Origin of the sequence: Gimesia alba, from assembly GCF_007744675.1 — a bacterium.
In the GTDB taxonomy this organism is placed as follows: domain Bacteria; phylum Planctomycetota; class Planctomycetia; order Planctomycetales; family Planctomycetaceae; genus Gimesia; species Gimesia alba.
This window is the reverse complement of the sequence record NZ_CP036269.1, coordinates 3665392-3780734: the sequence shown is the minus strand read 5'-3', so window position 1 is coordinate 3780734 and position 115343 is coordinate 3665392. Positions and strand designations below refer to the sequence as shown.

Below are 115343 nucleotides of genomic sequence, written 5' to 3'. Positions count from 1 at the left end.
CTCCCAGCAATGGCCCACTGCTTGATTACCTGTCTCGAGAGTTTGTCCGCCGCGACTTCGACATGAAGTGGCTGCATCGCGAAATCACAAACAGCGATACTTATCAACGCAGCTGGAAAACCAACAAGACAAACGAACTGGACGAAGTGAACTTCAGCCACTTTATTCCCCGTCGTATGCCTGCGGAAGTGTTATACGATGCCATTCATCAGGCAACCGCCTCTGATGATGCCATCAATTCTTTCAAAAACAGTATTGATGGCCGGGCGATCGGAATCGCTGCTTCCGGTGTCCGTAATCGAGCAACTCGTGACAAGCAGTACGCCTTGACAATCTTTGGCCGCTCAACGCGTGAAAGTAACTGTGACTGTGATCGTTCTGTCGATCCCAGCCTGCTACAGACAATGTACATTAAAAATGACAACGACGTCTATTCTGCGATCAACCGTTCTAACAGCAGTTGGTTGTTCCAGGTCGGACAGCAACTGGGTGCCGTTCAAAAACCCAATGAGCAAAAAGATCGTATGAATGATCGTATGGATCAGGTCAAAGAACAGGCCAGAGCAGCCAAACAACGTGTCAACCAGTTGAAAAAACAGGAAGACAAGAAAAAGCAGCTGCAACAGGCTCAAAAACGGTTACGCACCTTGACTGCGCAGTTGAAGAAGATGAAGCAGTTATCGTCTCGCATGGGCAAAGGACCGGCCCGGATCCAGACTCTCGAAAAACCAATCTCAGCTGACAAAACAGAGGAGATTATTACAAGAACGTATTTGAGAAGCTTGAGCCGGTATCCTACAGAATCAGAAAAAACAGCTGCCAGAAAATATCTGAACGAATCTCAAGATAAAATGGCGGGAGTTTACGACCTGATCTGGGCGGTGCTCAACACGAAGGAATTCATGCTCGTTCATTAAACTCGACTAAAAACATAGCTTTTATTTAACAGCAGACACAAACAACTCACGCCTGACTAAACAAACCAGGCACTTCAATGTGAAAGGAATTCAAATGGCTTTATCAATGACATGCGATGGAGTGAAACGCCGCGATTTTCTCAAAATCGGCACACTCGGTTTTACAGGGTTGACGCTCTCTTCGTATTTGCGAATGGTCGATGCAGGCCAGGCCAAACCACAGAAGGCGAAGTCCGCTATCTTTATTGAACTTTCCGGTGGTCCTTCGCATATGGATACGTTCGACTTAAAACCCGAATCATCCAGCGAATATCGCGGCGAGTTCAAACCAATCAAAACCAAAGTGGACGGCATTGAAATTTCTGAGCACCTGCCGAAACTGGCTGCCTGCATGGATAAATTCGCCTTGCTGAGAGGTGTCTCTCACTCGGTCGCAGCGCACGCCTTGGGTCGCTCTTACGTGAATACAGGAAATCGTCCTCTGCCTTCACTGGAATATCCGGGCTACGGTGCCGTCTTCACCAAAGAAAATCCCGGACCCGACAACCTGCCGCCTTATGTCTCGATTCCCAATTCGACACAAAAGCCAGGCTTCCTGGGCGTGAAACATGCTCCTTTGAATACTGGCGCGACACCACGTCCCGGTCAACCCTTCAATGTCCGCGGTATCTCTCTGCGGTCCGGTTTAACTGTGGAAAATATCGAACGACGTGAGTCTTTATTACGAGACATCGATCAGACCTTTAGCGGTCTCGAAAAGAACTCTCAGCTCATCGAAGGTCTGGACCGCTTCGGTCAACAGGCACATTCGATTATTACCTCAAAACGAGCACGCGATGCCTTTGATATCTCCAAAGAATCGCCGGCATTTGCTAAACAGTTCGGCGAATCCAGCTTTGGGCAAAGCTGCCTGCTGGCTTCCCGACTGGTGGAATCCGGAGTTCGTTTTGTGACCGTCTCCATGGGCGGCTGGGACACGCACCGCAACAACTGGGACAGTCTGGAAAACCGATTACTGCCCCCCTTTGATGAAGGTCTGTCAGCACTGTTTACCGGTCTGGAAGAAAAAGGACTGCTTGAATCGACGGCCGTTTATGTCACCGGAGAATTCGGGCGTACTCCTAAAATCAACACAACGCGCGGCGGTCGTGACCATTACCCACGCTGTATGTTCATGTTGATGGCAGGCGGACAGGTCAAAGGGGGGCAGGTCATCGGCAAGAGTACCGAAAATGGTACTGAGCCCGCTGATGAAGGACGTTCTCCCGATGATGTTGCCGCTTCCTTCTATCACAACCTCGGTATCGATTTCACCAAAGAATATCACACCAATACAGGTCGTCCGATTACCATCGTGCGTGATGGAGCTGTGATTGACCAATTATTTTCCTAACTGAAGAGTCTTCTTTTTTAGCCAATATCGATGTTGTATATCTGGCATATCATGTAATTTCCTGAGGGGGAATGAGAATGTTGAAAGTAACGAAAGCGCTTGTGACCATGGCCTTAATCCTGGCTTGTGTTGCTACTGTTGATGCCGCTGAAAAAGGGGCAAAAAAGAAAAAGGGGAACAAACAGCGCACAGTCCAGATCCAGGCGCTGAAATTGCCCGCCACCATTGAACTTTCTGCAGACCAGAAAGAAAAAGTGGCCGCCCTGAAAAAAGAGTACTCACCTAAGTTCGTCGCTTTGCAGAAGAAAAACCGTGAGATTTTGACTCCCGATCAGATCAAAGCACGTCGCACAGCAATGAAAGAAGCCAAAGACGCTGGCAAAAAAGGCAAAGAACTCCGTGAAGCTGTCTCTTCTGCATTGAAGCTTTCTGATGAACAGTCAAAGCAGATGAAAGAAGTGTCAGGAGAGATTCGGAAACTGAATGGCGAAGTTCGCGGAAAACTGCAATCCGTGCTCACCGCTGATCAACTTGCGAAGATCAAAAAACCCGCCAAAGGTGGCAAGAAAAAGAACAAGAAGAAGAAAAACAGCTAACTCAGCCAGCAAATACATTTTTGTGTGCTGAATGAGTTCTGTGGTCACTAAGCGATCTTCGCGAAATCCCCCGATTCCAAACCTGGAATCGGGGGTATTTTATTTTCCGGTCATTCTGAAGTGAAAAACAGGCAATTCCTCCCCCTGATCCTGCCCGAAAAAGAGTTGTTTTCACCCCTAAATCATGATATAAACATAAGTTGATTCACCTGGGGAATTTAATCAAATTCAGTATCCATTCCACTGAGGAGCATACTCAATGCAACGGTCTGAGCAAAGTTGCATCATGAAGCGGGTCCTTGTCATCATTGCTGTTATGATGACAGGGGGAGCGCAGATTGCGACCGCCAATGACGCACCTGACAAAGACCATGGGATTGAATTTTTCGAAGCCAAAATCCGCCCCGTCCTGATCAAACACTGCTACGAGTGTCATGCCGCTGATGCCAAGTCGATTCGGGGGGGATTATTACTGGATACCCGTGCCGGAACATTAACGGGCGGTGATTCCGGCACATCCATTGTTCCCGGTAAGCCGGAAGAAAGCCTGCTGCTGGAATCGCTTCGGTTTGAGAGTTTTGAAATGCCGCCGGCGGGCAAACTGGCCCCGGAAATCATCGCGGACTTTGAAACCTGGATCAAGATGGGTGCTCCCGACCCACGCGAAGGCGAAAGCAAAGTCGTCAAGCAGACGATTGATCTGGAAAAGGGGAGAGAGTTCTGGTCCTTCAAGCCAATGGAAAAACAACCGGTCCCGCAGGTAACTGATGCAGACTGGTCCCATTCCGACATCGATCGATTTATCCGCGCCCGCCAGGAACAACAAAAACTCAAACCGGCGCCTGCCGCTGATCGCACGACCCTGGTCCGCCGTCTCTATTTTGATTTGATTGGTCTGCCTCCAACACCCGCTCAAATCGACGCATTTCTAAACGATCACCGTCCCGATGCGGTCGCGAATCTGGTAGACGAATTACTGGCGTCCTCTCATTTTGGAGAACGCTGGGGCCGCTACTGGCTGGATGTCGCCCGGTATTCTCAATCGACCGGAGGTGGACGTTCGCTGCTTTATAACTCTGCCTGGCGTTATCGTAATTATGTGATTGACGCCTTCAACAAAGACAAACCCTTTGATCAATTTATCAAAGAGCAAGTTGCCGGCGACACACTCAAGTCAAACGATTACCGGCAACAACAGGAACAATTGATCGCGACTGCCTTTCTTCTGCTGGGTCCCACCAATTATGAGCAGCAGGACAAAGAACAGCTGCGGATGGACGTGATTGACGAACAGATCCAGACCGTCGGCCGTGCCTTTATGGCAATGACGCTGGGCTGTGCCCGCTGCCACGATCATAAATTTGACCCGATCCCCGCCAGCGACTATTACGCACTGGCTGGGATTTTTCGCAGTACACACGTCTTAACGCCCGGCAATGTTTCCGGCTGGACGAAACGCGCGCTGCCGGTTCCCGCTGAGCAACAAAAAGAACGCGACGCCTATGACCAGAAACTGGCCAGCCTGACTTCCCAACAGAAAAAGAAACAGAAGCAACTAAAAAAACTGGAACTCCAGTTAAACAGTATTGTGCTTGACGATTCCGCAGCCACGCTGGTGGGCGACTGGAAAGAGTCAACATTCATGAAAGACTACATCGGCAAAGGTTATATTCACGACCAGCACCAGGCCAAAGGCAAGAAGCTGGTCAAGTTTGTTCCCCCAAAGCTGAAGTCAGGCCGCTACGATGTGCAACTGGCCTATAATTCTGCAGAATCCCGCGCCTCACGTGTTCCCGTGACGATCAAAACGGCTAAAGGCAAACATACCGTATATGTGAACCAGCGAGTTGAACCGACCGATGGTGCATTTTCTTCCCTGGGTCAGTTTGAATTTAACGGCACGAAAGATGAAGAGATCATTGTCTCCAATGAAGGCACCGATGGTTTTGTCATTGTCGATGCGATCCGTTTTATCTCTGCTCCCGTTGAATCAGAAAAAGATACACAGCAGCAGGCGGCCGTAGCGCACTACAAACAGACTTCACTCAAAATCGCACAGGCCAAAAAACAACTCAAACAATTGAAATCGGAAATCGCACAGACGAAGAAATCGGCTCCGCCACAAATCCCGGAGATCATGTCTGTTTACGAAGGGGAAGCGCCCGGCGATTATCATCTTCTGATTCGGGGCGATGTCCACAACCTGGGAAAGAAAGTGCCTCGCGGTTTCATTACGGTGGCCCAATCAAATAAGCCGGCAGACAAACCGGTTTCGATTCCAGATACTGCCAGTGGACGCCATGAACTGGCCGACTGGATTGCCAGTCCCCAGAATCCACTGACCGCCCGGGTCTACGCCAATCGCATCTGGCACCACCTGTTTGGTTCAGGATTGGTCCGCACCGTTGACAACTTTGGCTTCCGAGGCGAAACGCCCTCGCATCCGGAATTACTCGATCATCTGGCTTTGAAATTAATCGAACAAGGCTGGTCTACCAAATCTTTGATTCGAGAAATCGTTCTCTCCAGAACCTATCAGCTCGCCAGCGAATCGACCGAACAACAACGCGCCGCCGACCCGGATAACCGGCTGTTAACGCATCAAAATCATCGACGCCTCGATGCGGAAGCCATTCGTGACACGATTCTGTTCGTCAGTGGCAATCTCGATCTTTCACAGCATGAGCAGACCATCAGGCCTGATACAAAAACCGAATACGGTTACGTCTTTCAAAAACACTATCGGAGCATTTACATTCCGGTCTTCCGAAACCGCTTACATGATTTGCTGGCTGTCTTTGATTTCCCGGATCCCAACCTTTCTGTCGGACGCCGCAATACCAGTACGCTTTCAACCCAGGCACTGTACCTGATGAATAATCCCTTTGTGATGGAACAGTCACAAGAACTGGCAGGCCGTCTGATCAAAGAGTTTCCAACCGATCAGTCAAAACGAATTGACGCATTATTTCGAACCACATTAGGACGGTTGCCCGATCAAACAGAAAAAGCAAATGCAGCGCAGTTTTTGAACCAATCACAGACTGAAGGTGGTCCGTCCGAAACAGAAATCTGGTCGGCCCTCTGCCAGACGGTCATTGCCTGCATCGATTTTCGCTATATTAAATAAATCTGGAGTAATTCCATGCTGGATACAAATAGTCTTGTTTCGCGACGAAATTTATTACGCTCGTCAGCCTGCGGATTTGGCTCCCTGGCGTTCTCAGGCATGCTGTCTCAGGCAAAAGCGAATACTCCCAGCATCACTCATCAGAATCCGTTGGCACCACAGGAGCCAATGTTTCCTCCCCGTGCGAAACGCGTCATTTTCATCTTCATGCAGGGAGGGCCGAGCCATGTAGACACGTTCGACTATAAGCCTCTTCTTGAAAAGAAAAACGGCGCAGAACTGGAATTCAAGGACTCACGCTCGATTGCCAAAACGGGAAAGTATGGCAAAGAGAAGGTCATGCAGTCGCTCTGGAAGTTCCGCCAGTACGGTGAATGCGGACACTGGGTCTCCGACCTGTTCCCGGAAATTGGCAAGCAAGTCGATGACCTCTGTTTCGTTCACAGCATGCACACCAACGGGGTTGCCCATGGCCCCAGCACGTTGTTTCTACATACGGGAACGACCAATTTGATTATGCCTTCGGTGGGCTCCTGGATTACCTATGGTCTGGGCACGGAAAACGAAAACATTCCCGGCTTCATCACGATTTCTCCCTCGTCCTCCAATGGAGGCCCGCGAAATTTCTCCAATGCATTCCTGCCTTCGCATTACCAGGGAACGGCACTCGGCAGAGCAGGGCAGCCCGCCGACAAGGCCCGCTTTAATAATATCAAAAATGAGCAAAGGTCGCTGAATAAACAACGCCACCAACTCCAACTTTTGCAGTCACTCAACCAGAGCCAGCTGCAGTCGCATAAGGAAGACGATGAGCTGGCGGCAGTTGTGAATTCATTCGAACTGGCCTTCCGCATGCAACAACATGCACCGGGTCTCACAGACCTTTCGGGTGAATCCAAATCCACGTTTGACATGTATGGTATCGGGACCCCGGAAACCGATGATTTCGGTCGACAATGCCTCTTGGCACGGCGTATGGCAGAGGCGGGTACGCGATATATTCAAGTCAACTATGCCGACAACGGCAATAACCCGCGATGGGACCAGCACAGTAAGATTCAGAAACATGCATTTCACGCCAAAGCGACAGACAAACCTGTTGCTGGCTTGATTCAGGACATGAAACAGCGTGGCTTACTGGAAGACACATTGATCTGGTGGGGGGGAGAATTCGGTAGAAATCCGTTTTTACAAAATGGCGATGGTCGTGACCACAATCCCAAGGGATTCACACACTTCCTGTGTGGTGCTGGTGTGAAATCGGGCTTCTCTTACGGGTCTACTGATGAATTCGGGCATGAAGCGGTAGAAAACAAAGTGCACATGCATGATATGCACGCCACAATCCTGCACCTGTTGGGCATTGACCACGAACGCCTCACTTACCGGCACGCTGGCCGGGATTTCCGTCTGACCGATGTTGAAGGACGTGTGGTCAGCGATCTTTTTGCTTGATCAGAAATAAAACAGGTTCGCAAATGACCCCCATTTGCGAACCTGCGTCTAAATTTTTGATTCCGCTAATTCGATAGAATACCTCCTCCTAAGTTCATCTGGTCAAGAAGATCAAGGATGTTGCGATGTTTCAGAAGGATCTCAGCCTGTGTGCAGACTTCCTCTCACGTCACCCTGGCATTCAAATCGAGTATGATCCCAGGGTGACGTTTCGCTCGAATGAGTCGCGTACTAAAATGTCAGGGTCAGCGTCACTGTAGTTCGGCTATCCAGTAAATCCTTTCTGTTGGAAATCGGGAATTCCCAGACACCCGCGAGTGACAGGCAATCATTTAATTTGTAGTCGGCTCCGAATGCGGTCGTGACAACGTTATTGCCGGCAACATTATTTGAACCGAGGTTGATCCAGTCGCCCCCTTCAAAGTTAGCAGGGAATGCACCACCACTGCGGGTGTAAACAATCCCGTTTAGCTCTGCGATAGCAGAAAGCTTTTCGGTGAGGGGATGATCATAATGCAGGCTGTACCAGAACGATGTTGACTCATCCACACGGTCAGCCGGCAGGTGAAAACCAGCGTTGGCAATAAAGTGTCCGCCGCCATACAGTTCTTTACCGGCGGTCAGGAACGGATTCCAGACTCCCTGGCCATTTCCCTGAAAGACACGCAGACTACCGTTGTGAGCTTCATAAATAAGTCCGGTTGAAAGCAGGAACTGATTTTCGACGTCCCGCACCAGAACATATTTGACTCCCAGAGCAATATCGGCCCAGCCACGCGAATTTCCAATTCCGCGTGTCTGCAGCGTGTTATAGCCATCTTTGACGGCAATAATCGAAAGCCGCTCGTTCAATGCAATCCCCAACTGCAATGCATAAACCTGTAAGTCACCTGCTCCCAGAACGGGTGTTGTGGAATCAATCATTTGATTCACAAAAACACCACGCACATATGTCAACGAACGGGGGTCGATTGACCAGACTGGGTTACTGACCGGCATTACCCAATGCTTGAAGCAAGGGTCGCTGGGCAATTTATTGAGCAGGGGAATGCGGTCACACAGCGTGCATGCCCCGCAAGAGTTGCAGTTGCAACATTGTCCACAGCTACAAGCTGACTGGCAGGTCTGACAAGACTGACAAGCCGCTTCTGGAGCAACACTCTCGTATGAAACAAAGACTTCGTCGGGGCTCACAATAGCCTGATCTTTGACGTCAGCTGATTCTACATTGACATCCTCAGCCGTTGCACTCACCAGGTCAATTCCGAGTGGATTCGCGTCCGTGCTTTCTTCTTCCGCGCTCACCGGTAATAAGACACAGTTAAGCATCAGCACCGTCGCTGCACTGAATATTAACTTGAAATTCATTTCTCTCTCCCTGAGATTCTATTTACCGTTAATGAGAAAATGATCCTCGCCCGGTATGATTTATTCTTTTTACTGAGACAGCACTACAAATTCCGATAATTCTATCTTCAAATATTATTTCGCCCCTAATAGAATGCGCGCGTGAGGACGAATATAACCCTAGTGATATATTTATCGAAAAGCACAATCAGTAAGCCGCAAGGTTTCACAATAGATGTCGTTTGCGGTTTATCAGTTCACTAGGTGGGGTATATCCCTGAAATTAGTAAGTCCCGCCTCTCATCACCCGAATCGGATAGGCGGAATTTATTATTTGGCTAGAATATCCCCTTTTCGTAACTACTGCTTGATAAAAGAGATCTAACGTTTTTTTAATACGGTCCATTCGAGTTCAGGAGCAGAGGAGCACACGTGTCGGCTGAACCATCTATTGAAACTGTCACAAACAGCGGGAATCTGGAGAAATTCACTTATGATGACCAAATTGCAAGGATGTTTGCTCTCGCGACTCTGATCTGGGGAACCGTTGCGTTTCTGGTCGGAATTATCGTGGCAAGTGAGCTGGCGGCCCCTTCGGTCAATATGGGGTTTGATTTAATTACCTTCGGCCGTTTACGCCCCCTGCATACCAATGCTGCCATTTTCGCCTTTGCCGGTAACGCCATTTTCACAGCCGTCTACTATTCGACCCAACGCCTCTGCCGTGCCCGCATGTGGAGCGATAAACTATCGCGGCTTCACTTCTGGGGCTGGCAACTGATTATTTTGGCAGCCGCCCTGACGCTGCCGTTTGGGATTACCCAAAGCAAAGAATACGCCGAACTGGAATGGCCCATCGATATCGCGATTGCCGTGGTCTGGGTCGGTTTCTTCGGCGTGAACTTCTTTATGACGCTGGCCAGACGTCGCGAACGTCACATGTATGTGACGCTCTGGTTTTATATCGCGACGATTGTGACCGTCGCCTTGCTGCACGTGTTCAATAATCTCGTGATCCCTATCGGGCTGTTTAAAAGCTATTCGGTCTATGCCGGCGTGCAGGATGCCTTCATGCAATGGTGGTATGGCCATAACGCGGTGGCGTTTTTTCTCACGACCCCGTTTCTGGGGCTCATGTATTACTTTCTTCCCAAAGCGGCAAATCGCCCGATTTACTCTTATAAGCTTAGTATTCTGCATTTCTGGTCGCTGGTCTTTATTTACATCTGGGCTGGTCCTCACCATCTACATTACACCGCATTACCACAGTGGGCGTCGACTTTAGGCATGCTGTTCTCGGTTATGCTCTGGATGCCTTCCTGGGGTGGAATGATTAACGGCCTGCTGACTCTGCGAGGGGTCTGGCAAAAAGTGACCTCCGATCCGGTTCTCAAGTTTTTCGTGGTCGGTATTACATTTTACGGAATGTCGACTTTTGAAGGCCCTGTGCTGTCCATCAAATCGGTGAATGCGTTATCGCATTATACTGACTGGACCATCGCACACGTCCACGCCGGTGCTCTGGGCTGGAACGGTTTCATGACATTCGGCATGATTTACTGGCTGCTTCCCCGTTTATTTCAGACACAGCTCTGGAGCCAGAAACTGGCGAATTTGCATTTCTGGCTGGGTACCGTCGGCATCCTGTTATATATTTTCCCGATTTACGTTGCCGGCCTGACTCAAGGTTTGATGTGGCGAGCCATCACGGAAACCGGCCAGTTAGCGTATCCCAACTTTGTCGAAACCGTTCGCGTGTTAATCCCCTTGTACTGGATTCGTGTTGGAGGCGGGCTGGTTTATCTCTCCGGCTCACTGCTACTGGGGTATAACTTCTTCCAAACCTGGAAAACACGTCCCGCTGTTTACGAGGAAGAAGTGCATACCGCGCCCCCATTGGAACGTCACTATGTTGATGATCCGGCTCCCAAATCCGATCTGACCGGCGTACTGGAAATTGCCAAATCAATCGATGTCTTTGAAAAACTGAACTGGCACAGAAGGTGGGAACGCTTACCACGTCTGATGACGATCTGGGTGATTATCTCTGTCGTCGTCGCCTCGCTGTTTGAGATTATCCCGACCTTCCTGATTAGATCGAACGTTCCGACCATTGCAACGGTGACTCCCTACACGCCGCTGGAACTGGCGGGCCGGGACATCTATGTGGCGGAAGGCTGTTACAACTGCCATTCGCAGATGATTCGGCCGATTCTCTCAGAAACCAAACGGTATGGGGAGTACTCCAAACCGGGCGAATTTATTTACGACCATCCGTTCCAATGGGGATCACGCCGCATTGGTCCTGACCTGGCTCGAGAAGGGGGACAGCGTTCCAATCTCTGGCATCTCGTCCATTTCCGAGATCCGGCAAAGATGACTGACGGGTCCATCATGCCGCCTTATCCGTGGCTGGAAACTCGGGAATTGAATTTCAAAACGATTCCCGACCGTGTCTGGGCTGCCTCTTATCTGGGTGCGCCCTACACGCGTGCCCTGGACGATTCGATTGCCATGGCAAAAGAGCAGGCGAAAGCCATCGCGGATGACATCGAAAAACAGAAAGGGCCTAAAGGCCTGGAAGACAAACAGGTGATTGCATTGATTGCTTACATGCAACGCCTGGGAACTGATATTTATAAAACACCGGCTGCACCGAAGAAATCAGAGTCAACGGAACCGCCACCGGCCGCGAATAAAACGGCACAAAAATAATTTGTGAACGAGGACCAAGACCATGATTAAACAAGTGATGGAACTCTTGAATTATGATTACTGTGCCGAGATTGCACTCGTCCTGTTTTTGATAGCTTTCATCCTGGTCATCATCAAAACCGTGTTCACAAGTAAAAAAGAAATCAAACACCAATCAGAAATTCCGCTTTCTGACGACTAATACTGATTCGGAGATTAACATGTCAGAGATAGAGAAAGATCAGTTAAGAACCCACGTTTATGACGGGATTCAGGAATACGACAATCCGATGCCGGGCTGGTGGGTGATGCTCTTCTGGGGATGTATCTTTTTTGCGATTCCCTATTGGCTGTATTACGAGTCAGGCGTTCCCGGGCGTTCGATCTATGATAACTACAATGAAGCAGTCGCCGACAATTTACGGTTGCAGTTTGAAGAGATCGGCGAGCTCAGCCTGGACTCCGCCACCGTCTATAAATTTAAGGACGACCCCAAGTGGATCAAGGTCGGAGCGAGTGTTTATGAAATGCACTGTGTGGCCTGTCATGCCGCTAAAGCGGAAGGGAAAGTCGGCCCGAATTTGACGGATGACTACTGGATTCATGTGAAAGAAATCGGTGACATCGCCAAAGTCGTCGAAAAAGGTGCCAACGGCCAGGCCATGCCTGCCTGGGGAAATCGCTTGCACCCCAATGAAATTGTTCTGGTAGCTTCCTATATCGCAGGGCTGCGTGGTTCATTACCGCCCGGCACGGGAAAACCACCGGAACCGAATGCCAAGAAAATCCCCGACTGGAAGGCACCAGCGACACCAGAAGCAAACGAAGAAAAACCGAAAGCAGAGCCTCCCAAAGCAGATGACTCGAAGCCAAAAGAAACAAAAACAGACGACACACCAAAAGAGAAACCGCCAGAAACGAAACCAGCCTCATGAACAAGATTTTCTTTTCACTGAACGGTAAGCTTTGATGAATGACCAACTTCTAGAACCCGAGGAACATGTTCTATCAACACTGGAGAAAGATGGCTCTCGTCGCTGGATCTACCCCCGTCTTTTCATGGGCAAATACTGGACCAGACGCCGCGCCGTGGGTTACCTGCTGATCATCATTTTTATTGCGTTACCTCATATCAAGATCAATTCCAGTCCCGCCTTCTTTTTGAATATCGCCAGACGGGAATTTACCATCTTCGGTTTCAAATTCCTGCCGACTGATACGCTCTTGCTGGCGTTTTTCATGATCTCGCTGTTTTTGTCGATCTTCCTGTTAACGGCATTATTCGGGCGCGTCTGGTGCGGCTGGGCATGCCCGCAGACGATTTACCTGGAATTTGTTTACCGCCCGATTGAACGATTATTCTGTGGGACTACTGGCCATGGTGGCAAACCGCATAAATCGGTTCCCATTATCCGACGACTGATGATGTATGGCACCTATCTAATCATTTCCATGGTGCTGGCGCATACCTTCCTGGCCTATTTTGTGAGTGTCGACGAACTCCATCGCTGGGTTCAGCAGTCACCATTTACGCACCCGACCGGCTTCCTGGTGATGACGGCCACCGTGGTTCTGATGATGTTTAACTTCTCATTTTTCCGAGAACAGCTTTGCACAATTGCCTGTCCTTACGGCCGCTTTCAATCGGTGCTGCTGGACCGGCGATCCTTAATTGTCAGCTATGATAAACAACGCGGAGAACCGCGAGGCAAAATCAGCAAGCAAAAAACCGCAGAACAACATGGCGACTGTATCGACTGTGGCCAATGCGTGCGTGCCTGTCCCACCGGTATCGATATTCGTGACGGCTTACAGATGGAGTGCCTTCACTGCACCCAGTGTATGGACGCCTGCGATGAAATCATGGTGAAAGTGGAACGTCCCACCGGACTGGTGCGTTACTCTTGTCAGGATGAAATTGAAGGTAAACCAACCAAAAAGCTGCGGCCGCGCGTGATCATCTACCCTTTGCTACTGCTATTGTCCGTTTCTGCGTTTACAGTCACTCTGATCAATAAAAAATCTTTTGATGTGACCGTGATGCGGAATTATGGGAACCCGTTTATTGTGACCGACGATGATTTCGTCGAAAATAACCTACAGATCAAACTGGTCAACCGAACGGATCTGCCCGACGAATATGAATTTAAACTGCCGGACAACACCGACGTCAAAATGGAGATCATGGCGAGTCCCGACCTGAAAGCACGCGAAACCAAAACGATTCCACTCTTAGTTTCCGCCCCCCGCGATTCGTTTGTCACCGGTTTACGTGAAGTGGAACTCACCATCCGTTCCCAGAAAAATTCCGAAGAGAGGACAGTCACATGTCAGTTGCTGGGACCATAACGACCGACGCAGAGCAATCTGCGGAAACATTAGCCCGCTGGACCTGGTGCGGCGTGATCTTCTCATTTCTTGGATTGCAGATTCTGCTTTCTTCTGTTGCCGTCTTCCTGGCGACCAGCGATCCTTCAAACGTCATTGTCGAAGGCTATTACGAGCAGGCGATCTCCTGGGACAAACAACGTCAAACACAGGCAGAAAGTGATGCGCTGGGATGGAAATCTGTTGTTACTCTGGAAGCGGCTCCAGATATGCTCCAGAAACCCAAACTGGAACTCTCTCTGCTGAATCAGGCCGACAGCCCCGTAGAAAACAGCCAGGTGGAAGGCCTGTTGTTTCATCATGCCAGGGCAGGGGACGTCTTCAAAATTCATTTTAAAGAAACCAGTCCAGGGCATTATGCAGCACTGGTTCCGATAAACAAGCCAGGTCTCTGGGAACTTTCGATCGCTGCGTCCGGCAGTGAAGGCACGTTTCAGGAAAAGAAACAATTTCTGCTCAAACCGTCGGGAGAGTTAAAAAATCTCCAGGCACAACACTGATTAACATTCGAGAGACATTGACAGCGAAATAAGGCATAGCATGACGGACTTCCATTCGACAATTCCCTTACTGGCCACGATCTTTGTCGCCAGCATTGCCGGAAGCGGTCACTGTGTGGGAATGTGCGGGCCGTTGATGCTGCTGGCGGTGAATCGCAACTCCGCTTCAAACAAAAAGTCCTTCGGTCTGGAAGCCCTCTATCATGCAGGCCGATTACTGGGTTATGCCATTTTGGGACTTGTCGCCGGCAGCCTGGGCTGGATGCTGGAATCGGGCGGCGAACTGGCGGGCCTGCAGAAAATCGCCGCTTATGTCTCTGGGGTCGGCATGATTCTATTCGGCAGTTTTTCTCTGTTGACCATTTACAGAAAAGGGAGCATTCCGCATTTTGGAACCGCTGCCGTCGGTAAATATCTAACGAAGTTCATCAAAAAGAATCAACGGCTCCCGCAAGGGATCAGGCCGCTGGGAATCGGCTTGATCACCGCCTGTCTCCCCTGCGGCTGGCTCTATGCATTTTTACTGCTGGCCGTCGCCGCCCGAACTCCGCTTACCGGAAGTCTGGTGATGATTGCCTTCTGGCTGGGAACCATCCCGGCCTTATCACTGACCGGACTGGCCAGCCGTCTGTTCCCGCAGAAGTGGAACCTGCTAGGCAACACCCTGATTGCCAGCCTGCTCATCGTCAGCGGCATCTTTACCATGAGTGTACGTGCTCATGCAGATATGGGAGAATTACAACCAAAAGCCGCGGGAGCATCAAAGTCGGAAATTCTGAAAACCATCAACGACGAACCGCTTCCCTGTTGCCAGCCAAAACAGACCGATTAACCCGTTCCCGTATGCGAGAAGGCTTCACTCCGTTGATTGAGCAAACGCACGAAAGTGAAACGACTTCCCAACAGCAACAGGGCACGTGCATCCACTGCAATCTTCCGGTCCCCACCAGTCGACAAACAGACGAACAACCCTGGTTTTGTTGTGCCGGGTGTGAAGTCGCCTATGCCATTCTGCAAGACATGGATGCCTGTCTGCTGGAAGAGCTCAACAATTCTGAAACCGTCCCCTCTTCAGACCTCTCCTACGAGGAAATGGACCATCCCCGTTTTCGCGAGCTCTATGCCCATGAAATCGAACCGGGTCTGTTCCGGATCCGATTTCATCTGGAAGGCATGCATTGTGCATCATGCGTGTTTGTGATTGAGAAACTTCCCGACTTCTTGCCGGGCGTCATCAGCGCGCGGGTGAATTTAACGAACACCAGCGTCGATTTAATCTGGGATTCTGCCAGCGTCTCTCTGTCTGAAATTGCCAGAACCCTGGATCGGCTCGGCTATCGTCCGCATCCGCCGCAGCACAATGATGCAGAACAGATTTATCAACGGGAAAACCGCAAGTATTTGATTCGCCTGGGCATTGCGGGCGCCTGTGCCGGCAATGTCATGTTGATCGCGTTTGCCTTGTACGCCGGCATGTTTACCGGAATGGCGGCAGAGCACTTGAACCTGTTTCGCTGGACCAGTGCGGCACTGGCGCTGGTCTCCATTGTCTGGCCCGGGCATGTCTTTTTCAAAGGCGCTTTCTCTGCGATTAAAACGCGCAGTCCGCATATCGACCTTCCCGTAGCGTTGGGCATCACCATTGGTGGTGTCGCCGGTCTGATCAATTCCCTTCGCGGCACGGGGGAAATTTATTTTGATTCGTTAACGGTTCTGATCTTTTTACTGCTGGTCGGCCGATACATTCAGTTCCGACAACAGCACCGGGCACTCAGCCATCTTTCCCTGTTGAAAAGCATTACGCCGCGCAGTGCACGGCTCATTTCAAATGACGAAGTTGCAACCGTTCCGATTGAAGTACTAAAAGCAGGCGATCAGGTCGAAGTCAGAGCAGGGGATGTGATACCCGCCGATGGCGTTGTGTATTCCGGAGATTCCACCGTTGATGAATCGATCCTCACGGGAGAAGCACGGCCGCGCATCATTCAAACCGGCGCCCAAGTGACCGCCGGGACTATCAATCTGACATCCCCAATCAGACTGGATATCGAATGCGTCGGTGAAAACACGCGCATTGGCCGTTTGATGAATCTGGTGGAACTGGGAGTCAGCTCCAAGCTTCCGTTATTGGAACTGGCGAATCGCATCGCCGGCATTTTTGTTCTCACCGTGATCGTGCTGGCGATCGTCTGTTTGGGAATCTGGTGGTCCAGCGGCGTCAAAATCGCCGTTTCAAATTCGATTTCATTACTGATCGTCACCTGTCCCTGTGCCCTGGGATTAGCCACACCACTGGCGCTCGCCGTCGCTCAAGGCAAAGCCGCCAAACGGGCGATTTTGATTAATTCGGGTGATGTGATCGAACGACTTTCGAAACCCGGTTTGCTCTGGCTTGATAAAACGGGAACGCTGACCTACGGGAAAATGCAAGTGCATGAATGGCACGGCGATCGCAGCTTTTTTCCACAGATTCGTGCGATGGAACAACAGGTGGTGCATCCCATCGCCAGTGCGCTGACGACCTGGATTGATCAGCAAATCGGTACCGAAAAACAAGAGTTCGCACTGCGGGATATCGATTATTCCCCCGGTCTGGGAATTCGAGGAGCCCTTGATGGGACTCAGTTCGCTGCCGGCAGCGAAACCTATATCACAGAGCAGGGCGGACACGTCCCGCTGGAATTTCAGCAGAAGATTTCCGAGTACCGGCAACGGGGATTAACTGCGGTGATCGTTGTCGCAGAGGGAGAAACCCAGCTTGTATTGGGGATCGGCGATGATTTACGACCCGATGCCGCAGCGACGATTCAAAAACTGAAAACCGAAGGTTGGTCTGTTGGCATCCTCTCCGGCGATCATTCAGAAATTGTCACACCGATTGCCAGCCGCCTGAATATTGATCCTGAACTGGTGCACGCTGCCGTACGCCCCGAAGAAAAACTGAAAATCATTCAGGAGTCTACCAGACGCGGTATCACGGTAATGGTCGGCGATGGCGTGAATGACAGCGCGGCGTTAGCGGCTGCTTCGGTCGGCATTGCCGTGCATGGGGGAGCCGAAGCCAGCCTGCAGGCCGCCGCCGTTTATCTGAATCGACCGGGCCTGGCACCGCTGAAGGAACTGATTGATGGCGCACACCTGACGAATCATGTGATTTATCGCAACTTGCTGATGTCTCTAGTATATAATGTGATAGCGGCAGGGCTGGCAATCGGCGGATTGATTAACCCGCTCATTGCCGCTGTGCTGATGCCGATCAGTTCCCTGACGGTCCTGATCTTATCCTTTATGAACCGTGCTTTTCAGGAGCCCTATTCTTGAGTGTTCTGTATATCGCATTACCGATCGCGATCCTGTTAGCACTGGCAGCGGTCATCGGATTTGTCTGGACCGTTTCGCGCGGCCAGTACGATGATCTTGAAACCCCCGCCTATCGCATTCTGGAAGACGATCAGAAACCGAAACCAAAAGAAGAACGTTAAGCGTCATTTGCCGCGAGTGGAAACAAAAACGCCCGGAACAAATCCGGGCGTTTTTTTGACTGATTTTATAAAATCGATCAGGTCTCAGGCGGGCAGAACTTATTCGACCACGCGAACGGAAGTCGCGCAAGGCCCTTTACGGCCTTCGCCTACTTCATACTCGACAGTCTGTCCTTCCTGTAATTCTTCGAGAGTCACACCCTGAACTTCAGAATGATGAAAAAACAGGTCACCCCGTTCTCCTTCGATGAACCCAAAACCGCGATCTGTAACCAACCTTTTAATTTTACCCTGTGGCATTACTGCTCTCCAACATGATAACCTACGACACTCGACAGCCTTGATAAAAACAGGCAACCGAAGCCCAAAAAATGAAAGCAGATAGAGCCACAAAAAACAGAAGCTGAAACTTACTTAGAAGCCCTGCTAGTAAAATGAAGCGGGAAGAGATGAACGACCCGAAGGCGTTTAAACTGCACCTTGTCTCTGCTCGTCACAACTGGCGTGACACATGTATTATACTGGGTAGTGTGTATCTGTAAAGCTTGACCCGTCTGCTTTCAGCCGAATCCAGCCAACCCTCTCCCCTCTCTCCATAGTGGGTTTCGGGGATATGGGGGAATTTACCGTGAGAGGAACCGCACCAGCCAGATGATCCCCGTCAGCAGTAAACTCAACAGAATACATGTCGTCAGTGGAAAATAAAGCCGAAAGTTTTCCCGTTCAATCAGGACATCTCCCGGTAACTTCCCCAGCCACGGAATCGACGGCGCCAATAACCACACGACTCCCACCCCCACGATCAATATTCCCACAAAAATCAGAATCCACGCCGGCTGGTTTGGCATCTCAATTTCACTCTTTTTATTTCACGACAACGTTTCAAGCTCGTTCAAATCGTTCTATTCAAAAGCGATCAGCCTGTGTCAGATCCGGCAATGGCGAGCTGCTGCTTAGCCCAATATTTTCTCCCACAAATTGATATAAAGTTCAATCAGGGGCGTGATCCAGGGGACCGCAAACAGAGGTGAGTAGAATCGTTCGATCGTACTCAGACCTGGCGGAATCGTCCAGGGATTCTTCACCAACTGACGGCAGATCGCCACCACAGGTCCCACACTCAACAGATACAACACTCCCAGACTGATGAGGAAATAGCTCGTCCGTCTCAGGATTTTCGAAACCAAAGGATTGTTCTTAAGCATCAAACCGGTCTCTGAATAAAGAATCCTGGTCTGTTCGTTTCCGTCGGAACGCTCCACGGACGAGTGGTTACGCGAATCGAGACCAAAATACCATGTAATTACCGATCAGGTCGCAAAATAAATCGTTTTGATCCATACACCAAAGTAACGGACCATAAAACCATTCACAATAATCTTCAAACTCCATATTGTCTGAGCCAACAACCAATAAATTTACAGGCCTAATACTCAAAACATAAACTACTAACAAAACACAAATGCCAGAGCATAAATACTGGAGAATCTTAAATCGTTTTCTTTCAGACATGTAAACGACCTTAGTAAAGTCGAAAGACTAAAATGCGATTTGCCAGAGACGACGTGAACTCCCTATTTCTTTTTGTAGTCCAGGTGAGCAATAAATCAATACATCTTCTTGAGGAGAAACCCATATCGTTCCGTCAATGGGGCCCGTTTGTTCTTTAGAGGTCAGAGGAAGGGGTAATCCATACTGATGAGACAACGCAGCACGAGATACGAGATAGAGCCCGCCCTCGATATGTGGATAGTATGCACGTAGGCCATTTTTACTCAGGAACAAAGCCTCGGCCCCTTGTTGCTGCACAAAGAGTTTGGGATTGCGAAATTTTGTCCCACTGCGCTGTACCAGCCAGAGCGAACGAGAGCCATTCTTTTCAAGTTTACTGAAAACGACCCGATTCGCGTCCAGAAATTGTGGCGTTCCTACACGGATTGAAGCATCTACTTTTCCGACAGCTTCCCATAACTTATTTTCCTGGAAAGGTTCCTGCCGGCTTTTTCGTTTGGCGATCCACAATGTTGGATTGATGTCGGATTTAACATAGATTAATTCCAGGCCATTGGGAGAGATCGCGGGGTAAGCTTCCGTTTCTGGGCTGACTGTCGTTTCAAGCAATACGGGGTCTCCGAATGGATCATCAATCGAGGGACGTGTTGATTCATACAAATCAAATCCAGAGCCAACTCTCCCGGCCATAGAAAAAATGATGGAGAGAAGGTCTGGCGTCAGTGCAGGAGAGAAACAAGGCTCACGTTTTTCAAAACCAGGCAATAATTCAGCTGTATTCGGGACGAGATCAGGCAAGGTTGCCGTTTTTGGCTTAGGAGCCCGGATGGCATTTGCTGGCGCTGAAGTTGCTCCGGTTGGCTCCGGAAATTTTGTCGGTGAGTTGACCCACCACGAAATGGATATTCCAATCACAATTGTGAATCCCACTGCAATAACAGCGGTTTGTATGTTCATATTTTGACGCCTTAGTGATTTGGCTTCTCTTAATCTGCAGGTTACTGAGTTGGAGAAGCTTCTGTATCTTTTAAATGTGCTGGCAAGCTTAGACCTTGCGATGTAACCATTGAATAATACACGTGCCCATTAATGTTTTCAGAAAGGAAGGTGGCACGTCCATCAGTAAAGACGACGTTTACTCCCCCTTGGTGAAATGATGAGGGCCAAGGCGCTTCACCTTCCGCCAGATTGGTACCATAGTTGATCCCGTGAGGTGCACCGTTCGCTTTCCCGAGTGAGACATTTCCGGGGGTGCATGAATCTCCCTGACAAACCTGGCTGGGAATAAAAAAACTGGTTGCTAACGGATCGGCAAACGACCATGATCTCTGAAGATTATTCGGATCATAACCGAGCCTGACATTTTCGGCAAAAAGCAAAGTATGACTTAAACCATCCGAAATCGTTGAAAATCGATGATGTCGGCTCGTGCCCTTCACCTTCCAGCTTTCGAGGAAACAGACTCCTGTTTTGAGCAATAAATCGCGATCACTTGGTGATCCATCGGCACTCGCAGCAAGTGAGCATATTACCCCATTCCCATTCAAATCAATCGGGCTGCGCGATGGGAAAACGATGGGACAGTCGGCCGCCCCCCCCACGGTCGATGTCCATGCGAAGCCTCCATTGACCGCATAGCTTAAATCGCCACGTCCACCAAGAGTGATGTCTGAGGGGCAGGTGAATAAGGGAATGACGGTTTCTGATAGTTTTGTATTTTCAGTACTTAAGGATGGCTCTGAGAAGTCCCATTGATTGGCGATGGGGTTCTGCTCAATATACGGAAGGATGGCGACAGCCCAGTTGAAGAATGGCTGGACATCTCCGGAACTGTCCAGGCTGAGATAGCCAGATGCCGGAAACCGATCCTGAACATCAACATGGCTATGCACAGCAAGTCCAAGTTGACGCATATGATTGAGGCACGACATCCTGCGAGCAGCCTCTCGCGTTTGCTGAACAGCAGGTAACAACAATGCGATCAGTACTGCAATCAGCGACATTGAAACTAAAAGCTCAATTAAAGTAAAACCAGGTAAACTTCGATTTGATTTCACCCTCATGTCCAAGCCTCTTTTTTGTTATTGCAAGAATTTGCGTAAGAGTCTGATGATTGAGACAGGATTAAATGTGCACAATTGACAACGCATGCATAGTACACTGAAAACATATCTAGTGTCAAATTCTAAACAGAGGCGGGCTGCCACATAGGGCGGCACCCTACTTTTATCTGGATGAATTCATGATCTGCTTTTGTAAGTCAATCTGTCAACTTCCTGCTCTTTGCGCCCGGCTTGGGTGAGTATCCGAGATACTAGGAACCTTAAATTGACTTTCCACCTTTTTCTCTGCTGAACCGGATCTAAGGCCCTGCGGCTAATGGAGCAGGGCCTGATGTGAATGGTCTCTTCATCGGCTCTCGTTCTTTACTCCGGGCTTCGGAAATCAATGCTGTTTTCAGATGATGATTTTTGCAGGTCGGTGCGTCCTGTTCATCTCTCATGCGTTCGGTGAGATCGGGTAGGATTGGTTTGTCGTTGGTTTGATTTCACATTCAGGTTGAAATCGGCGGCGGGCGCCGTGCTGCTCATGACAGGGCGGTGGTTCTGGTTCCATTTCAGCAGTGATTTTGGATTGTGATTCGACAGGCGGGCGGCCACATAGGGCCGCGCCCTACTTTTGGTGAATGAATTCGTGATCTGGTGTTGCCAGTCGATCTATTGGTTTGCTGCTCGCTGCGTGAGACCCGGATGTGCATCCGGGCTTACCCGGTTCAAATGAGCGTTTGTCAAATTTTGAAACTCGTGAGGCGGGCGAGCACATAGACTTGTCGCTACCAGAGAGAACATCATGATTGTGAAACGGATTGTTGCGAACGGCGTGAGTGGGTCAAGAGGAAAGGGAATTTTGATGTGGTGCGGACGGGGGTTGGGAGTGTGTCTCAAGGGGCGGAGAGTGGACCGTGTGGTGTTGGTAATGCGCCGATGTGTGTCGACCCGCATAACTTTTGGAGGATTCCATTTGAAAAATCAGTCTGAAACAAGCGTTTTTTTGCAGTTGCGGTTAAAACCGGTTTCACAGTTTCACCTGAACCAGCAGTGCTCACGCGCGCGACGCGCAACAAGGGTTATCGCTGGTGGCACGGCGTGGTCAAGACCGATTTTTTCAGGTGCCGTTGCGGAGGTTCAGCAATGGTGAATGAGAGTCACATGAGCAAGGTACTGCAATGTGAGAGTAACCAGGGTTCGACTCGCCTTGGTATCACCCCAAAAACAAAAGCCATAACCCGGGTTGAGTTACGGCTTTAAAAGTGCCCCCGCTAGGAATCGAACCTAGAACCTACTGATTAAGAGTCAGTTGCTCTGCCAATTGAGCTACAAGGGCTTTTGTGATTTTTGGTATTTTAGTTCGCTGAAAATCATCCGACAAGCGAATCGATGGACCTTCTCTGTGTTGGTTTAAAGATTTATCGTCAGGTAAGTCGCAAAACATCGGCAAACTTATTTGAAAATCAGGAACCGGCCGTTTTTTTCGCAGCCGGCTCCTGGTTTCAAAATCAAAACTCGTACTCAGAACTCTGGAATCAAATCTGGTCCAGAGCCTGTTTGAGATCGTTGATTAAATCGGCCTGATCTTCCGTTCCGACTGACAACCGGATGAAATCAGGAGTCACGCCGGAACTGGCTTGTTCTTCCGGTGTCAACTGCTGATGCGTTGTGCTGGAGGGGTGGATGATCAGCGATTTACTGTCGCCCACATTTGCCAGATGGGAGAACAGTTTCACGTTGTTAATCAGTTTAATTCCGTTGGCCTGCTGTTGTTCTGGTGTATCACCCTGAATCCCGAAACCAAACACAGCACCACTTCCGTTCGGAAGATACTTTTGTGCCAGTTTATAAGAAGGATGTGATTCCAGACCACAGTAATTGACCCAGGAGACCTTAGGATGGCTTTCCAGGAATTGGGCAACGGCCAATGCATTCTCGCTGTGCCGCTCCATTCTCAAGTGCAATGTTTCCAATCCCTGCAGGAACTGGAAGGCGTTAAACGGACTCATGGCTGGTCCCAGGTCGCGGAGCAGCTGAACTCGAATCTTGAGGACATAAGCAACGTTCATGCCACCAAAGGTCTCATAGAATTTAAGACCGTGATAGCTGGGATCTGGTTCGGTCATCCCGGGGAATTTTCCGTTATCCCAGGGGAAGTCCCCTTTTTCGATGATGATCCCGCCGATGGAAGTTCCATGCCCGCCAATGAATTTGGTACAGGATGCGACGACGATATCTGCACCATGCTCAAAAGGTCGAATCAGAGCAGGGGAGGCCAAGGTGGTATCGACAATCAGAGGAATTCCTGCATCATGCGCAATCTTGGAAATGGCTTCGAAGTCGGGAATGTCGCAACGGGGGTTTCCAATGGCTTCGACGTAAACGCATCGGGTGTTTTCATCGATGGCGTTTTTGAAGTTTTCCGGATCGCTCTGATCGACAAACTTGGTCTCGATGCCGAACTTGGGAAACGTGTAATGGAACAGATTGTAGGTCCCGCCATACAAACTGGAGGACGAAACGATGTTCTGACCGGATTCGACAATATTGAGAATCGCCAGCGATTCTGCAGCCTGACCGGAGGCGACGGCCAATGCACCGGCTCCCCCTTCCAGAAGGGCCAGTCGTTTTTCAAGCACATCACAGGTGGGGTTCATCAACCGTGAGTAGATATTGCCGAACTCCTGCAAGCCGAACAGTCTGGCCGCGTGATCAGTATCGTTAAAGACATAAGAAGTTGTCTGGTAGATCGGAACGGCCCGCGAATTGGTGGCGGGGTCAGGTTCCTGACCGCCGTGCAGACAGAGAGTCGCTAATTTCAATGCTTCGGCATCCATTGTAAAACCTTTTTTGTAATGGGAATGATTCTGCTATTAAAAGCACAATTGATATTTCAGAGAACTCAAATCATCGGAAAATCAAGCGAAAAGGACGCGTGTCATGATCCGAGTCGAGTTACAAACGAGGCGAATTTTGCAGAGGAAAACAGCCCCTCAGAACAATCTGCCATCCTATCGATGTTGATCGTAAAAAACAATTCGCCCGCAGGGATCTCTTGACTGAACCGTGCATTCTCGAAAACTGGAGTGATTACCTGACTTACGCTGAAAAAGAGCACATTTTCCCCTGATTGGCCAGATTAGATTTTCGTTCCGAATTCCACTTTCCTACAATGAATGATATCTTGAACCGAAACTTGTTGGTTGAAACTTCATTTTGAGACCTTTGGTGAAGAAAGTACAACTATGCCACGCCTGCTGACCGTTAAAACGCTCTCCCTGCTATTATTCTCTGCGTATCTTGGCTTGAATTCGACAGCCGTTTCTATGGGAAAAGAACCAAAAGCAACGACACCTGACCAGCCGGGGCTGGTGATGCAGGAATTCGTTTATAATGACGCCTCGTTTCCTTCGTGCCATGCCTCGACGATTGCAGAAACTCCCGAAGGTCTGGTCTGTGCCTTTTTTGGCGGGACCGCGGAAAAGAACCCGGACGTGGAAATCTGGTTGTCTCGAAATGAGGGAAATGGATGGACTGCTCCCGTCAGTGTTGCCAACGGCGTGAAAGATGCTTCGAAACGCTGGCCTTGCTGGAATCCGGTTCTGTTTCAGACGAAACCGGGAACGTTGCTGCTGTTTTATAAAGTGGGGCCGAATCCCAGCGAATGGTGGGGGATGCTCAAAGTTTCTCACGATAACGGCAAGACCTGGGGCGCCGCCAAGCGCTTGCCGGACGGCTTTGTCGGCCCGGTTAAGAATAAGCCGTTCCTGCTAGCAGACGGCACACTGCTCTGTCCCGCCAGCACCGAACATGATGGCTGGCAGCTACAGATGGAGTGGACTCCCAACCTGGGCAAAACCTGGCATCGCACCGGTCCTCTTAACGATGGCCGAAAAGTGGCGGCGATCCAGCCTTCGGTACTCCGCTATGGAGATCGTCTGCAGATTCTCTGCCGCAGCAAAGGGGGAAAAATCGTCGAAGCCTGGTCTGACGATGAAGGACGCTCCTGGAGTGAAGTCACCGAGACGACACTCCCCAACCCCAACAGTGGAACCGATGCGGTAACCCTGAAAGATGGCCGGGCTCTCTTGGTTTATAACCCGACTACCAAAGGGAGAAGCCCGCTACATGTCGCTGTTTCTTCCGATGGAAAACACTGGAAAACGGGTCTGGTTCTGGAAAACCAGAAAGGGGAGTACTCTTATCCTGCTGTAATTCAAACAGACGACGGCAAAGTGCATATCACTTACACCTGGAAACGCGAGTTAGTCAAACACGTGGTCCTCGATCCTGCGAAGCTGCAACTCAAAGAGATTGATTGAGAGGCAGAGTCAATTGGCTGAATTGAATCCCGATTCTCCACGGAAACGTAATCGCAGAAACCTACCCTGGATCCTGTTTCAATGGATCCTGCAGGTTCTCTTTGCGTTCTGGTTGCGTTATCAGTCGCGTGGAAAAGAGCAATTGCCGGCAGAGGAGGGAGGCTTAATGGTCAGCAATCACCAGAGTTTTCTGGACCCATTGCTGATTGGCCTCCCACTGAGCCGCCCGGTCAGTTTTATGGCCCGCGACTCACTGTTTCGAATTCCAATCCTGGGACCATTCCTGCGCTATGAGTTTGTGATTCCCATCAGCCGTCGCGCAGCCAGTTCAACCAGCTTTCGTGCTGCCATTCAGAATATTGAAGATGGAAACTTTGTTGGCATCTTTCCGGAAGGGACACGTTCCGAAGATGGCGCAGTCCAGCGTTTTAAACCTGGTTTTTTAGCCTTATTGAAGCGAACCGACTGTGCCATCTATCCGATTGGGATCGCGGGTGCTTTTCACGCACTGCCACGCGGAGCTTACTTTCTGCGTCCGTGCCCGGTGCGAGTGATATTCGGCGAACCAATTCCCTCGACGCTGGTCAGGGACTATTGTGAACGGGGTGCGGAAAAAGAATTACTGGAACTCACCCGACAACGTGTTGCTGAATGCCAACAGCAGGCCGAAGAATGGCTGCTACCTGAACACATCCGCTGATTTCTGTTCGAGTCGGGATTGTCATTTCAGTGCGGCTGCATTATGGTTTTCCCATATCAACTCAAAGTGACAGGACAACTCTTTTTTTCTTGAGCAGGAACATACCATGTCGGAACGGATTCTCAGTATTTCCGGTTTAAGGGGCGTTGTGGGGAATGGATTGACGCCCGACTATTTAACGCGTTTCGCCGCAGCCGTGGGCACGATCGCCAACAAAGGGACGGTTGTTTTATCACGAGACGGCAGGGCCAGCGGAGAAATGGTGCGTCACGCGGTCATCGCCGGCCTGATTTCTACGGGCTGTCGGGTGGTTGATGCCGGCATTGCGACGACTCCCACGTGCGGCGTGCTCGTGACGCATCTCAATGCGGCGGGTGGGATTCAAATTACGGCCAGCCACAATCCGATTCCCTGGAACGGTCTGAAACCCTTTTCGGCGGAAGGTTCCGTCTATAACCGGGAACAGGGCGAGCAACTGCTGGATGTGCTTAACAACGAAAAATTCAACTATGTTCCATGGGATGAACTCGGGACTCTGGAAGTTTATGATAATGCCGCCGGCCCGCATATTGTCCGCGTGCTGGAACTGGTGGATGTCGAGCAGATCCAGCAACGGAAGTTTAAAGTGGTTCTGGACTGCAATCATGGTTCGGGCGGGGTCGCGACGCCTCAATTACTGGAAGCACTCGGCTGCGAAGTGATCGTTCTGGGCGAGACGCCAGACGGCCAGTTCGAGCATACCCCGGAACCGCTCAAGGAAAATCTGACGGGGCTCTCTGAAGCGGTCGTCCAGCACAAGGCGGACGCTGGTTTTGCACAAGATCCGGATGCCGACCGGTTGGCAATTGTTGATGAAACGGGTCGCTATATCGGCGAAGAACTGACGCTGGCGTTGGGAGCCGACTACGTTCTGGCGCGGACTCCTGGCCCGATCGTCGTCAACGGTTCCACCAGTCGCGTGACCGCGGATATTGCTGCAAAATACAATTGCCCTTTTTTCCGCTCGTATGTGGGAGAAGCACACGTCTGTGCCAAAATGAAACAGGAAACCGCGATTATTGGCGGAGAAGGAAACGGGGGCGTGATTGACCCCAAAGTGGGCTACGTCCGCGACAGCTATGTCAGCATGGCTTATGTGCTGGCTGGTTTAGCCGCTTCCGGTCAAACATTGAGTGCCTGGGCCGATTCGCTGCCGCAATACAGCATTGTCAAAAACAAAATCACCTGCCCGCGCGAGCAGGTTGATGATGCCTGTAAAGCACTCGAAAGCCATTTTGATGATGCTACCGCTTCTTCGGGTGACGGCCTGCGACTGGATTGGGATGACCGCTGGGTTCAAGTCAGAGCCAGCAATACGGAGCCGATCATTCGCGTGATTGCCGAAGCACCGCAGCAGAAAGAAGCGGAAACGCTCTGTAACAAGGCGATGGAAATTGTCGAAAAAGCGGTTGGTTGAGCTATAAAAAAATGGAGTAAACATTCAGCACGATGTTTACTCCATTTTGACTCAAAGATCGGGAACGTTATCCTTCCCAGCGGGTTTTCATAAATTCCAGACCTTTGGTTGCTAAATGCTCTTCTGTCGGGAACATCTTCCGCCAGATGCGAGTGGCGGCTGCCAGTTCGGGCAGTGCCAGGCCGAAGGCTTCAATCATCAACCAGCCATCGTAGTTGACTTCTTTCAGAGCAGAAAACGTTTCGTCCCAGTTCACGCCGCCTTCACCCGGAGTGGAGCGATCGTTTTCAGAAATGTGGACATGCACCATCTGATCAGCACAGGCTTTGACGGCCCCGGTGATCGATTTCTCTTCAATGTTCGCGTGAAACGAATCGTACATCATTTTCAGATTGGGATGATTCACTTCGCGTGTGAACTGGGCACAGTCTTCTGCACAGTTCAGGAAATAACATTCGAAGCGATTTAAATATTCGCAGACGAGCGTCACGTTAAGGGTTTGTGCATAGTCGGCTGCTTTGGCCAAGGTCTCTTTGCCGTAATTCCATTCGTCGGCTGTCCGTCCGGCGCCGGTGAACTCACCCAAAGCAGAGTGAATCGGCCCACAGATATGAGTGGCTCCTGAAGCGGCACACATATCAAGCATGCGTTTCAGTCGCTCGAGGCCGGCTTCACGGATTTTCGCATCGGGGGAAATGGGATTTTCATCAGGCGTGCAGACTGTGACGGCAGTACACTCTAAACCTAATTCAGACAGTTTTTTGCCAACCAGCGAAAACTTCTTTTCATCGGCTTCGAAAATCGGCAGCTCGACGCCGTCATAGCCCCAGCCTTTAATCTGTTCCAGCAGTCCAAAATGCGATTCATTCACATCGGATGTCCAAAGCAGCATATTCAAGCCGTACTTCATAGTTGTTTTCTTTCAATCAATTGAGATTCAAAATGCTCAGGCGGCAATAAATCGTCGAGACGCTTTTCTACGATTCTTCGGCCTGTTTTCAGTATGGAAATGGTTTCCGCGGGTAATGCTTGTAGTTTGACTCGTTTCATCACTTGATTCAAGCGTACCAACAGTCTTTGTGAATCCAGGTAATCCCTTAAAAAACCTTCTTTAGAAAAATGGACGAGCCAGAGCTTCAACTGATCCGTATTTTTCGTGGCCATTTTGTTGGTCGCCTGTTCGATTTCCACTGGATCAATCTGCTCGAAGGCTGCGTAATACTGGTCAATCAATCCCGGGTTCTGATCCATTAACACGCCGTCCAGCAGGAGTTCGGTGACAATATGCCCCAGAAACCCAACCCGTGCATACTCATCGTCGGCAAAGAGTTTACGGAACAGGAGTGATAAATCGGTGCTGGTTTCCAGAAAACCTTGAGTAGAATGAAACCAATGATCGTCTTCCAGATGCTGCTGGATTCCGGAGGCGACTTCGGTTTGAATGGTTGAGTCATCCCCAGTAAACGGAATCACATTTTTCATTCGCAGTCGGACACGACGATCAACCACCGCCAACAGGTCGGGCAGGGCAGTTCCCACTAGATAATACGGACGATCAACAAACCTCATCCCGTGCGCAAAATAATTCATGAAAACGCTTTATTGATGAAAGTCAGGAGAATTCAGCGTGAAAATTCTATCGTAGCCGATCCTACGAGAAATTTACAGTTTCCGCGAAACATCTCTGGAATTCGTTTCGCTGTGATCAGGGACAGGCCCGGAAAGCGGCGATTCATCCTGGTTTTACATATAAATCTGATCTGCCTTGCGCGAGAACGGGGCTCGGGACATTGGCTCTCACAAGAACGGCGCGTATAATGCCTGAGATGTGACCGGGCCCCTCTCCCTTTGATTCTGTGCTGAAAGTAAAACATGCCTGATTCGCCTCTTAATTTAATGTTCCTGTTACGGGATCAAAGCGCGCATATTCAATCGGCGTGGGAACAGATTCATAATCACCTTCAAGCACAATCCTCGGTTTACGTCTCTGCGGTTTCAATCATCGAAGATTTTTCTCCCCATGATTCTGAGGTTGATTTGGTTGTTGTACTCGGGGGCGATGGTGCGATTCTCAGGGCGTGCCGCCAAATGCGGCTCAAACAGTTACCGATGATCGGCGTCAATCTGGGGCGGTTGGGTTTTCTGGCAGACCTGACACCAGAGGGATTCTGTAAGAATTTCGCCTTGATTTTAGAGCGAAAATACAAAATCGTCGAACATCTGATGTTTGAATGTAAGCATATTAAGGCAGATGGAAACGTTGATTCCTATCTTGGGTTAAACGAAGTCGTCATTAGTTCGGCGGGAGCGTTGTCGATGATCGATGTCGAATTGGCCGTGGATAATGAGCTTGTCACAACCTACAGCGGGGACGGCTTGATCATCAGCACTCCCGTTGGTTCGACTGCCCACAGTTTGTCCGCAGGAGGTCCGATCCTGAAACAGGACCTGCAGGCGTTTGTGATCACCCCGATTTGTCCACATACGCCCTCGAATCGTCCGCTGGTTGATAACGCGAATTGTCTTTACTCTTTGACCGCCGCGAATGTTCCGGAGGGAGCCATGCTGGTGATTGATGGACAAATCAAGGTCCCGTATTCAGCCGGCGACCGACTGGAAATCACCAAAGCGTCGGTCACATTTAAGCTCGCGCGCATCCCGGGATTCAACTACTATTCCCGACTCAATCGCAAATTAGGCTGGGGTGGACAGCCCAAATATGGGGCAGAGTAGTCTGTTCACTCAAAAATATCCTCTCTGCGGCAAAAATGGCCTCCCCATAAAATCTCCGATCTGATAACCTCACCACAGGTTATGGAGAACTGACAACCATTTTTAGAGGGAAGGAGTCCCTGATGCGGTCTTTTGTGTTCTGTGTGCTTTCATTTGTGCTGAGCCTGTCAACGCTAGCATTACCGGTCACGTTTGCGGAAGAAGACGCAACGGAATATACGCTGCGCTATAAATTCAATCCCAACGAATTTGTCCATTATCATGTGGATTCACTGAATAAAATCGAGGTTCAATTAAACCAGAACAAAGAAAAGACTGAAAACAGCACGAAAACCTTGAAACACTATCGCGTGATCTGGGTTGATGAAGAGGGAAATGGCACACTGGAAACCATGATTGACCGGGTGCAAATGAGTGTCAAATTCGACAATAAAACACCAGCCACCTTTGACTCTGCAGATAAGAACCAGAAAGTTCTCAAACAATTCGAGCCGATTCAGGCCAGTATCGGCAAGCCTTCTCGTATCGTCTATTCCCCTATTGGAAAAGTCATTTCTAACGACAAAAAAGAGGAGAAGGAAACCCCGAATACTCCAAACCAGGGATTTCTGATCCCGCTGCCTGAAAACAAGGTCAAAATTGGTGATAGCTGGAAGGAAGAATACGATGTGGAAGTCTCAGTGGGAAAAACCCTGAGGAAAAAAGTCCCCATCCGCCGGACTTTTACGCTGGATTCCGTCGAAAATCAGACCGCAGTCATCACCTTCAAAACCAAAATCATGCTCCGTCTGAATGACCCCAAATTAGGGCTCCAACTCATTCAAAAGACCCCGGCCGGGACGATTAAACTGGATCTCGACCGTGGAGTCATCCTTTCACAGGACGTCTCCCTTGATAAAGCACAAGTCGGAGTCTTTCAGGGCAAGGGAGCAATGCGAGCTGTTTCGACGCGCGTCGAAACCCTGGTCGACCCAACAAGCCTGGCCCAGAAAGATACGGAATCCGACACAAAATAACGAACTTCCTTTGCAGAATAGCACACTACCAGATCCAGGATCGATGATCTCGCATCCAACCATGACCTTTCTGGCCCCGGTATTGCTTTTTTTGAAGGCTGACAAGTACTTATGTGTTGACGCTGACAACAATTATTTTACACTTAGAGATCGCCGTGAAAGTATGTAAGCCCTTGCAGACTGCCACTTCTCTTCACCCTCAGGCCTTGTTCATGAAACTGTGAACACATCCTGAACAATCTTCGTGCTCCATGTACTTTGACGTGGAAAATCTCGGGGATGCTGCGAAAGAAGAGCCGGTTGCCAAACAAGGCTTCAACTAAATCAGAAAGATGCGTCACTAACAATCACTGCTTCTATTGAGAACGGACATGAAACGGGTTGAGCTTTCTCCACAATTAACCAGCTTGCTGAAAGTAGCCAAGCGTTTGGCCAGTGATTGTGAGATTGAAGTCGTCTTCCTGTTGGCCGATATCCCGTACGATTTCCTGGAAATCAGCAAATCACTCGGGAAATTACGACTCGTTGTTTCCTCAGATAAGCCTGATGTCCAGCGCGCCGCACAAGAAGACGGCATTGCTCTGGTCCCTCTCATTCATGAGCCACAGACCCGGCAAGTTCAGATCAGCCAGGCCATTCTGGAGGCGATTGCTGATGAAATCCTGGCATCCGGGGATCGCATTATTGCTCTCTATGCAGGCTTTGAACGAGAACACGCCGATTCATTAAGTATCGTCAGTCTCGCAGATCACTTGGCCAAACTGACCTCACGTGATTTGCAGCGACTTGAGACCAAAGTTCCACTCCAGACATTAAGAACCGTCGTAGATCTCGCAGTCGAAATTGGACGGGAAGGGCGGGAAGGAAAACCGGTTGGCGCTTTATTTGTCGTCGGAAACCATCGCAAAGTCTTATCTCTGTCGCACGAACAGGTTCACGATCCCTTTAAAGGCTACTCACAAAAAGACCGGATGGTGAGCAACCCCCGCGTCAAAGAGAGCATGAAAGAACTGGCGCAAATCGATGGTGCCTTCATTATCAGCTCAGATGGGGTCGTCCAGTCTGCTGGACGGATTTTAAACGCCTCTGCTGAGGGATTAACCCTGTCGAAAGGCTTGGGCGCCCGTCATTGGGCCGCCGCTGCCATCTCCAAAGAAACCGGTGCCATCGCCATTGCGGTATCGGAATCAACGGGAACCGTCCGGATCTTCCAGGACGGTTATGTCGTTCTGCGAATTGAGCCGATGAGCAGTGCGATGAAATGGTTCGATTTTGATACCGAACCCCCTCAATCTGAGTAAAACACGACAGCCTCACCAGGTTCACCCCTGGACCTATCATCGCCTTTTATAAGCAGATACGCAGATTTTCCCAAATATTCTCTTCCCTTAAATTGTAATATTTGCTATGAAACTCTCGCACAATGCGAACATCGATCCGTTTCCGTTTTGATGACGACTCTGAACGATGACAGGGCCATTCCATTTACCTGACTTTAATGAACCATAAAGTGAGTGGCCTGCCTGGTAATTCTGTGTTTTTTAAGAGCTTGTTCAGCGGGAAGGGAGTCCCATGTCGAATGTAGCGATCAAACTCATCGCCGTCACTGGTGTTGTAGGCCTCGGCGTCTTGATGTTTCTCCAGGCACAGAAAGGCATCCAGTCTGGTAATATTGAAAACCAGATAGGACAGCTGGATGTATTGGAATCAGTGGATTCCCAATCGGCAAGCTCACAACCTGAAACATCAATGCTTCCCGACCAGACTGAACCCCAGGTAGGCGAGATCAAAATTCCTCGCGATAAGGTTCCTACCGAACTCTCTGAACTGACAGCACAAAACGCCACACCGATCAAGTCAAAATCAGAACCGCCATTCGCCCCGAATACAACCCCAAGTTCTTCCAAAATCAAACTTACAGCGGCTACAGAAGAATCGGCCCTCGACCTCCAGGATGAAAATGAGTTCGAACCTGAGGATAAAAATGCCTTCACCCCTCCTGCCAAAGGTCTGGATTTTCGTGAACCTCCCGCATTGAAAACGCCAGATTTCGATGAAAACCCCTTTGCTGAATCCGCACAGCCAGCGACGACAGAAAAGCAGAAGGCGGCAATGACAGCCCCCCTGGAATCAGAATTCAAAACGGGCCCACAATTTGGACTGGATACGAACTTCGATAACACGCCAGCCCCTGAAGATACAAAAACGAAAATCCCACCACGGGAAACCATTTCCAAATCGGCTGAAGCTGTCAGCCCCTTTGAGCAGGAAGCAGCGCCGGTGAAACCAACTCTGTCTCCTACCCCTGAGTTACCGACGGCCACTGATAATGAACGGAAAAGCCAGGAAAATCCGTTTTCGGGAAATACGTCTCCTGCCACAAAACTGGAGACTGATGACTCTCCGTTTGAAATCAAGGAGGGGAGTCTCCCTGCAACTCCCAAGGTCGATTCCAATCCCTTTATGACGGTCCCCAAGGCCGAGGAAACACCTGAAGCGAAGCCGCTTGCGACACCGCCGGCTGAACTACCAACACCGGAAGTCGAGCAAGAATTCAACCCGTTTGGAAATGAACCTGCTGCAAAACCAGCAGAGCCGGCTCAGCCACTCGAATTGAAGTTACCTGAAAGCACTCCACCAAATTCAGCGAACAACGAGGAAAAGCAAGCCAATCCCTTTTCGGTAGAACCAGAGAAAACCGCGAACGACTCGACACCAGCTCCTCTGGAAACCACTCCTCAACCAGAACCGACACCGGCTGAAGAACCGTCTGATGTAGTCGTCATCAAAAAACGGAAAGAGACTGCTCCACAGGAACCACCACTCTTTACGATTGAAGGCAAAACAAAAGCACAGAATACACCAGCACCACAGCCGATTCAAATTGCACCTGCTTCTGAACCCAAGCCATTGAATCTCGTCGAGGGAAATCAACCTGTTCCTCAAGAGCCGGCAAAATTGTCAGCCCAGCAAAAGACGCAATCTCCGAAAATGACGATTCAGAAAGTGGCGCCTCCCGAAGCCATTCTGGGGCAGCCATTCATTTATCACGTGCTTGTCAAAAACAGTGGCACCACATCGGCCCAGAACGTCGTTGTCGAGGATCGTATCCCCAAAGGGGCTAAATTAACAGGCACCATTCCTCGTGCAGAACAGATAAAAGATCGCATTATCTGGCGACTGGGAGAAATGAGCCCTGGGATGGAAAAGAAAATATCCATCCGAGTCATCCCTGAAACAGCCGGACAAATCGGCAGTGTTGCAACCGTGAATTTCGTCACGGAAGTTGCCTCTGAAACAAAAATCACTTCTCCCAAACTGGTGATTCAGTCGGACCAGCCGGGAGCCGTCAAACCTGGTGAGATTACCGTCGTTAATTACACCATCACTAATTCAGGCACAGGTGATGCCAAAAACGTTTACATTCGCAGCATCATCCCTCCACAATTCACTCACCCTGGAGGCGATGACCTGGAATACAATATCGGCGTCATTCCTGCCGGTGGAACCAAACAGGTTCAATTGAAACTAAAAGCCATCAAGCCCGGTGCCGGCAAAAATATCTCCAGCGTTATGGGAGATGGAAATCTCAAAGCAGAAACCGAAGTTCCTCTGAAAGTCATTGGGAACGGCGAACAGTTTCTATTAACCCGCAAAGGCCCCAAAAACAGGTATCTAGGGCGTTCCGGTGTCTATGAAAATACAATCGCAAACAACACAGAAAAGCCAATTCAAAATATCTCCGTCTTCGAATCAGTCCCTCCCGGGATGAAGTTTGTCACAGCCTCGGCCAACGGACAGTTTGATACCGTCCGCAATGTCGTCCAGTGGGACATCCCGGAGTTAGCTGCCAGTGAGCAGCGAGTTTTGACTGTTGAACTGGAGCCCATTGAAGTTGGTAAACTGATCAGCACAGTCCAGGTCGTCACCGACAACAACACAAAATATTCGGCTAACCTGCAGTCAGAAGTCACCGTCATTGGTCAACCATTACTGAAAGTGGAGACCAGCGAATTAAAGGGCCCTCTTGAAGTCGGCGAAAAAATGGCGATGCAGATTCAGCTCGTGAATCAGGGGAGTGCCTCTGCTACGAATGTAGAATTTCGCGTCAAGATCCCCAATGAACTGGTCTTTCTCGCAGCCAAAGGTCCGGTCCGCTATAAACAGGCAGGCTCTTACATCATCTTTGAACCTGCTCAGGAATTACCCGCAAAGCAGGCGTTAAACTTCGAGCTCTCTTTCGCAGCTCAAAACAAAGGGGATGCTCGCGTTTTAGTGCAGGTTCAGTCGAAGCAGATGCAAAAGCCACTGAACCAGGAAGAAGCGATTCCTGTATTGGAAAAGTTACAGTAGAAATGCAAAAACAAGTGCTCCCGTTTCAATAACAGAAGCACTTGTTTGCTTTATGACTCCAGTTCTACATTCCAGTATGTTTCACTGATGAACCGGGACCAGCTGTCAATTCGAATGCTTTGCATCGCATAAAATGGCTTCCACTTCGGACGCACAGGTTCTTTCAACAGCTTCATCCTTGCCTGACGTGGCGTATGAGCCGCTTTACGCGAATTGCATTCAACACATGCCAGCACACAGTTTTCCCAAGACGTTTCACCGCCCTGGGAACGTGGCAAGACGTGGTCGATCGTCAGTTCTTCACTACCGGGTTGACAACCACAATACTGACAGGTAAACCGGTCACGTTTAAAAACGTTACGCCGGCTGAATGTCACTACATTGCGAGGCACGCGATCGTACTTCAACAGCGTAATCACTTCCGGTACCCGAAATCGGGAATGACTGCTCTGGATCGACAATTCATCGTCTTCCGGCTGCAGCTTCGCCCAATCCGACCAGGAATAGGTCTGATAGTCGGCAGGGTCAACCACGCGTGCCGTTTCATTCCAGATTTTAACCACAGCACGAGCCACCGTCGTCACACCGACTGGTTGCCAGTTCCGATTGAGTATCAGCGTTGGCCGCTGCAGCGTTGATGCCACCATGATTTCACCATTCCTGTAATTCTAAAAACAAGGGTGTTCGAGGGGAATTGAACCCACCTCCTTAACAGTCACAGTGTTACGTGCTAACCTTTACACTACGAACACCATATCGAATTCTCACCAAAAGCGGAAGGCATGGGATTCGAACCCACATGCCCAAACGGGCACACGCATTAGCAGTGCGGTCCGGCGAGCCATATCCGGCTACCTTCCTCAAACCATTTTTCCTCATATTCGACCCGGTTTCTGCATGATTTCCAGAAAAATCGGATTGCAGAATCCAACGCGGAAGCCGTGGGACTCGAACCCACAAGCACTATGCAGCACCACCGGTTTTCAAGACCGGGCCCTCATCCAGCCGGATGACTTCCGTATCAAATTTACTTAATACAAGTCAAATACCCCGTGCGGGAATTGAACCCAGCATCACCGGCTTGAGGGGCCGGTATCCTTGCCATTAGACCAACGGGGCAAAATGGTCTCTCCATTCGTAAGTGGATCGGGAGGTGCTCGAATCCTCGTCTGCGATTCTTCAGATCGCCGCTATACCATCTCAGCTACCGATCCCTGAAAAAAAAGCCCGATGTCGTGAAAACACCAGGCCAGATCTACAAACAGATTTTTCACGACCAGGTGCTACAAACGGAGCGGATGACTTTCCTCTGTTCCTCGGGAGAACGAAAGATCGTCATTACTCATGCTGAATCTAAACACCATGTCGTTTAAAATCACGTGAAAGCCTGTAGTTAGAAAAAGAAGTCTCACTCGTTACTTAATAACGATTTGCATCGTTCCTGCTAATTACTATGACGTAACAACTGAAAAAAAGTTCGCATGAGATTTCATAATTTTTGAATCACAAAGGAAGAATTCGAAGTTCCCGGTAGACGGACCATTCCCTACTCAAGCTCCGTACTTTTCAGGAGACGACCGCAATGGGATTCCACAAAATCTTCACCGATTTGATCAATCCCTCTTGACCTGAACACACATTTTATATCATATATTATATATCATATAATTAATCTAATTATACCAGATGTCTAATTAATCGTTGTTTTCTATTACTCTAATTGTTGAGGGCTAAAAAATGTGGATATCCAGACCTCAAAAACGTCACGGGTTTACACTAATCGAATTACTGGTTGTCATAGCCATTATCGCGATTTTAATTGCCCTCCTGCTCCCGGCAGTTCAACAGGCACGCGAAGCAGCACGTCGATCGACCTGCAAAAACAACCTGAAACAGTTAGGTCTGGCGTTACACAACTACCATGATACGTTTAGCGTTTTTGTCCACATGATGGGAGGGACTGCCAATGGTCGCTGTTTTGGTGGGTCTCCTGTCACGGATGGATGTGGAACGGGTTCGTTTGGTACTGGAAACGAAAGTCGTGTCAGCGGATTTATTGGGTTATTGCCATACATTGATCAGGCACCATTGTTCAATCAAATTTCCTCACCTCTGGGAAGTTACCCGGCATTTGGTTCATCTAGAGACGATGGTGGCTATGCCCCCTGGAAAGTCAAGCTCTCTTTAATTCTTTGTCCGTCCAATCCTACCCCAGCCACGTATCGCAACTTCGGATGGACAGTTCCCCAGAGCTATGTCTTCTGTATGGGAGATACCATCAACAACTGGGGCGTCCGAAACACCCGCGGTCTGTTTGGATTTCAGTCCAGCACCCGAATGCGTGATATTATCGATGGCAGCAGCAACACCATTATGTTGGCAGAGCGGGGCATCTACTCCGGAAATAACCGTGACGTTCGCGGACTCGCCGCCAATGGAATCAGTTCCGTTTTGACAGCCCCCAACACCTGCTTTGCCACCGCCAGTGGCGGACTCTACAACGCCGGACAAAGCGTCCAGCGAGACAGACACATGGGTGGCATGTGGCAACACGGACAACCTCATTTTGCCGGTTTCTGCACAGTACTCCCCCCGAACAGTCCTTCCTGTATGTCCAACACTCACGGCGACAGCTGGGCTCTCGCCAGTTCCAGCAGCTACCACGAAGGCGGCGCCCATATCCTGATGGCAGATGGTGCAGTCCGTTTCATCAGTGAAAATATCGATACTAGAAATCTGGGAGCAGCTCCTGCCACCACAGGTCCCAGCAACTATGGCGTCTGGGGTGCCCTCGGTACCAAACAGGGGCGCGAGACGATCGGCGAGTTTTAATTCTACGACTCTGAACCGTTCGTTGATCTTAACTTTATACCTCATTCCTTCCAGTGAGAGATGATCATGTTTTTCTCGCAATACTTCGCCCGACAACAATTTCTGCTTCTCCTGCTTGTCCTCGGCTTAGCAGTTGGTTGCTCGTCTGCGTCTCTTGATATTCCTGACACCGCCTCCGTCAAAGGGACCGTCACCTACAAGGGAGAGCCGCTAAAAGGGGCTTCGATTGTTTTTTCCACTACCGCCACGAAACCCTCAATGAATGCCACCATCAATGCGATCACGGATGAAAAAGGGCAATTCGAGCTTAAATCCTATTTTGGTGCGCGCACGGAAAAAAGAGGAGTGATTCCAGGAACATACAAAGTCACCGTTTTGAAAATGGTCCCGCCGGGGAAAATGACAGAAGCAGAGTACCAGGCCAAAGTGACAGAAGCAGATCGGATTGTGTCGGGGGGTGGAGTCCTCACACAGACACAAACACCACCGGAATTGAAGCAACTGATTCCACGTCAGTACTCTGACGTGACAGTCTCAGAACTGGAAGCAACCGTTGTCGCAGATCAGGAAAACGAGTTTCAGTTTGATTTGAATTAATCGCCGGCAAACTTGCGTTTACTTAGTCTGCAATCGGTCCTGCATCAGTTTTTCAACCAGATTCGCCGTCTTCCGGATATGCTGTTCCATTTCCGAAGCGGCTTTGTCACAGTCATTTTTCTGTAAGGCTTTGATGATTTCCTCATGATCCGAAAGCGCGATTTCCTGAGCCTGGCTCTCATTATCAACGACTTCACGAATCGCCTGAATCAGCGTGTTATAGCGACGCAGTTCATCTTGCAAACGAACACTCCCACAATGCGCGGCGATCAGACTATGCAATCGTATATCCAAAGCCATCGCCTTCTGCGACCAGCTTGCATCCCGTGCCTCTTTCGCGATGGCAGCAAATTCATCCGCGAGTTCAGACAGCAAACGTGGCTCAATCTTCCCACACGCCGTCCTGACTGCTTCCACTTCGAGAATCCGGCGTAACTGGTAAATTTCACGGATCTGCATGACGCCAAACTCACGCATCACAGCTCCGCGGTTCGGTAGGTTCTCAACAATCCCGATCGAAGCCAGTTCCACAAGGGCTTCCCGAACAGGAGTCGCACTCACTCCAAATTGCTCGGCCAGATTTTGAATCACCATCCGATGGCCAATTGGAAATTCGCCTCGGATGACGGCCGTCAAAATCCTCTGGACAACCACTTCGCGAATATTTCCACGGGGAACCATTGAGAATGATCCGGGTAGATTGGTCGTCGACATATTCTTTCCTCAAGCCGCCTTGTAAAGGCTTATAATAAACAGACTAATAGAGTACGTATATTATATATGATTCATTGAGGAGATAAAAGAGGGCGTTCTGGAACTTCCTGAAAAAGAAGTTTGACACATCGATATTGGCTGATCTGTAAGCTCAGGAAATGATGTTATGGACCACTTCGCCAGCCACATCCGTCAGACGGAAATCACGTCCGGAATAATGATAGGTCAATCGTTCATGATTGATTCCCATCAGATGCAGGATTGTCGCATGCAGATCATGGACGTGAACTTTATCCTGCATCGCCCGGAACCCGAATTCATCCGAGGCACCATGAATGGTCCCCCCTTTGATGCCGCCTCCCGCCATCCACATGCAGAAGCCGAACGGATTATGATCGCGACCATTAATCCCGCCTTGAGCGGTAGGGGTCCGACCGAATTCGCCCCCCCAGACCACCAGTGTTTCATCCAGTAATCCACGCTGTTTCAGATCAGTCAGTAGCTGGGCAATCGGCTGATCGATGTCTTTGCACAATCGTTCGTTGCTTTTGTCATGATTGCTGTGCGTATCCCAGGGTTGACGATTTCCGTAATACACCTGCACGAATCGGACGCCACGTTCGCTTAATCGACGTGACAGCAGACAGGCCTTGGAGAATTCGCTCTTGCCATACGCTTCCTGAAGCTTCTCCGGTTCCAGGGAAATATCAAAGGCATCCGTCGCAGCAAACTGCATCCGATAAGCCAACTCCATCGACTTGATCCGCGTCTCCAGCTCATTATCACCGGCGCGGGATGAAAGATGTTGCTTATTAATTGCCTGCACCAAGTCCAGCTGTTTTTTTTGTTCGCTGGAAGAGAGAACTTCATTTTTCAGATAGGGAATCATCTGCTCGGGAGTCAGGTCTTTGTTATTGATGTGAGTTGCCTGATGCTTGCCAGGCAGGAACGCACTCCCCCATAATTTCGGTCCCACCACTGGTTTCCCCGGGCATAATGCCAGGAAGCCGGGCAGATTCTGATTCTCGGTCCCCAATCCATAAGTCAACCAGGATCCAATACTCGGCCGTGTCGGCGTCAACGTTCCCAGGTTCATCATACACAGAGCAGGGGCATGATTCGGAAAGTCGGTGTGCATCGAACGAATAATCGCCATATCATCGACATGTTTCGAAAGATGCTGAAAATGTTCGGAAACAGGAATCCCCGACTTCCCGGCGTTAATAAATTTGACCGGCGAAGGTAGCAGCCCCATCGTTTTCGAAGCTGTGCGAATATCAGCTGACTTGGGACGTTGACCTGCATATTTCTTCAAAGCCGGCTTCGGGTCAAACGTATCCACCTGGGAAGGACCGCCGCTCATAAACAGGAAAATCACACGCTTTGCTTTGGGAGCAAAATGCGGCGTTTGCTGTGGATTCTTTTTCGTAGCTTCAGAGGCCTCTGCAGCCGCCAGCATCCCGGCCAGGCTCATCATCCCAAAACCGCCCCCAACACTCTGGAGCATTTCTCGGCGGCTGAATACATTCTGCGAATTGGAATTAATCATGTTTGATTACTCTTTATCAATGAAAAATGAAAACTGTGTTCATCAACCGATTTGATTTTCAGTCAACAAACATCATTTCATTACTGCACAACAATGCCTGACAATAGCGCTGCCAGGGAGTAAGCTGCTTCGGGTCTGTTGTTTCTCGACCTTCATAAACGCCATTATTTTTATTATCTGTAATATCCGCGGCCTGTGCCAAATTCGGATTGTCCGTCCGTAAAGGCCAGCAGGACAGGGGATCTGACTCTAAAATAGATGCCACATATTCCGCATGCGATAACTGACCTTTCTCCATTTTCGCTGAATGAAAATGTTTCTGAACTTCGCTCGGGCTCAACACCCGATTAAATAGTGCCACCGCGCCGAGCTGTCCCTGGAAATTCGAGAAATTATCGTTTCGACCGGCAATGATCACTTCAGAAACTCCTGATTCATATCCCGGCTTTGCTTCACCTGTAATTTCCGGTTTCGGGTTCCCGTTCAGATACACTTGAATTTTCTGCTGATCTCGAATGAAAACCACATGATTCCATGTGTCCGGTTTGATCACCGTATTACCAAACAATGTCTGTCGCTGTTGATCCCCATTATAGAAAAACAGGCGGCCCGCTTTATTCGGTCGATACTTGCCGGCAATCCCCAGATGGTCGCCCGCGGCCTTCGCGGCGGAGTCTTTCCCTCTGGAAAAGAAATATCCCGTGATGATGCGTTTGTCATTGGGAATCTGATTTTTCACCCAGAGCTCAACCGAATAAGAATCGCCTAACTCTTTGACATCCGCTTTAATCCGTTTGCCGGCAAACGTGGGGATTTGCTCGACCGCAGGCTGCGGTTCATCTGTCAAACCAGCCCGTTCGATAAACTGCAAGCCAATCTGCGTTTCCTTCTGAGTGGGAGCGCGGGAAAATAGCAGTTGATAAACGCCGTCAATCCGTTGTTCGGATGATTCACCCTCGAATCGATTCGCCAATTGCTGTGCCTGCTGTCTCACAAACGGAGAGTTCAAGACAAACAACTGCTGTAACGGCGTTGTTGTCTTGGAACGACGGGCAGCATGAATCGCCGGATCAGGAAAATCATACGACTGCAGGAACGTACTCAATTTATGGCGCGAAACGTTGGCATAAATCCCACGTCGATGGAACGTCGGATCATCAACGTCCCCCGAAGGCCCCGCCTGGGTGGCATCCAGATTATTTCCCGCGGCTAATAACGCATCTCGGTAGACTTCCGCTTCCAGACGTCGCCGATTGAAGTAGGACAGTAAACGATTATTCGGATCCTGCTTCTTCTGTGCATCAGTCAACACGACGTTCGATGACTGTCGATACGTCGCCGACAGCATAATCAAACGATGTAACTTCTTCAGCGACCAACCTTCGTCCATAAACCAGACTGTCAGATCATCCAGCAGTTCGGGATGACTGGGTTGGGAACCGGTCTTGCCAAAATTACTTGGCGTATCAACCAGACCTTCGCCGAAATGATGCTGCCAGACCCGATTTACCATCACACGTGCCGTCAGCGGATTGTCCCGACTGGCTATGCTCCGTGCTAATTCCAGGCGACCACTGCCGTTCTTGAACGGCTCAGGATTCTCGCCGGCCAGTACCTTCACAAACCGACGTGGCACCAGTTTTCCGAGGTTTCCGGCATTGCCGCGAATGAACACGTTCAAATCCCGGGGCTTGTCTGGATAATAAACAATCTTCATCCGGTCTTCCGTAATCTCTTCCACGCGTACTTGCTCTTCCGTCAATGCATCAGCCAGGGGTAGATCAAAGCCGGGAGTTGCCTTCTTGATCTCTTCCACTTTCGCTTTGTTATCTTTGATCGTCTTATTGTATGCAGCAATTAATGACGTATTCTGTTTCAGCTCTACTGGTGGAATCGGAAACTGAATCGTGGCCTGCTTCTTCAAATCGGGACGGGGTGCAATTAACGCGAATTCGGTTTTTCCGGCCTTTTGTATCTGCTGTTTGAGGAGTGCATTTCGCTTATTCAACTCACGAATCGTATCAGTCAGAGTCTTATTTTCTTCTGTGAGTTTGTTCGCTTTATCCCGGGCAGGCTGCGTTTTCGCGACTTCTTCATCGGGGATAATCGGCCGCGTCGTCTGTCTGACTGATGCGAACACACCTGCAATGCCATAATAATCTTCAACCGTCAGAGGATCATACTTATGATCATGACAACGGGCACACGCCATCGTCAGCCCCAGCAAACCGCGGCACAAACTGTCCACACGGTCTTCCCAGTCATCTGCATAGCGATTTTCCAATGTGACCTGTGACAGCGCGACTTCTTTATGGTACGAAGGCCCCAATCCCATATAACCGAGAGCAGGGTAGTCTTCCGGTCCTGTCTCCGGTAGAAAGTCCGTCGCCAACTGACGAATAATAAATTCATCGTAAGGCATATCATCATTCAGCGCTTTGATCACCCAGTCACGATAGCGATACGCGTGAGGATACGGGCCGTTGTGCGGTCCCATATTCGTATTGTCTTCTGCATACCGTGCGACATCCAGCCAGTGCCGTCCCCAGCGTTCGCCATAATGGGGCGACTTCAGCAGGCGATCAATCAGACGGGCATACGCATCGGGGGACTTGTCTTTGACAAACTGTCCCACTTCCTGAGGTGTCGGAGGCAGCCCGATTAAATCAAAATAAACACGGCGAATGAGGGTTCGCTTATTTGCAGCCGGAGCAGGGGAGAACCCTTTCGCCTCTTGCGCTGCGAGAACGAAGGCATCGATCTTGTTTACAGGCCAGTTCTGCTGTTTGACCTTAGGAGCCGGATGAGACTTTGGCGGTTGAAAGGACCAGAACGCGCGTGCCTTCTCAAAATCGATTTCGGCTTTGACCTGTTTCTTTTTTGTTTCGTTTCGCGGGTCGGGAGCCCCCATCGCGATCCATTTTTCAAAATCCGCGATCACTTCATCAGGCAACTTCCCCTTGGGAGGCATCTGATAGCTCTCTTCACCATAACGCATTGTCTCCAGCAGCAGACTCTCGGCAGGTTTTCCAGGCACGAGTGCCGTTCCCGAATCTCCCCCATTGAGCGTTCCCTGTTTCGAATCCAGCAGCAGACTCCCCTTGAGGTTTTTGGAGTCGGCGGAATGACATTCGTAACAATGCTGAATCAGAACCGGACGAATTTTCTTTTCAAAGAAATCGAGCCCTGCCTGATCTGGCTGTGCTTCCTTCGCTGAAACTTCCGGAAGGAACAAACCGAACAGGCTCGTGATTACGATGACAGCGGTCACTTTTTGCAAAGTTTTCATAGTCATGTCTGCGATGATAAAAGTCAGGTGGGATAAAGCCGCGCCGGCTGAGGATCACTCAACTGTATCTCGTTGTTCCACAACCAGATACATCAAGTATGCTTTATATCCTATCGGGAAAAACCGGGAATAACAATATAATATTTAAAAAAGCCTTCTCAATCCGTCGATTTGCCCCGTTCCATCCCGATTTCAGCCTATTTTTCCATGAATTCCAGCCCCCCGACGACACACGATACTTTCATCCCTTTTCAGGTTCCCGCATTCACAATCCACTTCGACTGCCTGATCATTCAGAAAATGTTGCAGTGACTTTCATTCCTCGATAGTCTGAAGGGCGGCGAAATCATCATTGTCTCAAGTTAGTCAACGCGAAATCGAAGGACCTCACATGTTACTGAAAGCACCTGCTCTGACAACGCGAATCCTGCTTCTCGCTGCTACGGTCAGCTTCACGATCAACACTGCTTTCACAGAGGAACCCCAAAAACCTGGTTTCACTATTCCCTACGTTGACCTCAACGATGAATCAGACCGGCAAATCATCGTCGACCGCGAAGAGGGGCAATACCTGGGGCATCCCACCACCGTTCTGCTGGAAGACAATAAAACCATGCTCTGCGTTTATCCCAAAGGGCACGGAAAAGGGGGCATCGTTTATAAACGCTCCAACGACGCCGGTAAAACCTGGAGCGATCGTCTGCCGACTCCCGCTTCCTGGGCGACCTCCCGCGAAGTTCCCACACTGCATCGCGTCATTGATGCGAGCGGCAAAAGACGAATCATTATGTTCTCCGGCCTTTATCCCACTCGTATGGCGGTCACCGAAGATGACGGCCAGACTTGGAGCGAACTCAAGCAGGTCGGCGACTGGGGTGGCATCGTCGTCATGGGTTGTGTCGAACCCCTCAAAACCGGCAAAGGGCATTACATGGCCCTGTTTCATGATGACGGACGTTTTATCTCAAAAGATTCCCAACAGACATCGCCGGTAACGTTCACACTCTATAAAAGTCTCTCCACAGATGGCGGCTTAACCTGGTCTGATCCCCAGGCAATCCACAAATCATCCGACTACCACATCTGCGAACCCGGCATCATTCGTTCTCCCGATGGCAAACAGCTCGCCGTTTTACTCCGCGAAAACAGCCGTCGTCACAACTCACAAATCATCTTCTCCAACGATGAAGGCAAAACCTGGACCGCCCCCCGCGATCTTCCCGGCTCGCTCAATGGAGATCGCCATACCGGCAAATACGATCCCATAAGTGGTCGGCTGCTGATTTCCTTCCGTAGTAACACCCCCAAAGGTCACACCGCTCCCACCGAAGGAGACTGGGTTGCCTGGGTCGGCACCTACGACGATCTCGTTAACAGAAAAGAAGGGCAGTACCACGTGAGACTAAAAGACAACACCAAAGGCGCCGACTGTGCCTACCCTGGCGTCGAAGTTCTCCCCGATGGCACTTACATCCTCACTACCTACGGCCACTGGGAAAAAGGCAAAGCCCCGTACATTCTCAGCGTGCGATTGAAACTCTCTGATATCGGCGCGATCTGGGCGAAGTCCCTTTAAGTGGTTCATAAGACTTCTTGAACAGAAAAAACTAGCGGGTGGCTCCGAATGAAATTCGGAGTTGTCGCAGACAACAGGAGGTCGCAGTTCAAGCGATCAATAAAGTAAATACTTTAAATCTCCTCTGCCTCATCCTCTGACGATCCTTCTTCCTCATCCGTTTCCACAACCAGAGTCTGCGACGGATCCACCCACAACGATGCCACTCCCGCGATCAAAAACGCAACCGCACACGTCACAAAGGCCATGTTCCAGTGATGTTCCTCGCCAATCACCGCGATCATTAAGGAAGGAGCCACCGCCGCCCCCAGATTGCCCCACATGTTTCCCCATCCCAGAACAGACCCCACATGTTTGCCGGCAATATCCTGGTTGAATGCCCACATAGCGGGTGAACCAAAATCCGTCGAAAACGCGACGATCGAAAACATCACCACCGCGAACCAGGGAGAGATCTCCAGCATACACACCAGATACGCGGCCATCGCCGTGAACCGCGAGATCGCAATCGGCAGAACGCGGCTCCAGCGCAAACTGATGCGTTTCATCAACCAGTCTGTCACTTTTCCACCCGACAAAGTTCCCAACCAGCCGATCGCCAGCGCGAACGTGATCATCTTTCCGCGCTCTTCCAGCGGAACCTGATATGCCTCATCCAGGAAGCGTGGCAGCCAGGTCACCAGAAACAACCAGCCCACATTCGTGCAGAATTGAGACAAAGACAGCAGCCAGAGACTCTTATTCTTTGTAATCGCCTTGAAAGGAATTCCGCCGATCTGTTTTGAGTGATCTTTGTCTTCATCCAGACGGCCCTTTTCAATCAGTTCCAGTTCCTCTTTGGAGCAAGAGGAATGGGCGCGGGGATAATCGCGAATGATCCACCAGAAAATTCCCGCGATCAATATTCCGACCACACCATAGGTCATCATCATTTTCCGCCAGCCTTTTCCTTGCACCTTGCGTACATCGGAATAATAGCGAGCTTCAAACAGCAATCGATTCAGCCGGGATGTCTGCTCCAGATTCATCTCACCCGGATTCACGTTCAACAGCTGCTCTGCCTGCTGATTGAGCGTTAACCCTTCGAAGTCTGCCGGATCATACAGCATCTCTTTCTGTAAGATCGTATTCAAATTCACCAGGAAAGAACTCTCTGCTTTCGTAAATGATTTCACCAGAGCTTTAGCTTCAACCTCAGCATCAGCGGCAGCAGCTGCCTCTGCCACTGCTAACTCCGCTGCATCGGCAGCATTCTTAGCTTCAGTTTCAGCCAGAGCTTTATTCTCACCACTGGCATTTGCAGCTATGGCAGCCGTATCCTTAGCAACTTTCTTGGCTGTAGTCGCAGCTACAGCAGCAGCCTCCGCCTTAGCGGCAACAGCCTCCGCGTTGAGATAGTTTCTACTTTCTGATGTCAGTCCCTCAAAGATCTTCGTTTCAAACTCTTGCTTCTCGTCTACACGCTCCAGAAATGTCTCTGCCAGATTGTGAGGATTCATAATATCCCCGGATTTGAGATCCGAGGATTCCGACATCGGCACAAACAGGATAATCAAAAACGCAGTCAATACCGGCGCCAGGGCGCCGCCAATCCGTCCGCCGACGGTGACCATGCTGCTGGCAAACCCGCGTTCCGTTAAAGGCATCCACTTGCTGACAACATTGGCGCTCGTGGGATACGCGCCGGCCTGGCTCAGTCCAAATCCCAATCGAAATATTAACAGCATGACAAATCCGGTCGCAAATCCCGTCAAAGCTGTGAATAGCGACCACATGAGAATATAGAGCGTCAACATTTTCCGTGCACCAAAGCGGTCACTAAACCAACCAGAGGGCACCTGGCATAACGCGTAGGAGACAAAAAACGAACCGAGCAGGATCCCAATTTGATGATCGGTCAATCCCAGCTCATCTTTAATAAAGACCTCGGCGAAAGAAATACAGAATCGATCCAGATACAACAGAATCGCCATCAGCATGCAGGCAAAAATCACGCGATAACGCACGTACGATTTGGTCGGTTCCACACTGGCCATAAGTCTCTCAACTTTCCTTCAGGGTCGGTGAGCAAATTTTGATGCAGCAGTATAACAGCATACTGATATGAAAACGAGCGCCAACTCAAACCGTCAGGAACCAGGGAACAAATCTCGGTGCACAGCCGCTGAACTTACTTCCCGATCAACAGCTTGACAGCACCCCGAAACGAAATAAGCTATGCGGAGATAAAGTCGGGCGCGCGAGACACAACATTCTTACTAAATTTATCGTCCTCTGTTTTCAGCAGTTAGCTCAATTGTTTCAAAATGCAACACAAGCAGAGAAAACAATGGTAAACCCGTTTTCGACATTCGTTTGACTCAACAATCATAGAGTATACTCAAATTCGCTGCTCGCTATAGTTCACCCTATTCACCTCGCATGTTCGTGCGTTATCAAACGCGTTCGCAGAACGATCTATCAACATCACAAAGCGATTTCAGGACTTCATAAACGCTTCATAAGCGATCAAACGGGTGAATATTCGGAACAGAACAGAATGAACTAGTTTGGGATTTCATGATCCACAAAGTGATCACAAAGAAAGAAAAGGGTAAGCCCGAATGCAATTCGGGCCGAGCGCAGCGAGCAGGAGGTTTCAGAGCAACCACTCATATCATAGATAAACGGCCTTACAAAAGAGCAGTGAATATTGCCACTCAAGCAGAACGATTGTTCCGAAACCTCCCGTTGTCTTGCGACAACACCGAATTTCATTCGGTGCTACCCGATCGCTCCTTAATCATATTTTTCCATCATCCTTCTGGAAATCATCATTTCTCATTTCAGACAACAGCTCACATTTTGGATTTGCCATCATGATCATAATCTGTCACGATGGTGTGCCGAAGTAGCAGGTACCAGATCACAGTTAAAGGAATGCCACTATGCTCACCAGAGCCGCTGTTCTCTATGAGATGGAAAAACCGACTCCCTATGCCGAGTCAAAACCGCTGGTTGTCGAAGAAGTCAACCTCGCCGATCCCGGGCCAGGGGAAGTCCTTGTTGAAATGGCGGGCGCTGGCTTGTGTCACTCCGACCTCTCGACCATCGACGGCTCCCGTCCCCGCGTGATGCCGATGGTCATGGGCCACGAAGCCAGCGGCATTGTCCGCGAAGTCGGCGCCGGGGTACACGATTTAAAACCCGACGACCACGTCGTCTTCTCGTTCGTTCCCCTCTGTGGTCACTGTCTGCCCTGCGCCACCGGTCGTCCGGCGTTATGTGAACCCGGCGCCCAGGCCAACATCGCCGGCACGTTGCTCTCCGGCCGTCGTCCCTTCAGCAGTCTGTCCGGTCAGGAAATCAACCACCACCTCGGCGTCGCCGCCTTTTCAGAACACACGGTCGTTGCCCAGGAATCGCTGATCAAGATCGATTCGCAACTCCCTCTCAGCACCGCGGCCCTGTTTGGCTGCGCCGTCATGACCGGCGTCGGGGCCGTCGTCAATACCGCGAAAGTGGAACCCGGCTCCAGCGTCGCCGTCTTCGGTCTGGGTGGTGTCGGCTTAAGTACCATTATGGGTGCCCGCGCTGCCGGCGCCGAAACGATCTTCGCCGTCGATCTCCTGCCCGATAAACTCGAACACGCTGTGCAGGCAGGAGCAACACATCTGATTAACGCCGGTGAAGAAGACCCGGTGACCATGATCAAAGACATCACCAACGGCGTGGATTATGCCTTCGAAAGTGTAGGCAACGAACTGGTCCTGCAACAGGCGTACGCGGCCACCAAACGGGGCGGCACCACCATCACCATCGGCCTGCCGCATCCAATCAAAATGTTCTCGATCCCCGCCGTCAGTCTCGTCGCCGAAGAACGCACCATCAAAGGCTCCTACATGGGCTCAGCCGTTCCCCGCCGTGACCTGCCTCGATTCATCGCCATGTACGAAGCCGGTCTGCTCCCCGTCGATCAACTGCTCTCACGCACGATCCAACTCGACGAAATCAACGCCGCCTTTGACGCCCTCGCCACCGGCGCCGCCGTCCGGCAGGTCGTCACGTTTGGGAAATGATGCAGGGATAATGTCTTCAAGATCACTCAGACGAATAAGCGGGGCCAAGAATTTGCCAGACGAATTCCGCCATATTCTGATGGCCGGCCTGTGAAAGATGAATACTATCCAGCGTCGCATCTCCACCCGCGATGATTGACAGAAACACCCGCTTCGGAACCAGTTTGACGCCATGTTTCCGCGCCAGTTCACGCTGAATGCGCCCAAACTCATGATAAAACGGTGGCAGCGGCAGTTCCAACATCACCAGCTGACGGCCCGGCGATGTCAGTTCGGATAACAGTCCATCCAGATTCGCTTCAAACTGCGCCGTCGTCGTCGAACCCAGTATGTCATTCCCGCCAATTTCCAGTAGCACCAGCGGGGAATCAATCTCCGTCGCCGCCACTTGCTTCCGGGCCGCGGCAACCGTGTCCCCAACATGCGAAAGGTCCTGAACAGAAACGCCGTGTAGCCGCTCCAGAATTCGTGGCCACGTTTCGCTCTCTTTGTCTCCTAGACCGGCGGTCACCGAATCCCCAATCACCGTCAGACTGCGCGATGCGACCGGCTTCACTCCCGGCGTCAGATGATAAGGAACCTCCAGCAATAGCGCCACCAGCCAGACAGCAATCAGTAGAAACGCGGCGCTCCGATGTCCTCGTCTTCGAAACAGCAGCACCAGCCAGACCAGTGTTAACAGCCCCGCCATGCCATACAACCACCAAGGCAGGGGAGTCGAAGAGACCGCAACCGCGATCACTCCCAGCAGAAATGAGAGCACCATCAACCGCCGCGGCATGCGTTGCTCACGCAGCGACAACAGGGCCGCGAGAATGACTAACGCAACTCCCGTAAAGAAAGCCTGCCCCGAGGCAATGTGATAGACAATCGGATTCAAGGTAGATACTCATCAGGCATTTTAAAGTGAATTGTTCAAGAAAATCAGAGCCTGTGTGAAGAATATACTTTGTTGGAGCGTAAAAGCGATTTGAAAATCATTTCGACTCAAAATAGCGTGCCTTATTCATCAAGACGCCGATAAAAATATACAATCCCATTCCCAATGGTACTAAGGAGAACACCAGAACCACCAGAAAGCGACTGAGGCGAAACGAATTATCAAGCACTGACTCAGCAGGATTCTGCGGATTCACATAACAGGCTAGTTGGCCACCTTTGTTTTGTTGAAACAATTTGACTTTCTGATACAGATCGCGCTGAAAAGAACCAAAATTGTCACCGCCGCGATAAATGGAAGCACGATCGCCAGTATAGATTTTTCCTTTGTATTTGTACTCGTATTTCACAACAACCTTTTCTGTCGAATCTTCTCCACCTTCCTCCACGACAAGTTCAACATGCAAAACTCGGCTCACGGGCGTGGGTGCCGAGTCCTTGAATTTGTAAAAACTTTGGAGATCGGCCAGAAAATGAAACGTGAAAAAATAGAGTCCTACAAGAATTACAATCGGACTAATCAATATTCCCAGATAGAAGTTTCGAGGACGATACATCTCCTCTTCTGTAGGAGATTTCTCTCTTAAACGATCACCCCAATTCCACATCCACCACCGCCTTATTTAGAACAGGTTAAACGAACAGCAATTTTTTGACTTCACTCAGGCCCATATAATGAGCTGATCCAGCAAGAGTATCACAGGCGATCGGATTCACGATTGGTTTCCAGTTCAACTTTGTCTTTCTCAACTGAGTGAAACGGCTAATCTTTCAGAGAGATTCTCCTGATCGCATCGAACACACAATTTAGACAGACGATTGCATTCAACAGAAAAATTATTCCTTCACCAGACCACCAGAAATAGCTGGAAAAAATGCCTGACAACAAGAAGCATATCGTAGAAACAATCAATTTGTTTTTTGTCGGTGTCACTTGTGAATTATTCATAGAACAGTTTTCTCCGCTCGATTTTCAGCAAAGCATTTCCTGCAATTAGTTCCTAAGTCCCCCGATAGCTTCGGATCGTCAGCCAGACACCTGTCAATGCCATCATCAGGTATGGCCACGCTGATTCAATCCACCACTGATATCCTATCAACACTGTCGCAATGAGCCAGAATGCTGTTACGAGCCGTTCGCGTCTTGTCAGAGGGACGTGCGGATCAATGGTGTGTCGATGAGCTGCTGAAAACGGCTCCCATTTCTCCTGCTGCTCCAGGGGCACCATAGTGCGGAGAAATCCAATGATATCGCGTTGATCTCTTCGCTTGAAATGATCCAGATTGATTCTTATTTTGTCGGCCGCTGAACTGATAATGATCTCACCTGATATCGATCGCCAGTTAAGGTGAGAAATTTCATCCATGGAAATCATGTTGGTCTCAGTACCGACAACCTTGGTGATCGCCTCTTGTGAGAGAGTTAGTCGAAACCGGCGCCAGTAAGCCAGGCCCTGCCAGATACCTGCCCCCGAGATCAAGATCAGGACAACACCAACAAGGAGAACAGCCAGGACGGAGCCGCTGGTGAAACGACCAGTTCTTGAATAGAAATAATTGATAGCGAGAACACTGACGCCAATCCAGAAGACCGTAACGACAAATGGCAAAACAACATACAAGGGTTTAGCCCGACAGCTCTTTTCTGACAAGATTTCGCTCATATCTTAATTCGCCTCGGCCAGACATCCATCAATCGACTTCCAGTGAATTCAAGTCTGTGTAAATCAGTTTAACAGATTGAGATGGAGAGACAAAACAGGATCTTCAGGAATTATCATGTGAAATTGTCGCAGACAGATCACCCGAATCCTCTATACATCCAGCCTTTCGATTCCTGCCAATCAGTATCCCCACGATCGGCCCAATCACAAACGATGCCGGAACCCCATAGAGTCGCGCCGCATCAATACAGGTTCGACTTGCTCCCTTGAAATGATTAAAAGGTTGCTCTCCAAAGATGAGAGAACCCAGTAGTGCCACACCGACAACGAGCGCAACACAACCCAGCAAGCCATAGACGGCATGCCGCAGCCAGGGACCAAATGTAACCGCAGCAATGAACGGTCCCATTAACGAGAAAACAAATAGATAACTGAGTATCAAGGTCCACCGATAACGCAACTCAGCTATTTCAAACAGGGTCGGATGGACGAAATCAGCTTTCTGAATCACATGGCCGAGTGTTAAACTCGCTGTATAAGCCCCTAAAAACAGACCCACAAAGGCACCGCCAAACACTCCTTTGAGAATGTTTCTGATCCGCTGTCCCCACATGTCTGGCCTTTCTGATCTCTTCTTCGAGCATCAACAGTTCCAGAATACAACTCCCGCGCAGCATAATTATATATCGTCTTCCTGCTGTAATGTACCATAATCGCGGCGGCGAACCAGCGTCGTATCGATAATCTTGACTCATCAGATTCATACTCCTATCTCATAGACCCATGACAGGTTCAATGGTTCTGAAGCAGGGAAAAATCCTTCGAAAATAAGCAAAAAGGGTAGGCCCAAATGTAATTCGGGCCGAGCGCAGCGAGCAGGAGGTGACAGAATAACGACTCGATCCAAGTAATTCGGTCTTACAAAAATTGACTCCCGATGTAAAAGTAGAGTTTCGCATGTTGTTACAAACCAGAAAGCATCATCCAAACCTCCTGTTGTCAATGACAACACCGAATTTCATTCGGTGCCACCCGGTTTCTATCAGCCATACAGAAAATCTCAAAGTCACAAGAATAATCTAGCACTCAGCATAGTAAATCAAATAGGATAAATTCTATCCTGCATTAACCAAACAATCGGAGGTCGGACTTATGAACCGTTTTATTTGCTGCAGTTTTATTTTGTTCTTCCTGACCATCCCCTTTTCTGCTCGTTCTCAAATCAATAGCGAAATTGAGTCAGCTCCCCAACACACAAAGTACACCAACTGGCCATGGCCCGTCGCAATCCCCAAAACCAGTTCCCCCGAAATCATATCCGCAGCCGCACGCCTGACGAAATCTCTCAATAATCCGCTCAATGTTTTGCAGGTAACCCAGAATCCCGGTTGTGCACTCTGGCTCGAAGTCGGCTCCTGGAAACCCAATCCGTCCACTCCCGGTTACCTCATTCTGATTCAACCCGGCGGCGGAAGAATCATCGCATCCAACCTGGAGCAGCTCCAGCTTGCCATTCATCAGTTGAAACAAAAAACACGTATTCACGACGGAAAAACCGAACTCCCCGTGGGCGTCATCACCAATTATTCCTTGATTGGCAAAGCGAATGCCAGATCCTGACTTTCAACTCACAGCCGAACTCTTTTTCCCTTCGGAAGACTCTCCTTCGCTCGATGTGCAGGAAGTCTTGACGCTGCTCGAATCGCACATCTCCACGGTCACAGTTGACTTCGAACGCGGGCGGCAGCAGGTTCTGGCAAACATTGACCGTCTCAAATCATTGGGTACGCCGGAAATCATCTACCGCGGCGAATATCAACTCATGGACCGTACGATCTATGTAGAAATCCCCGTACCTGAACGTCCCGAAATACTTGCCGGTTATACGTCAGGCTTCAGCTACTACGATGGCTGTCTCGGTCTCGAGTGCCAGCCGTTCGACATGGAGGCTCTCAAACGGGGAGCCATTTTCGTTGCCCAGTCACTGGAGCTTGACCTTTCGCTGATGAATTCTGACTACCTTGAGATTGGCATCCTCTTTAAACCGGGTCAGGTAACGCCACCAGAACTGATCGCCGAGCGCTATGCCGATTTAGTGTCTATCTCCGCTGTTCGCTCTGTCACAACTGACTGGCAATCGCGGCTGGAGACCGCCTGCGTCAACTGGCTGAATACGCATCCGACTGAGCAGACAGCACAGCGCTGGCGGTCTGTCGTCACGGACGAGCAGAGCCTGGCTCAATCACTGATCCATCGCTTGATCTCAATGGGAACGGTCCGCGAAGCCAGCGTCATCGACTTCGACCGTGAATTCTGGCACCATTGTCTGGCCCTTGACTATGACGACGGGAGCGGGCTCGTCAATTTATCGGGACATCCAAAACCACTGTTTGATCTTTGAAAACCACACAAGGGAAGCGAAGACGACGATTGCCTGGGCCCCAAAACTTGTTTTCTCCCAATCCACAAGTGACATTCACTCCCATGCCTGCTAATATTTAAGTTACTTTATATATTAGCATCCTCGTTCGTATTCCTTCCCCGTCAAGAGTGGGTCCATGCCACAACTGTTTTGGAAACCGTTTACGCCTTTCCTACTGGTCTTCGGTCTGACCGGAATACTTTACTGCCCGATTTCGACCACAACGGCTGAGGAAAAAGCGAAACAGGAACGCATCGAATTCAATCGCGACATCCGTCCGATCCTCTCGGAAAAGTGCCTGCATTGTCACGGCCCCGACTCCTCGACCCGCGAAGCAGACCTGCGTTTGGATGATCCAACCGATGTCCGCCAGCCACGTGACGGGTATACGATTATCAATCTCAAACAACCCGCGAATAGTGAATTGCTCAAGCGGCTGTTAACCACCGATGCCGACCTCAAGATGCCCCCCGCCGATTCAGGGAAAGAAATTTCCCCACAGGAAATCGCACTCATCCAGTGCTGGATCGAACAGGGAGCCGAATACCAGCAACACTGGTCCTTCATCCCGCCACGCCGGCCGGAGCTTCCTGCTGTCAAAAAGCAAAGTTGGCCCCAGTCTCCCATCGACCGTTTTGTCCTCGCCCGACTGGAACGGGAAGGCCTCAAACCGTCGCCCCGTGCCGACAAAGCCACACTCTGCCGGCGCCTTTCGCTCGATCTCACCGGCCTGCCGCCAACACTCGCCGAGTTAGATCTCTTTCTCAACGACGATTCACCGAATGCCTACGAAAAACTGATCGACCGTCTGCTTGCATCTCCGCATTATGGCGAGCACCGTGCCCGTTATTGGCTCGACGCCGCCCGCTACGCCGACACCAGCGGCTATTTCACCGACGACGAATGGCAAACGTGGCGCTGGCGGGACTGGGTGATCAACGCCTTCAATGAAAACAAACCCTTCGATCAATTCACCATCGAACAACTGGCCGGAGATCTGCTCCCGAACCCGACACAAGACCAGCTCATCGCCACCGGCTTCAATCGCAATCATATGACCACACAGGAAACCGGCATCATCGATGAAGAATACCGCGTTGAGTACGTCGTCGATCGTCTCGACACCACATCCACCGTCTGGATGGGCCTGACGATGGGCTGCGCCCGCTGTCACGATCACAAATACGATCCCATTTCCCAGAAAGAGTTCTATCAGCTCTTCGCCTTCTTCAATAACACACCGGAAACCGGCAACACCCGAACCGCAGGCAACGCGAAACCGCTTCTGAAAATCCCCTCAGAACAGTATCTCGCACAAGAACAACAGCTCAAAGATCAAGTGGCAGCGCTGGAGCAGCAACACCAGCAACGCGAACAGGAGCTCGCACAACAACAGATCGCCTGGGAAAAAGAGGTCCTGAAAGATCTTACGCCCCCCTCCGACGACCAGCTGATTCTGTATTACCCGCTTGATGATGTGATACAGAACACTACGCTGAAACCGGTTGGTCAAATCGAGCCGGTCCCCGCCTTTATCGGGCAGGGCGTGAAATTCGACGGTACCGCGCTCCTCGAAAGCAGCGTGCCCCTCGCGCTGGATCACGACACGCCGTTTACGATCGCCGCCTGGATCAACCCCGCGTCCGGCGGCCCCACCTGTCTGTTTTCTAAAAATGACGATCGCAGTCAACTCCGCGGCTTCGATATCATGCTCCGCAAAGGCAAACTCGCCGTCCACCTGATCCACAAATGGAACAGCAACGCAATTCAGGTCGTCACCGACAACAGAATCAGCACCGGTCGCTGGCAACATCTGGTTGTCACTTACGACGGCTCTTCCACAGCCGCCGGCATTCGCATCTATCTGAACGGCGCCCCGCAGGCAACATCCGCTCTCTACGACAGCTTGACCGGCAGCATCAGCACGCAGGAACCGTTCCGCATAGGCCGCCGCAGCACCAGTGCCTTTTATAAAGGGTCGATTGATGACGTACGCATCTATCAGCGCCCACTTTCAGCAGACCAGGCCCGACAACTTGCCGACTTTCAGTTCCTGAGCAGCACACTTGCCGTCCCTACAGAAAAACGGACCAAACAACAGCAGCAGGCACTCCGCACCTATTTCCTGAACAGTGCTGCCCCGAAGCGTTTTCGAACTGCAGAACGCGACCTGCAAACCATGCGCAGCAAACTTTCTGCACACCAGAAAAACATTCCCACTTCGATGATCATGCAGGAAAATGAAACGCTCCGCGACACCTTCGTCCTTGTGCGTGGCGTCTACAACAAGCATGGCGAAAAGGTCATCGCCCGCGTTCCCGCCGCCTTGCCTGAGTTAAAAAATAATCTTCCCACCAACCGACTCGGATTCGCCCGCTGGCTGGTCAGCCCTCAACATCCACTGACGGCCCGCGTTTATGTGAACCGGCTCTGGCAGCAGATGTTCGGCGTTGGTCTGGTGAAAACGGTCGGCGATTTCGGCTCACAGGGAGAATGGCCCAGCCATCCCGAACTGCTCGACTGGCTGGCCGTCGAATTCCAGGAAAGCGGCTGGGATGTAAAACACCTCATCAAACAAATTGTCCTCTCCGCGACGTATCAGCAATCTTCCCGCGGCACTGACGAATTATTCGAACGCGATCCGGAAAACCGGCTCCTGGCCCGCGGCCCCCGCTTCCGTCTCGATGCGGAAACCGTCCGCGATAACGCACTCCAGATCAGCGGCCTGCTTGTCTCAAAGCAGGGGGGGCCGAGCGTCAAACCGTATCAACCCGCCGGTCTCTGGGAAGCGGTCTCCTATGACGGCAACGTCACTTATCAGCAGTCTACCGGCGATGGTCTGTACCGCCGCAGTCTGTATACGTTCTGGAAACGTCAGAGTCCGCCCCCCGGTCTGATGGCTTTCGACGCCCCGACTCGCGAAACCTGCACGGTCAATCGCCCCCGGACGAACACGCCGCTGCAGGCACTGGTCTTGATGAATGATCCCACTTACCTCGAAGCCGCCCGCGTCCTCGCAGAACGAACGTTGAAAAATTATTCCTCAGAACCAGAACGCATCCAGTACGCGTTCCGAACCGCCACCAGCCGCACGCCCGACAAATTTGAACAGAACGTCCTAAACAAAATTCTAATTCAACAATTACATATGTTTCAAAACAATCCGGCAGCAGCCAAGAAACTGCTCCAGGTTGGCGATGCCCCCCTTGATAAAACCGTTTCCCCAGCCGAACTGGCGGCCTGGACCATTGTCACCAGCACGATTCTCAACATGGACGAAACCGTCACCAAACAGTAATCAACGACAAGCAACAGGAATCCGCATGCACCTTGACCTGACCGCACTCCAACAGGAATTCACCCGCCGGCAGTTCTTCCGCCAGAACGTGACCGGCATCGGTGCTGCTGCGCTAGGCTCGCTGTTGAACCCACGGCTCTTCGCCAATGAAACAAAGCCTGACAACGCTTCCACAAATCCATCACATTTTCCGGGCAAAGCCAAGCGGGTGATCTATCTCTTCATGCATGGCGGCCCGTCACAGATGGAACTTTTCGACTATAAACCGCGACTCAAAGATTTGAACACGACGCCGCTCCCCGATTCCGTTCGCGGCGACCAACGACTGACCGGCATGACGGCGAATCAGAAATCGTTCCCAATCGCCGCCCCCAATCAATTCCGCTTTCAGCAGCACGGCGAGAGCGGCACCTGGGTCAGCGATGCACTACCACACTTTTCGAAAGTCATTGATGACGTCTGCGTGATTAAATCGATGCACACCGAAGCCATTAATCATGATCCCGCCGTCACCCTGATGCAGACCGGCCACCAGCAACCGGGCCGCCCCAGCTTCGGCGCCTGGTCGAGTTACGGCTTAGGCAGCGAAAATCAGAACCTGCCCGCATTCGTCGTGCTCATTTCGCACGGCAGTGCCTCTCGTCCCGCCGATCCCTTATACGCCCGCTTGTGGGGCACCGGTTTTCTCCCTTCGAATCATCAGGGCGTCAATTTCCGCAAGAGTGGCGATCCCGTGCTGTATCTCTCGAATCCGCCGGGCGTCGATGCCGCCAGTCGTCGCCACATGCTGGATGGTTTGTCGCAACTCAACCAGCGGCAGTTCGAAACGTACCGCGATCCCGAAATTCGCACCCGCATCAAACAATACGAAATGGCGTATCGCATGCAGACCTCGGTCCCCGATCTAACCGACCTCTCCGAAGAGACGGATCAGACTTTCAAGCTGTACGGCGAAGCCTCCCGCAAGCCAGGGACGTATGCCGCCAACTGTCTGTTAGCCCGGCGGATGGCAGAGCGGGGCGTGCGGTTCATTCAACTCTACCACCGGGGCTGGGACCAGCATTACAATCTCCCCAGCGACCTCCGTCTGCAGTGCGGCGACATCGATCAACCCACCGCAGGCTTACTCACTGACCTCAAACAGCGCGGGTTATTAGACGACACCCTGATTGTCTGGGGGGGGGAATTCGGACGTACAATCTACAGCCAGGGCACGCTCACCAGCACCGATTACGGCCGCGACCATCACGGCCGCTGTTTCACCATGTGGTTGGCCGGTGGCGGAATCAAGCCCGGTCTCTCCTACGGCGCGACCGACGATTTCTGTTACAACATCGCCGAAAACCCGGTCCACGTCCACGACTTGAATGCCACACTCCTGCATTGCCTGGGGCTCAACCACGAACGCCTGATCTATAAACATCAGGGCCGTGACTACCGCCTGACCGATGTGCATGGGACCGTGATTGAGAACATTCTCGCATGAAAGATAAGACGCCGGGGTGGCACTGGTGGCTTGCCACCAGTGAATGGTAATCAACGTTCCAAAGTATAAGAAGGGGGTAGGACCGAAGTCTTTTTCATAATTGGTGCAATTCGATAAATGACGCGATTTTCCGCACCAGTTTTTCCGCGGACTTCGTTTTCGCGACTACGATGTAGCCCGACCAGATATCCCATTCCAAGCCAACGACTTTTCTCTGAAGTCGGAACTCCTGAAACAGTTCATCCGGGCCGACCACCAGTTCCCCCACAGGCGCCAGCTGAAACTGATTCACAACGATTTGTGTAATCCTCTGATACGAGTCGGCTTCAATTTGAAAAAACTCAATCGTCAGCCGCTGGCTGGCATCCCGGTGTTTATACATATCACTCAGGCTCGATCACAACAGCGGTCCCGTAACAGAGCACTTCGGTCGCTGAGCCTTTGCTGACCACTTCCGAGGCATCGTAGCGCAGGCCCACAATCGCATTCGCCCCCAGTTCCCGGGCGTGCTCCAGGAGTAAATCATAGGCCTGCTGCCGCGCCTGCTCGCACATCTGGGTGTAGGCACCAATCCGACCTCCCACAATATTTTTCAAGCCACCCAAAAATCCCTGCGCGATCGTCGGCGACCGCACAATGATCCCGCGAACCACTCCCTTGTACTCTTTGATCTGGTAGCCCTCAATTGTAAATGTGGTCGTGACCGGCATGCTCATGGGGGTTCTTTTTTCCAAATCAATAGATATGTACTTAAAGGTTCTAAAAATTGATACCAAAAAAGTAATTGGATCTTGTGAAGTGTGCTTACTTCATATTTTAATTATTCGTTCAAGAATTTCAGGAATATCATCGTACTCTTCATACCAAATTACTGCGACTCCAAGTTCCTTCATTAGCTCTTCATTTAGAACATGATGGCCTTTTAGAAATTTTTCAGCTCCCTCTTGATTCTTAATTAATTCATGTTTTTTTCCATCTTTGTTTTCAAAACAGAATGTTTCCTTTTTTAGTCGCTTCAAGAAAACAAAATGCTTAGTTCGGTCATTATTTTTAGCGGCGATATCTAATAAACGACGTAAATTTGGGTCAGTCATCGATAGGCCAACCATCAAGCAAGTATTTTCACGAAGTCTATTTAATTGAACCAAGTTAGACCAATGATACGAATCAGTATAAATTTGATGATAACCTTCTTCTGCAAAGACAAGAGTCGATTTTTCTAAATCATCATAAGCACCATTATATTCAGGTAAAAAACCATGAACATGATAAACAGGTAATTCATCCGGGTTATCTGATTCGCTATCAGTATAAATACATCTATAATTGATTGACTTACTATCTAGTTGTTTCTCAAATAAATCATCAAAGTTGTATGTCACTACACACGAAACTTTTGCTCCAGTTCTACGCGGAATACACATTGATGCAAGTGACATAAGTAACCTAGAATCGATATCATAACTTTCATCTCTCAATTCATAGAGATTTCTAGTAATCTCACTTACAAATTCTTTAGCTCCTTCTTTCTTTTGAGACAAACCTCGGCGTAAATATCTTGCTGCCATCAAAGTAGAAGGTTCATCTACTTCTTTTAGCCGCAGCACTAGCTGTTTTATATCATCTACAGAAATCTTTATATCACTTCTAAACTCTTGGGTTAAATAGGTTACAAAAAGTGAGTTTAATAAGGTATTCCAATCAGGCATTCCAGCGCTACTAGAAACGCCTGCACCTAAGAATAGTGAAAATTGGCCTTTCAAATAACAATTTCTTAAGTCTTCAATTAGAACCTCTCGATCGGATTTCCAATCATCTTTTGTTTCGCTTACCGCAGATGCTAATCTTAAAGAAAAAAGATTATCAGCAATCTCATTTATTTTTGTCTTATACTTTTTGGCAATTTTTTCTATTTGGGTCGGTCCCCACAAAAATAGATTGAGCCGACCTTCAAATGACTCATAGGCTGCACATATTCGATCTTTTATTCTTGGGGTCGCCTGCTTCGCTGAAATAATAAGTAGGTTGGATCGTTCCTTGTCACTAGGAGATAATGAGTAACAAAGTCGGCTAAAATATCTCTTCCAATATGAAGATGGAATATTTTTCAGATCATACTTGAACTCGATATATGTTGTCTCTCTCAGTTTATCAAATCCATCTGGTGCTAATGCATCATACCCATCGTGAACATAAGAGCCTCTTAAAAAAGGTTTATTTTGCCGTTCTAAGTGATGCTCTAATAGATTCAGCATAAAAGTTTCAAAAGCAATATTTCTATTTATACTCTCATGCTCTATGCCGTCTAATATTTCTTCTATGAACATTGTAAGCTCGTACTTTCTCTGCTATGGAATGCACCTCAAACCACAAATGCCCTTATGAACACGTAGTTATTTCAGAGTACAAAATGCATGCTTTTTATTCAATCATATTCCAATACTCAGATCATATTATTTACATTGTCGCCAATATCATATATATTCTCAGAGACCTAACGCACTCTGAGGGACGCCGATGCAGATTTTGACACTCACGAATTACATCAAAGCCGATCTGATATCCCGGCTGTCACGCGCCGAGTTGCCGCCGGAATCGTTGACGCTGGCTGCGCTCTCGGATCATTACCAGGTGAGTGTCACCCCCATTTATCATGCCATCAATGAGCTGATCGAAGAGGGGTATCTCTACCGCGAAAAGAACCGACGGTTGTACGTTAATCAGGACAAGATTGGCGACGCTCAGACCGCGGCTCAGTCTCATCAACCCGCACCACCCGAAGATCATTTCAAACGGATCACAGACGACCTGCTCGCGATGAGCCTGAACGGGGAATCGCTGTTTCTGCGGGAAGCGGCTTCCGCGAAAAAATACGGCATCAGCCGCACCAGTCTGCGGAACATTTTCAATCGGCTGGCCGGCGATGGTGTGCTGGAACATGTGCCGCGACGTGGCTGGAAACTCCGGTCCTTTAATCAGCACGACCTCGACGCCTTTATCGAAGTCCGCGTGGTGCTCGAACTGAAAGCGCTCGATCTGGCGAAGGGGAGTCTCGACAAACAGGTCCTGGAAAAGATACTGGCCGGCAATCGGGTGCCGGAAACCGCTGAAGAACCGCTGCAAATCGACAACAGCCTGCACGAGTATCTGATCAAACAATCGGACAATTATTACATCATCAGCTTCTTCGATCGGCACGGCCGTTATTTTGACCTGCTGTTCCTCTGGGAATCGAATGATCGAGAAGCCGCAATCCAGGAGATCCAGCAGCATCAGCGCATCCTGACCGCGCTGCTGAATGAAGACTGGAAGCTGGCCCGCAAAGAACTCGAACTGCATCTGCGCAGCAATCACCCGGTGCTGTCACAATTGAAACGCTGAAGTCGTTTATTCTTCTTTCTGATGCGTCACGGTAATCGTGCTGCTGATGCCGCCGCGTGGGGTAAACTCGGCTCGCAATTCGATCCAGCGAGGATCGGTGACGGCGACCAGATCATCCAGAATGCGATTGGTCACGTCTTCATAAAACGCACCGACGTTGCGGTAGCTCTGTAGATACATTTTCAACGACTTGAGTTCGAAACAGACCGCATCCGGAATATAGGTGATGATCAACGTACCGAAATCAGGCTGGCCCGTCTTGGGACAGACAGAGGTGAACTCCGGGCAGACCGTTTCCATGACGTAATCACGGTTCGGGTGTGGGTTCTCAAACGTTTCCAGCAGGTCGCGGGGAGATTCAGTTTCACTCATGGTCGTATGTTTCTGTTTCAATTAGCGGTGCGTGACAAATTTGTGACCGTGTTCTATAAGGATTCCGCGGCCCGTTCAAGCACCAGCACGACAAATTGCCTCAAAACAGGTCAAATCTTGATAAAGATTCGCTGCAGATACATCCAGAGACAGATCAGCCACAGCACAAACAAGACGGTCGCGGAAATCGCAATCGGAGCGTAGGGGCAATCAGTGCTGAACAGGGAACCCGCCACCGACCAGCCGGTCGCCTGATCGAGGGTTGTCAGATGAATCTTAAGCGATTTCTGAACCCAGGGTCGAATCAACTGGGCCATACAGTACATGGCGATCGAATTCATGCCGACCACAACAAACGGGAAGGCCCATTTCTTGTAGCCTTTGACGTCAATAATCCAGTAAAAGACCGCCAGAAACCAGAATGCCCAGCCCGCGCTGAAGATGGCCCAGCCGGGGGACCAGATCCGTTTCACAATAGGCACCAGATGCCATTCCCACTGTTCGATATTCACAGGCCAGATCGAGGTATCGAGCAGCATGGATATCACAAAGCAGATGAGTCCGGCCTGCAGCAACCATTTGACTTTCATTTTCTCGATGCGATTCGAGATCAGGAGTTGCCCCGCCATCAGACCGAACAGCATTGTGGCGATCGACGGAATAAAGTTCAGCGTCTGATAGCCGCCGTTATTCACCCAGAATTTCTGATCCTGAAACTGTTCTTCATAACGGGGGAACTGATTCAGGAACTGACGGTCGACGGCTGCCGCTGCGTTGGTGTGCTTATTCCAGGCACTGCCAATCCCTTCAAACTGCGACCACTCGGCTGCGTCTTTGTGTTTGACATCCGTGAGATAGGCTTTGACCGCCGCCAGCTCGTCTTCCACGGGCATATACTGATAGAAAAAGAACCAGTAGCCTCCCAGAATCGTGATCACGCCGATCAATTGCGTTACAAACGAACGATTCACATAAAAGAAAACCACTAGATACCCCAGGCCAATCTGGCACAACACATTCGCAAAGGTAAAGTTGGTCTGCGGGCTGTATTGGGACGACAAAAAGACGCCCAGCGCCACCAGCAGCACGGCGCGAAAGATCGCGTGCCCCCAGATGCGGAGTGTGGAATCTCCCTTCTGTTTTCGCTTCCGGACAGAGAAGGGCATCGACACGCCAACCATGAACATGAACGACGGTTGGATCAGATCCCAGAACGCGGTCCCCGTCCATTCCACATGGCTCAGTTGATACGAGAGTGTCTGCCAGAGGTACTTCCACGACGATTCCCACTGCGTGCCGTTATATTGATCGAGAATTTCCGGTGAATTGCGCATCGCACTGGCAATCGCCAGACCGCCGGACGCCATCGCCAGCATTACAAATCCTCGATAGGCGTCCAGTGAAACCAGGCGCTGGTTCGGATTCGGCTTCTTCTGCTTTTCAGCCGTTTCCAGGGGAGGCGTGATCGGTTTTTCAGGAATCTTCTGCAACGGGATCGTTTCCGGTTTTTGCGAGCCTGAGTCGGGAGTATTTTGCGACATCTGATTTACCGATGATGAAAGAAAAGCTAAGGTATCAAAAGAAACATGCCTGTTGCGGGCACGATAAGCCTGCTGTTATGGTACCCTGTTTGCGTTTCAGAGTAAAACATCAATCAAAGTCGATTTATCTATATTTTTTTCGGGAATGTGTTCATGACAATTCTGGTGACGGGCGGAGCAGGGTACATCGGCTCCCATTGCGTGCGGCAGCTAATCGACGCTGGCCACAAGGTCTGTGTGATCGACAATCTCTCCCGCGGCCATCGCTGTGCCGTCCCGCCACAGGCATCCTTTTTTCAACTCGATCTGCTCGATACGGAAGCGTTGACCGATATCATGAAATCCCAGCGGATCGAAAAAGTGATCCACTTTGCAGCGCTGGCGTATGTTGGTGAATCGGTGGCCGAACCACTGCCGTACTACTCCAACAACACGGCCGGCACGATTTCCCTGTTACGCGCCATGCGACAGTCCCGCGTCAGTCAGATCGTGTTCAGTTCGTCCTGCGCGACATATGGAATCCCTGCGCAGATTCCGGTCACCGAAGAGAGTCCTCAGAGCCCCATCAATCCGTATGGCTGGTCAAAGCTGTTCATTGAACAGATTCTCAAAGACTGTGCCCACAGTTATCCTAACTTCGGTTTCATCGGCCTGCGTTATTTTAATGTCGCCGGCTGCAGAGAAGACGGCTCGTTGGGTGAAGATCACCGTCCCGAAACCCATCTGATTCCCAACAGCCTGAATACCGCACTCGGGAAACAATCCCAGATCACCGTCCTGGGCAATGATTATCCCACCGCCGACGGCACCTGCATTCGCGATTATATTCACGTCGACGATATCTGCGCCGCGCATCTGCTGGCGCTCGATACACTCACGACTGAATCACAGAAGTTTTACAACATCGGTCTCGGCCACGGTTATTCGGTGCTCGAAGTGATCAAAACCGCAGAGCAGGTGACCGGCTGTGAAATTCCGATCGACTATCAACCCCGTCGTCCCGGTGATCCGCCGGTATTATCAGCTGCGAACGAAAAAATCAGTCGAGAACTTGGCTGGTCTCCACAGTACACGACTCTGGAATCGATCATACAGACCGCCTGGAACTGGTTCCGAGATCATCCAGAGGGATATCAAACCGAAACAACAGACTGACGAATGCATGTCAGGAGACGTGCCGCGCGGAATAAAAAACGACAGGTCACACATCAGCGTAACCTGCCGCGATCAGCAGCTTCAGACAGCAGTTGCCGTCCGTTCTTTTTTCCGGTTCGACAAACTCGTCGCCATGACAGGAGTCCCCGCAAACACAAACGCCTTCTGCTCAGTGGTGTCTCCCGTCTGTTTTTGTTCAAACCGTATGACAATACGTTGCTGTTCGAATGAAAGCATCAACGTAGTCCCTTTTTCCAGAGACTGCGAATTAATCACATCCGCAATAACCGGCGTGACAAACCGTTCAATCGTTCGTCGCAAGAACCGCGCTCCGAAATAGGGGTCGTACCCTTTTTGAGCCAACCAGTCCAGAACTACCCGGTCTGGTTGAATGGTCAGCTTGTGACGTTTCAATCCAATCCGATCCTGTAGCAGACGCAGTTCACAGGCGGCAATTTGCCGAATATCTCTGGCACTCAACGCATGGAAATAGACAATCTCATCGAACCGATTCAAAAACTCGAACCGAAAATGTTCGACAAGCTGACGGTGAACCGCCTGTTCCATTTCCTGACGGGAAGACACACCTTCAGAAAATCCGATCAGACTTTTCCGATACAGTTCGGCCCCCGCATTCGTCGTAGCAATGATCACTGTCGAACGGCAGGAGACCGACTCGCCGGTCCCGTTGATAAAACACCCTTCATCAATCAACTGCATGAAACGATCCAGCACCGAAGGGGCACATTTCTCGAATTCATCCAGCAACAGAACCGTAAACGACTGGCCCTGCAAACGCTGTGTCAGCAGTCCCTGCCGTTTCGCGAGGGAATACTCGTCCGGATCACCAAACAGTGTCGCGGCGGCTCTTTCGGATTGAAAATCCGCCATATTCAGCCGTACCATACTTTCAGGCCGCCCCAGTAAATACTCGGACAGCTTCTGCGCGATGTGCGTTTTTCCCACACCAGTCGGACCGGTAAACAGGAACGCCCCCAGCGGACGGCGAATATCACTCAATCCTGCTTTGATCGTTCCAATCATCCGTACCACGGCATCGACCGCCTGATCCTGGCCTAAAACAACCTGCGCAAACTGTTCGCGCACCTGCACCAGATCCAGTTTCTGATCCGGATCGATTAAAGACAACGTTACCTTATACACCTGATGAAACCGGTTGATCACATCCTGGCCGTTCACTTTTCGTTCTTTGCTGTGCACGACCTGAACCTGTTTCAACAGATCCAAAACCTTTCGCGGCATGTTCAGTCGCGAAAGGAAGCGGTGTGTCAACAACAGTGCTTCATCCTGAGCCGATTTGGTAATCTTAACCCGTTCTGTTTGAAGCTGGTTTTGCGACCATTCATGAACAATGGTCCGCACCGTTGATAAATCCGGTTCTTCCACCTTGAGTGCGACAAAGTGACTCTCCAGTTCGGGATAGTTTTCAAACATCGCTTCCACACTATTCCGATTTCCCTCGGCCAGTAATGGTCGCTCGGTCTGATAAGCGTATGCCTGCAGTAATGGTTGCAGATAATAATCATTCATGATTTCCGCATCTGCGAAAAAGGGAACGATTCTTTCCTCTGTCTCCAGTAGCAGGTCCAGCAGTTTCTGAAATTCGCCCCGCAGTTGATCTTCTTTTTTCAGACTAGCCAGCGCCCGACGAAAAGAAAGTTTCAAAATGCGTGTTTCTTTCAATAACTCCGGTCCTTCGCCGGCAACGGACTGTGCTACCAGTTTCTGATACACAGCCGATTTCCCGACACCCGATCCGCCATACAGAATGGGAAAGCGGCCAGCGTTCAACACATCACTCACATCAGAGACCAGATCATCCATCAGGAAGACAGGGGAAAGTGTTCCTGTCATGGCTTCTTTGGTCAGATCCCGTTCCCGCCATTGCTTGAGAACGGTCTGCAGATTTTTTGTCTGTTTTGACATCAAAGTTCTCCTCGGTTCCGGTTTCCTGATGAATTGATGATGAAACTTTTTCAGCGCAGAAAACCAGACCGCTGAAAAAGATACGAGTTCCCTGATTGACGAACTTCACACTACCGGGGTTCGCCCAGCCGCCTTGAAATCTTCAGAAAAGCAATATTCTCCTCTTCTTTCTGCGATTCGCTGCTTACCGATGAACTGTGAATTGAGAGAAATGTGTCCTGATTGCTGACAACGGTCTCGGGCCCTGGTACAATAATTAGCATTGTTAATGAAACACTCTCCTCTGTACCCCACCACCAAATCCAACAGGGCCGAACACAACAGGATTTACGATGACTCAGAAACCCCACCAATTATTATTTCTCGCTCTCACGTTGATAGGACTCTTGATTCAAACAGGCGGCTCTCAAGCAGCAAATCCTGTTCTGGAACGCCGCAAGGTCATCGGCACGACCGCAGCAGACCAGCATCTGACCGACTATTTCCGCGACCACGCCACGCGACTGGCCAACCGCAGCCTGAAGAACGTGAAAGATCTCAAGACGTGGGAAAAGAAACGCGTTCAATATCGGAAACAGCTCTTCGAAATGCTCGGCCTGTCGCCGCTGCCTCACAAAACCGACCTGAAACCGGTCATCACCAACAGCATCACCAGCGATGGTTTTATAGTCGAAAACATCACGTTTCAGTCGCGTCCCGGCCTGTATGTGACGGGGAACCTGTATCGCCCGATCAAACAGGAAGGAAAAATTCCTGCAATTCTGTATGTCTGCGGCCACGGGGGCGTCAAGAAAAACGGCATCATCTACGGCAACAAGGTGCATTACCAGCATCATGGCGAATGGTTCGCGCGCAATGGTTATGTCTGTCTGACAATTGACACACTGCAACTGGGTGAAATCGAAGGCCTGCATCACGGCACCTATCGCGAAGGGATGTGGTGGTGGCTATCACGAGGTTATACTCCCGCCGGCGTGGAAGCCTGGAACTGCATCCGCGCGTTGGACTATCTGCAGTCGCGTCCTGAAGTGGACGGCGAAAAACTGGGCGTCACCGGCCGCTCCGGGGGAGGCGCGTACAGCTGGTGGATCGCTGCCCTCGATGAGCGCATCAAAGCCGCCGTTCCGGTCGCCGGCATTACCAATCTCAAAAACTACGTGATCGACGGGGCTGTGGAAGGGCACTGCGACTGTATGTTTATGGTCAACACCTACCAATGGGATTACGCACAGGTTGCCGCACTCGTGGCACCGCGGCCGCTGTTGATTTCCAATACCGACAAAGACAGCATCTTCCCGCTGGATGGGGTGGTCGATGTCTATAACAATACCATGAAGATCTATGAGCTGTATGGCGTGCCGGAAAATCTGGGTCTGCAGATCACAGAAGGCCCCCACAAAGACACGCAGGAACTGCGAATTCACGCCTTCCATTGGTTCAATCATTTCCTCAAAGGCGATGATTCATTGATCGAAATGGCGGCAACGAAATTCCACACGCCGGAAGAACTCAAAGTCTTCAAAACGCTTCCCGAAGACCAGAAAAACGCCAAAATCCAGGAAACCTTTGTCAAACAGGCGAAAGCCAAAGTCCCCGAAGATTCCGCCCAGTGGCATCAGATGCAGGAACAGTGGAAAACTCAGTTACAGAAGAAGTCCTTCCGCGGCTGGCTGAAGAAGAATGATTCAAATACCAAAACAAAAGTAGAATCGGCAACCAGAGACGGTCTCACGCTGCAAACGATTTCGTTTGACAGTCAGAAACATGTTCCCTTGAAACTGTTTGTCGTGATGTCCAAAAAATCAAAGACACCTCAACCGGTGACGTTGACCGTTTTGAATCAATCAGAATGGGATACTTATCTCAATGAACTCGCTCCTGTATTTCCCGGAATGGATTCTGCAACGCCGCTTTCTCCCCAAGGCGAGAAACTGTTCCAGGAACTCCGTAAAAACGTACTGGAAAACCAGACAGCCATTGCTTACTTCACACCTCGTGGCATTGGTCTTGATGCTTGGAATCCCGAAGAACGCAAGCAGACCCAAATCCGCCGACGTTTTTATCTGCTCGGTCAATCTCTGGAGGGGATGCAGATCTGGGATGTCCGCCGTGCAATTCAGGAATTGCAGGCCCAACCGGAATTCTCGAAATCGGAAATGCGACTAGTGGGGACGGGGGAAGCCGCCGCACTCTGTTTGTATGCTTCTCTGTTCGAAAAGAACATCAGCGAACTCGACCTGACCGGCATGCCCGCCTCGCATCACAACGGCCCCGCGCTACTGAATGTTCTGCGTTTTCTGGATTTGCCTCAGGCACTCGCCATGGCTGCCAGTCGTAGCAGAGTCATACTCCACAAAGTGAATCCCAAAGACTGGGCTTATTCATCTCAAGTCAGCAAGAAAATGGGCTGGGACGAAAAACAGCTGCAGATCAGGAAGTAATCTGGAGAATTCGAGAACGAGACGGCATCGGCTCCTGCTCCTGCGTTTGCTCATTCCTCTGGTTCAGCTATAATCAAAGTCGGTCCCCCAGTCAGTCTGTCGGGGCCGTCTGCGATAAACGACTTTCCTTTATTATTGAACAAGGTGACCCGACGTGAACCGTCCTCCACATACTTCTGCGCCACAACCTGATCCCACTACCAATATGACCGAAGGCTGGCACTGCCTGCACTTGTACTACCGCGTTGATCAAGGCGTACTGAATCAAATCGACCAAAGCACCCGTGCTGCGGGCCGCGAAGAACTAGCTGCACTTCTTGATCCCGATCATGAAGACGCCCCCATTCGCATCCAGACGTCCATCGTCTCCGGCCATAAAGCCGACCTGCAAGTGCTGATCATGGACACCGATCCGATCAAGATTGACAGCATTCAACAGGCCATCCGCTCTTGCGGCCTGGGGCCAGCGCTGATTCCCACTTATTCGTTTGTTTCGATCACCGAAATTTCTGAATACGTGCCCACTCTGGAACAGTATGCCGCCAAATTGAAGCAGGAAGGCACCGATCCGGAAAGCCCCGCCTTCCAAGCCAAGCTCAAAGCCTATGAAGGCCGCTTGCCGGCGATGAATCAACAGCGGATCTACCCGGAGTTCCCGGATTTTCCCGTCTGTACGTTCTATCCGATGAATAAATCACGCGTCCCGGGTGCGAACTGGTACATGGAGCAGTTCAGCAACCGTTACAGCATGATGGCCGAGCATGGCTTGAGCGGCATGAAGTTCGCCGGTCGCGTCGTCCAAGTGATCACTGCCTCAACAGGCTTTGATGACTGGGAATGGGGCGTCACATTATGGGGCAGGGCACCAGAGCCGATCAAAGAGATCGTTTACACCATGCGATTTGATAAAGCATCAGCCAAGTATGCCGAGTTCGGACCGTTTTATCTGAGCTATATCATGTCGCCACAAGAAGCAATCGCCCATCTCAAACTCTGATTGTTCGAGACAGGCGATTTTAGCTCATTCAATTTATTAAAAACGCGATCGCTTAGCGGCGAAAGCGGTAATCTGAATTTTTGTCACTGAAATCAGTCGTTGCCAATTCGGACTTCATATTGATATCAGTGAAAGAGTAGGATTCAATCAGGGTTTTCTCATCCAACTCTTCGGCCGAGGCACTGGCCAGACCATCTTCTGGCCAGCCAAATCCGCGAACAAAAATCGGCAGACAGGTTTTGTGATCGATATAGATCACTGACTTACGATAGGAGGGTGACTCTTTCGCGTTCGCAAAATGGGCAATGAAACAGTAGCAGTCTTTGCCGTCAAATTTCTGATTGGGCAGCATCACACATTCGGTATTGAGATTTTCATCGAGATCCTTCTTGCGAAAATCGATGATTGTCTCTGCCAAAGCCTTGATGCCAGCCTTGGTGATCGGATAGCGAGACTCCTGCATGGCCAGTGAACCGTGAGGGTCCAGTTTCAAGGTTGGCATCAGGCGACCTTTCAGGCCTCCCATTTTCACCAGCATCTTTTCTTCGTTCTGCCCATCGACATATAACAGCTCCTGGCCTTTATCGCCGACAACCCACTTCATGTAAACACTGAAGGGTTTGTGGCGGCACTTGAGATTAATCACCTGATTCTCGGTTAAGGCACCACCGACATATTCCTGTTTTGAAAAAGTCGCTGTGTAATCGGGAATCGTCTCCAGGTAACGACAACCTTTCTCCAGCAGCAGCATATTCATCAACAGTGCCATCCGCCCTGTTAATGTCCCGTTTTGTTGCGGGACCTGTTTCTCGCCTGTCTTTGTTTTTTCACCTAGTTGAGGCTGTGATAATTCAGTCGGCTTGTAGGCAATCACCGGAATTGAAACAGGCTTTGGCGCAACAATCGCCATGTCATTGGGGTCGGCATCAGCAGGAGAGGGGTCATAACTGAAATACAGAATCCCGATGGCTGCGGAAAAGATCGCGGACGCCAGCATATTTGAAAAATGGTGTTCTGATCTGATTTTGAGCATGCGCATCATGCGGTACCGTTCCTTTTCGATAAGAAAATGCAAGGCACCGTCTTGTCTGAAGTGAATCCTGATAACAGAATCCATTCATCCGTGAAAAGACGTAAACCGGGCTTGCCCGTCGTAGTGATATGATGTGGCCAGCACACGAAAATCCCTTGGTGCGTCTGACGGATGTTTGTTTCCATATAATCTATTTTGCTCTCATCTGCCTGAACCGGAACGGTCTGGAAGCGAACGTCCCGCCATTTTCAAACACGGAGAACAATGGCTCACTGAGTTTTATTGATCAATCCAATACGTTTCTCTAATTCAACCTCACTGTTGAATAGGTATTGTGAAAAATTCAGGGTAGCTATGACTAAAAATTCGTCATTTCTATCAGCCCAAAATGAGAGAATCTGATCCCAGCTTTTAATCAGATCACTTCTCATTTCGATCCGGGTTCAGATTAGATCGAACCCGCATTCTCAACCTATTTTGCCAGATCGTAATTTCCCCGGTCTTCACTGAACTAGCGGCTTAGGAATCCGTCCCAGACAAGAGATCTCCGCCTTTGGTTTTCTTTTTCTAAGCTACTTTTCTATAATTACTTAAGATGACCGCTTTCAATTCGAGGCGTGAAACCATCAGTCACCTTTGATTTTAATCTGCGTAAAATTACGACTCTTCCAACAGAAAAGGGCAGCAACATGGCTTTCGATCGGCGCTCCTTCCTCAAATACTCTAGTGCTGCCCTGTTCAGCGGGGCAATAACTCAATTCGCCTCCGCGGGAACGTCTTCACAGAGAAAAATGAAAATTGACCTCTCCTGTGGACGAATTGGTGTCCGCGCTGATCAAAAACAGGCGATTGACTACGCACACAAATACGGCTTCGAAGCAGTCGTTCCCGACGCCGGGTATCTGGGAAAACTTTCTGACAGCGAGTTGGCCGCTCTCAAAGCCGACATGAAATCGAAAAACCTCGTTTTCAGTGCAGCCGGGATGCCTGTTGACTTTCGGAATGACGAATCGAAATTTCAGCAAGGGCTCAAAGCACTCCCTGCGTCTTCCGCCGCATTACAGCGGGCCGGCGTCACACGCACCGGCACCTGGCTGATGCCCACCCATGCCGAGCTCACATACAACGCGAACTTCAAACGGCATGCACGTCGCTTAAAAGAAGTCACACGAATTCTGGCCGATCACGGCTTACGCTTCGGAATGGAATACGTCGGCCCCAAAACACTCTGGTCGAGTAAAAAATACCCCTTCATTCACTCCATGCCTGAAACGAAAGAACTGATCGCTGCCATCGACGTCAAAGGGGTCGGCCTGATTCTCGATAGCTGGCACTGGTACACTGCCCATGAAACCAAAGACGATTTACTCACGCTCACCAACGACGATATCGTTGCCGTCGATCTGAACGACGCGCCTGCCGGACTGGAAATCGACGAACAGATCGATCAGAAACGGGAACTCCCCATGGCAACCGGCGTGATTGATCTCGCCACATTTTTAAATACGCTCAACAGCATCGGCTACGACGGGCCCGTGCGTGCGGAACCATTCAACGCAGCACTCAGAAAGCTGCCCGCAGATCAGGCGGTAGCCGCGACATCCACCGCGATGAAAAAAGGCTTCGCCTTGATCAATTAGGCGATTTTTTCGCAAGCGAAATTTCAATCGTCACCGGTGTTCCCCGGGGAGGAATCTTGTCCTGATTGGCTTCAAACAGCAGGTTTCCTTCCCCCGTAGACGAACTGGCAATATTCACGTCAATGATTGCCGTTGGGAAGTTGGCGACACAAATCAGGTCGCCGCTTTCTGCATGGTAATATTTCTCGCCCGTCATTTCGTCGACCGAAAAACCACTGCCCGCGAAGATCCAGTCCGCCTTCATCAGGTGGGGTTGGCTGACATCATAGAATTTATTGATCGCTTCCTGAAACGGTTTGTCTTTCGACATTGACAGAAAGTCATCCCGCTCTTTTTTCGTCATCTGACCGAACCAGATCAGTTCCTTGTATTTCTCGTCGTAGCGCAATTCGCTCTTTTGTCGATCGATCACGACTCCTTCCGGCAGCTTGTCCAGTTTGGCAGAAAAATAACGGTTCGTCGCCGTCCGAACCCAACTCTGGGCAGGCTCGCGGTGTAACTTCCCCTCTTTGTCTTTCCATTGCAGGACAATCTTCAGCTTTTGTCCCTTTGGTGGCTGAAACTTCGGTGAAAACCGGACCGGCGATCCGACTTTCGCACCAATGGCCAGTAAGCCGGCATGAATGGCTTTTGCCGGTGAGTCAATGGAAAGAATCGATTCGTGCTCTTTGGTCTGCTTTTTACAACACAGCATTTCCAGCACGCCTTCCTGCAGACAGACCTTTGTCTTTAACAGTAGCCGCTTGCCTTTCAGATCCAGCAGCACGGTCTTCTGTTTGTTCAAAGGGACCAGACCCTCGTCGTCCTGTTTCGTTTCCGACTTGGAATCAGTACTGGTTTTGTCCGCCGTATCTGATTTGGGTTTGACGGGATCCACAGCGGAAAGTCGCTGGCCTGCGATCAAGACCACAGCCAATGTAAAAAGTGACAAGAGAGAGAAAATTTGCCGATTCATGAATGTGTCCCATATCATTAAGGGTCTGGAATGCCCATCTGTGCTATTACATACTGTTATTCTAGGTACTTCGCATTAAAAGTCTGCCCTGATTCAACAAGTTTTACGAGATCGGCCGGGAAGAACTCAAATCAGCCAACCAGTCAACGTAATCCATCACAATCTGCTCTCGATTCGGCTCAAATTCCAACGTATGCCGCGCTTCCGGATAGTGAATCAGCTGTTTCTGATCGGCGACAATGCGCTGGAAATAGGCCTCTGTCGCCGCATTATCAATAATCTGATCCCGCCCCGCCAGCTGGCACAACGTCGGACAGGAAATCTGTCCCGCCGCCTCATCGACCAGCCGGTCCAAGGCTCGATTCGCCTGCAAAAACGAAACCGTCACATGGCGCAACGCCAGCGAATCCGTTCTGATGAAGTCCTGATACGCGGCTTCGCCGGTAAATAACGCCGGATCATTCAAGGGAATCTCAATCCGTTTTTGTTCAATCCCCAATAGAGCGGCCAGCGTTAACTGGAACTTCTGAAAAGGGGTCGGCTTGACCTTCGCTTTAATCCCGGGATACAGCAGTGCCAGGCCATCAATCAGATCAGGTCGTTGTGCGGCCACTACCACAGCCAGCTTGCCTCCCCAGCTCATCGCTTGCAAAAAAATCGGACGCTGTTGCTGCGACTGTTTCTGCTGATAGCGAATGCGCGTCAGTAACTGCACAACATCCTGCACCAGACGTCGCCAGTGCGCCACGTGCCCGCGCTCTTTTTGATTCAGTCCCGAACCACGGCGGTCAAAAAAACAGACGCGATATCCCGCATCGCAAAGTTGACCGCAGGAATAGTCATACCAGCCTGAATGACTTTGAATCCCGTGCAGCACCACCAGCGTTCCCCGCGGCGGCTCCTCGACAGGTGACCAGACGCGTCCCTGCAGACGGTAGTTATCAGACGCCACAAATTCCTCGATCGCGGGTTCGCTCATGAGTTCAAACCAGCATCGTTTCTAACACACGGGCATAACAACCAAATGTCCCCTGATCAAACAACACAAAACGAACGAGCTCCAGCGGGGTGGATGATTCCAGTTTCAACGCCACCGTGCGCAGCGCCACCTCCGCCGCCAGATCAACCGGATAACGATAGACTCCCGTACTGATCGAAGGGAAAGCCAGACTGCGGCACTGATGTTTTTCCGCCAATGCGAGGCACGTTTCGTAAGCTGACTGCAACTGTTCACGTTCTTTTTTGCCACCCCCTTGCCAGATCGGCCCGACGGCGTGAAAGACATACTGGGCTGCCAGATTCCCCGCAGCGGTCACAACGGCACTCCCCGTGGGACAACCATCCGGATAACGCCGCTGCAGTTCTTCCAGAATCGCCGGGCCGCCGGCATCATGAATCGCACCATCCACGCCTCCGCCGACCGCCAGCATTGAATTGGCGGCATTCACGATCGCATCGACCTCTTGACGGGTAATATCTCCCAGAACCAGCTCAATCCGCCCGGATCCAAACTGTACGATCATCGGTTTTCGATCTATGATATGAAGAATTCAACCACTCAGAACCAGACATTGGTCTGTTTCTTGCAGTATAAAATACACTAGACTTTGTTCAAAGAGCGAACTCAACACATTTCCCAGCAACGATTGCGAATTATTCTACCGTGATAAAAGTCAGCCTTCTCATTCCGACACTGGACCAGTCCGGCGCAGAAAAACAGCTTGCCTTGCTCGCCACATCGTTACCCCGTGATGAATTTGAAGTACAGGTCATCGCCCTCACGCGTGGCGGCCCTTATGAAAGTCTGCTCAAAGAACACGATATTCCGGTTACGATCCTGAATAAGCGTTTCAAGTTTGATCCACTCGCGTACCGCGCGCTGAAAAAAACGCTACAAAAACAACAGCCCGATATTCTCCATACCTGGCTGTTCGCAGCAAATTCCTATGGCAGAATGGCAGTCAAACGACTGTCTGCCTCACAGAAAATCCCCAAAGTGATCGTGTCCGAACGCTGTGTCGATTCCTGGAAAAGCAACTGGCAACACAATGTCGACCGCCGCTTACTGCCTCAAACTTCACTCCTCGTCGGCAATTCACAGGGAGTCGTCGATTTTTATCGCGAGAAGGGCGTTCCCGATTCCATTCTCCGCGTCGTCTGTAACGGCATTCCCATTCCTGATACCAGTGTCTGTGAAACCACCCGGAATCAATTATTCCAGGAACACGATCTTCCCGAAAATGCGCGGTTGATCGCCTTTGTTGGACGTCTCGCCAGACAGAAGCGGATCGAAGACCTGCTCTGGGCCTTACAACTGGTCCGGCAGATGGATGAAAATATTATTCTGCTCCTCGTCGGCGACGGCCCCGAACGGGCCAAACTCGAAGAATTAACACGTCAATATACCATCACACCCAATGTCCGCTTTCTCGGTCATCGTCCGGATGTCAATAAACTCTTTCCCCTGTTCGAGCTGTTTCTGCTCGCCAGTGATTTTGAGGGTCAATCGAACAGTATCATGGAAGCGATGTCATACGGAATCCCGGTCGTCGCCAGTGATATCCAGCCCAACCGTGAACTGGTGATCCACAGCGAAACCGGTTTTTTGACGTCCGTCGGCGATTGCACCGGCTTTGCCCAATATGCAGAACGCATCCTCGCTGACCCGGAACTGGCAAAACAACTGGGAACCGCGGCGCAAAAACGAATGCAAGAGGAATTCAGTGTCGATAAAATGGTAAAAGGGTACGCCGCCCTTTATCATGAAGTGCTCAAATAATCTAAGCCGCTTTCTGCTGCCCAGAAACTTCAATCAGAATCTTCGATCAAAGATAGAACCTGTTTCATGTGTGGAATTACCGGAATCGCGTGGACCGCGCGAGAGAAAAACATTTCGCCTCGTATACTGCGACGCATGACCGATGTGCTGTCGCATCGAGGCCCCGATGATTCCGGCGGCTATCACTCGGACATGCCCGGTAAATCCTTTCTATTGAACGATCAAAATACGGGCGCCGATTTTGAACTCGCATCCGACGTCGGTGCGGCACTCGGACATCGCCGGCTCTCCATCATCGACCTGGGAACCGGTCACCAGCCGTTATCCAACGAAGATGGCTCGATCTGGATCGCCTTCAACGGCGAAATTTACAACTACCAGGAATTACGTAAGGAGCTGATCCAACAGGGGCACCAATTCAAAACCGAATCCGATACCGAAGTCATCGTGCATCTCTATGAAGAGCAGGGTGCCGCGTGCGTAGAACGTCTGCGAGGCATGTTCGCGTTTGCCATCTGGGACGAACGCCACCAGCGACTGTTTCTGGCACGCGACCGCATCGGACAGAAACCCTTGTTTTACCGCGAAACAGCCAACTCGCTCAGTTTCGCCAGTGAATTGAAATCATTACTACAATTGCCGGACGCCAGCAGAACCGTCGATCCGCATGCCATCGATCTGTTTCTCGCTTATCAATATGTGCCACATCCCTGGTCGATTCTGAAAGGGTATCAGAAACTCCCGCCAGCGCACCGCGCCATCTACGAACAAGGCAAACTCACCGTCGAACGCTACTGGAAACCTCCGTACGAGAACCCGGCTTCTAACCTGCAGTTCCCGTTCAAAACACCTCAGCAATGGTCAGACGCACTCCGCGAAACACTCACTGAGTCCGTCAAAATTCGCATGCGCAGCGATGTCCCGTTAGGCGCCTTTCTCTCAGGCGGCATTGATTCCACCATCATCGCCGGCCTCATGCAGAGTATGTCCGACCGCCCCGTACATACGTTTTCGATCGGCTTCCCGGTAAAACAGTTCGATGAACGCAGCTACGCGCGGGAAGCCGCCAAGATGCTGGGAACCGACCATCACGAATATGTCGTGGAACCTGAGGCGCTGGAAATGCTGCCTCGACTTGCCTGGCATTACGATGAACCCTTCGCCGACAGCAGCGCCATTCCGACAATGTACCTCTCCCAAGTCACGCGGCAGGAAGTCACCGTATCACTATCAGGAGACGGCGGCGACGAACTCTTCGCCGGTTATGATCGCTATCGCGCGGTCGCACTCTCTCAGTGGTTCGATCGCCTCCCGACCATGATGAGAAAAATGATGACCGCTTCCATCTGGCAAAAACTGCCCGCGTCGGTCGAACAAAAATCATTCCGCCGCCGCGTCAAACGTTTTCTCGCAGGCCTCGCTGTTCCCCCGGAACGCCGCTATCTGAAATGGGTCGGCATCTTTGATACGGAACGTCGGCACGAAATGTATGCTCCCGAATTCCGGGAACAGTTAAACACATTCGACGCCGATCAGTTTCTGCTGGACGCCTATCAGCTTTGTCCCGATCGTGATTTTGTCACCCGCACCACAGCCACCGATGTCCAGACCTATCTTCCCTGTGATATTCTGACGAAAGTCGATATCGCCAGCATGGCCCACAGCCTTGAATGCCGCAGCCCGTTTCTCGATCACCGTGTCGCCGAGCTCGCCGCAGCCATGCCCCTTAATCTCAAAATGCACAAAGGCCGAGGCAAACAAATTCTGACGGACACCTTTTCTGATCTGCTCCCCGAATCAATTCAGACCCGTAAGAAAATGGGCTTCGGCGTGCCCCTCAATCACTGGTTCCGCAATGAACTCAAACCGCTGCTGTTTGACGTACTCATGAGCCAGCGTGCCCGGGATCGACAGATTTTTAATCCCGCTGCCGTCGAACAACTCATCAGCGAGCATCTGAATCTGCAATGGGATCACAGCGCCCGCCTCTGGTCGCTCCTTGTTTTGGAAATGTGGTTCCAGACCTTCCTCGATCCGGCTGAGATTCCCGATCATTTCCCCGAAACCGTGCTGACATAAACGGGTGACGACCATTCCCGGCAATTAATACTTGAGCTTTCTCTCTCCATCGGCGAAAATATCGACTGACATTGATTAGTTGATTCTCCAGGATCAAAACCCGCCTGACAACCCGCCAAGATGAGATGACAATGCCTTATATTCTCCGCCTGCTGACACTGATGTTGTTCTTCACACCTGCAGTTCTCCTGGCTGGAGAACCAGATCAAGACACAAAGAAGCATAACACACAATACGAAGAATGGCCGCAATGGCGCGGCCCGCGCGGCGATGGAACCTGGAATGGTCCCCCGATCAAAACAAAGTGGCCCGCAGCGGGTTTGAAAAAAATCTGGGAACAGGAAATCGGTGGCGGCTATGGCGGAATTACCGTTGCCAAACGTCGACTCTATGTGATGGATCGGCCGGCCGCCTCGAACGAAGATCAGAAAAAAGCCGCGGGAATACACAGCCATCGGGTCAAACGCAAACCGGTGGAACGCGTGCTCTGTCTCGATGCGCTCACCGGGAAACAACTTTGGGTCCATGAATATCCCGCTGATTACAATAAGCTCGATTACGGCAATGGACCGCGGGCCGCTCCAACAGTCCGGGATGATTTCGTCTTTACGCTGGGAACAATGGGCGATGCCTTCTGCCTTTCCGCAAAGACAGGCAAGGTCGTCTGGCACAAACAGCTTGTCAAAGATTTCGGCGGCAAAGTCCCACAATGGGGTTATGCGGCCGCTCCATATCTCATAGGCGAACTCGTCATCCTGATGCCCGGCGGCAAAGAGCAGGGGACCGCAATCATCGCCCTCGATCGAACAACAGGTGAAGAACGCTGGCGTTCAATTAAAGATAGTGCCGGTTATGCAACGCCGCTGTTAATTCACCATCAGGGGCACGATCAACTCATCATCTGGTCTCCCAATCATATCCACAGTGTTGTCCCTCAGACCGGGAAACATCTCTGGTCGATCCCCTATAAAGTCACCTATGGCGTGGCGATTGCCAGTCCGATTGAAAAACAGGGGCTGATCTTTGTCGCCGGTTACTGGGAAGGTTCCAAAGCGATTCAGCTCGGCGAACAACCGGAACAAGCCGAACTGAAATGGCAAGACCGTCGCACACTCCGCGGCTTGATGTCTCAACCACTTTACCGCGATGGCTACGCCTACTTGCTGGACAAACAATTCGGTCTGACTTGCTTCGAATATGCCACCGGGAAAAAGATCTGGGATGATGACAACAAAATGACCCCCGGAAACAGCAGAAACCCGCAGGCAACCCTCGTCTGGCTCAATCAGTCATCGCGGGCTTTGATCCTTAATTCGGAGGGTTATCTGATTTTGGCCGAATTAACCCCCCAGGGTTACAAAGAACTAATCCGCACCAAGCTGATCGGCGAGACCTGGGCACATCCGGCATATGCGGAAACCCGTATATATGCACGCAGCAATACCAAACTGGTCGCTTATGAACTCCCAGTTGACAAAGCGATTGGCGAATCCCCATAAAAGCAAACGGGCTGACCTGTAAACTTCTTGACAAAGTCGATAAAATGCCGTCTAGCGTTTCACGCGGGTCGCCTTGCATGACAATTTGATGCAATTATTTTATCTTCTTTATTTTCATCTGAAACGTTTCACACAATATGAATTCAACATCGGAAAACCAATCCGAGAATGCCGGGTCAGGGACTGAGTTACTAGGTCCGGAAATCTGGAATCTGCCGAATCTGATCACCGTCAGTCGCCTGGTACTGTCCCTGATCCTGTTTGTGATAATCTATCTGGAAGGCTGGTGGAAAACCTCCGCCGCGCTGTTCATTCTCGCCGCTGCAACCGATTTCCTGGACGGCTATTTTGCCCGAAAATATAATCAGGTCACAACACTGGGACGTATTCTGGACCCGTTCGTCGACAAAATCATTATCTGCGGTGCGTTTATTTTCCTGCTGGAACGGGGTCCGGCAACCGGCATCAATGCCTGGTTTGTTCTGATCATCATCGGACGAGAAATGTTTATCACCAGTCTACGTGGCTTTCTGGAACAGCACGGCCGTGATTTCTCCGCCAGTTGGAGCGGGAAAATCAAAATGGGCGTCCAGTGTGTCGCCGTCGTTTTGAGCCTGCTCTCACTAAGCCCGGAATCACCCTTTGATACATCCGGTTTCATACTACTTCGAGACATTTCCATCTGGTCAGCTGCTCTCATTACATTATACAGCGGCGTCGATTATGTACTCAGAGCAGCCCGCATGCTTCGACAGGCACCGCTCAAATAAACAGGTGAATGTACTGAGTCGGAAATCCAGTTTTGAAGAACAGTTCCGAATTAGAAAATTCTCGAAATCAACGATTTCCCACTCATTTTTCGCAATCTCGCTGTATAAAATACGAATACCCGATCATTCGACTTTCATTTTTAGATCTGGATTTATGTCTGACGAACAGCTACCTCAACCGCCCTCTGACAATATCATTATTGTGCAACCGAGCGACTACCAGACCGAGGTCAACGATTACTCTCCTCAACGGCCCTCTCATCCAGTTCCCGTGCGCGTCCCGCGCAGCAGAGTTCCGCTGATTCTGTTTGTTCTCACCTGTTTGAGCACATTGATTGTGGGCGGCTATCACCAACCCTTTGTTCCGACTCCTAATGGATTTCTGAACTTATACGCTTTCATTCAACACGTCGGCTGGTCCACTTTCCTCACACATGGAATTTCCTACGCCGGTCCCGTGATGCTGATTTTGCTCTCGCATGAGATGGGGCACTACCTGCAGTCAAAGCGTTATCATATCCCTGCCACGCGACCGTTGTTCATCCCCATGCCCATCAGTCCGTTTGGCACGATGGGGGCTGTGATTCTGCAACGGGGAGGCGTCGCAAACCGCAAGCAGATGTTCGACATTGCCGTCTCCGGGCCACTGGCGGGACTCGTCTTCGCAATTCCCTTCGCTTATTGGGGTGTACTGAATGCAAAAGTCGTTACAGTTATCAAACAAGCAGGCTCATACAGCTATGGCGAACCTTTAATCCTGCAATGGATGATCTCGCTGGTCCATGGCCCACTGGCAGAAAATCAGGAAGTACAGTTGAACCCCATGCTGTTCGCCGGCTGGGTCGGAATCTTCATTACCGCTCTTAACCTGCTCCCGATTGGCCAGCTCGATGGAGGGCACATTCTTTATACCATGATCGGCAAACCGGCCAACCTCATCGCGCGATTGTTCCTGACCTTCGGCGTAATCTATATGATCTACATCGACGAATTCGGATATTCGCTGCTCATTCTACTGCTGGTCTTCTTCGGCATTACACACCCGCCGACTGCTGACGATTCTGTTCCGGTCGGCCCCAAGCGAATTATCATCGGCTGCCTGACACTGGCATTTTTCGTCATCGGTTTCACGGTCACACCGATCATTTTCCATTAATGCCAGCAGTGGTGAAGACAATGCAGAATTACTTGATATTCTCCAGAATCTGCTCGGCCCGAAACACGATTTCCAGGTCTTTATTTTTGGTCGCTTTCTGCAACTGAACCTGAGCCGCTTTGCCATAACCTTCCAGCTTCTGTTGTGCTTCGTTCCGCTTTTCCCAGTTTGCATCGCCCAGTTGAACAATCAGTTGATCGATGCGTTTGAGCAGGGCAGGGTCTGCATCCAATAGAATTACGATCGCCGTCCTGCGCACGACATCAGGAAAGGGCGTAATCTCCAACGGCAGAAGTTTGTCCAGATAGCTTTCATCCATGCAATACACGACCGTCGCCTGATCTTCACGGAATGCTTGCTGTCCCAGAATCTTTAGGACATGCGCCACTTCGGGCTTTCCTAACCCCAGAGTAACTAAGTTTTTTTCCCATTCAGCAAGTGCTTGCGTTTTCGAAAGAGGTGACTCACTTTGATAAGGCACGCTGACCGGTGGTGATTTTTGAGTCGACGTAGCCGCTGCAGCTGGCTTGTTACCGGCTTTCTCGGCAGGCACGTTCACTGTAGGTAAAGCACCAATTTCTTTTAACTTGTTTCCCAGCGCTGCCAGCTGTTTCGCTTTTTCCTTCGCCTTTTCTACTTTGGCTTTTTTCGTCAGACTTTCATCCGACAAGGGGTCTACTTTTTTCTCATTCGTAGCCGCAGCTGGTTTAGTTTCCGGCTTCTTTTCTACCTTTTTTACTCCGGGAACCAGATCGACGGAAGCCAGCTTCCAGTCCGATTTCTTATCAGTCGGCTGCACCACCATCACATGCTTGAGTGGAAATGCTTCCTGATTCTGAATCTGAAACCCCTCTTTCGCATGACTCAAAGTGATCCGAGGTGTATGGCTCAACTCGACATCGTACAATATAAAACGCTCACACTTATCAATCCCTTTTACAAATAACCGGTCTGCTGTTTGCAAATGACTGAGCCAGTGCGCATCCGGCATCCGCATGCTGACGGGACTCTCTTCTAGTAAATTTTGCGAGCGCCAGTAGATCCGCTTTGATTGAATGCGTGCTGTAGGCCAATGTGACAAAAAGCGGCCGGAAGGAAATTCCACCAGCACATCAATGTCTTTTACAGGCGGCCCTTCGAAGGTGATCAACCCCAGCGGGGCAGGCTGATCACTCTCACCGGCATCCGCACTCAACCTGCGCGACAACATATAACCGGGTGTTGTCGAACGAAACAGAGCCGCATCGTTGAGTTTTTTACCATGTGCAGAAACCAGAAATACGCTGACATCCCGCACAATCAATTGAGGCGCCGTTGGATCTTTTTGCTCTCCCGCGGGCAGATCGTGCATAAAAAACAGACCAGCAAGACAACAGACAACCACCAGGAGACTACTGAGACGCCCGCGCAACGGCCCTTGTGAAATTGTATTCTGTTGAAATCGAGATCGACGTTGTCTTGCCATAAAAGAACCAAACCAATTCATGTTACTTATCTTCATTCTGTTTTATTCGCCGTCAGTTCTTTGGGTGCGGCTCGAATCAATCGGGGATTGCCCCAGACGAAACGGTCGCCCACATCCTGACCTTTTCCAAAATCTACAATCAGAGTCAGCGTCTGGCAACCTGTGACATCCAGATCTAAAGGTGCCTGCTTGGTCGTACTGGTAAATTCCGGTTGTTCATAAAGAGTTTTCCCGTCCGCGACGACTTTTACAGCCACGTTGCCAAGCTGTCCCGTTTCTGCTTGCAGTCCGGGAACCGTATAAAATTTTTCAAAATTCTTGTCTAGCGTATAAACCAGTTCTGTTTTCGAATGCACACACAGCCCCTTCGAAAAGACCTGAGTCCCCACTTTAAGAGGTTTACCGGTAAAAGACTGATTGACCCGATACGGATACAGCTGATTAAAAAAAGGAACTTGTGTCACCGTCTCAGGAATGAGTTCAGTCAAAGAAACAGACCTCGCATTGACTGTTTTGACAGACGCCAGATAATCCTTGGTCAACGACAAGTCTGTGCCCCCCGCGATCTTGATGAACACTTTGGCCCCCTGGTCTAGACTCAACTCACCGGGGAATTGTGCCCCCCCAATCAGACTGACCAGACTCTGCAGCGCCAGTTTGGAATCTTTCTTAAGACGCTTCTTCTGCAACACCAGCCCCACCACGCGATCCAGGTTTACTTCCCGTTGTTGTCCCTGATATTGAAACAGCAGGCTGGTTTCATTCATCCCGATGACTTCGCCTGATACCCGCTGGATATTCCCATCTTTCGTCGAAACATAGGCAGAGTCTACTGTTTTTGACTCTCCCTTCCGATCCGGTTGTTTCGTCTTTTTCGGATCAGCCTCAATTTTCCAAAGTTCGTGCAGTGATTCCGGCTTTAACGCGACTTCGATCTCTTTCTCTGCCGCAAGAATTCGAAATACAGCATGCTCCTGGTTCCACTCTTTAATCGTTCCGGAAAGTTCCCCCTGTTTTGAAAATACAACACGCCAACCGGATTTCACTTTCGGCTTGGCCTGTTTATAAAACTCCCGCGGATACGCGCCTACATATAATCTGTACTTGCTGTTCTTATCTGTCTCGATCGAAAACGTATACTCTCCATCTCGAGGAATCTTGATGACACCTTCATAAACAATCCCAAAATAGATGGCACTTCTGCGTGTCACCATTGCCAACCGAGGACTCGCTCCATACCTTTTCACAGGGAGAAATTTTAAATCGTAAACCGATTTGACTTCTTCAGGCGGTTTCCATTCCATCAAACGGTAGGAAACATACTGTTGTGTTTTCTTAAGATCCAAAGGCAGACGATAGCCTTCTTGATCGACCTTGTATTCTTGGGAGGGAATGGCACGAACTTCATCTCCAACACGAAACAACATCGATTTAGGAACTTCCGCATTTTTCATACCCGGCCCCGACATGCTGATTTTCAGCTTCGCCAGCCCCGTTGTGTGATAGTAGGGAAGCATAAACCGATGATATCCCTTGCGCAGCTTCACCTTGCCGGTTCGAGGCCCTGTCGCATAACTGGCCTTCTCCCCGTCGATCACGAGCTGACTTAAATCCTGTGATAATTTCGGGGGAATAAACTGATACGAAGTCACATCAAACAAACTGACTTTCTTCGAAGTCTTGCCGGTTTGAATCGTCATCACGTTCGAGTCAATCGCACGAATTGTCCCTGTGATTTTTTTGCCATCGTACAGCAGGACCTCATCTGCGAAATTCACAGCGCAAACCAGGAGGCTCAGTCCGCAGACCATCGCAGGGAGAAAAAACGTTCGGGTTGTGACTGCCATCTTCAAATGCTTCATCTTATTTTTGTTTCTCAGAAGTTGCTTGTTTCTTTTCCACACCTTGATTGCGGGCTAATCGACGAAAATAGTCAGCTAGAATATCTTCGTAGCCGGGAGGAAACCCTTCCGTACGAGACTGGAGAATTTTCTCGCGCTGCTTGGGGGTCAAATCAGCCCAGTTGCGTCCTTTTTTATCCGGTGCCCGCAACTTTCCCTGACCACCGGGGCCTTTTCCTAATGTAGACTGGTTTGCAGCCCGGGTCGGATTTGCTCCCGCTGCTCCACCACCGCCACTCTTACACTGCTTTTCCAGCATTTCCACCAGCAGATCCAACCGCGAAATGATTCGGGGCTGCGTCGTCTTGACCGGCTGTTTCGTCTGGCCTTTGTCAAAATCGGTAATCACCGACTTTACATCGGTCTGGATATTTTTAAACGGATCTTTTAGCCAGGCTTCATCACGGACCATCGATAAATGATCTTTCTTTTCCGGCACTCTGATTGGCGCAGCTTTACCCGGTACTGTCTTTGGTTTCACCGCTTCAATCGATTTCTCTTGTGCTGGCGCAGAATTTTTTTCCGCACCATTCACGTGCTGTATCAGCACGCCGGAAAGAATCTCTACACAGGCAATCAATGCCAGGCATCCGAGTAACGTTGGTATTTTAAAAGAAAGCCGTTTCATTATTCGCCTCCTGTCAGACAATCAGGACAGGTCATGCTGTGTAACCGCCCGGTAATCGAATCGATCTCTTTTTGTCGCGTGGTCAGTAAATTAATCCGTTCCTGCAGCGCCGTTTCTGAGATCTGTTTCTTGTCAATCTCCCGATCCAGTCTCTCTGTCCGCTGATGCACCGAATACTGCATCCAGCGTAACATTTTGACTTCGGCCAGCAATTTATTTCGATTGCCTTTACAGCCTTTGCATTGACCGCCCCCTTGTTTATTGGATGGCCGCGACGCTTCGATCATGGCATCCAAGAGTGCTTGCAGATCAGCTTCAATCTGTTTCTGATCGTTGATCATCTCTTTGTCGGCTTTGCTATGCAGTAATCCTTCATTCACAAATTCCATCTGTTCCTGAACGGCCCCCAGGGCGATCGGCAGCACCAGGCTAAACTGGGTCAGCTCACAAAGCTCGATTGCTTCCATACAGAGACCGATGATTTTTTCTTCCGACACCGACAACCGTCTGACCGCTACCAAGGCCTGTTTTTGCTTCTGCGCCACACGATCCTGTAGTTTAGTCGTCACATCTCGAATCTGCTTCTGCTGCGTGATCATATCCTGCAACTGGTCCATCACTCGCTGACGCACCAATGCCTCGACTTCACTGCGAAGCTGATCTTCCAGTTTTTTCGTTTCCAGCTGTGCTTTGCTGAGTTGCTCGATCGCTTTTTTCTGGTCCTTTGAGGCGGGCTTCGGCTTGGATTCTCCCAGGCTTTTGCAAGCGCCCCCCATACATTTGCCTGCCCCCGCCAGAGAATTGCAGATTCCCTTGGAACCGGCACCAAATTCGCGTAACTGCTGCTCCAGATTTTCAGCCGATTTCTGGTTGCGTTGTTCGCTGGTCTCCAGCGCCTTCAGCTCTTTTTTGTTTTCCTGCTTCTTCTGCTGATCCAGCGTATTCGAGAGCTGTAATTCCTCTTTTTTGAGTAATTTGTTCAAAGTCTCGCGCGAGTTAATCAATTTCCGCAGTTGTTCCAGCTTCAGTTCCAGACCAATGTCCGCCGTGAGTAATAGCTTTTTCAACTCTTCCAGCAGAACCAGAATTTCTTTCTGTTCCTTGTTGGCCTGATCCAGTTTCAGATTGTCCAGCATCTTGGATGCTTCGCCCATTCGGTCCAGAATCAACTGTTCGCGTGCTTTGCGCAAGCCTAATAAGAGCCGCGCCGCATCTTCAGGCTGCGATTCCTGGATCAGTTTGGAGAGCCGAAACATGCGTTCTTCCAGTTCCTGCATGTGCGCTTTCGCTTTGTCCTGTTCAAACTGAATCCGTTTCTGTGGCGCAATTTTCTCTGCTGATTTGTCTGCCTCTTTGGAGACGGTTTCTGTTTTGTCTGCTGCATTCGCTGATAAGAGCAGTGTCGAACACGCCACGAAAAACGCGAGTCCCATCACAGTCACTATTTGCCTTTTGTGCATTTCCCTCACCTCCATAACAGGGGGTCATTGAAACCAACGGCAGGTTTCACTATTTAATTATCGAAAATGGAATCGACCTGTTTCTTCTTGAGCTCTTCGGTCTTTTCTTTGACGAGTTGTTCCAACTTAATCACGGCGTTCAATTGATTTACCACATCAATAAAACTGTCCCACTGTGCCATGTTATTCAAGATTTTATCTAATGACTCTAAGATCTGATCCTGACGCGATGTAATCTGTTCTATCGGGTCAGGGGACTCGCTTCGTAACGTTTCCAGCGACTGCCTTTGCTGTTCCATCTCCCGCTGATGCAGACTTTCCAAAGGCTTAAGCACTGATTGCTCGATCAATTGATAAGTTTCTTCCCCTCCCAGTTTGTTCAATTTCATTTCTTCCACAGAACCATTCAAAGCATGGCTGACCTGGCCCACTTCGCGACGGACCAATTGATGTTGCCGCATCCACTCGGCCGCCTGTTCCAGACTCGTCGCCTGTTTTAAATTGTCTCTTAGCTGTTCTGCCTGATCCCGGGCTTTCCGCAAACGGGAACGCAATTGTTGTTGTCGTAACAATATTTCACGAAACAGCTCTTCTGGCTTCACAACCCGAAAGACCAACTGCCGCGAACTCGTTTTCTGAATTCCGGTATAACAATTATCTTCTGCATGACTCTGAAACGTGATCACCGCCCCCGGTTTTAATTTCATCTCTGCAATCGAAACCTGTCGTTCGTCATCAATCACCGTCTCCACCGCGGGATCGGCGGGGCCATACACAGGATATTCCCGTTGATTCTTTATTTTTACGGGCGCCGTTTTGACTGTTTCTTTCGCGTTCTCCCCCTCTGTCTCTGATTCCGCTTCGGGCTTCTCCCTTGAATCGGTTCCGGAGAAAGGCAGCATCGATGTCATGCCCACCAGTCGAACCCCAAAATCATCACGGGCAATAATCGAAAACGGGATCGTCGCTTCGGGCGTAATGCGTTGCCGTACTCCTGAATAACGAAAACTCAATCGTGGACTGCGATCCGGCTGCACACCGATTGACACAGGTCGGGGATGCGAATTAATTTCATGTTCTGCAGAGTGCAATGTCAGCTTGAAACTGACTGGTTTATCATGCGTCCACGTTGTTTGAAAATGCGTACCATCTGTACTCTCCCATTGTAACGAAACGTCCTCAGAATCAACGTCAATCTGGCGGACTTTGACATTTGTCGTTAATTCCAACGTGACTTCCGATTGAGGTAACAGCCTCACATTTCCCTCACTGGCAGAAAAATGTGACACAAATGGTTCTGACAAACGAGGATGCGTCGCTTTGATCTTCAAATCCGTAATCCGCGGACGATCAATGGGAACAATCTCAAACGGCTCGGTCGCGGCATCGCCGCCCCAGGCATAGGCTTTCAACGGTAACTGCAGGGGAGGCAGTTCATACCGGAAATCGCCCGTCTGAAACCGATTCATCGTGATTGTTTCACTCTCGCCGTCTTCGCTTTGCAGATACAGCCACACGCTTTCCGTAGTCTGTTCTTCGTCTTCCGCTTGCACCTGCAATGTCGCGGTTTCACCACGCGGAATGATCCACTGTCCGTCTTGAAGCCCGACCACTGTTAAATGCGTATTTCGTGGCCAGGGTTCATTCGAACCGAGCAACCACCGCTGACTCCACAATCGCGCCGCCTCAGGGAGAACAACCACAAAGCAGATGGGAATCAAAATCGCAGCCAGCAGCGCCAGTAAGCAGCGTTTCGTATGCCGAGGGTCGATCGAGTCTTGAAACGGAAATTGACTGAGTCGCTGATAGTTTTCCTGTACAGCCCGCTCAATCATCGGCTCCGACTGTTCTGTTTCCGCGAGATGCGTCGGCAGTTGTAACACACTGGCAACACGTGGCGCAATCGCCTGCTCGGGTTTCACTTTTTTGGTTCGATCGATCAGATTTGCAATTTCAATGGGAGACAGCGAAACCCGCAGTGGCTGATAGACGTACTGATAGATCAGATAACCGACCACGCCAACGCCCAATAACAGATACAGGCTCCGCGCCACCAGACTCAGTTCCAGCCACCAGTCAAACAGCAGTGACAAACAGCCCAGCCCCAACAGCGCCAACAAGATGCGGGCCGTCGCTTCGAGCAGTGTATGCCGGCGCAACGCACTCCCCACGGTTTCCAGTTTCCCGGAAATCGCGGTTTGTAACGCTTCGAACTCATTCGACTGCTGAACGCGGGACATAAACGATTCACTCCAGTGACACATCAAAGCCGCCCTAAATCAGGCGGCACCATTTTCGTAGAATCCACTCGGAAACCAGTAAACCAAAAATCAAGATATAAAAAATTGGGGCATCCCAGATCTCCTGACGCTCTTCCAGCAAGCGGGAGACCTGCTTGATCTTGAACGCATTCACAATCTCGTCTGCTTCCGAAATCTGATACACGCGGCCGCCTGTCGAAACCGCCATCGTCTGTAAAAAGGCTTCATCCAGAGCCGGGTTTTCCAGCTCTTTATTCGGAAATTCCACTTTGATCGGCATTGTCGCTGCTTTGACCGTCGCACCGGCGGCCTCATCACCTAACCAGACACGCACAAAATACGTTCCCGGCTGGGAAACCGGAAACGTTGTGGAAAAGTCTCCGGCTTTATTACCGGCGTTCAACGTTAATGGAATCGGCTGATCGTCGCCTCGTTCCACTTCACCATACAGACGCTGCAAACCGGGCTCCATCTGAGATTCATCCAGAAAACGAGCCACGATCTTTGCCTGTCCCCCCGGTTGATAGGTCGCCTGGGGTGTGGAAAGCCGAAACGGATAATTCCCCCCCAGTTGCTTGCTGCGACCGGCTCGATCGACCACGCGTGCCCAGAAGCCATCAAAAAACTGCTCGTCCATATAACGCCAGCGATAGGTACTGTCGAAACCGATAAAGATCGACCAGCCAGGCCCCACGCGTTGGGAGGCGATTAATACTTCCTGACCATATTCATTTCGCATCCGAGGATCTGCGTGCACCGCAAGCACTGTCGCACCCGGCTTGGCTTTCGTGACTGGAAAATGCCAGAACATGCCGGGCAGATTTTTCAAAGCCTGCTCATTCGCCTGTCGATCCGTTGAAAAGGTAAAGATGGGATCCTGAAAACCCTGATCGGTCACATCCAGTTTCCAGGGAGAACGAGCACTCAAGCGGATTTGCACCTGCGACCGGAACAACCCCGGTTCCCGGATCACGGGCAGCAGATTCAACCAACTGAGTGAAGGATCGGACTGGCGATCGAACATCTGGGCCGTCTGCATTTCGCCGGCAATATACACCAGACCGCCGCCCGCTTTGGTAACGAAGTTCGTCAACAAGTCAGGGAAGTTCACCGGCCATTGTGTCGGATCGGGATCATACAAAATCACGCAGTCGTAATCATTCAACTCTTCCTGGGTCACCGGCAGGCGGCGGATGGGTAAGTCGCCCGGATGTTCGTACGTCTTATCCGCGGCCATCAACCAGGAGGAGAGATTAATCTGTCGATCGCGCAGAAACGTGTTTCGCAGGAACTGCACTTCAGGAAATGTCGAACCGGCAATGAACAGCACATTCAATCGCTGACGGATCACGCGGACTTCCGCCGAGGCCAGATTATCATCTTGAGAAATTTCCGGACCGGTATCCATCAGTTTTGCGCGAAACTCCAGCTTACCGGTTTTCGTTTCGCTAAATTGATATGTTTTGGGCTGTAACTGACCATCCAGATTCAGCACGATCTCTTCGCGTGCAAATTCCTGCCAGGGACCGCCGTTGCGGCGTTGTTCAATCAGCAGCGTCGCGGACTCGGCCTGCATGCCGCGCGACTCGATATGCACGGTCAGCTCATTCGTATCCTGTACAAATACCACCGGACTGGCTTCCAGTTGGCTGATCGCGGCGTTCCGCGGTCCATCGGTTGTTCCCACGCCGACCGTCACCAGTGGTACGCCTTCATCGGAGAGCATCTGCAACACTTCTTCAGGCGGTTCCCCCGCCGTCGACTGACCGTCGCTGATCAGCAACACTCCTGAGAGCGGCATTCCCGTATACGACAGCAGCGCCTGACGGAGCGAACTGGCAATCGCCGTTCCCGTGCCGCCGGTCTTCCATTCTTCAGTCAGCTTTAGTGATTCCGGATCGAACTTGTCCGAAAACCCATGCAGGTGCACCGTCCGCGTCCCGTCAGCCGTAAGATCTTTGACAAACGATTCATTGATTAGTTTTTGCGCCAACTGCATCCGGTTCATTTGACGCAACGCATCGGTATTGGCAGACATTCCCAGTTTGCGCGAAACGTCCATCGCTTTTTCATCATCTTTCCAGGCGTCTTTCAAGGACATCGACAGCGAAGTATCGAGCAGAACCAGCAGGTGCGAAGGAATCTTTTCCTCTTTACTGAGCACCAGAATCGGTTCCAGCAACATCGCCACCACCAGCAGCAGAATCGAAACCCGAATCGCATACAACAAATAGCGACGCCCTGCGGGAACCTGTTGCGCATCCCGCTTGTAAAGCCACCAGCCACCAGCAACGAGCACCAGAATCCCGGCAATCAACAGCAACATCCAGTCCCCGGTCGGCAGCCCCACCCATTGAGCGGACCAGTGGCCGCCTTCGGTCCAGGACGAAGATTGAACGCCAAACAGGATTTCCAGAAACTTACTCAATGTCGCATCTCTCTAATTACCGCCGCCGACCGATCCAGGTCGCCAGCATACTTTCTGATATTAAACATCCCAGTAACAACACCGCCAGATACCGCCACAATTCGGTCCCGTCTGTGGACAGGTCCATTTCTTTCCCCTGGTAGCGAATCAACTTTAACGGCATGCGCCCTAAAAACTGCTGCAAGGCTTGCTCATTCAGTTTTTTCTGCAGAGAATCTTCCACATTGGCGTTAATCGCAAACTTCTGTGACTGGTCACCAAGCTGCGTATCCTGCCACGTCGCTTCCACCACTCCCGCAAAGCGAATCGGGGCGGAACTCAACATCGTTTTTGTTTCATCGATCGTCCCGAAAGTAATCTCACGCGGGCTCAACTCCCGATCCAGCCAAAGTAAATCACCCGATTTGGGTGGGGTGACTGTTTCCAGTTCAAAGTGAATCGGCTCCCCCGCGATTAAATTCTCACCACGCTGAATCTCCGCCGCAATCTCCTGTGCCGCGACACGCATCGCCAGCACAAAACTCGCTTCCGCCGGCCAGTCGCTCCAGCTTTTGTCTGCAGTGGTTGTCCAGAACAACACGCGCCCCTCACCAAACCGTTTCTCAAGCACCGCTGGCGACTGCTGCGCATCATTCCACCGTGCCAGCACGCGTACCTGCTGCTGGTCTGCGTTGGGATCGAGGGTCACATCCGCAAAGCGGCGGGGCCGGACCCGGCTCAACAGTTCTGGTGTGAGTCCTTTCAGCATCTCAATGGGCGAATCGGCAATCGGCTCGATCACCAGCCCTTGTGACGATAAATCTTTAATCTTATGGATCCGGGCGGGGAGGAGACCTTTACCCCCTTTGAAGAGTCTCTCGTTATACAATTCCAGATCGCATTGATCGCCGGCGAAAATCATCAAACCCGTTCCCAGCGATACCAGTTCTTCCAGCTCCTTAACACGTTCTTTCGACAATTGATCGACGTTCGCCAGCACGATCAAATCGGGAGCCGTGAGCAGTTGAGTCTTCCAGGTCGAACTTTCCGCCTGCGTCACCTGCCAGTTAGAATTCCCGGCGGACAGTGCCAACGCCAGAAAATCGGTCTCACTTTCAAACGGATTCAGTCCCGGCTCTCCATCGACGAGCACTACATCGACCATTTGACGCACGTTGATAATTTTGTGCTGAATGTTATCTTCCAAAAGCTGATCGTTAGGAATACTCAACGAAACGACATGCTGCCCGGCCTGATCAAAGCGCACACTCACCGGAACATTGACGGTTTTTTCAGCCGGAATTTCAGGTAGTGTCACCGGCGTCACATTTCCATCAACGGTCAGCAACGCCTGTCCCGACTTCAGCGGTTCTCCCCCGGCGTTCTCAATCACCGCCGTCAATTTGACTTCCTGATCCACCAGCGCAATCCGGCTGTCCAGTTCCAGTGAATGCAATACCCGGTTGCCCGCAGGTTCTTCTCCAATATCGATGAACCGTACGGTGACTTGTTCCTGCGACCAGCGGTCAAACAGATCGCGGACTTCGACCGTCCAGCCAGCGGCCCACAGGTCGGTAACGATGATCACTTCTTTGACGGGAAATGTTGCTTCCTGAAGCTGCCGATCAATGTCTTCCAGTGTGGAAATCCAATGGCTGGCCATCTGACAGTTAGACAGCTCATTAATCCGCGCAATGAGTTTGTTTGTTTCATTCTCTTCCAGATGACTCATCCGCACCAAGGGCTGTGCAGGGTTTGACGCCAGTACTACGGAAACGGAATCTTGCGGCCCCAGTTGATTCAGCACCTGCCGGGCCGCATTTTTGGCCCGTTCAAAAGCCGGCTGTTCCCCCGTCTGATAGGACATACTCAGTGAATCATCAATCACGATCACCCGGCTGGCGCGACCTTCGACCGCCAGGAATCCCGCCAGATTCGTCCCGGAACTAATCGGACGAGCCACCGCCAAAAACAACGCCAGCACTGCCAGCGTTCTTATCGCTAACAATAACCATTGTTCCAGTCGCAACCGACGTTTATTCGTTTTCAGCGTTAGTTTCAGATATTCCATCGGCGCCCAGTCCACGCGGATAAACCGTCGCCGGTTTAACAGGTGGATAATGATGGGAGCCGAAGCTAACACGGTTCCCGTCAATAAAAGGGGGGCCAGAAATTGCATATATGTTCTCGAAATTCTCTTTCCGTTTTTGTGTTGTTTATTGATCAGGGGCAGGGGAGTTCGCGGTCACACTTTCTGTTTTATTATCATCACCAGACTGACTGCCCAAGGACGACATCCTTCCCCGGTGCGTTTTTGCGCCAGCAAACTGGCGGTTATGCAAATAACTACTCAAGACGCCCCCCAGATTGTCGTCGGTCATAATCTGCAGGTAATCAATGCCGCAGTACTGACATCGCTGACGCGTTTCCTGGATGAACTCTTCCATCGCCGCCTGATATGCCTTGTGAAAGGCCCAGGGTTCCGCGAAGATTTCTTCCTCGCCTTCGATGTCTTTGAAGATCACGGAATCCTTGAAAGGCATCTCCACTTCATCGCGATGCAGAATATGCCCGACGATGATTTCATGACCGGCGTGTTGTAATTTCCCCAAGGCTTCATAAAAGGGATCGAGAGGCGTCAACAGATCGGACAGTACGACCACAACTCCGCGGCGGTGAATCTGATCGGCCACTTGCGATACTGCCGGACCGATATCCGTTTCGCCCTGCAGTTCAATCTGCTGCAAAACTTCCTGGAACTTTGCCAGATGCGAGGGAGTACTCCCGGTTCGCAAATCCTGCTGTACCCGATCATTTAGAATGGCCAGCCCGACGGCATCCCTCTGCTTTAATAGAACTGCAGACATCGAAACCGCAATTGAAGCCGCACAATCGAATTTAGAAAATGTGGGCTCACCATAGGCCATCGACTTTGAGGAATCGACGATAAATACCGCCCGCAGATTCGATTCTTCTTCGAAGCGTTTGATATAAAACCGGTCCGACCGCGCGTACGCTTTCCAGTCCAGATTTTTCAAATCATCACCGGGCGTGTAACTGCGATAGTCGGCAAATTCCGGAGACAAGCCGTGCAAAGGACTCCGATGCAAGCCCGCAATCGAACCTTCTACCGGCTGACGTGCTTTGAAGCCAATTCCCGCGATCCGTCCGACAATCTCAGGATTTAAGTATTCTTTCATACTGTCCATCCTTTCCTGCCGCACTCTGATGTAATGGAGTTTCTTCGATCAGTTTTTCGATCACGGTATCCGCGGTCTGTCCTTCCGACTCGGCGTTGTAAGACAGCACAATGCGATGCCGCAACACCGACTTCGCGACGGCCTGTAAATCTTCGACCGTGACTTCCGGTCGACCGTAAAGAGCGGCTCTTGCTTTTGCAGCCAGTATCAAAGACTGACCACCACGCGGGCCTGCGCCCCAGAGGACCCAGCGGTTGATAAATTCGGGAGCATCTTCACTGTCGCGACGCGTGGCACGAATTAAATCCATCGTGTAGTCCACGAGGAAATCGCTGATGGGCACACGCCGGACGAGATGCTGTAGCTCAAGTACTTCTTCTCCCGTTAATGTCGCCTCGGGCTCAACAAGATCATCGCCGGTGACCGTTTTATAGATCAACCGCTCTTCATCCCGCGTCGGATACTTGACGATGATCTTCATCAAAAACCGGTCCAGTTGCGCTTCTGGCAGAGGGTAGGTTCCTTCCTGCTCAATGGGATTCTGTGTCGCCAGCACAAAGAAGGGGCGGGGGAGTTGATAATGTTTGGTCCCGGCCGAAATATTCTTTTCCTGCATGCCCTGCAGCAGAGCGGCCTGTGTTTTAGGTGGCGTCCGGTTGATTTCATCCGCCAAAAGCAGATTTGTGAAAATCGGACCTTCGATAAATTTGAATTCGCGCGTCCCGGACTGCCGATCTTCATAAATGACGTCGGTCCCGGTGATATCAGCGGGCATCAGGTCGGGCGTGAACTGAATCCGACCAAAATCCAGCGAAAGACTTTTTGCCAGCGTCGAAACCAGCAACGTTTTTGCTAACCCGGGTACCCCTTCCAGAATACAATGCCCGCCCGCTAAAATGCTGACCAGAAGCTGTTCGACCACCTCATCCTGACCAATCACGACAGTGCGGATCTGTTCCCGAATTCGTTCCTGGGCCGCTCTCAGCTTTTCCAAAGCCGCCATATCTGGTGCTGTTTTGAGTTCTGACAAGATTCACTCCCCGTTCTACCCGCTTATTTGGCCGGTTACTATCGTTAGAAATTCATCGTTGATAAATCGGTAAATACTTGTAAGGCAGCTGCATGACAATGAGCGCCACGCTGGTCCCGAACACTGGTCCGACTCCATCGCCGTTCCAGCTTCCATTCGACGTCTGAGATTTAATCAGACTGTCCCGCTGGCCGGGAAAGTACGCATTCCAGTAATCATCGCCTGCCTGATAAAACGCCTGCGCGGCGTAAAGGTTCAAATAAAAATAGTGCCCCGACTGAAACCCGTTCGTTCGATTTTTAAACTGGCCGTAAACATATTCCATGCACTCCTCAGCCAGGGGAGATTCATATTCGCCCGCTGAATACAGACAGGTAATCGCAGCCGCGGAAATCGGTAAGCGGGTATCGTTGCCTGAATGATAGGAATAGCGAATACCGCCTTCTGGGGTCTGACAGAGTTCCAGATAACGGACAGCGTTTTGAATGGTCCCTTTGGGAACGGTGAAACCGGCGTTATGTGCCGCGCGGAGCCCCTGCATCTGTGTGACGGTCACACTTCCTTCATCGCCTCCGCCGGGAGTATAGATCCAGCCGCCTAACGGGCTCTGTCCCGATGACGTTAACTGAATTCCATTTTTGACGACTTTTGCGATCCGCGCACGTACCTTGGCATCGGTCTCCATGCCGAAGACACTGGAAAGGAAGAGTAGCGAGAACCCATGCCCGTACATCGGACGTCCGTTCTCCGAACCGGCGGCGATCAAGCCGTTATCCTGTGCCTGGCTGAGCACATATTCTGTCGCTTTCCGCACCTGATCGGCATACGGCCCACGGCTGGGCGTATTTCCATTCGCCAGAAAAGCAATCCCCGCCAATGAGGTCATCGAAACGGGGTAAGTACTTCCATCTTGCGTGGTCTGAAAACTGCCCGAGGCGGTCTGCTGCTTGGCCAGATAATCCAGGCCGCGCTGTATCGATTTCACTGCAGCCGGCGTCATATGTTTAGGCAGAATCTCTTCCCCACTCACTCGATGCGGAAAGCAGAGAGAAAACACGCACACAAAACAGAATGTCATCTGTAGATAATTTCTCATTTGACGCCCGTTATTTTTCGAAAAAGTCTCACTCGATTGAAAAGGTTACTTTCACGACCGCGGAAATGGGAACTGGCTTAAACAGGGTCGAAGGTTGCTCATCACTCTCCTTCTCACTGGCATTCGTGACGCCCTGCGTAATTCCATAGTTATAAACAACCGTAGATCCCCCTCTGGGAGTACTCCCCTGTCCGTTAATCGAAGTCACTTTTCCCAGCTTCACTCCTGTCAGTTGCGCCAGTTTCTCTGCCTGTTCTTTGGCGTTTTCAATTGCTTTCTGATAGGCGGCTTCTTTCAGTTTTTTTACATTGGTGACTTTAAAAGTCGCCATGGTATTCCGCGCTTTCGAACGATCATAAACTCCAGGAATGGGAGGCGTGGTATCGTTTCCAATCACGACACCCGCATCCTTGCCCGAATCGACGATACGAACAATGGTTTCCAGCAATTCCTGCGTGCTGAGCTTCTCGATGCCCGTCAATCGCAGTTTCAGCGTTTCCGAAACAGAAAGCTTCTGAGACTGCGTATTATTCACAGCCATGCCTTGCATCATGGCCTGCATCTGGCTGGCATTGAGTGAAGAATACAGTGACATGCCATCTTCTACGATGACCAGCCCCGGAATCTTCAGATTCTTGAACGCGGTTTCGGCGCGGCGACGATTCCCATGAAATTTGGTAACCGCATCTCCGGCCAACTGTCCCTGGCCAATCACCATGCCGGTGAGCTCCACAACGGAGGGTTTGGCTTCCACGCTTCCGACTCCGACTACCGTAATGCCTTCTCCCTCTGCTGCAGAGACCGAGATCGCACTCACTCCCCCAAAGACGATTAGCGCCAATGAGAACAGAAAAAAACGTTGCATCAGATTGGATAGACCACTCATACTAAATTCCATATTCCTGTTTTGAAGATCATTGCTGTTTTCAGGGACCTGATTTCTCATTCCCTGATGTCGGAAGAGATTTTGCAGGCTTGGCAGTGGGATAGGCGGTGACCGCCTGGTTCGATACGCAAATTACGAGCCCCTTGCGGAGTGCAATCGCCCCTCCCAGAGAAGTCTTATCACTTCCCCGATAGATATTTAAAATGTCGCCATTTGTCTTAGAAATTTCAAAGATTCCCCGACTGGTAAACACCCAGGCCTCTTCTGGTGCCACCAGGGCACTCAAGCCACCAGCGGCGACAGGCAGGGAAACCGCCCAGTTCAATCGATGCGATTTGCGATCCAGGGCTTCCAGTTCTTTGGATAACAGATACACATTTTTTTGATCGAGACCGACAATCTGTGCCGATTTCTTAATCGGACGCTTCCATACCAACCGTTTCTCTGCCAGATTCAGCGCATAGACTTCGTCCGCCCCCGCTTCCTTAAAGTAAACCAGATTCTGGTCCCGAAATATCTGACCTTCGCTGTGTAATTCAGTCTCTTCAGGCACGGCTGCATAATAGTAATGCGTGTTCGACTGATTCACTTTATAGGGATATCGAAAAACCCAGTTGATGCTTTTGGTGGGAATCGAAATTTCAAACAAGGCGCCATTGTTCGTCAGAACCAGTAAGTTGTCTCCTTCTTTCTGTAACAAGGGAATCGGCATTTTTTCCCTTCCGTTGGAATTACTGGTCGAGACCGCAGCTCCCAGTTTGAGAGACCACTCTTTTTTCCCCGTCTTTAATGACAGACAGTTTAACGTGAGTGATTTATTGTTCTGCAGATGTGAGACCACATAAACATGGCCTCCCTCTACCAGAGGCTTTGAAAGATAACTTTCATTCGAAACATTGGAGGTCCAGAGCTGTTTCCCGGTTGCCCCATTGTAGGCATATAAGCGATAACGTGCCCGATAATGGTTCATCTCTTTTTTGGGAATCAAAGTCGCCAGTACAATATCATTTGCAACGGTGATCTGGTATTGGGCCGGATTCGAAGACTGATGAAAACTGTAATTGCTAAAATGTGTTCCCAGATCCTGGAATTTATCTGTCCTCCAGACTAATTTCCCGGTCTGCAAATCAACACCAAAACAAACGCCATAAAAATTGAAGTAGGCACGCTTCTCATCCACTGCCATGGGAGGCACAAAGGTCTCATAGGATTTACCGCGGCCATAATAGTTTCGTCGGGAATTCTCAATCGCTTGAACCATCGTCTTGTCCAGATAGGACAATTGCCACTGCGGCTTCACTTTTTCCTGAGGCAGCTTCAACGGCTGTTGGAGTAGATTTGCCAGCTGATGATGTTGCGGAGCCGCAGCAGATGGAGTCTCCGCACCTCGGGGAGTCAATGCTTGTAAATAAGGAACCGGATCAACGTCTTCGCCGCCGAGTCTGATTTTTTTACCAGGGAACTGCTGCGAAATCACCTGGATCGTTGCAGCCGCCTGTTCGGTCTGTCGGCTCCGTATTAAGGCCAAAGCATATTTGACATTCAAATCGATCTCAGAAAGATTCGTATCGGGATGGTGATCTAGAATCGATCGCCAGAAACGAGCCGCTGGAACAAATTCCCCGCGTTCAAAAGCGTCGTTTCCCAACAGGTCGGCGACATCATCGCCGATGGATGTCAAAAAGTATTGCGAATAAATCTGCTTCGCTTTTGTGATTCGATCGGAAGTCAACAGACCATTTTGAGCCGAAAGATCTTCAAACTGTTTTTTTGCCTTACCATCAAAAAAGAGACGAAATGCTTCGCGTCCTTCAGCAGGCATCGAAACCAGCGCCATAAAAATACGCTGTTCCGCATCGACCAGAAAACCATCTTTCGTCGGCAGTAGCGGGGATGTGGACTTCGTCTCCGACAGCTCCTTTAGTGCGGTTAAGGCTTTTTCCCACATCTGATGGCGAATATAGCGTTCATAGTCATCAAGCAGATTGAGCTTCTTTTCATCAACCGAGATGCTGAAGCCCGGCATCTTATGCGGCGAAGAAGTAGTGTCCCCCGCATCAACGGCTCCCCCGCCGACAGGAACCGGAACCGCGAATACCTGTGCCTGTAATGTTTCTGTTGTTACCAATGCAGAGCACAGAATTCCCAGACAGAGACTCCCGATAAAGAATCGTCTCTGTTGAGTAGATTGTGAATGCGCACCTATAGTAAACATAATCCATCCTTAGTTTGGAATGGGCCTGTATCGTTGTAGGAAATCAATTGTATTGGCGCGATCTACTGAAACATTAACCAGGATGTTTGTGGGGTGAAGTGAGTTCCCGGTTTCTCGATTTTTTTCGCCTGTTTTCAAACTTGTGTTACCTTGTTCAAACAGGTCTTTTGTCTATTTCAACATTGTACACCAAAGCCCATTCAATAATTCAAGCACTAATTGGAGGCTTTTCCATTTTTTATGAACTTTTAAACAACGTTCAAATGGCGCGTACGGTTCATTTTTTTCTGAAGTCAATTGAATTTACTCCTGTAACTCAAATTGACCGTCGACCATTTCCTGCCCATTTACAATGATTGTAATCTGGTGCCAACCCGGATAATACTTTCGCGTGCTAATCGGCTTAAAGGAATGACGCCGGGAATAACAGCGGGAATTTTGGGAAATAGGACCTTCCGAGATTTTGAAGACTTTTCGGGAAGCAGCGCCCTTCTGACGGACAAAATCGATCGCATATTCCACGCGTAGCAGTCCCAGCTCTCCCGATGGGGAAACCAGTTCAAACTCAAACTGGACTTCTTTGCCCCATGCCACACCGGTTGGCGTAATTTCAAAGTTCCGTACACAAACATCAACCGGTGCCTGATAGCCAAACAAGGCCAATACCTCGGGTTTTCCCTGCTTTAACAGGGTGCGACAAGCATGCTTGACGATCCACTGAGTTTCGGGGCTCCCCTTGATCCATTTCTGTGCGATATCAACGACCAGCTCCGGATGATCTTTGGAAATATCATTCAAATGATTCGCCACACTCCGCCGGACATATTCACTCGGGTCCGCTTTCAACTTCTCAAGCAGGGGCAGGGTAGGAGCAGGATCTTTCTTGAATTCCGGCAAAGCCATTGCCCAGGGTAAGCGGGGACGGCTCCCTTCGGAAGCCAATCGGCGTACATGATGATTCTTCGACGCGGCCCAGCGTTTCATCTGTCGCATCATCCGCTTCTGATCCTGCAGAATGAAAGGTCTCACCGCAAATTCGCTACTGGAATATTCTGTAAAATGTTCCAGAGCGGGCAGGGACAGATCCCATTCATCCAGTCCATACACTTCGACAAAATCAGGAAAGAACATGGCTTCAAAACCACCAAACTGTGGCGCTGCCTGGATTAATATCTTAAGGGCCACCTCATAATCTGCTGGTAAATATTCACGCATCGCATGGGAAATATGCCGCATCCGCTGCTTGAGTTCTCTTTGCTCCCATTCCGTATCAAACACAAACGACAACATTTTCCGTTTGGGAAACGCCGGTTCGTGTTTGCGAAGCTCGTCTGCAAGCCGAGAAAGATAATTGCGATCAAAATGATCTTTGAGCAATTTGGCCATAATAACGGGTTGTTTCAATCTGAGATAAAACGGATGAATTGTCGTAAAAAAAAACGGGCCCCCTCTCAAAGTGAAAGGGGGCCCGATCATAACAATTCCAGTTGCTCAGATTAACCCATCAGCTTCGTCACCGCCTGGGCTTTGACCAACTCGCGAGGTTGGTTCAGGTGGTTATACACAATCGTTTCCGGGTTGATGCCAAACGAATGGTAAATCGTCGCCAGCAATTCACGCGGGTGAACCGGATCTTTGCGGGGGCTGGAACCTGTTTTGTCCGATTCCCCATGCACATAACCTCGCTTGACACCCGCACCTGCCATCAGAGACGTGTAACAGTAAGGCCAGTGGTCACGTCCGTCATCACTGTTGGAGTTCCCCGAAGTACTCACACCCCGTTGTGGGCTTCTACCAAACTCACCGACGGCGACAACCAGCGTTTCATCGAGTGTGCCCCGATCATAGAGATCGGAAATCAAGCTGGCGAGCCCCTGATCGAACATGGGAGCCGACTGATTTTTCAGGCGATTTGTGAGACCGGTATGTACGTCCCAGGAATGGTTATTCGAGTTGGCGACTTTCGGCCAGACGACTTCAACCACACGAGTGCCCGCTTCCACCAGGCGACGTGCGAGCAACAAACTTTGACCGAATGTGTTACGGCCATATTTGTCACGCATCGCATCCGATTCCTGATCGAGGGCAAACGCATCACGGGCACGCCCGGAAATCACCAGATCCAGGGCTCGTGAATAATATTTGTCGAGTTTGTAATCCTCAACCGCTTTATTCAACTGAGGCATGCCTTTGTTGATTGTGTCTCGCAGACTGGCGCGTCGCTGTAATCGCGATGTGTAAACATCGGGACGCAACTTGAGATCGTCTACACTGATCTTGTCCATTTTATTCATATCCATATCATCTCCGGGCGGATACAGATAATAAGGATCAAAGGCACGTCCCAGGAATCCGGCGGTTCCTGCTTTTCCCACCACATTACTTTCCTGCAGCGGGCGGGGCAGCATCACGAACGGCAGCATGGAAACATTGGGAGGTTGCAGCCGAATGATGTTCGAACCAAAGTTAGGAAAGTCCTTGGGACTGGGCGGTTCCAACTGACCGGAAGGACTGACTTTGTCGGTCGTATAACCGGTGAGCATCTGGTAGATCGCAGCAGTATGATTGAAGAGTCCTTTAGGCGTATAGCTCATCGAACGAATCATCGTAAACTTGTCGTTGTTCTGGGCTAAGTTCGGCAGCAGTTCGGTGAATTGCACTCCCGGCAGCTTTGTGGAAATTGGATTGAATACGCTCTTCACGTTATCAGGCACATTTTCCTTGGGGTCCCATAAATCGATATGGCTGGGACCGCCTTGCAGGAAGATCAAAATTACGCTCTTGGCTTTTGCCCAACCGGGGCCGCCTCCCTCGTTATTGTTGGCAGCCGCTTCCTGAAGCTGCAGCATCGAGCCGAGCCCCATTCCCATCATGCTGGAACCACCGACCCTCAATAGATCGCGTCTTGAAATTTGACTGCGAGACTCACACACTTCCTTGCCGGGTTGACCTGGAATGATTAGCATTTCAGCATCTCCTCACTTCTGTTAGAGATCGGTTTGAGTATTGTATCCATCAGTTTCATCAACGTGTTTCGAAACAGTCTTTAGTGATTAAACAGAAACGCGGGACTGTTGATGAGTGCCCAGGTCAAGTCCTGAGCTGCAACAAGACGATTCTGTTTTACCTGCTCAGCACTGAGCTGAACATCATTTCGCAAGCGAGTCAGTTTCCGATCGACGGGGCGAATTGCCTGCATCGCTACCAGATGATTGCGCAATTCCACCAGTTTGGGATCGGTCGGACGCGGCTTTTTACTTTCAGCAACCGCTTTCAGCTTTGCCTGTAATTGACTATCGGCTTTGCTAAAGTATTCGAGCAGTTTCTTTTTCTCAGCCGCATTTCGCTGATCCGATTTCTTCTTCAGGATCGCTAGAATGTCCTGAGGATGATTATCCAGCGTAGTCGGTCCTGTCCCATTCGACACGGAAAGCCGGAACCGGCCAATCGAATGTGTATTACTGCTGAACTGCTGCTTGAGCACGAATGTTAGAATCGTACCCTCTGCATCAGCGGCAACCTGCGACTGAATATCAAAACTCGCTTTATGCGATTTTCCAGTTTGTGGTGCCACAGCCCAGCCATTCCCTTGAGGTTTAACCTGACCATCAATGGCGGTTTTCACATCATAGGTATTCTGGCTGAAATCAGCCTGAGCATTGAACAACGTCAATTTCGTTTTCTGATCCGGTTTCGATTTAGGAGCGGCATAGACTTCGAATTCATTCAAGACGAAGTTGCCGTCTCCCGAACGACCAGGACCTTTTCGGGGCAGGGAATCATCGGTCAGAACATCCAGACGGACAGCGGAAATTCCTTTCAGATTGGTATGAGCCACAATCTGGTAATCGCCTTTGCCATTTGGTCCTTTTGCCAGAATTGACAGGTCCTTCTGCAGTTCCAGATTCGCCTTATTCGTCGCAGACATCGTCTCCGGCTTGAGTGGAACCCACTTGGTACCGGTGGCTTCTGCTTTCTCCCAGGCTTCGATTTTGCCTTGCAACGATTTCTGATATTCCGTCAATGCTTTTTGCAATTTGGCGGTACGTTCTTTTTGTTCGTTGTTCAACCAGGCTTCCCGCGGAGCGATTGCCTGCTGGAATGTCGCCACCGCCTGCTGTGCATCCTGAATATTTTTGACGCGCTGGTTTTCCTGTTGAATGATGTTCGCGGGCAAACTCTTTTCGTAAGCCGCCAGACGTTTGGTCAACGCCTGATGCTCGCTCTGGATCTGCTGCTGAATCAGTTTGACGCCCGCCTGCTTCTCTTCTGCAGTGGCAGGACGGTTCAGAACACGCAGGAAAATAGAATCAATCAGTGCGACATCATCTTTTTCTTCCTGAACCAGTTTGTTGAGCGCGTTATTTGGATCGCTGATGGCATTCCCGACTGTGGGTCCACTGATCAAAGCCATTACCGGCCCTAACTGGACACCAGACGAGCGTTCACACTCACAAGGACTCTCCCGTTGAGCACGACCAAACTTAGCCAGGAAATCGCTTTTCAATTTAAAGCCTACATCAGGCAATTCCGCAGCACGGGTTCCCGCGGGAACGCCGGGAATATTCGACAACGATCCCGTCACACGGCAGAGTGAGTCATACAGGACCTCTGCAGGCAAGCGACGCGCTTTCGCGTGCGAATAGTTAATCGTATCGTCTTCATTCCACTTGTTGGACTCAATCGAAAGCTGATACGTCCGTGACTGGCAGATCACCCGCATTAAGTGGCGGATATCAAAGTCATGCGATAAGAAATCGGCCGTCAAGCGTTCCAGCAACTCCGGGTTCGAAGGAGGATTACCGGCGCGAATGTCATCGATCGGTTCGATCAAACCGGTTCCGGTCAGATAACCCCAAACCCGGTTTGCATACGCTTTCGCGAAGTACTGGTTATCGCGGGAGGTAATCCAGCGGGCCAGTGTTTCACGTCGCGACAAATCTTTTTTCTCTGCTTTAAAGTCGGCAGGGTAGGGGAATTTCGGCGGTGCTTTTGCTCCGGTTCTTTCATGAATCATTTCGCCTTCTTTTTTGTCGAAGACCACTTCGAACAAAGGCTTCCGACCCTCAACGGCAGTTCCGCCAATTGTGCGTCCCTTACTTTCCGGTGCATTCTTCAAATCGAATTGTGCAAAGAAAGCAGAGGTTTCATAATATTGATCCTGAGTCCACTTTTCAAAGGGATGGTCATGGCACTTGTTGCAATTGAAACGGATCGACAGGAACAGGTGCGTCGTGTTTTCCATCGTATCTTCAGGGGTTCGATGAATCTTGAAGTACGATGCAGCGGGAACCTCTTTATTCGAACCACTGGCGGAAAGAATCTGGTAAGCAAACTGGTCGTAAGGCACATTCTCTGCGACCGATTTACGAATCCAGTCCCGGAAGAGTTTCGCCCCTTCAGTCCCCAGGTACTTGCGATTGACCTGCAACAGGTCTGCCCATTTATTTGTCCAATGTTCGACAAATTCTTTGCTGCCCAGCAGACGATCAATCAATTCATTCCGTTTCAGTTTTGACTCCCGCTTGTCGGCCAAAAATGCTTTCACGTCATCAATGGTGGGAGGCAGGCCGGTTAAATCAATGTAAACCCGTCGAATGAATTCGGCGTCGGTACACAAATCCGAAGGCAATGTTTTGGTCTTCTTCAGTTTCTGATCAACCAATTCATCGATGTAATTATGAACGGGAAGCTGCTTCCAGGCAAACTCGGAACGATCTCCCATCACCGTGATCGTCGTCGCGGCATACTTTCCCTGATAACGGGCAAGCAGTGGTGCTTCACCCCGTCTGAGCACTTCTGCAATCCCGCCATGATACATTTTGGCAATTTCGATATTGCTGCAATCAATAAATGAATCGGAAGTCACATCACGAACTTCGCCATTGTCATATGTAGCTAACACACGGAACTGCTGGAGTAATCCGGCGTGGGGAACAATCGGGTTTTCAGGAGTGACTTTGATACTGGCGACGCGCGGTGCATCTTTTTTCAATGGCGTCCCATCTTTAATCCAGGACGAGACAATCTGATAATGCGCATCGCCGGCAAGTGCGACCTGTCCTCCTTTATGAGGAACTTCGGCAATCGCTTTTAGTAAAATCAGACTTTGTTCGGGAGATGCCAGATTGACACGGCGGGACTTGAGGTCATCGGTAAAGGCCCGTAAGTCAAACAGATCATCGGTCCCGCGCAGGGAGAGCTTAAATCCGTCTTTCCCCTTGTTAGCCCCATGGCATAGCCCGGAATTACAACCCATTTTCGTAAATGCCGGCGCGACATCCCGCCAGTAATCAGGACTGTAATCTGCAGGAAACTCCGCCACGGTAATCTTGGCGGTCGCCTTGACGCCATGCAGACTGAAGGTCACGTCAGTTGTTCCTGGCTGCAATGCCCGTACTAAACCAGTGGGAGAAACATGAATACGATCTTGTTTGTTGAGTACCACTTTTGCCAGGCGTGTGAGATCGGTTTTGGCTCCGGATTTCGTATGGCCCGTCACCAGAAACTGGACCGTGTCGTATTTTTGTGCGATGGTCGCTGCCGCAGGCTGGATTTCCAGCTTCACCAGCGGATCGGAATTCGAAAACTCCTCTTTCGGCAGCTTCTGCTGATTGACGTCGACCAGCACCAGCTTCGATTGGGGTGCCGCACCTTTTTTGCCTGCCAGTTCTGGCTGGTCTGTCTGTAGAGGAACGGGCACAAATGCTTTTTTCAGTTTCCCTGTTTGAGATTCATACAATCGAACCTGCCCATCCTGGCCCGCGGTTGCAATCACATCCCCTTGGGGATGATAACAGACCGTATACAGACCGGTCTCCGGAATTTTGACTTCACTCACCAGCTTGACGGACTTAGTCCGGCTCTCTGCGATTAGTTTTTTCTCTTCTGCACTTCGTGAAGCTACGCGTTTATTCAGAATGTTCACCAGATCATCGGGAATTTTCTTACCGATATCAAACGAAAAGACCTTTAACTCGCCAGTATGATTTAAGCTGCTGACAGCAACTAGTTGCTTGCCTTGGGGGTGAATATCCACACCAAAGATACGACCTTTGAGAGCAGGGAAGCTGCGCACAAGATTCGCATCATCGCCAATCACCCGCTTGGATTGCCGAAAGACCTGATAGAGTTTCGGCACACCATCGGCCCCGCCAACCAGAATCGTGTCTTGCGTCGGATGCCGATCGATCGCCGCCAGTCCTCCAGTTAATGCTTTCGGGGTGATCGATGTAATATTGTCAATGAATCGCTGCGTTTTCAGCTCGGCCAGTTTCGTAGTCCGGTCACGGCTGACTGAGATAATATGGCTCCCATCGGTGGAGAAGATCGTATCCAGCACCCAGTCATAGTGTGCGTTCTGATAAAAGACTTCTTTGCCGGTTTCGACTTCAATCGCGCGGACGGTATTGTCAGCACAACCAAAGGCCAGCAGTTTCCCATCAGGTGACCAACTGGCCCCGTACAGGGTGTCGTAAGTCAGAGGAATGGATTTCTTCAAGGTCTGTTTGGCCACATCCCAGATCTGGATCTCGCCACGCTCAGCCGGTGTTCCGCCGGTCACCGCCAGATATTTCCCATCTGGTGAAAACTGAACCGATTCAATCCGCTGCGATTTTCCAATCAAGCGTCCTACCAGCTTGTTGCCCTCGGCGGCGTGCAGCAACACTTCATGGAAGCCGGCCACTGCCAGTAATTTTCCATCGGGAGAATACGTCAACGAAGTAATTACCGGCGGGGCAGAGTAGGTCGGTGGGTTCTCTTTGTTAAAGCGATATTCGACTTTCTGGGGAGAATCATTAATCGCTCCCTGTTGAATCCAGGTTCGAATCAAAGTGATTTGATCTTGTGAGAGCGGCGCTTTCGCTTTCGGCATTTCTGCTTCGTTACCGTCAGGCGTGATCAGCTCGACCAGATAACTCTTGTCTGGCTGACCGGGAATGATGGCCTTCGTTTCACTTTCGCCCCCTTTGAGTAAGTGCGAAAACTCTGTGACGACATAGCTCCCTTCCGGATTCCGCGGATGATGGCAGCCGGCACACTGGGCCTGAAGTATGGGACGAACCTGCTGATAAAAACTGACTTTCGTTTTCGCCGCAGGTGGATTCGCAGCAAACAGATTAGAGCAGGAGAAAGCGCAGAAAACAGACGCGTAGAAAGCAAATGTACGGAACTTGTCGAAGGACATGAACCTCAACCCCCTTTTGGCAAACCTAAGTTAAAATAACTCTGGTGATGAAAAGAGGCAATCTCTTCTCATTGCCCCTGACTGATTCTGAGAGGGCTCTGGGTGGAGAGCAAGAAATCAATCCGGGTGAGAGTAGTGGAAGGATAAGTTTATAGTAGACCGACTTCGGCCAGGAACTTAAATTCTCTATTGCAATGATATATGTCTTATTATGAATATATCGTAATTCTTCGTCGATGAAAAATTCTACTTTTTCCTCATTTTTTTGAATTTTTATCGCTTATTTAAATGAAATCACCAGGATAGAGCAGACCCGTTTTGGTTTAAGTCTGACTCGGTTCCCATAGCACGGCGACTTCAATCACCAGATCTGACCGAAGAGTGTCCGATTAGTTAACAACATTACCGAAAGCGGCTATTTAAAAATAAAAGAGGTGACTGTTTCCAGTCACCTCTCTCACTCAGGTAGAAAATCAACCCAAGCAGGCACGAATCTATACAAATTCGTTTGCTTTAGAAATCACTCTCAGGATCTGCCAGCAATTTTGCAGGTGGCACATTGGCTGCGATTTTACCAAAGGCAACCAGCAACTGTGCCTGCATATCCTCGATCGTGGCACCACCGGGGGCGTCAATCCAAATTCCGTTGCAAGCTTTGGCAATCGCCTGCATCAGATTTCGGTCAGCTCCCGCACCCACAGTCATCGTATGCACGGTATAGCCCAGGTTGGCAGCTTCGACTGCCTGCCAGAACGCATACTGTTTATCGCGACTGCTGGTCGCATAGTCTGCTTGACCATCTCCATCGAAATCGGTGACTTCATCCCAGTTCCAACTTCCGGGAAGTGACCAGTCAGAGGGAGAACGGTTTGCGTTCCCGTCTGTCATTACCAGAATCGTCGGACGGGCACCAGCACGACCATGAGACTCTAACAACTCTTTTGCATCACGAATCCCGTAACCCATACCGGTGTAGGGAGCATAGTGTGATGCCTGTTTGTGTCTCTGGATCGTATCGATATCGGCATAACGATTCGTAATCAGTTCGTCCCCCAGATCAACGGTATCCAGGACGCCGTCATCATTCAGAACCGATTCCACGCGTGATGAATCATCATACGTTACGAGTCCGATATAGTCGCCGAACTGCAATCCATCGAGGAAGTCCGTGAATAAGGTCACGCCTTCTTTCATCGCATGGAACGGATAAATTGGAGCCCGCCATAAATCTTCAGACTGATTATTTTTCTTGCGTTTTCCAACCAGATAGCCCATTAAAGTACGGTAACCGTATTTCTTACGGTAACCATAATTGTTGACGGTACTATTCGTCCGAACCCATTTGATGTAGTTCTTCCACAAACTTTTGTTTGTGTAACCAGTTGGCTGGCCGTTTAAGTTTCCATAGTAATCCTTCCCTTCCTGTGGGAACGGATACTTCAGGTTTCCACTGGAATCAACATCACCCAACCCCAGAGAGTTGAAGATGTACTCATCATCATACGAACTGAGATAAGTTCCCTCAGCAGAATTGATCAGCCCATAACCCGATGCGGGAAATTTCAATTTGCCCGTATCAGAGTAAGTCGCACCCGATGCAACGAGCGTATTCCAGATATCATCCAGGTTGCTCTCAACAGCTGGTTTGCCCATGCTGTATGACGACATGGCACCGAACTCACTGTCGTAGCTCATGGAACCCGAATAGTCGAGTACCAGTACAATATCACGTGCTTCAATGAAGGCAATCGCTGATGTTGTGACAGCAGCTGTCTTGTCGCTCATGAAGCCGGCGAAGAACAGTTGCAGTTTGGAATCCTGCTGGCCTTCTGCTGGATTATCTCGTCGAGCGATGACCTTCACCACATTATACGGTTTCGCTGTTTCACCCCAGACCATGTGATACGTCCCGGAGGCATCCTGATACCGCTTTCCGAATTTGACATCGGTTTCCGGATCAACATACACCCCGTTTAAACGAGCCACTTTTTCCGCCATCGCTTTGGCGGCATCCACGGCAATGGAGTTTGCATCCTGCACCGCGTTTCCAACATCTTGTCCCTGTTGAATGTCATTCGCGGTAGACTGCACAGCATCGGTGATCTGCTGTGCCGCAGCCAGAGCAGCGGCTTCAACCGCATTTCGCATTCTGGTCTTGGTCATCGTAATCACAGCAATATCAATTCCGAACGCCATGAACCCCATGGTCGCAATCAGAAATGGTACCGCCATGACCATGAACGCACCGCGGCGATTTTGATCGCCCGGCAGGTCCATTTTTTCTTTTTTAGTCATTGGTAACTGTTTCATGTTTCCCCCTCGTGCTCCCCAGAAAACTGAGCATCATACTCATAAAAAATATGTGTGTTCCTAGTTGACGATCTTTGTCGTTCCGTTATTCAAAATTAAATCCCAGACAGGATCGCCACTCATCGGTTTGGCCATTGATCCTTCCAGATTCATAATATCGGTGAGTTTCGTACTGGTTGCTCCATCGGGTATTTCAATCCCAATCCGGAATAACCGATTGCGATTATCTGGATTACTCAAATCAAACTCAGCTCCATCACTGGGAGGATTCGGCATCGGATCCAGGGGAACCCCTTGTGCGTCATCCGCATGAGTAATGGTAATCGTCAGGTTGGTTTCATCATTTTCAATCCCGGATGCGCGCAGAAAATTACGGACATCAAGAATAATTTTGTCATTCAATGTCATTCCGGAAGGCAAATTCAAGTCGGCATCCATCGAAGCCAGTCGCCCCGATTGAGCCAGTGCCGCATCCATGATTGTCGAAGTGTGCACAGCCTTGCGGACGGCAACCATTCCCAGAATTAACGCCAGGAAGACTGGTGCCACCAAGGCAAATTCGACAGCAGCCACACCTCTGCGGCTTGCAATCGCCTTTCCTGAATTCGGTCTTTTGTTTTGAATTACACGCATGAGTTTACTCCTGCAAACAATGAATTGATTTATTTCTGCTGTTTATTCGTGACGTCTGACAGTGTGCCCGGACAAGATCATGCTATCCTCTTTCGCCGCAGCCTCAGCTGCTTTCACAGGATCAACAAAAAATGAACTCAGTAGCCGAACATCTTTGTAAGGAACTTCGACACGAACAATAAACAGCTGGGCTTTATCAGCGTTGGCTAATTCAATATCAGGCAGAGTCGAGTAATTGATCTGTTCGACATCGGTGCCGGGTGTATCAAACGAACTGGCGTTTTTCACCATCACTGTCGCTAAATCCGAATCGAAAACCGTATCCAGCATCCGTTTGACTTTGTCCTGCACCTGCGCGGTCGTGACTTCCTCACAACGCCCGAGTTTGGCACCCTCCTGCGTCGCTTCCTGAATGATATTTGACACCATGTAGGCGTAGCCGAATTCAAAAATGGCGTACACAAACACCAGGAAGACGGGGGTCACAAATGCCAGTTCCACCAGGGTGGCCCCGGAACGTTTTGATTGAGATTTCTGATTCAATGCCTGTCGGCTTCGCCGCGTAAACATGGCATGCCTCTTGAAAATAAAATTTATCGGTCCCTCCTTGGTCATTTTTGTTCTGCAAACCTGCAGAGTGCTGGGAGAACGTTTTCAAGAGGGGAGGGTTTTATCCATTAAAACAATAGCTCAGGAATGGGTAGGTGCTGTTTTTTTTCTGCAAAAAAAAGGAAATCATCCCATGTTGTACTACCACTACAGGATGTAAAACAGTTCCATCGCTCCTCACCAGACATGTGGCGAAAAAGCATCATCTGGCAGACGATCCCGGAAAAATTGTTAATTTCTTGTATCGGAAAGAGGGTTCTCCGCCTGCTTCAATTGAAATTCATGCTGCTTTGGCGATACACTGTCGACTGACGGACCAATTGGTTGCTTCTCAAAAATAAAAATAAAATATGTTTTGGTAGAATAAATTATGGGTAAAAAGGCTTCTTCAACTATCAAAGCAGGCTCAAATATTCGGGTAAAAGAAGGAGTCTGCGTTCCAGAATTTCCCGAAATCTGCTGTGAAGGCTGGACAGGAATGGTGGTCGAAGTCCGCGGCAAGAAGGTCGCCGAGCGCACTTACATTCTTGAATGGGATGAAGAAACAGAACAGAAAATGCCCGAGGCTTATAAATCTCAGTGCGAAGAGCAGGGGTTGTTCTTTAAAATGGCCTGCCTGCCTGGCGACGCTTTGCTGCTGTCCGATTCTTAAAGTACGACGTCATCGCGTCGAATCAACTGGCTGCCATTCTTTGCCTGTAGTTCATCGGCAATGTGCGCTAAAGCTCTTTCCAGTCCAGGGACACAAAACTGGGGAGTCAGTTCCGCAAGTGGAACCGCCAGAAAGACACGCTCCGGGATGTCCGGGTCCGGTATTATGCGGTGCTCAATACTCAACTGTTC

86 protein-coding genes and 6 tRNA genes (2 of these 92 only partly in view) are annotated in these 115343 nt (G+C 50.3%); 39 read left to right on the top strand and 53 right to left on the bottom strand.

Annotation, left to right across the window (positions count from 1 at the left end; genetic code table 11):
• The 5 genes from Pan241w_RS14215 to Pan241w_RS14195 form a co-directional block, all read left to right on the top strand.
• A protein-coding gene (locus tag Pan241w_RS14215) for a DUF1549 domain-containing protein (protein ID WP_145216849.1) crosses the window boundary here: on the top strand, nucleotides 1-917 show its end. Its footprint begins 1810 nt before the window's first position; only the last 917 of its 2727 coding nucleotides appear in the window; its start codon lies beyond the left edge, outside the window; its stop codon occupies nucleotides 915-917.
• A 94-nt stretch (nucleotides 918-1011) separates the two neighbouring features.
• Nucleotides 1012-2310 carry a DUF1501 domain-containing protein gene (locus tag Pan241w_RS14210; protein WP_145216846.1) on the top strand — a complete coding sequence of 433 codons (1299 nt, stop codon included), beginning with the start codon at nucleotides 1012-1014 and terminating at the stop codon, nucleotides 2308-2310.
• 77 nt (nucleotides 2311-2387) lie between these two features.
• Nucleotides 2388-2906 (top strand): hypothetical protein, encoded by a 519-nt coding sequence (locus Pan241w_RS14205; protein ID WP_145216843.1) that lies wholly within the window; start codon nucleotides 2388-2390, stop codon nucleotides 2904-2906.
• 259 nt (nucleotides 2907-3165) lie between these two features.
• Entirely contained in the window at nucleotides 3166-6036 is a 2871-nt protein-coding gene (locus tag Pan241w_RS14200; RefSeq protein ID WP_145216840.1) for a DUF1553 domain-containing protein, read from the top strand.
• Nucleotides 6037-6051: 15 nt separating this feature from the next.
• Entirely contained in the window at nucleotides 6052-7491 is a 1440-nt protein-coding gene (locus tag Pan241w_RS14195) for a DUF1501 domain-containing protein (protein WP_145216837.1), read from the top strand.
• A gap of 231 nt (nucleotides 7492-7722) precedes the next feature.
• On the opposite strand, the gene Pan241w_RS14190 is transcribed toward Pan241w_RS14195, so the two are convergent.
• Complete coding sequence (locus Pan241w_RS14190) at nucleotides 7723-8859, bottom strand: hypothetical protein (protein ID WP_145216835.1); 1137 nt, start codon at nucleotides 8857-8859, stop codon at nucleotides 7723-7725.
• A 411-nt stretch (nucleotides 8860-9270) separates the two neighbouring features.
• On the opposite strand from Pan241w_RS14190, the gene ccoN reads away from it, so the two are divergent.
• From ccoN to ccoS, 8 genes are read left to right on the top strand one after another with little or no spacing between them, the layout of a single operon-like run.
• A complete protein-coding gene (gene ccoN / locus Pan241w_RS14185; protein WP_232107454.1) occupies nucleotides 9271-11553 on the top strand; it encodes a cytochrome-c oxidase, cbb3-type subunit I in 2283 nt (760 codons plus the stop codon).
• A 22-nt stretch (nucleotides 11554-11575) separates the two neighbouring features.
• Nucleotides 11576-11734 (top strand): hypothetical protein, encoded by a 159-nt coding sequence (locus tag Pan241w_RS29420; RefSeq protein ID WP_198000522.1) that lies wholly within the window; start codon nucleotides 11576-11578, stop codon nucleotides 11732-11734.
• A gap of 19 nt (nucleotides 11735-11753) precedes the next feature.
• Nucleotides 11754-12467: a cbb3-type cytochrome c oxidase N-terminal domain-containing protein gene (locus Pan241w_RS14180; protein WP_145216832.1), complete on the top strand. Its 714-nt coding sequence runs from the start codon at nucleotides 11754-11756 to the stop codon at nucleotides 12465-12467.
• 34 nt (nucleotides 12468-12501) lie between these two features.
• Complete coding sequence (ccoG, locus tag Pan241w_RS14175) at nucleotides 12502-13881, top strand: cytochrome c oxidase accessory protein CcoG (protein ID WP_145216829.1); 1380 nt, start codon at nucleotides 12502-12504, stop codon at nucleotides 13879-13881.
• Complete coding sequence (locus Pan241w_RS14170) at nucleotides 13860-14420, top strand: FixH family protein (protein WP_145216826.1); 561 nt, start codon at nucleotides 13860-13862, stop codon at nucleotides 14418-14420. Before ccoG ends, Pan241w_RS14170 begins: the two co-directional genes overlap by 22 nt.
• Nucleotides 14421-14460: 40 nt before the next feature.
• Nucleotides 14461-15252, top strand: coding sequence for a sulfite exporter TauE/SafE family protein (locus Pan241w_RS14165; protein ID WP_145216823.1), 792 nt, complete (start codon nucleotides 14461-14463; stop codon nucleotides 15250-15252).
• Nucleotides 15228-17741 carry a heavy metal translocating P-type ATPase gene (locus tag Pan241w_RS14160; protein ID WP_145216820.1) on the top strand — a complete coding sequence of 838 codons (2514 nt, stop codon included), beginning with the start codon at nucleotides 15228-15230 and terminating at the stop codon, nucleotides 17739-17741. Before Pan241w_RS14165 ends, Pan241w_RS14160 begins: the two co-directional genes overlap by 25 nt.
• Nucleotides 17738-17902: a cbb3-type cytochrome oxidase assembly protein CcoS gene (ccoS, locus tag Pan241w_RS14155; protein ID WP_145216817.1), complete on the top strand. Its 165-nt coding sequence runs from the start codon at nucleotides 17738-17740 to the stop codon at nucleotides 17900-17902. The genes Pan241w_RS14160 and ccoS overlap by 4 nt, the downstream gene beginning before the upstream one ends.
• A 99-nt stretch (nucleotides 17903-18001) precedes the next feature.
• Here ccoS and Pan241w_RS14150 read toward each other — a convergent pair whose 3' ends face one another.
• From Pan241w_RS14150 to Pan241w_RS14120, 7 genes are all read right to left on the bottom strand, one after another.
• Nucleotides 18002-18202 (bottom strand): cold-shock protein, encoded by a 201-nt coding sequence (locus Pan241w_RS14150; protein WP_145216814.1) that lies wholly within the window; start codon nucleotides 18200-18202, stop codon nucleotides 18002-18004.
• A gap of 323 nt (nucleotides 18203-18525) precedes the next feature.
• Entirely contained in the window at nucleotides 18526-18750 is a 225-nt protein-coding gene (locus Pan241w_RS14145) for a DUF2905 domain-containing protein (protein ID WP_145216811.1), read from the bottom strand.
• 105 nt (nucleotides 18751-18855) lie between these two features.
• Nucleotides 18856-19107: a hypothetical protein gene (locus Pan241w_RS14140; protein ID WP_145216808.1), complete on the bottom strand. Its 252-nt coding sequence runs from the start codon at nucleotides 19105-19107 to the stop codon at nucleotides 18856-18858.
• A gap of 334 nt (nucleotides 19108-19441) precedes the next feature.
• Nucleotides 19442-20371, bottom strand: a complete 930-nt coding sequence (locus Pan241w_RS14135) for a hypothetical protein (RefSeq protein WP_145216805.1) — start codon at nucleotides 20369-20371, stop codon at nucleotides 19442-19444.
• Nucleotides 20372-20412: 41 nt separating this feature from the next.
• Entirely contained in the window at nucleotides 20413-21477 is a 1065-nt protein-coding gene (locus tag Pan241w_RS14130) for a DUF1559 domain-containing protein (protein ID WP_145223402.1), read from the bottom strand.
• Between the two features lie 1248 nt (nucleotides 21478-22725).
• Nucleotides 22726-22798, bottom strand: a tRNA-Lys gene (locus Pan241w_RS14125).
• Nucleotides 22799-22997: 199 nt separating this feature from the next.
• Complete coding sequence (locus Pan241w_RS14120) at nucleotides 22998-24299, bottom strand: O-acetylhomoserine aminocarboxypropyltransferase/cysteine synthase family protein (RefSeq protein ID WP_145216802.1); 1302 nt, start codon at nucleotides 24297-24299, stop codon at nucleotides 22998-23000.
• Nucleotides 24300-24707: 408 nt separating this feature from the next.
• On the opposite strand from Pan241w_RS14120, the gene Pan241w_RS14115 reads away from it, so the two are divergent.
• The 3 genes from Pan241w_RS14115 to glmM all read left to right on the top strand — a co-directional run bounded on the left by Pan241w_RS14115 (nucleotide 24708) and on the right by glmM (nucleotide 27940).
• On the top strand, nucleotides 24708-25784 hold the full coding sequence (locus tag Pan241w_RS14115) for a sialidase family protein (RefSeq protein WP_145216799.1): 1077 nt from the start codon (nucleotides 24708-24710) through the stop codon (nucleotides 25782-25784).
• A 13-nt stretch (nucleotides 25785-25797) separates the two neighbouring features.
• A complete protein-coding gene (locus Pan241w_RS14110; RefSeq protein ID WP_145216796.1) occupies nucleotides 25798-26484 on the top strand; it encodes a lysophospholipid acyltransferase family protein in 687 nt (228 codons plus the stop codon).
• 106 nt (nucleotides 26485-26590) lie between these two features.
• Nucleotides 26591-27940 carry a phosphoglucosamine mutase gene (gene glmM, locus Pan241w_RS14105; RefSeq protein WP_145216793.1) on the top strand — a complete coding sequence of 450 codons (1350 nt, stop codon included), beginning with the start codon at nucleotides 26591-26593 and terminating at the stop codon, nucleotides 27938-27940.
• Nucleotides 27941-28007: 67 nt separating this feature from the next.
• Here glmM and Pan241w_RS14100 read toward each other — a convergent pair whose 3' ends face one another.
• Together Pan241w_RS14100 and Pan241w_RS14095 are read right to left on the bottom strand one after the other, a co-directional pair.
• A complete protein-coding gene (locus Pan241w_RS14100; RefSeq protein ID WP_145216790.1) occupies nucleotides 28008-28850 on the bottom strand; it encodes a sugar phosphate isomerase/epimerase family protein in 843 nt (280 codons plus the stop codon).
• Nucleotides 28847-29530 carry a hypothetical protein gene (locus Pan241w_RS14095; protein WP_145216787.1) on the bottom strand — a complete coding sequence of 228 codons (684 nt, stop codon included), beginning with the start codon at nucleotides 29528-29530 and terminating at the stop codon, nucleotides 28847-28849. Before Pan241w_RS14095 ends, Pan241w_RS14100 begins: the two co-directional genes overlap by 4 nt.
• 282 nt (nucleotides 29531-29812) lie before the next feature.
• On the opposite strand from Pan241w_RS14095, the gene Pan241w_RS14090 reads away from it, so the two are divergent.
• From Pan241w_RS14090 to Pan241w_RS14075, 4 genes are all read left to right on the top strand, one after another.
• Nucleotides 29813-30673 carry an NAD(+)/NADH kinase gene (locus Pan241w_RS14090; protein ID WP_145216784.1) on the top strand — a complete coding sequence of 287 codons (861 nt, stop codon included), beginning with the start codon at nucleotides 29813-29815 and terminating at the stop codon, nucleotides 30671-30673.
• Nucleotides 30674-30795: 122 nt separating this feature from the next.
• On the top strand, nucleotides 30796-31689 hold the full coding sequence (locus tag Pan241w_RS14085; protein WP_145216781.1) for a DUF6263 family protein: 894 nt from the start codon (nucleotides 30796-30798) through the stop codon (nucleotides 31687-31689).
• A gap of 371 nt (nucleotides 31690-32060) precedes the next feature.
• Entirely contained in the window at nucleotides 32061-32990 is a 930-nt protein-coding gene (locus Pan241w_RS14080; protein ID WP_145216778.1) for a DNA integrity scanning protein DisA nucleotide-binding domain protein, read from the top strand.
• A 271-nt stretch (nucleotides 32991-33261) separates the two neighbouring features.
• Complete coding sequence (locus Pan241w_RS14075; RefSeq protein WP_145216775.1) at nucleotides 33262-36042, top strand: DUF11 domain-containing protein; 2781 nt, start codon at nucleotides 33262-33264, stop codon at nucleotides 36040-36042.
• Nucleotides 36043-36092: 50 nt separating this feature from the next.
• Here Pan241w_RS14075 and Pan241w_RS14070 read toward each other — a convergent pair whose 3' ends face one another.
• The 6 genes from Pan241w_RS14070 to Pan241w_RS14055 all read right to left on the bottom strand — a co-directional run bounded on the left by Pan241w_RS14070 (nucleotide 36093) and on the right by Pan241w_RS14055 (nucleotide 37256).
• The gene (locus tag Pan241w_RS14070; protein WP_145216770.1) at nucleotides 36093-36689 is read right to left on the bottom strand and encodes an HNH endonuclease; all 597 of its coding nucleotides are present in this window, start codon (nucleotides 36687-36689) and stop codon (nucleotides 36093-36095) included.
• Nucleotides 36690-36721: 32 nt separating this feature from the next.
• Nucleotides 36722-36794, bottom strand: a tRNA-His gene (locus Pan241w_RS14065).
• Between the two features lie 22 nt (nucleotides 36795-36816).
• Nucleotides 36817-36902 (bottom strand) — tRNA-Ser (locus Pan241w_RS29415).
• A gap of 73 nt (nucleotides 36903-36975) precedes the next feature.
• Nucleotides 36976-37060: transfer RNA gene (locus tag Pan241w_RS29410), tRNA-Ser, on the bottom strand.
• A 28-nt stretch (nucleotides 37061-37088) separates the two neighbouring features.
• Nucleotides 37089-37161, bottom strand: a tRNA-Glu gene (locus Pan241w_RS14060).
• A 23-nt stretch (nucleotides 37162-37184) separates the two neighbouring features.
• A tRNA-Phe gene (locus tag Pan241w_RS14055) sits at nucleotides 37185-37256 on the bottom strand.
• Between the two features lie 523 nt (nucleotides 37257-37779).
• Here Pan241w_RS14055 and Pan241w_RS14050 point away from each other — a divergent pair.
• Together Pan241w_RS14050 and Pan241w_RS14045 are read left to right on the top strand one after the other, a co-directional pair.
• Nucleotides 37780-38874 (top strand): DUF1559 domain-containing protein, encoded by a 1095-nt coding sequence (locus Pan241w_RS14050; protein ID WP_145216767.1) that lies wholly within the window; start codon nucleotides 37780-37782, stop codon nucleotides 38872-38874.
• A 66-nt stretch (nucleotides 38875-38940) separates the two neighbouring features.
• Nucleotides 38941-39471, top strand: coding sequence for a carboxypeptidase-like regulatory domain-containing protein (locus Pan241w_RS14045; protein WP_145216762.1), 531 nt, complete (start codon nucleotides 38941-38943; stop codon nucleotides 39469-39471).
• A gap of 18 nt (nucleotides 39472-39489) precedes the next feature.
• Here Pan241w_RS14045 and Pan241w_RS14040 read toward each other — a convergent pair whose 3' ends face one another.
• The 3 genes from Pan241w_RS14040 to Pan241w_RS14030 form a co-directional block, all read right to left on the bottom strand.
• Complete coding sequence (locus Pan241w_RS14040; protein WP_145216760.1) at nucleotides 39490-40185, bottom strand: GntR family transcriptional regulator; 696 nt, start codon at nucleotides 40183-40185, stop codon at nucleotides 39490-39492.
• Nucleotides 40186-40336: 151 nt separating this feature from the next.
• Complete coding sequence (locus Pan241w_RS14035) at nucleotides 40337-41734, bottom strand: DUF1501 domain-containing protein (RefSeq protein WP_145216758.1); 1398 nt, start codon at nucleotides 41732-41734, stop codon at nucleotides 40337-40339.
• Nucleotides 41735-41792: 58 nt separating this feature from the next.
• Nucleotides 41793-45023 (bottom strand): DUF1553 domain-containing protein, encoded by a 3231-nt coding sequence (locus Pan241w_RS14030; protein ID WP_145216756.1) that lies wholly within the window; start codon nucleotides 45021-45023, stop codon nucleotides 41793-41795.
• A 391-nt stretch (nucleotides 45024-45414) separates the two neighbouring features.
• Between Pan241w_RS14030 and Pan241w_RS14025 the strand changes: the two genes are divergently transcribed.
• A complete protein-coding gene (locus Pan241w_RS14025; protein ID WP_145216754.1) occupies nucleotides 45415-46599 on the top strand; it encodes a sialidase family protein in 1185 nt (394 codons plus the stop codon).
• Nucleotides 46600-46712: 113 nt separating this feature from the next.
• Here the strand turns inward: Pan241w_RS14025 and Pan241w_RS14020 are convergent, their stop codons facing one another.
• The gene (locus tag Pan241w_RS14020; RefSeq protein WP_145216752.1) at nucleotides 46713-48635 is read right to left on the bottom strand and encodes an MFS transporter; all 1923 of its coding nucleotides are present in this window, start codon (nucleotides 48633-48635) and stop codon (nucleotides 46713-46715) included.
• 891 nt (nucleotides 48636-49526) lie between these two features.
• Between Pan241w_RS14020 and Pan241w_RS14015 the strand changes: the two genes are divergently transcribed.
• Complete coding sequence (locus Pan241w_RS14015) at nucleotides 49527-50657, top strand: zinc-dependent alcohol dehydrogenase family protein (protein WP_145216750.1); 1131 nt, start codon at nucleotides 49527-49529, stop codon at nucleotides 50655-50657.
• Nucleotides 50658-50679: 22 nt separating this feature from the next.
• Here Pan241w_RS14015 and Pan241w_RS14010 read toward each other — a convergent pair whose 3' ends face one another.
• From Pan241w_RS14010 to Pan241w_RS13995, 4 genes are all read right to left on the bottom strand, one after another.
• Nucleotides 50680-51537 (bottom strand): SGNH/GDSL hydrolase family protein, encoded by an 858-nt coding sequence (locus tag Pan241w_RS14010; RefSeq protein WP_145216748.1) that lies wholly within the window; start codon nucleotides 51535-51537, stop codon nucleotides 50680-50682.
• A 97-nt stretch (nucleotides 51538-51634) separates the two neighbouring features.
• Nucleotides 51635-52153 (bottom strand): DUF3592 domain-containing protein, encoded by a 519-nt coding sequence (locus tag Pan241w_RS14005; protein ID WP_198000521.1) that lies wholly within the window; start codon nucleotides 52151-52153, stop codon nucleotides 51635-51637.
• A 444-nt stretch (nucleotides 52154-52597) separates the two neighbouring features.
• Nucleotides 52598-53260 (bottom strand): hypothetical protein, encoded by a 663-nt coding sequence (locus Pan241w_RS14000; RefSeq protein ID WP_145216744.1) that lies wholly within the window; start codon nucleotides 53258-53260, stop codon nucleotides 52598-52600.
• A 103-nt stretch (nucleotides 53261-53363) separates the two neighbouring features.
• A complete protein-coding gene (locus Pan241w_RS13995; protein WP_145216742.1) occupies nucleotides 53364-53873 on the bottom strand; it encodes a hypothetical protein in 510 nt (169 codons plus the stop codon).
• Nucleotides 53874-54412: 539 nt separating this feature from the next.
• On the opposite strand from Pan241w_RS13995, the gene Pan241w_RS13990 reads away from it, so the two are divergent.
• From Pan241w_RS13990 to Pan241w_RS13975, 4 genes are all read left to right on the top strand, one after another.
• The gene (locus Pan241w_RS13990; protein ID WP_145216740.1) at nucleotides 54413-54880 is read left to right on the top strand and encodes a hypothetical protein; all 468 of its coding nucleotides are present in this window, start codon (nucleotides 54413-54415) and stop codon (nucleotides 54878-54880) included.
• Nucleotides 54867-55661 carry a hypothetical protein gene (locus Pan241w_RS13985; RefSeq protein ID WP_145216738.1) on the top strand — a complete coding sequence of 265 codons (795 nt, stop codon included), beginning with the start codon at nucleotides 54867-54869 and terminating at the stop codon, nucleotides 55659-55661. Before Pan241w_RS13990 ends, Pan241w_RS13985 begins: the two co-directional genes overlap by 14 nt.
• A gap of 157 nt (nucleotides 55662-55818) precedes the next feature.
• A complete protein-coding gene (locus tag Pan241w_RS13980) occupies nucleotides 55819-58980 on the top strand; it encodes a DUF1553 domain-containing protein (RefSeq protein ID WP_145216736.1) in 3162 nt (1053 codons plus the stop codon).
• 25 nt (nucleotides 58981-59005) lie between these two features.
• The gene (locus Pan241w_RS13975) at nucleotides 59006-60466 is read left to right on the top strand and encodes a DUF1501 domain-containing protein (protein WP_145216734.1); all 1461 of its coding nucleotides are present in this window, start codon (nucleotides 59006-59008) and stop codon (nucleotides 60464-60466) included.
• 94 nt (nucleotides 60467-60560) lie between these two features.
• Here the strand turns inward: Pan241w_RS13975 and Pan241w_RS13970 are convergent, their stop codons facing one another.
• From Pan241w_RS13970 to Pan241w_RS13960, 3 genes are all read right to left on the bottom strand, one after another.
• Complete coding sequence (locus Pan241w_RS13970) at nucleotides 60561-60848, bottom strand: hypothetical protein (protein ID WP_145216732.1); 288 nt, start codon at nucleotides 60846-60848, stop codon at nucleotides 60561-60563.
• A 1-nt stretch (nucleotide 60849) separates the two neighbouring features.
• Complete coding sequence (locus tag Pan241w_RS13965) at nucleotides 60850-61182, bottom strand: YbjQ family protein (RefSeq protein WP_145216729.1); 333 nt, start codon at nucleotides 61180-61182, stop codon at nucleotides 60850-60852.
• Nucleotides 61183-61275: 93 nt separating this feature from the next.
• Nucleotides 61276-62793 carry an SIR2 family protein gene (locus Pan241w_RS13960; protein ID WP_145216726.1) on the bottom strand — a complete coding sequence of 506 codons (1518 nt, stop codon included), beginning with the start codon at nucleotides 62791-62793 and terminating at the stop codon, nucleotides 61276-61278.
• 190 nt (nucleotides 62794-62983) lie between these two features.
• On the opposite strand from Pan241w_RS13960, the gene Pan241w_RS13955 reads away from it, so the two are divergent.
• Nucleotides 62984-63847, top strand: coding sequence for a GntR family transcriptional regulator (locus tag Pan241w_RS13955; RefSeq protein WP_232107453.1), 864 nt, complete (start codon nucleotides 62984-62986; stop codon nucleotides 63845-63847).
• A 6-nt stretch (nucleotides 63848-63853) separates the two neighbouring features.
• Here the strand turns inward: Pan241w_RS13955 and queF are convergent, their stop codons facing one another.
• Nucleotides 63854-64219 (bottom strand): preQ(1) synthase, encoded by a 366-nt coding sequence (gene queF / locus Pan241w_RS13950; RefSeq protein ID WP_145216723.1) that lies wholly within the window; start codon nucleotides 64217-64219, stop codon nucleotides 63854-63856.
• Nucleotides 64220-64329: 110 nt separating this feature from the next.
• A complete protein-coding gene (locus tag Pan241w_RS13945; protein ID WP_145216720.1) occupies nucleotides 64330-65760 on the bottom strand; it encodes an acyltransferase family protein in 1431 nt (476 codons plus the stop codon).
• Nucleotides 65761-65913: 153 nt separating this feature from the next.
• Here Pan241w_RS13945 and galE point away from each other — a divergent pair, with 153 nt between their 5' ends.
• Nucleotides 65914-66915: a UDP-glucose 4-epimerase GalE gene (gene galE / locus Pan241w_RS13940; RefSeq protein WP_145216717.1), complete on the top strand. Its 1002-nt coding sequence runs from the start codon at nucleotides 65914-65916 to the stop codon at nucleotides 66913-66915.
• Nucleotides 66916-66996: 81 nt separating this feature from the next.
• Here galE and Pan241w_RS13935 read toward each other — a convergent pair whose 3' ends face one another.
• Nucleotides 66997-68862 carry an AAA family ATPase gene (locus Pan241w_RS13935; RefSeq protein WP_145216714.1) on the bottom strand — a complete coding sequence of 622 codons (1866 nt, stop codon included), beginning with the start codon at nucleotides 68860-68862 and terminating at the stop codon, nucleotides 66997-66999.
• A 332-nt stretch (nucleotides 68863-69194) separates the two neighbouring features.
• On the opposite strand from Pan241w_RS13935, the gene Pan241w_RS13930 reads away from it, so the two are divergent.
• Together Pan241w_RS13930 and hemQ are read left to right on the top strand one after the other, a co-directional pair.
• On the top strand, nucleotides 69195-71303 hold the full coding sequence (locus Pan241w_RS13930) for an alpha/beta hydrolase family protein (RefSeq protein WP_145216711.1): 2109 nt from the start codon (nucleotides 69195-69197) through the stop codon (nucleotides 71301-71303).
• 154 nt (nucleotides 71304-71457) lie between these two features.
• The gene (gene hemQ / locus Pan241w_RS13925) at nucleotides 71458-72300 is read left to right on the top strand and encodes a hydrogen peroxide-dependent heme synthase (RefSeq protein ID WP_145216708.1); all 843 of its coding nucleotides are present in this window, start codon (nucleotides 71458-71460) and stop codon (nucleotides 72298-72300) included.
• A 52-nt stretch (nucleotides 72301-72352) separates the two neighbouring features.
• On the opposite strand, the gene Pan241w_RS13920 is transcribed toward hemQ, so the two are convergent.
• Complete coding sequence (locus Pan241w_RS13920) at nucleotides 72353-73342, bottom strand: DUF1571 domain-containing protein (RefSeq protein WP_198000520.1); 990 nt, start codon at nucleotides 73340-73342, stop codon at nucleotides 72353-72355.
• A 782-nt stretch (nucleotides 73343-74124) separates the two neighbouring features.
• Here Pan241w_RS13920 and Pan241w_RS13915 point away from each other — a divergent pair.
• Nucleotides 74125-74973 carry a sugar phosphate isomerase/epimerase family protein gene (locus Pan241w_RS13915; protein WP_232107452.1) on the top strand — a complete coding sequence of 283 codons (849 nt, stop codon included), beginning with the start codon at nucleotides 74125-74127 and terminating at the stop codon, nucleotides 74971-74973.
• On the opposite strand, the gene Pan241w_RS13910 is transcribed toward Pan241w_RS13915, so the two are convergent.
• The 3 genes from Pan241w_RS13910 to Pan241w_RS13900 form a co-directional block, all read right to left on the bottom strand.
• Nucleotides 74966-75928: a YdjY domain-containing protein gene (locus Pan241w_RS13910; protein WP_232107451.1), complete on the bottom strand. Its 963-nt coding sequence runs from the start codon at nucleotides 75926-75928 to the stop codon at nucleotides 74966-74968. The two genes, Pan241w_RS13915 and Pan241w_RS13910, sit on opposite strands and share 8 nt — an antisense overlap.
• Nucleotides 75929-76031: 103 nt before the next feature.
• Nucleotides 76032-76907 (bottom strand): alpha/beta fold hydrolase, encoded by an 876-nt coding sequence (locus tag Pan241w_RS13905; protein WP_145216700.1) that lies wholly within the window; start codon nucleotides 76905-76907, stop codon nucleotides 76032-76034.
• A 4-nt stretch (nucleotides 76908-76911) separates the two neighbouring features.
• Entirely contained in the window at nucleotides 76912-77451 is a 540-nt protein-coding gene (locus Pan241w_RS13900; RefSeq protein ID WP_145216697.1) for an O-acetyl-ADP-ribose deacetylase, read from the bottom strand.
• Nucleotides 77452-77591: 140 nt separating this feature from the next.
• Between Pan241w_RS13900 and Pan241w_RS13895 the strand changes: the two genes are divergently transcribed.
• The 5 genes from Pan241w_RS13895 to Pan241w_RS13875 all read left to right on the top strand — a co-directional run bounded on the left by Pan241w_RS13895 (nucleotide 77592) and on the right by Pan241w_RS13875 (nucleotide 84211).
• Nucleotides 77592-78707, top strand: a complete 1116-nt coding sequence (locus Pan241w_RS13895; protein ID WP_232107450.1) for a glycosyltransferase — start codon at nucleotides 77592-77594, stop codon at nucleotides 78705-78707.
• A gap of 66 nt (nucleotides 78708-78773) precedes the next feature.
• On the top strand, nucleotides 78774-80786 hold the full coding sequence (gene asnB, locus Pan241w_RS13890) for an asparagine synthase (glutamine-hydrolyzing) (RefSeq protein WP_145216690.1): 2013 nt from the start codon (nucleotides 78774-78776) through the stop codon (nucleotides 80784-80786).
• 131 nt (nucleotides 80787-80917) lie between these two features.
• Nucleotides 80918-82285, top strand: coding sequence for a PQQ-binding-like beta-propeller repeat protein (locus Pan241w_RS13885; RefSeq protein WP_198000519.1), 1368 nt, complete (start codon nucleotides 80918-80920; stop codon nucleotides 82283-82285).
• Nucleotides 82286-82422: 137 nt separating this feature from the next.
• Nucleotides 82423-83055 (top strand): CDP-diacylglycerol--glycerol-3-phosphate 3-phosphatidyltransferase, encoded by a 633-nt coding sequence (gene pgsA, locus Pan241w_RS13880; RefSeq protein ID WP_145216684.1) that lies wholly within the window; start codon nucleotides 82423-82425, stop codon nucleotides 83053-83055.
• A gap of 154 nt (nucleotides 83056-83209) precedes the next feature.
• Nucleotides 83210-84211 carry a site-2 protease family protein gene (locus Pan241w_RS13875; RefSeq protein WP_198000518.1) on the top strand — a complete coding sequence of 334 codons (1002 nt, stop codon included), beginning with the start codon at nucleotides 83210-83212 and terminating at the stop codon, nucleotides 84209-84211.
• A gap of 28 nt (nucleotides 84212-84239) precedes the next feature.
• Here Pan241w_RS13875 and Pan241w_RS13870 read toward each other — a convergent pair whose 3' ends face one another.
• The 18 genes from Pan241w_RS13870 to Pan241w_RS13785 form a co-directional block, all read right to left on the bottom strand.
• The gene (locus tag Pan241w_RS13870) at nucleotides 84240-85697 is read right to left on the bottom strand and encodes a hypothetical protein (protein WP_145216678.1); all 1458 of its coding nucleotides are present in this window, start codon (nucleotides 85695-85697) and stop codon (nucleotides 84240-84242) included.
• A gap of 11 nt (nucleotides 85698-85708) precedes the next feature.
• Entirely contained in the window at nucleotides 85709-87523 is a 1815-nt protein-coding gene (locus Pan241w_RS13865) for an NPCBM/NEW2 domain-containing protein (protein ID WP_198000517.1), read from the bottom strand.
• 16 nt (nucleotides 87524-87539) lie between these two features.
• Nucleotides 87540-88205: a hypothetical protein gene (locus Pan241w_RS13860; RefSeq protein WP_145216672.1), complete on the bottom strand. Its 666-nt coding sequence runs from the start codon at nucleotides 88203-88205 to the stop codon at nucleotides 87540-87542.
• A complete protein-coding gene (locus tag Pan241w_RS13855; protein WP_145216669.1) occupies nucleotides 88205-89665 on the bottom strand; it encodes a hypothetical protein in 1461 nt (486 codons plus the stop codon). Before Pan241w_RS13855 ends, Pan241w_RS13860 begins: the two co-directional genes overlap by 1 nt.
• A gap of 53 nt (nucleotides 89666-89718) precedes the next feature.
• Nucleotides 89719-91905: a hypothetical protein gene (locus tag Pan241w_RS13850; RefSeq protein ID WP_145216667.1), complete on the bottom strand. Its 2187-nt coding sequence runs from the start codon at nucleotides 91903-91905 to the stop codon at nucleotides 89719-89721.
• Nucleotides 91906-91939: 34 nt separating this feature from the next.
• Complete coding sequence (locus tag Pan241w_RS13845) at nucleotides 91940-94354, bottom strand: vWA domain-containing protein (protein ID WP_145216665.1); 2415 nt, start codon at nucleotides 94352-94354, stop codon at nucleotides 91940-91942.
• Between the two features lie 16 nt (nucleotides 94355-94370).
• The gene (locus Pan241w_RS13840; RefSeq protein ID WP_145216662.1) at nucleotides 94371-96512 is read right to left on the bottom strand and encodes a BatA domain-containing protein; all 2142 of its coding nucleotides are present in this window, start codon (nucleotides 96510-96512) and stop codon (nucleotides 94371-94373) included.
• Nucleotides 96513-96549: 37 nt separating this feature from the next.
• The gene (locus Pan241w_RS13835; protein WP_145216659.1) at nucleotides 96550-97533 is read right to left on the bottom strand and encodes a DUF58 domain-containing protein; all 984 of its coding nucleotides are present in this window, start codon (nucleotides 97531-97533) and stop codon (nucleotides 96550-96552) included.
• Entirely contained in the window at nucleotides 97511-98536 is a 1026-nt protein-coding gene (locus tag Pan241w_RS13830) for an AAA family ATPase (protein WP_145223398.1), read from the bottom strand. The genes Pan241w_RS13835 and Pan241w_RS13830 overlap by 23 nt, the downstream gene beginning before the upstream one ends.
• Before the next feature lie 79 nt (nucleotides 98537-98615).
• Complete coding sequence (locus Pan241w_RS13825; protein WP_198000516.1) at nucleotides 98616-99641, bottom strand: prenyltransferase/squalene oxidase repeat-containing protein; 1026 nt, start codon at nucleotides 99639-99641, stop codon at nucleotides 98616-98618.
• A gap of 46 nt (nucleotides 99642-99687) precedes the next feature.
• Complete coding sequence (locus Pan241w_RS13820; RefSeq protein ID WP_198000515.1) at nucleotides 99688-100545, bottom strand: SIMPL domain-containing protein; 858 nt, start codon at nucleotides 100543-100545, stop codon at nucleotides 99688-99690.
• A 40-nt stretch (nucleotides 100546-100585) separates the two neighbouring features.
• Nucleotides 100586-102760 carry a PQQ-binding-like beta-propeller repeat protein gene (locus tag Pan241w_RS13815; protein WP_145216652.1) on the bottom strand — a complete coding sequence of 725 codons (2175 nt, stop codon included), beginning with the start codon at nucleotides 102758-102760 and terminating at the stop codon, nucleotides 100586-100588.
• A gap of 303 nt (nucleotides 102761-103063) precedes the next feature.
• Nucleotides 103064-104146, bottom strand: a complete 1083-nt coding sequence (locus Pan241w_RS13810; protein ID WP_145216649.1) for a DNA alkylation repair protein — start codon at nucleotides 104144-104146, stop codon at nucleotides 103064-103066.
• Between the two features lie 110 nt (nucleotides 104147-104256).
• The gene (locus Pan241w_RS13805) at nucleotides 104257-105726 is read right to left on the bottom strand and encodes a DUF1501 domain-containing protein (RefSeq protein WP_145216646.1); all 1470 of its coding nucleotides are present in this window, start codon (nucleotides 105724-105726) and stop codon (nucleotides 104257-104259) included.
• A gap of 80 nt (nucleotides 105727-105806) precedes the next feature.
• On the bottom strand, nucleotides 105807-110948 hold the full coding sequence (locus tag Pan241w_RS13800; RefSeq protein WP_145216643.1) for a DUF1549 domain-containing protein: 5142 nt from the start codon (nucleotides 110946-110948) through the stop codon (nucleotides 105807-105809).
• Nucleotides 110949-111461: 513 nt separating this feature from the next.
• Nucleotides 111462-113258, bottom strand: a complete 1797-nt coding sequence (locus tag Pan241w_RS13795; RefSeq protein WP_145216640.1) for a vWA domain-containing protein — start codon at nucleotides 113256-113258, stop codon at nucleotides 111462-111464.
• 60 nt (nucleotides 113259-113318) lie between these two features.
• Nucleotides 113319-113891 (bottom strand): TadE/TadG family type IV pilus assembly protein, encoded by a 573-nt coding sequence (locus Pan241w_RS13790; RefSeq protein ID WP_145216637.1) that lies wholly within the window; start codon nucleotides 113889-113891, stop codon nucleotides 113319-113321.
• Nucleotides 113892-113933: 42 nt separating this feature from the next.
• Nucleotides 113934-114461 carry a TadE/TadG family type IV pilus assembly protein gene (locus Pan241w_RS13785; RefSeq protein WP_198000514.1) on the bottom strand — a complete coding sequence of 176 codons (528 nt, stop codon included), beginning with the start codon at nucleotides 114459-114461 and terminating at the stop codon, nucleotides 113934-113936.
• A 409-nt stretch (nucleotides 114462-114870) separates the two neighbouring features.
• On the opposite strand from Pan241w_RS13785, the gene Pan241w_RS13780 reads away from it, so the two are divergent.
• A complete protein-coding gene (locus tag Pan241w_RS13780) occupies nucleotides 114871-115152 on the top strand; it encodes a hypothetical protein (RefSeq protein ID WP_145216631.1) in 282 nt (93 codons plus the stop codon).
• Here the strand turns inward: Pan241w_RS13780 and folK are convergent.
• Nucleotides 115149-115343: the 3' portion of a 2-amino-4-hydroxy-6-hydroxymethyldihydropteridine diphosphokinase gene (folK, locus tag Pan241w_RS13775; protein ID WP_145216628.1), read on the bottom strand. The gene runs 309 nt beyond the window's last position; the window shows 195 of its 504 coding nt (coding positions 310-504); the start codon falls outside the window, past its right edge; it ends in the stop codon at nucleotides 115149-115151. The two genes, Pan241w_RS13780 and folK, sit on opposite strands and share 4 nt — an antisense overlap.

Bases quoted from the DNA above. Each gene is read 5' to 3' on its own strand.
- Pan241w_RS13990 (WP_145216740.1), top strand. From the start codon at position 54,413: ATGAACCGTTTTATTTGCTGCAGTTTTATTTTGTTCTTCCTGACCATC.
- Pan241w_RS13810 (WP_145216649.1), bottom strand. From the start codon at position 104,146: ATGGCCAAATTGCTCAAAGATCATTTTGATCGCAATTATCTTTCTCGG.
- Pan241w_RS14025 (WP_145216754.1), top strand. From the start codon at position 45,415: ATGTTACTGAAAGCACCTGCTCTGACAACGCGAATCCTGCTTCTCGCT.
- Pan241w_RS13995 (WP_145216742.1), bottom strand. From the start codon at position 53,873: ATGTGGGGACAGCGGATCAGAAACATTCTCAAAGGAGTGTTTGGCGGT.
- Pan241w_RS14020 (WP_145216752.1), bottom strand. From the start codon at position 48,635: ATGGCCAGTGTGGAACCGACCAAATCGTACGTGCGTTATCGCGTGATT.
- Pan241w_RS13920 (WP_198000520.1), bottom strand. From the start codon at position 73,342: ATGATGCGCATGCTCAAAATCAGATCAGAACACCATTTTTCAAATATG.
- glmM (WP_145216793.1), top strand. From the start codon at position 26,591: ATGTCGGAACGGATTCTCAGTATTTCCGGTTTAAGGGGCGTTGTGGGG.
- queF (WP_145216723.1), bottom strand. From the start codon at position 64,219: ATGAGTGAAACTGAATCTCCCCGCGACCTGCTGGAAACGTTTGAGAAC.
- Pan241w_RS13945 (WP_145216720.1), bottom strand. From the start codon at position 65,760: ATGTCGCAAAATACTCCCGACTCAGGCTCGCAAAAACCGGAAACGATC.
- asnB (WP_145216690.1), top strand. From the start codon at position 78,774: ATGTGTGGAATTACCGGAATCGCGTGGACCGCGCGAGAGAAAAACATT.
- Pan241w_RS13835 (WP_145216659.1), bottom strand. From the start codon at position 97,533: ATGAAAGAATACTTAAATCCTGAGATTGTCGGACGGATCGCGGGAATT.
- Pan241w_RS14000 (WP_145216744.1), bottom strand. From the start codon at position 53,260: ATGAGCGAAATCTTGTCAGAAAAGAGCTGTCGGGCTAAACCCTTGTAT.
- Pan241w_RS14090 (WP_145216784.1), top strand. From the start codon at position 29,813: ATGCCTGATTCGCCTCTTAATTTAATGTTCCTGTTACGGGATCAAAGC.
- Pan241w_RS13930 (WP_145216711.1), top strand. From the start codon at position 69,195: ATGACTCAGAAACCCCACCAATTATTATTTCTCGCTCTCACGTTGATA.
- Pan241w_RS13970 (WP_145216732.1), bottom strand. From the start codon at position 60,848: ATGTATAAACACCGGGATGCCAGCCAGCGGCTGACGATTGAGTTTTTT.
- Pan241w_RS13800 (WP_145216643.1), bottom strand. From the start codon at position 110,948: ATGTCCTTCGACAAGTTCCGTACATTTGCTTTCTACGCGTCTGTTTTC.
- Pan241w_RS13960 (WP_145216726.1), bottom strand. From the start codon at position 62,793: ATGTTCATAGAAGAAATATTAGACGGCATAGAGCATGAGAGTATAAAT.
- Pan241w_RS13870 (WP_145216678.1), bottom strand. From the start codon at position 85,697: ATGAATTGGTTTGGTTCTTTTATGGCAAGACAACGTCGATCTCGATTT.
- Pan241w_RS13875 (WP_198000518.1), top strand. From the start codon at position 83,210: ATGTCTGACGAACAGCTACCTCAACCGCCCTCTGACAATATCATTATT.
- Pan241w_RS13915 (WP_232107452.1), top strand. From the start codon at position 74,125: ATGAAAATTGACCTCTCCTGTGGACGAATTGGTGTCCGCGCTGATCAA.
- Pan241w_RS14095 (WP_145216787.1), bottom strand. From the start codon at position 29,530: ATGAATTATTTTGCGCACGGGATGAGGTTTGTTGATCGTCCGTATTAT.
- Pan241w_RS13935 (WP_145216714.1), bottom strand. From the start codon at position 68,862: ATGTCAAAACAGACAAAAAATCTGCAGACCGTTCTCAAGCAATGGCGG.
- Pan241w_RS14015 (WP_145216750.1), top strand. From the start codon at position 49,527: ATGCTCACCAGAGCCGCTGTTCTCTATGAGATGGAAAAACCGACTCCC.
- Pan241w_RS14075 (WP_145216775.1), top strand. From the start codon at position 33,262: ATGTCGAATGTAGCGATCAAACTCATCGCCGTCACTGGTGTTGTAGGC.
- Pan241w_RS13955 (WP_232107453.1), top strand. From the start codon at position 62,984: ATGCAGATTTTGACACTCACGAATTACATCAAAGCCGATCTGATATCC.
- Pan241w_RS14190 (WP_145216835.1), bottom strand. From the start codon at position 8,859: ATGAATTTCAAGTTAATATTCAGTGCAGCGACGGTGCTGATGCTTAAC.
- Pan241w_RS29420 (WP_198000522.1), top strand. From the start codon at position 11,576: ATGATTAAACAAGTGATGGAACTCTTGAATTATGATTACTGTGCCGAG.
- Pan241w_RS13900 (WP_145216697.1), bottom strand. From the start codon at position 77,451: ATGATCGTACAGTTTGGATCCGGGCGGATTGAGCTGGTTCTGGGAGAT.
- Pan241w_RS13815 (WP_145216652.1), bottom strand. From the start codon at position 102,760: ATGTTTACTATAGGTGCGCATTCACAATCTACTCAACAGAGACGATTC.
- Pan241w_RS13885 (WP_198000519.1), top strand. From the start codon at position 80,918: ATGCCTTATATTCTCCGCCTGCTGACACTGATGTTGTTCTTCACACCT.
- Pan241w_RS13805 (WP_145216646.1), bottom strand. From the start codon at position 105,726: ATGCTAATCATTCCAGGTCAACCCGGCAAGGAAGTGTGTGAGTCTCGC.
- Pan241w_RS13825 (WP_198000516.1), bottom strand. From the start codon at position 99,641: ATGACATTCTGTTTTGTGTGCGTGTTTTCTCTCTGCTTTCCGCATCGA.
- Pan241w_RS13780 (WP_145216631.1), top strand. From the start codon at position 114,871: ATGGGTAAAAAGGCTTCTTCAACTATCAAAGCAGGCTCAAATATTCGG.
- Pan241w_RS14030 (WP_145216756.1), bottom strand. From the start codon at position 45,023: ATGAAAACTTTGCAAAAAGTGACCGCTGTCATCGTAATCACGAGCCTG.
- Pan241w_RS13855 (WP_145216669.1), bottom strand. From the start codon at position 89,665: ATGCACAAAAGGCAAATAGTGACTGTGATGGGACTCGCGTTTTTCGTG.
- Pan241w_RS13795 (WP_145216640.1), bottom strand. From the start codon at position 113,258: ATGAAACAGTTACCAATGACTAAAAAAGAAAAAATGGACCTGCCGGGC.
- Pan241w_RS13790 (WP_145216637.1), bottom strand. From the start codon at position 113,891: ATGCGTGTAATTCAAAACAAAAGACCGAATTCAGGAAAGGCGATTGCA.
- Pan241w_RS13980 (WP_145216736.1), top strand. From the start codon at position 55,819: ATGCCACAACTGTTTTGGAAACCGTTTACGCCTTTCCTACTGGTCTTC.
- Pan241w_RS14195 (WP_145216837.1), top strand. From the start codon at position 6,052: ATGCTGGATACAAATAGTCTTGTTTCGCGACGAAATTTATTACGCTCG.
- pgsA (WP_145216684.1), top strand. From the start codon at position 82,423: ATGAATTCAACATCGGAAAACCAATCCGAGAATGCCGGGTCAGGGACT.
- Pan241w_RS13840 (WP_145216662.1), bottom strand. From the start codon at position 96,512: ATGCAATTTCTGGCCCCCCTTTTATTGACGGGAACCGTGTTAGCTTCG.
- Pan241w_RS14200 (WP_145216840.1), top strand. From the start codon at position 3,166: ATGCAACGGTCTGAGCAAAGTTGCATCATGAAGCGGGTCCTTGTCATC.
- Pan241w_RS13850 (WP_145216667.1), bottom strand. From the start codon at position 91,905: ATGTCCCGCGTTCAGCAGTCGAATGAGTTCGAAGCGTTACAAACCGCG.
- Pan241w_RS14210 (WP_145216846.1), top strand. From the start codon at position 1,012: ATGGCTTTATCAATGACATGCGATGGAGTGAAACGCCGCGATTTTCTC.
- Pan241w_RS14085 (WP_145216781.1), top strand. From the start codon at position 30,796: ATGCGGTCTTTTGTGTTCTGTGTGCTTTCATTTGTGCTGAGCCTGTCA.
- Pan241w_RS14035 (WP_145216758.1), bottom strand. From the start codon at position 41,734: ATGATTAATTCCAATTCGCAGAATGTATTCAGCCGCCGAGAAATGCTC.
- Pan241w_RS14140 (WP_145216808.1), bottom strand. From the start codon at position 19,107: ATGCTTAAGAACAATCCTTTGGTTTCGAAAATCCTGAGACGGACGAGC.
- Pan241w_RS13975 (WP_145216734.1), top strand. From the start codon at position 59,006: ATGCACCTTGACCTGACCGCACTCCAACAGGAATTCACCCGCCGGCAG.
- Pan241w_RS14100 (WP_145216790.1), bottom strand. From the start codon at position 28,850: ATGAAGTACGGCTTGAATATGCTGCTTTGGACATCCGATGTGAATGAA.
- Pan241w_RS14050 (WP_145216767.1), top strand. From the start codon at position 37,780: ATGTGGATATCCAGACCTCAAAAACGTCACGGGTTTACACTAATCGAA.
- Pan241w_RS13910 (WP_232107451.1), bottom strand. From the start codon at position 75,928: ATGAATCGGCAAATTTTCTCTCTCTTGTCACTTTTTACATTGGCTGTG.
- ccoG (WP_145216829.1), top strand. From the start codon at position 12,502: ATGAATGACCAACTTCTAGAACCCGAGGAACATGTTCTATCAACACTG.
- Pan241w_RS14070 (WP_145216770.1), bottom strand. From the start codon at position 36,689: ATGGTGGCATCAACGCTGCAGCGGCCAACGCTGATACTCAATCGGAAC.
- Pan241w_RS13860 (WP_145216672.1), bottom strand. From the start codon at position 88,205: ATGAAACGGCTTTCTTTTAAAATACCAACGTTACTCGGATGCCTGGCA.
- Pan241w_RS14045 (WP_145216762.1), top strand. From the start codon at position 38,941: ATGTTTTTCTCGCAATACTTCGCCCGACAACAATTTCTGCTTCTCCTG.
- Pan241w_RS14080 (WP_145216778.1), top strand. From the start codon at position 32,061: ATGAAACGGGTTGAGCTTTCTCCACAATTAACCAGCTTGCTGAAAGTA.
- Pan241w_RS14135 (WP_145216805.1), bottom strand. From the start codon at position 20,371: ATGAACATACAAACCGCTGTTATTGCAGTGGGATTCACAATTGTGATT.
- Pan241w_RS13785 (WP_198000514.1), bottom strand. From the start codon at position 114,461: ATGTTTACGCGGCGAAGCCGACAGGCATTGAATCAGAAATCTCAATCA.
- Pan241w_RS14205 (WP_145216843.1), top strand. From the start codon at position 2,388: ATGTTGAAAGTAACGAAAGCGCTTGTGACCATGGCCTTAATCCTGGCT.
- Pan241w_RS13830 (WP_145223398.1), bottom strand. From the start codon at position 98,536: ATGGCGGCTTTGGAAAAGCTGAGAGCGGCCCAGGAACGAATTCGGGAA.
- Pan241w_RS13965 (WP_145216729.1), bottom strand. From the start codon at position 61,182: ATGAGCATGCCGGTCACGACCACATTTACAATTGAGGGCTACCAGATC.
- Pan241w_RS14165 (WP_145216823.1), top strand. From the start codon at position 14,461: ATGACGGACTTCCATTCGACAATTCCCTTACTGGCCACGATCTTTGTC.
- Pan241w_RS14145 (WP_145216811.1), bottom strand. From the start codon at position 18,750: ATGCCAAACCAGCCGGCGTGGATTCTGATTTTTGTGGGAATATTGATC.
- Pan241w_RS14130 (WP_145223402.1), bottom strand. From the start codon at position 21,477: ATGAGGGTGAAATCAAATCGAAGTTTACCTGGTTTTACTTTAATTGAG.
- Pan241w_RS13985 (WP_145216738.1), top strand. From the start codon at position 54,867: ATGCCAGATCCTGACTTTCAACTCACAGCCGAACTCTTTTTCCCTTCG.
- Pan241w_RS14120 (WP_145216802.1), bottom strand. From the start codon at position 24,299: ATGGATGCCGAAGCATTGAAATTAGCGACTCTCTGTCTGCACGGCGGT.
- galE (WP_145216717.1), top strand. From the start codon at position 65,914: ATGACAATTCTGGTGACGGGCGGAGCAGGGTACATCGGCTCCCATTGC.
- Pan241w_RS14115 (WP_145216799.1), top strand. From the start codon at position 24,708: ATGCCACGCCTGCTGACCGTTAAAACGCTCTCCCTGCTATTATTCTCT.
- Pan241w_RS14005 (WP_198000521.1), bottom strand. From the start codon at position 52,153: ATGTATCGTCCTCGAAACTTCTATCTGGGAATATTGATTAGTCCGATT.
- Pan241w_RS14180 (WP_145216832.1), top strand. From the start codon at position 11,754: ATGTCAGAGATAGAGAAAGATCAGTTAAGAACCCACGTTTATGACGGG.
- Pan241w_RS13865 (WP_198000517.1), bottom strand. From the start codon at position 87,523: ATGGCAGTCACAACCCGAACGTTTTTTCTCCCTGCGATGGTCTGCGGA.
- Pan241w_RS14150 (WP_145216814.1), bottom strand. From the start codon at position 18,202: ATGCCACAGGGTAAAATTAAAAGGTTGGTTACAGATCGCGGTTTTGGG.
- Pan241w_RS13820 (WP_198000515.1), bottom strand. From the start codon at position 100,545: ATGAGTGGTCTATCCAATCTGATGCAACGTTTTTTTCTGTTCTCATTG.
- Pan241w_RS13905 (WP_145216700.1), bottom strand. From the start codon at position 76,907: ATGAGCGAACCCGCGATCGAGGAATTTGTGGCGTCTGATAACTACCGT.
- Pan241w_RS14040 (WP_145216760.1), bottom strand. From the start codon at position 40,185: ATGTCGACGACCAATCTACCCGGATCATTCTCAATGGTTCCCCGTGGA.
- Pan241w_RS14170 (WP_145216826.1), top strand. From the start codon at position 13,860: ATGTCAGTTGCTGGGACCATAACGACCGACGCAGAGCAATCTGCGGAA.